General features: G+C 45.0%; 92 protein-coding genes and 1 pseudogene. 31 read left to right on the top strand and 62 right to left on the bottom strand.

Annotation, left to right across the window (positions count from 1 at the left end):
- Window positions 1-267 precede the first annotated feature (267 nt).
- The 3 genes from IEX62_RS06865 to IEX62_RS06855 all read left to right on the top strand — a co-directional run bounded on the left by IEX62_RS06865 (window position 268) and on the right by IEX62_RS06855 (window position 4,556).
- Complete coding sequence (locus tag IEX62_RS06865; protein WP_229685662.1) at window positions 268-2,034, top strand: glycoside hydrolase family 43 protein; 1,767 nt, start codon at window positions 268-270, stop codon at window positions 2,032-2,034.
- 204 nt (window positions 2,035-2,238) lie between these two features.
- Window positions 2,239-2,952, top strand: a complete 714-nt coding sequence (gene bglS / locus IEX62_RS06860) for a beta-glucanase (RefSeq protein WP_188774697.1) — start codon at window positions 2,239-2,241, stop codon at window positions 2,950-2,952.
- 248 nt (window positions 2,953-3,200) lie between these two features.
- Entirely contained in the window at window positions 3,201-4,556 is a 1,356-nt protein-coding gene (locus IEX62_RS06855) for a glucoamylase family protein (RefSeq protein ID WP_188774696.1), read from the top strand.
- 189 nt (window positions 4,557-4,745) lie between these two features.
- Here IEX62_RS06855 and IEX62_RS06850 read toward each other — a convergent pair whose 3' ends face one another.
- Window positions 4,746-5,507: an AAA family ATPase gene (locus tag IEX62_RS06850; protein ID WP_188774695.1), complete on the bottom strand. Its 762-nt coding sequence runs from the start codon at window positions 5,505-5,507 to the stop codon at window positions 4,746-4,748.
- 223 nt (window positions 5,508-5,730) lie between these two features.
- On the opposite strand from IEX62_RS06850, the gene IEX62_RS06845 reads away from it, so the two are divergent.
- The 5 genes from IEX62_RS06845 (at window position 5,731) to IEX62_RS06825 (ending at window position 14,815) form a co-directional block, all read left to right on the top strand.
- Window positions 5,731-6,618: a pentapeptide repeat-containing protein gene (locus IEX62_RS06845; RefSeq protein ID WP_308422632.1), complete on the top strand. Its 888-nt coding sequence runs from the start codon at window positions 5,731-5,733 to the stop codon at window positions 6,616-6,618.
- 190 nt (window positions 6,619-6,808) lie between these two features.
- Window positions 6,809-7,477, top strand: a complete 669-nt coding sequence (locus IEX62_RS06840; RefSeq protein WP_188774694.1) for a sugar O-acetyltransferase — start codon at window positions 6,809-6,811, stop codon at window positions 7,475-7,477.
- Between the two features lie 106 nt (window positions 7,478-7,583).
- On the top strand, window positions 7,584-8,675 hold the full coding sequence (locus tag IEX62_RS06835; protein ID WP_188774693.1) for a hypothetical protein: 1,092 nt from the start codon (window positions 7,584-7,586) through the stop codon (window positions 8,673-8,675).
- A gap of 142 nt (window positions 8,676-8,817) precedes the next feature.
- Window positions 8,818-13,518, top strand: a complete 4,701-nt coding sequence (locus IEX62_RS06830; RefSeq protein ID WP_188774692.1) for an S-layer homology domain-containing protein — start codon at window positions 8,818-8,820, stop codon at window positions 13,516-13,518.
- A gap of 442 nt (window positions 13,519-13,960) precedes the next feature.
- A complete protein-coding gene (locus IEX62_RS06825; RefSeq protein WP_188774691.1) occupies window positions 13,961-14,815 on the top strand; it encodes an NAD-dependent epimerase/dehydratase family protein in 855 nt (284 codons plus the stop codon).
- 149 nt (window positions 14,816-14,964) lie between these two features.
- Here the strand turns inward: IEX62_RS06825 and IEX62_RS06820 are convergent, their stop codons facing one another.
- Window positions 14,965-15,402: an ankyrin repeat domain-containing protein gene (locus tag IEX62_RS06820; RefSeq protein ID WP_188774690.1), complete on the bottom strand. Its 438-nt coding sequence runs from the start codon at window positions 15,400-15,402 to the stop codon at window positions 14,965-14,967.
- Between the two features lie 282 nt (window positions 15,403-15,684).
- Here IEX62_RS06820 and IEX62_RS06815 point away from each other — a divergent pair, with 282 nt between their 5' ends.
- Window positions 15,685-16,332, top strand: a complete 648-nt coding sequence (locus tag IEX62_RS06815; protein ID WP_431522823.1) for a GNAT family N-acetyltransferase — start codon at window positions 15,685-15,687, stop codon at window positions 16,330-16,332.
- Window positions 16,333-16,443: 111 nt separating this feature from the next.
- Here IEX62_RS06815 and IEX62_RS06805 read toward each other — a convergent pair whose 3' ends face one another.
- The gene (locus tag IEX62_RS06805; RefSeq protein ID WP_229685661.1) at window positions 16,444-17,796 is read right to left on the bottom strand and encodes a DJ-1/PfpI family protein; all 1,353 of its coding nucleotides are present in this window, start codon (window positions 17,794-17,796) and stop codon (window positions 16,444-16,446) included.
- A 331-nt stretch (window positions 17,797-18,127) separates the two neighbouring features.
- On the opposite strand from IEX62_RS06805, the gene IEX62_RS06800 reads away from it, so the two are divergent.
- The 3 genes from IEX62_RS06800 (at window position 18,128) to IEX62_RS06790 (ending at window position 20,791) form a co-directional block, all read left to right on the top strand.
- Window positions 18,128-18,655 (top strand): DinB family protein, encoded by a 528-nt coding sequence (locus tag IEX62_RS06800; protein ID WP_188774689.1) that lies wholly within the window; start codon window positions 18,128-18,130, stop codon window positions 18,653-18,655.
- Between the two features lie 325 nt (window positions 18,656-18,980).
- Complete coding sequence (locus IEX62_RS06795) at window positions 18,981-19,907, top strand: hypothetical protein (RefSeq protein WP_188774688.1); 927 nt, start codon at window positions 18,981-18,983, stop codon at window positions 19,905-19,907.
- Window positions 19,908-19,954: 47 nt separating this feature from the next.
- Window positions 19,955-20,791: an EamA family transporter gene (locus tag IEX62_RS06790; RefSeq protein ID WP_188774687.1), complete on the top strand. Its 837-nt coding sequence runs from the start codon at window positions 19,955-19,957 to the stop codon at window positions 20,789-20,791.
- Between the two features lie 107 nt (window positions 20,792-20,898).
- Here the strand turns inward: IEX62_RS06790 and pdxR are convergent, their stop codons facing one another.
- Window positions 20,899-22,299 (bottom strand): MocR-like pyridoxine biosynthesis transcription factor PdxR, encoded by a 1,401-nt coding sequence (pdxR, locus tag IEX62_RS06785; protein ID WP_188774686.1) that lies wholly within the window; start codon window positions 22,297-22,299, stop codon window positions 20,899-20,901.
- Between the two features lie 125 nt (window positions 22,300-22,424).
- On the opposite strand from pdxR, the gene IEX62_RS06780 reads away from it, so the two are divergent.
- The 4 genes from IEX62_RS06780 (at window position 22,425) to ilvD (ending at window position 26,757) form a co-directional block, all read left to right on the top strand.
- Window positions 22,425-23,678, top strand: coding sequence for an MFS transporter (locus tag IEX62_RS06780; protein ID WP_188774685.1), 1,254 nt, complete (start codon window positions 22,425-22,427; stop codon window positions 23,676-23,678).
- A 31-nt stretch (window positions 23,679-23,709) separates the two neighbouring features.
- Window positions 23,710-24,129: a GNAT family N-acetyltransferase gene (locus tag IEX62_RS06775; protein WP_188774684.1), complete on the top strand. Its 420-nt coding sequence runs from the start codon at window positions 23,710-23,712 to the stop codon at window positions 24,127-24,129.
- A 253-nt stretch (window positions 24,130-24,382) separates the two neighbouring features.
- A complete protein-coding gene (locus IEX62_RS06770; protein ID WP_188774683.1) occupies window positions 24,383-25,048 on the top strand; it encodes a GntR family transcriptional regulator in 666 nt (221 codons plus the stop codon).
- 17 nt (window positions 25,049-25,065) lie between these two features.
- On the top strand, window positions 25,066-26,757 hold the full coding sequence (gene ilvD, locus IEX62_RS06765) for a dihydroxy-acid dehydratase (protein WP_188774682.1): 1,692 nt from the start codon (window positions 25,066-25,068) through the stop codon (window positions 26,755-26,757).
- Window positions 26,758-27,092: 335 nt separating this feature from the next.
- Here the strand turns inward: ilvD and IEX62_RS06760 are convergent, their stop codons facing one another.
- Entirely contained in the window at window positions 27,093-28,127 is a 1,035-nt protein-coding gene (locus IEX62_RS06760; RefSeq protein ID WP_188774681.1) for a zinc-binding alcohol dehydrogenase family protein, read from the bottom strand.
- Between the two features lie 135 nt (window positions 28,128-28,262).
- On the opposite strand from IEX62_RS06760, the gene IEX62_RS06755 reads away from it, so the two are divergent.
- The gene (locus IEX62_RS06755; RefSeq protein ID WP_188774680.1) at window positions 28,263-28,622 is read left to right on the top strand and encodes a winged helix-turn-helix transcriptional regulator; all 360 of its coding nucleotides are present in this window, start codon (window positions 28,263-28,265) and stop codon (window positions 28,620-28,622) included.
- 743 nt (window positions 28,623-29,365) lie between these two features.
- Here IEX62_RS06755 and IEX62_RS06750 read toward each other — a convergent pair.
- From IEX62_RS06750 to IEX62_RS06700, 11 genes are all read right to left on the bottom strand, one after another.
- Entirely contained in the window at window positions 29,366-30,136 is a 771-nt protein-coding gene (locus tag IEX62_RS06750) for a nucleotidyltransferase domain-containing protein (RefSeq protein ID WP_188774679.1), read from the bottom strand.
- Between the two features lie 62 nt (window positions 30,137-30,198).
- The gene (locus tag IEX62_RS06745) at window positions 30,199-30,858 is read right to left on the bottom strand and encodes a HEAT repeat domain-containing protein (protein WP_188774678.1); all 660 of its coding nucleotides are present in this window, start codon (window positions 30,856-30,858) and stop codon (window positions 30,199-30,201) included.
- 185 nt (window positions 30,859-31,043) lie between these two features.
- Window positions 31,044-31,403 carry a hypothetical protein gene (locus IEX62_RS06740; RefSeq protein ID WP_188774677.1) on the bottom strand — a complete coding sequence of 120 codons (360 nt, stop codon included), beginning with the start codon at window positions 31,401-31,403 and terminating at the stop codon, window positions 31,044-31,046.
- 206 nt (window positions 31,404-31,609) lie between these two features.
- A complete protein-coding gene (locus IEX62_RS06735; protein ID WP_229685660.1) occupies window positions 31,610-32,074 on the bottom strand; it encodes an SMI1/KNR4 family protein in 465 nt (154 codons plus the stop codon).
- Between the two features lie 115 nt (window positions 32,075-32,189).
- Window positions 32,190-32,939 carry a metallophosphoesterase family protein gene (locus IEX62_RS06730; protein WP_188774676.1) on the bottom strand — a complete coding sequence of 250 codons (750 nt, stop codon included), beginning with the start codon at window positions 32,937-32,939 and terminating at the stop codon, window positions 32,190-32,192.
- Between the two features lie 61 nt (window positions 32,940-33,000).
- Entirely contained in the window at window positions 33,001-33,507 is a 507-nt protein-coding gene (locus tag IEX62_RS06725) for an HIT family protein (RefSeq protein WP_188774675.1), read from the bottom strand.
- 91 nt (window positions 33,508-33,598) lie between these two features.
- Window positions 33,599-34,036, bottom strand: a complete 438-nt coding sequence (locus IEX62_RS06720; protein ID WP_188774674.1) for a hypothetical protein — start codon at window positions 34,034-34,036, stop codon at window positions 33,599-33,601.
- Between the two features lie 466 nt (window positions 34,037-34,502).
- On the bottom strand, window positions 34,503-35,462 hold the full coding sequence (locus tag IEX62_RS06715; protein ID WP_188774673.1) for an NAD-dependent epimerase/dehydratase family protein: 960 nt from the start codon (window positions 35,460-35,462) through the stop codon (window positions 34,503-34,505).
- Between the two features lie 42 nt (window positions 35,463-35,504).
- Complete coding sequence (locus tag IEX62_RS06710; protein ID WP_188774672.1) at window positions 35,505-36,695, bottom strand: glycine C-acetyltransferase; 1,191 nt, start codon at window positions 36,693-36,695, stop codon at window positions 35,505-35,507.
- A 207-nt stretch (window positions 36,696-36,902) separates the two neighbouring features.
- Window positions 36,903-37,835 (bottom strand): serine hydrolase domain-containing protein, encoded by a 933-nt coding sequence (locus IEX62_RS06705; protein WP_229685659.1) that lies wholly within the window; start codon window positions 37,833-37,835, stop codon window positions 36,903-36,905.
- Window positions 37,836-38,303: 468 nt separating this feature from the next.
- On the bottom strand, window positions 38,304-39,050 hold the full coding sequence (locus tag IEX62_RS06700; protein ID WP_188774671.1) for a glucose 1-dehydrogenase: 747 nt from the start codon (window positions 39,048-39,050) through the stop codon (window positions 38,304-38,306).
- A gap of 171 nt (window positions 39,051-39,221) precedes the next feature.
- Between IEX62_RS06700 and IEX62_RS06695 the strand changes: the two genes are divergently transcribed.
- Window positions 39,222-40,172, top strand: a complete 951-nt coding sequence (locus IEX62_RS06695) for an AraC family transcriptional regulator (protein WP_188774670.1) — start codon at window positions 39,222-39,224, stop codon at window positions 40,170-40,172.
- Between the two features lie 78 nt (window positions 40,173-40,250).
- Here IEX62_RS06695 and IEX62_RS06690 read toward each other — a convergent pair whose 3' ends face one another.
- From IEX62_RS06690 to IEX62_RS06680, 3 genes are all read right to left on the bottom strand, one after another.
- Window positions 40,251-40,598 carry a winged helix-turn-helix transcriptional regulator gene (locus tag IEX62_RS06690; RefSeq protein WP_284446407.1) on the bottom strand — a complete coding sequence of 116 codons (348 nt, stop codon included), beginning with the start codon at window positions 40,596-40,598 and terminating at the stop codon, window positions 40,251-40,253.
- 146 nt (window positions 40,599-40,744) lie between these two features.
- Window positions 40,745-41,491, bottom strand: a complete 747-nt coding sequence (locus IEX62_RS06685; protein WP_188774669.1) for an SDR family NAD(P)-dependent oxidoreductase — start codon at window positions 41,489-41,491, stop codon at window positions 40,745-40,747.
- 275 nt (window positions 41,492-41,766) lie between these two features.
- Window positions 41,767-43,026 (bottom strand): FAD-binding protein, encoded by a 1,260-nt coding sequence (locus tag IEX62_RS06680; RefSeq protein WP_188774668.1) that lies wholly within the window; start codon window positions 43,024-43,026, stop codon window positions 41,767-41,769.
- A gap of 486 nt (window positions 43,027-43,512) precedes the next feature.
- On the opposite strand from IEX62_RS06680, the gene IEX62_RS06675 reads away from it, so the two are divergent.
- The gene (locus IEX62_RS06675) at window positions 43,513-43,986 is read left to right on the top strand and encodes a hypothetical protein (RefSeq protein ID WP_188774667.1); all 474 of its coding nucleotides are present in this window, start codon (window positions 43,513-43,515) and stop codon (window positions 43,984-43,986) included.
- Between the two features lie 102 nt (window positions 43,987-44,088).
- Here IEX62_RS06675 and pelA (IEX62_RS06670) read toward each other — a convergent pair whose 3' ends face one another.
- Complete coding sequence (gene pelA, locus IEX62_RS06670; RefSeq protein ID WP_229685658.1) at window positions 44,089-45,087, bottom strand: pectate lyase; 999 nt, start codon at window positions 45,085-45,087, stop codon at window positions 44,089-44,091.
- 326 nt (window positions 45,088-45,413) lie between these two features.
- Here pelA (IEX62_RS06670) and IEX62_RS06665 point away from each other — a divergent pair, with 326 nt between their 5' ends.
- Window positions 45,414-46,163, top strand: a complete 750-nt coding sequence (locus tag IEX62_RS06665; RefSeq protein WP_188774666.1) for a GTP pyrophosphokinase — start codon at window positions 45,414-45,416, stop codon at window positions 46,161-46,163.
- Window positions 46,164-46,639: 476 nt separating this feature from the next.
- Here the strand turns inward: IEX62_RS06665 and pelA (IEX62_RS06660) are convergent, their stop codons facing one another.
- The 6 genes from pelA (IEX62_RS06660) to IEX62_RS06635 all read right to left on the bottom strand — a co-directional run bounded on the left by pelA (IEX62_RS06660) (window position 46,640) and on the right by IEX62_RS06635 (window position 55,261).
- A complete protein-coding gene (gene pelA / locus IEX62_RS06660; protein WP_188774665.1) occupies window positions 46,640-47,596 on the bottom strand; it encodes a pectate lyase in 957 nt (318 codons plus the stop codon).
- 490 nt (window positions 47,597-48,086) lie between these two features.
- Entirely contained in the window at window positions 48,087-49,415 is a 1,329-nt protein-coding gene (locus tag IEX62_RS06655; protein WP_188774664.1) for an MFS transporter, read from the bottom strand.
- A 203-nt stretch (window positions 49,416-49,618) separates the two neighbouring features.
- On the bottom strand, window positions 49,619-50,608 hold the full coding sequence (locus tag IEX62_RS06650) for a GGDEF domain-containing protein (protein WP_188774663.1): 990 nt from the start codon (window positions 50,606-50,608) through the stop codon (window positions 49,619-49,621).
- 102 nt (window positions 50,609-50,710) lie between these two features.
- Window positions 50,711-52,459, bottom strand: a complete 1,749-nt coding sequence (locus tag IEX62_RS06645; RefSeq protein ID WP_229685657.1) for a proline--tRNA ligase — start codon at window positions 52,457-52,459, stop codon at window positions 50,711-50,713.
- Window positions 52,460-52,874: 415 nt separating this feature from the next.
- Entirely contained in the window at window positions 52,875-53,774 is a 900-nt protein-coding gene (locus tag IEX62_RS06640; protein WP_188774661.1) for an EAL domain-containing protein, read from the bottom strand.
- Window positions 53,775-53,959: 185 nt separating this feature from the next.
- A complete protein-coding gene (locus IEX62_RS06635) occupies window positions 53,960-55,261 on the bottom strand; it encodes a WD40/YVTN/BNR-like repeat-containing protein (protein ID WP_188774660.1) in 1,302 nt (433 codons plus the stop codon).
- A 248-nt stretch (window positions 55,262-55,509) separates the two neighbouring features.
- Between IEX62_RS06635 and IEX62_RS06630 the strand changes: the two genes are divergently transcribed.
- Both IEX62_RS06630 and IEX62_RS06625 read left to right on the top strand, forming a co-directional pair.
- Complete coding sequence (locus IEX62_RS06630) at window positions 55,510-56,439, top strand: L-lactate dehydrogenase (protein WP_188774659.1); 930 nt, start codon at window positions 55,510-55,512, stop codon at window positions 56,437-56,439.
- Between the two features lie 209 nt (window positions 56,440-56,648).
- Window positions 56,649-58,028, top strand: coding sequence for a hypothetical protein (locus tag IEX62_RS06625; RefSeq protein ID WP_188774658.1), 1,380 nt, complete (start codon window positions 56,649-56,651; stop codon window positions 58,026-58,028).
- A gap of 117 nt (window positions 58,029-58,145) precedes the next feature.
- Here the strand turns inward: IEX62_RS06625 and IEX62_RS06620 are convergent, their stop codons facing one another.
- Window positions 58,146-59,246 (bottom strand): DUF3900 domain-containing protein, encoded by a 1,101-nt coding sequence (locus IEX62_RS06620; RefSeq protein ID WP_188774657.1) that lies wholly within the window; start codon window positions 59,244-59,246, stop codon window positions 58,146-58,148.
- 191 nt (window positions 59,247-59,437) lie between these two features.
- On the opposite strand from IEX62_RS06620, the gene IEX62_RS06615 reads away from it, so the two are divergent.
- Together IEX62_RS06615 and IEX62_RS06610 are read left to right on the top strand one after the other, a co-directional pair.
- The gene (locus tag IEX62_RS06615) at window positions 59,438-59,968 is read left to right on the top strand and encodes a GNAT family N-acetyltransferase (RefSeq protein WP_188774656.1); all 531 of its coding nucleotides are present in this window, start codon (window positions 59,438-59,440) and stop codon (window positions 59,966-59,968) included.
- Between the two features lie 112 nt (window positions 59,969-60,080).
- Entirely contained in the window at window positions 60,081-60,932 is an 852-nt protein-coding gene (locus IEX62_RS06610; RefSeq protein ID WP_188774655.1) for a leucine-rich repeat domain-containing protein, read from the top strand.
- 73 nt (window positions 60,933-61,005) lie between these two features.
- Here IEX62_RS06610 and IEX62_RS06605 read toward each other — a convergent pair whose 3' ends face one another.
- From IEX62_RS06605 to IEX62_RS06580, 6 genes are all read right to left on the bottom strand, one after another.
- A complete protein-coding gene (locus IEX62_RS06605; protein ID WP_188774654.1) occupies window positions 61,006-61,995 on the bottom strand; it encodes a DMT family transporter in 990 nt (329 codons plus the stop codon).
- Window positions 61,992-62,753, bottom strand: coding sequence for a GntR family transcriptional regulator (locus IEX62_RS06600; protein WP_188774653.1), 762 nt, complete (start codon window positions 62,751-62,753; stop codon window positions 61,992-61,994). The genes IEX62_RS06605 and IEX62_RS06600 overlap by 4 nt, the downstream gene beginning before the upstream one ends.
- 325 nt (window positions 62,754-63,078) lie before the next feature.
- Entirely contained in the window at window positions 63,079-64,470 is a 1,392-nt protein-coding gene (gene bcaP, locus IEX62_RS06595) for a branched-chain amino acid transporter BcaP (protein WP_188774652.1), read from the bottom strand.
- Between the two features lie 370 nt (window positions 64,471-64,840).
- Complete coding sequence (locus tag IEX62_RS06590) at window positions 64,841-65,623, bottom strand: hypothetical protein (protein ID WP_188774651.1); 783 nt, start codon at window positions 65,621-65,623, stop codon at window positions 64,841-64,843.
- Window positions 65,616-65,753 carry a hypothetical protein gene (locus tag IEX62_RS06585; RefSeq protein ID WP_188774650.1) on the bottom strand — a complete coding sequence of 46 codons (138 nt, stop codon included), beginning with the start codon at window positions 65,751-65,753 and terminating at the stop codon, window positions 65,616-65,618. Before IEX62_RS06585 ends, IEX62_RS06590 begins: the two co-directional genes overlap by 8 nt.
- A complete protein-coding gene (locus IEX62_RS06580; RefSeq protein WP_188775034.1) occupies window positions 65,746-66,672 on the bottom strand; it encodes a tyrosine-type recombinase/integrase in 927 nt (308 codons plus the stop codon). Before IEX62_RS06580 ends, IEX62_RS06585 begins: the two co-directional genes overlap by 8 nt.
- Before the next feature lie 564 nt (window positions 66,673-67,236).
- On the opposite strand from IEX62_RS06580, the gene IEX62_RS06575 reads away from it, so the two are divergent.
- Window positions 67,237-68,190 (top strand): alpha/beta hydrolase, encoded by a 954-nt coding sequence (locus tag IEX62_RS06575; protein ID WP_188774649.1) that lies wholly within the window; start codon window positions 67,237-67,239, stop codon window positions 68,188-68,190.
- Between the two features lie 113 nt (window positions 68,191-68,303).
- Here the strand turns inward: IEX62_RS06575 and IEX62_RS06570 are convergent, their stop codons facing one another.
- The 6 genes from IEX62_RS06570 to IEX62_RS06545 form a co-directional block, all read right to left on the bottom strand.
- Complete coding sequence (locus tag IEX62_RS06570; protein ID WP_188774648.1) at window positions 68,304-69,887, bottom strand: hydantoinase/oxoprolinase N-terminal domain-containing protein; 1,584 nt, start codon at window positions 69,885-69,887, stop codon at window positions 68,304-68,306.
- Entirely contained in the window at window positions 69,880-70,998 is a 1,119-nt protein-coding gene (locus tag IEX62_RS06565; RefSeq protein ID WP_188774647.1) for an S-methyl thiohydantoin desulfurase family protein, read from the bottom strand. Before IEX62_RS06565 ends, IEX62_RS06570 begins: the two co-directional genes overlap by 8 nt.
- 113 nt (window positions 70,999-71,111) lie before the next feature.
- Window positions 71,112-72,416: a purine-cytosine permease family protein gene (locus IEX62_RS06560; protein ID WP_188774646.1), complete on the bottom strand. Its 1,305-nt coding sequence runs from the start codon at window positions 72,414-72,416 to the stop codon at window positions 71,112-71,114.
- 273 nt (window positions 72,417-72,689) lie between these two features.
- Window positions 72,690-74,351 (bottom strand): PucR family transcriptional regulator, encoded by a 1,662-nt coding sequence (locus IEX62_RS06555; protein ID WP_188774645.1) that lies wholly within the window; start codon window positions 74,349-74,351, stop codon window positions 72,690-72,692.
- A gap of 545 nt (window positions 74,352-74,896) precedes the next feature.
- Entirely contained in the window at window positions 74,897-75,268 is a 372-nt protein-coding gene (locus IEX62_RS06550; RefSeq protein ID WP_188774644.1) for a hypothetical protein, read from the bottom strand.
- A gap of 204 nt (window positions 75,269-75,472) precedes the next feature.
- The gene (locus IEX62_RS06545) at window positions 75,473-75,721 is read right to left on the bottom strand and encodes a hypothetical protein (RefSeq protein ID WP_188774643.1); all 249 of its coding nucleotides are present in this window, start codon (window positions 75,719-75,721) and stop codon (window positions 75,473-75,475) included.
- A 272-nt stretch (window positions 75,722-75,993) separates the two neighbouring features.
- On the opposite strand from IEX62_RS06545, the gene IEX62_RS06540 reads away from it, so the two are divergent.
- Window positions 75,994-77,376: a stalk domain-containing protein gene (locus tag IEX62_RS06540; protein WP_188774642.1), complete on the top strand. Its 1,383-nt coding sequence runs from the start codon at window positions 75,994-75,996 to the stop codon at window positions 77,374-77,376.
- 357 nt (window positions 77,377-77,733) lie between these two features.
- Here the strand turns inward: IEX62_RS06540 and IEX62_RS06535 are convergent, their stop codons facing one another.
- On the bottom strand, window positions 77,734-81,591 hold the full coding sequence (locus IEX62_RS06535; RefSeq protein ID WP_188774641.1) for a DUF8508 domain-containing protein: 3,858 nt from the start codon (window positions 81,589-81,591) through the stop codon (window positions 77,734-77,736).
- A 292-nt stretch (window positions 81,592-81,883) separates the two neighbouring features.
- Here IEX62_RS06535 and exlX point away from each other — a divergent pair, with 292 nt between their 5' ends.
- Window positions 81,884-82,564, top strand: a complete 681-nt coding sequence (gene exlX / locus IEX62_RS06530; RefSeq protein WP_373289108.1) for an expansin ExlX — start codon at window positions 81,884-81,886, stop codon at window positions 82,562-82,564.
- Window positions 82,565-82,771: 207 nt separating this feature from the next.
- Here the strand turns inward: exlX and IEX62_RS06525 are convergent, their stop codons facing one another.
- From IEX62_RS06525 to IEX62_RS06465, 13 genes are all read right to left on the bottom strand, one after another.
- Complete coding sequence (locus IEX62_RS06525; RefSeq protein ID WP_229685655.1) at window positions 82,772-84,637, bottom strand: IucA/IucC family protein; 1,866 nt, start codon at window positions 84,635-84,637, stop codon at window positions 82,772-82,774.
- The gene (locus IEX62_RS06520; protein WP_188774640.1) at window positions 84,582-85,922 is read right to left on the bottom strand and encodes a type III PLP-dependent enzyme; all 1,341 of its coding nucleotides are present in this window, start codon (window positions 85,920-85,922) and stop codon (window positions 84,582-84,584) included. Before IEX62_RS06520 ends, IEX62_RS06525 begins: the two co-directional genes overlap by 56 nt.
- Window positions 85,919-86,710 (bottom strand): HpcH/HpaI aldolase family protein, encoded by a 792-nt coding sequence (locus IEX62_RS06515; protein WP_188774639.1) that lies wholly within the window; start codon window positions 86,708-86,710, stop codon window positions 85,919-85,921. The genes IEX62_RS06520 and IEX62_RS06515 overlap by 4 nt, the downstream gene beginning before the upstream one ends.
- Window positions 86,707-88,494 (bottom strand): IucA/IucC family protein, encoded by a 1,788-nt coding sequence (locus IEX62_RS06510; RefSeq protein WP_229685654.1) that lies wholly within the window; start codon window positions 88,492-88,494, stop codon window positions 86,707-86,709. Before IEX62_RS06510 ends, IEX62_RS06515 begins: the two co-directional genes overlap by 4 nt.
- Window positions 88,495-88,500: 6 nt before the next feature.
- Window positions 88,501-90,381: an IucA/IucC family protein gene (locus tag IEX62_RS06505; RefSeq protein ID WP_188774638.1), complete on the bottom strand. Its 1,881-nt coding sequence runs from the start codon at window positions 90,379-90,381 to the stop codon at window positions 88,501-88,503.
- A complete protein-coding gene (locus IEX62_RS06500) occupies window positions 90,335-91,783 on the bottom strand; it encodes an MFS transporter (protein ID WP_229685653.1) in 1,449 nt (482 codons plus the stop codon). The genes IEX62_RS06505 and IEX62_RS06500 overlap by 47 nt, the downstream gene beginning before the upstream one ends.
- Window positions 91,780-93,132, bottom strand: coding sequence for a diaminobutyrate--2-oxoglutarate transaminase (locus IEX62_RS06495; RefSeq protein WP_188774637.1), 1,353 nt, complete (start codon window positions 93,130-93,132; stop codon window positions 91,780-91,782). The genes IEX62_RS06500 and IEX62_RS06495 overlap by 4 nt, the downstream gene beginning before the upstream one ends.
- On the bottom strand, window positions 93,110-94,186 hold the full coding sequence (locus tag IEX62_RS06490; RefSeq protein WP_188774636.1) for an ATP-grasp domain-containing protein: 1,077 nt from the start codon (window positions 94,184-94,186) through the stop codon (window positions 93,110-93,112). The genes IEX62_RS06495 and IEX62_RS06490 overlap by 23 nt, the downstream gene beginning before the upstream one ends.
- 477 nt (window positions 94,187-94,663) lie before the next feature.
- Window positions 94,664-95,452 carry an IucA/IucC family C-terminal-domain containing protein gene (locus IEX62_RS06485; RefSeq protein WP_188775029.1) on the bottom strand — a complete coding sequence of 263 codons (789 nt, stop codon included), beginning with the start codon at window positions 95,450-95,452 and terminating at the stop codon, window positions 94,664-94,666.
- Window positions 95,415-96,242 (bottom strand): ABC transporter ATP-binding protein, encoded by an 828-nt coding sequence (locus IEX62_RS06480; protein WP_188774635.1) that lies wholly within the window; start codon window positions 96,240-96,242, stop codon window positions 95,415-95,417. Before IEX62_RS06480 ends, IEX62_RS06485 begins: the two co-directional genes overlap by 38 nt.
- 66 nt (window positions 96,243-96,308) lie before the next feature.
- On the bottom strand, window positions 96,309-97,352 hold the full coding sequence (locus IEX62_RS06475; RefSeq protein ID WP_229685652.1) for a FecCD family ABC transporter permease: 1,044 nt from the start codon (window positions 97,350-97,352) through the stop codon (window positions 96,309-96,311).
- A complete protein-coding gene (locus tag IEX62_RS06470) occupies window positions 97,349-98,362 on the bottom strand; it encodes a FecCD family ABC transporter permease (protein ID WP_188775027.1) in 1,014 nt (337 codons plus the stop codon). Before IEX62_RS06470 ends, IEX62_RS06475 begins: the two co-directional genes overlap by 4 nt.
- Before the next feature lie 337 nt (window positions 98,363-98,699).
- Window positions 98,700-99,680, bottom strand: coding sequence for an ABC transporter substrate-binding protein (locus IEX62_RS06465; RefSeq protein WP_188774634.1), 981 nt, complete (start codon window positions 99,678-99,680; stop codon window positions 98,700-98,702).
- A 385-nt stretch (window positions 99,681-100,065) separates the two neighbouring features.
- On the opposite strand from IEX62_RS06465, the gene IEX62_RS06460 reads away from it, so the two are divergent.
- The gene (locus tag IEX62_RS06460; RefSeq protein WP_188774633.1) at window positions 100,066-101,043 is read left to right on the top strand and encodes a bile acid:sodium symporter; all 978 of its coding nucleotides are present in this window, start codon (window positions 100,066-100,068) and stop codon (window positions 101,041-101,043) included.
- A gap of 580 nt (window positions 101,044-101,623) precedes the next feature.
- Here IEX62_RS06460 and IEX62_RS06455 read toward each other — a convergent pair.
- From IEX62_RS06455 to IEX62_RS06415, 9 genes and pseudogenes are all read right to left on the bottom strand, one after another.
- Window positions 101,624-102,265 (bottom strand): hypothetical protein, encoded by a 642-nt coding sequence (locus IEX62_RS06455; protein WP_188774632.1) that lies wholly within the window; start codon window positions 102,263-102,265, stop codon window positions 101,624-101,626.
- Window positions 102,258-103,904 carry a sensor histidine kinase gene (locus IEX62_RS06450; protein WP_229685651.1) on the bottom strand — a complete coding sequence of 549 codons (1,647 nt, stop codon included), beginning with the start codon at window positions 103,902-103,904 and terminating at the stop codon, window positions 102,258-102,260. Before IEX62_RS06450 ends, IEX62_RS06455 begins: the two co-directional genes overlap by 8 nt.
- A 166-nt stretch (window positions 103,905-104,070) precedes the next feature.
- Window positions 104,071-104,751, bottom strand: coding sequence for a response regulator transcription factor (locus IEX62_RS06445; RefSeq protein ID WP_188774631.1), 681 nt, complete (start codon window positions 104,749-104,751; stop codon window positions 104,071-104,073).
- A gap of 206 nt (window positions 104,752-104,957) precedes the next feature.
- A complete protein-coding gene (locus IEX62_RS06440; protein WP_188774630.1) occupies window positions 104,958-105,461 on the bottom strand; it encodes a hypothetical protein in 504 nt (167 codons plus the stop codon).
- A 1,176-nt stretch (window positions 105,462-106,637) separates the two neighbouring features.
- Window positions 106,638-107,378, bottom strand: a complete 741-nt coding sequence (locus IEX62_RS06435) for an SGNH/GDSL hydrolase family protein (RefSeq protein ID WP_188774629.1) — start codon at window positions 107,376-107,378, stop codon at window positions 106,638-106,640.
- Between the two features lie 295 nt (window positions 107,379-107,673).
- Window positions 107,674-108,810, bottom strand: coding sequence for a TolB-like translocation protein (locus IEX62_RS06430; protein WP_188774628.1), 1,137 nt, complete (start codon window positions 108,808-108,810; stop codon window positions 107,674-107,676).
- Window positions 108,807-110,273: a sensor histidine kinase gene (locus IEX62_RS06425; protein WP_188775025.1), complete on the bottom strand. Its 1,467-nt coding sequence runs from the start codon at window positions 110,271-110,273 to the stop codon at window positions 108,807-108,809. Before IEX62_RS06425 ends, IEX62_RS06430 begins: the two co-directional genes overlap by 4 nt.
- Before the next feature lie 2 nt (window positions 110,274-110,275).
- Window positions 110,276-110,974 carry a response regulator transcription factor gene (locus IEX62_RS06420; RefSeq protein WP_188774627.1) on the bottom strand — a complete coding sequence of 233 codons (699 nt, stop codon included), beginning with the start codon at window positions 110,972-110,974 and terminating at the stop codon, window positions 110,276-110,278.
- A gap of 257 nt (window positions 110,975-111,231) precedes the next feature.
- A pseudogene (locus IEX62_RS06415) lies at window positions 111,232-112,130 on the bottom strand (glycoside hydrolase family 1 protein); the annotation flags it as partial.
- A gap of 214 nt (window positions 112,131-112,344) precedes the next feature.
- Here IEX62_RS06415 and IEX62_RS06405 point away from each other — a divergent pair.
- From IEX62_RS06405 to IEX62_RS06395, 3 genes are all read left to right on the top strand, one after another.
- Entirely contained in the window at window positions 112,345-112,878 is a 534-nt protein-coding gene (locus tag IEX62_RS06405; RefSeq protein WP_188774624.1) for a sigma-70 family RNA polymerase sigma factor, read from the top strand.
- Window positions 112,865-114,445, top strand: a complete 1,581-nt coding sequence (locus IEX62_RS06400) for a DUF4179 domain-containing protein (protein WP_188774623.1) — start codon at window positions 112,865-112,867, stop codon at window positions 114,443-114,445. The genes IEX62_RS06405 and IEX62_RS06400 overlap by 14 nt, the downstream gene beginning before the upstream one ends.
- A gap of 299 nt (window positions 114,446-114,744) precedes the next feature.
- Window positions 114,745-115,239: a DUF1453 family protein gene (locus IEX62_RS06395; RefSeq protein WP_188774622.1), complete on the top strand. Its 495-nt coding sequence runs from the start codon at window positions 114,745-114,747 to the stop codon at window positions 115,237-115,239.
- Window positions 115,240-115,343 lie beyond the last annotated feature (104 nt).

Below are 115,343 nucleotides of genomic sequence, written 5' to 3'. Positions count from 1 at the left end.
TGAATGCCCGATATTACAGCATTATGCGTCATTAATTTCGCTAATAAGTCGCATCCTTTTAATGATGTTGAGATATAAAATAGACCATGCTATGATTTTCTCAAATCGGTAATAACCATTATTTTGAATTTAATTACATAATTATCATTTCTCAATGAATGCGTAAAACCGTGCAGATATGTCAACCGGTGGGCACTCTTCTTTTACAGAATGCTTTTATACATGGTTTTTGTAAGCGTTAACAAAATTCGAAATGGAGGTTATGTAATGTTCAGGATGCGTAAATGTCTCATCGTACTCATGTCTTTCATTTTATTGTTAGGTGCCTTTTCCTCCTTACGTGCAGAAGCAGCTACCAAGTCACTCGCCAAGCTGCCGGGAAATGCGAATCCGCTGATGGATCATAAGCTTGGAGCCGATCCGTATGTGCTCGTCTACAATGGCAGAGTGTATGTATACATGTCGAGTGATACATACGTATACAACAGCAACGGAACCGTTAAGGAAAATGACTTTAGTGCGCTGGATCGTGTACAGGTCATCTCTTCCTCGGATATGGTGAACTGGACAGATCATGGAACTGTTCCGGTTGCCGGTGCTAACAATAAAAACAATGGCAAAGGAATTGCCAAATGGGCTGCTAATTCGTGGGCACCCGCAGTAGCCTATAAAAAAATCAACGGCAAAGATAAATTCTTCCTGTACTTTGCTAATGGCGGCGCAGGCATCGGTGTACTGACCGCTGATACGCCAATCGGTCCGTGGACAGATCCACTCGGTAAAGCGTTGCTGACTCAAAACACACCAGGTATGTCTGGCGTAAAATGGCTGTTCGACCCGGCTGTCCTTGTTAACGATGATGGTACAGGCTATCTGTATAGTGGCGGCGGTATTCCGAATGAATCCGATCCAGCTTCCATCGCTAATCCAAAAACCGCACGTGTGATCAAGCTCGGTGCTGATATGATCAGCGTGAGTGGCAGTGCAAGCACCATCGATGCACCGTACCTGTTCGAGGACTCGGGTATTCACAAATACAACGGTAAATACTACTACTCATATTGCATCAACTTTGCGGGTAGCCATCCATCGCAATATCCAGCAGGTGAGATTGGTTACATGGTGAGCGATAACCCAATGGGGCCGTTCACGTACAAAGGTCATTTCTTAAAAAATCCATACTCCTTCTTCGGAGTAGGCGGTAACAATCACCATGCTGTATTTAACTTCAACAATCAATGGTATGTCGTGTATCATGCTCAAACCGTAAGTAAAGCACAGATTGGTGATGGCAAGGGCTATCGTTCTCCGCACATTAACAAGCTGTTCCATAACGGAGACGGTAGTATCGCTGAGGTGCAGGCGAATATGACAGGCGTGCCGCAGCTGTTCAATCTGAATCCATATACACGTGTGGAAGCAGAGACGATCGGCTGGCAAGCTGGAATCAACACAGAAGCAAGTCAGGCAAGTGGACCGTTTAACAATCAGAATGTAACGAATATCAACAATGGCGACTGGATCGCTGTCGGCAGAGCAGACTTCGGCTCGGCAGGTGCTCGTTCGTTCAAAGCAACGGTAGCTTCTACCGTAGGCGGCAACATCGAAGTACGACTGGATAGTGTAACGGGTCCTCTTGTAGGTACACTGCAAGTGCCTTCCACAGGCGGCGTACAGAACTGGAGAGAAGTGCAGACGAATATCAGCAATGCAACAGGTATTCATAATCTGTATCTCGTATTTACCGGTGGCGGCGGTAACCTGTTCAATCTGGATGCATGGCAATTCGTATCCAATGCAGGACTGGCAGCCATTCCAACGGAAGCGCAAGGTGCTGCGGCAGCAGAAGAGCAGTCCGTTCCTGTTGTGACCCATCCAGATGAGGCTACAGTAGAGCAGAATAGTGGAACAGAACAGCCAGCATCATCGACAAGCCCGATATCTGTTGAGCCAGCATCGAATACAGATGAAGCTGCTCCAGCTGGAACGACAACAGATAGCGCGCCAGTGAGCGAAGTGCCTGCAAGCGAATAATGCAGCATCTAAATCATGCAAGATGCTAAGCACAGACAAGCTCTATTTTATGAGATGTGTATAGATGATTAAGCAAGATGAATACACATTCACTAACCGAACACTAATCGAAGATACTCAGGAGGATCGCTTCCAACTCGTTATCTCGATGAGGTGCATAAACACAGTTATCCGTTACATTTACTATATTATTGGAGGTTTTGTATGAAAAGAAAATCATGGTTTGCTCTGTTAACCGCAGGTGTACTATCTCTCTGTTTCTCTGCCAATACATTCGCAGCAACGGTGTTCTGGGAGCCCCTCACGTATTTTAACCCAAGCACATGGCAAAAAGCAGACGGCTATTCCAACGGCAATATGTTTAACTGCACATGGCGTGGGAATAATGTCAGCTTCACCAGCGATGGCAAAATGAGACTCGGTCTGACTAGCTCTGCACAGAACAAGTTCGATTGCGGCGAATACCGTACTACTAACAAATACGGCTACGGTAAGTACGAAGTCAGCATGAAGCCTGCCAAAAATACAGGTATCGTATCCTCATTCTTCACGTACACTGGCCCTGCTAACGGTACACAATGGGATGAGATCGATATCGAATTCCTGGGCAAAGACACCACTAAAGTACAATTCAACTATTATACAAACGGCGTAGGTAACCATGAGAAAGTGATTAATCTGGGCTTTGACGCTTCTCAAGGCTTCCACACCTATGCGTTTGACTGGCAGCCTGGCTCGATCAAATGGTATGTGGATGGTGTACTCAAGCATACAGCGACCAGCAACATCCCAACTACACCAGGTCAGATCATGATGAACCTGTGGAATGGCTCCGGCGTAGATGATTGGTTAGGACCTTACAATGGCGCGAATCCTCTGTATGCAGAGTATGATTGGGTGAAGTATACAAGTAACTGATTTTGAAGTCGAAAGTAGGGAAAAGGGCAGCCTGTAGAGGGCTGTCCTTTTTGTATATAAAGCTAATGACATAACATCAATTCAGTACCAAAAATGAAACGTTTCGCATCAATTATAAACTACCCTCTAAACCAAAACGCCTATAAATGTTTTTAGTAAACGCTTACAATTTACTATTTACCTCCCATATAGAGTCATGCTATCATAAATGCGAAACGTTTCAAATTATATTTGAGAGGAGAAAAAGCATGAGAAAAGTAAAGATATTCAGTATGATCCTCACTTTTTGTCTGATGGCGAACGTCACTTTAACTCCTATGGCTTCGGCGGCACCAGATGCTAAAAAACCACCTGGATTCAACTCGGAATTGAAAGCGATTGCAGCTAAAACGTATAAATATTTTCAGGATTATACCGATCCGAAAACCGGTATGACCTACGACGAAGTACGTACGACAGATAAAGGAACTGAGGAAGCGAAGCGCACCTCTCCAACCAATATTGCAATGTACATGATGAGTACCGTATCCGCACAGCAAATGGGCATCATTACTAAGAAGGAAGCAGTATCTCGTCTGCAAACAACGCTGAATACATTGGAGAAACTGGACAAGTGGAATGGTCTCTTTTATAACTGGTACAACACAGACGATGGTTCACTCAAAAAGGATTGGGGGCAATTTATATCGCAGGTCGATAATGGCTGGATGTCCGCAGGCTTGATCGTTGTCGGACAGGCGTACAAGGAGCTGAATGGACAGACTAGCAAGCTCGTGAACAATATGAACTATACTACGCTGTACGATCCAGAGGTTGGACAATTCCGTGGTGGCTACGATGTTGCCAAAGGAGCGCTAACCGAGCATCATTATGGTGCATTTTATACCGAGCCACGCGTAGCCAGCTATATCGCTATCGGTAAAGGCGATGTGCCGCAGGATCACTGGTGGAAAATGTTTCGTACGATGCCAGCAGAATATGACTGGCAATCTCAAGTTCCAGAAGGGAAAAACGTCAACTATGACGGTGTGAATGTATTTGAAGGGCACTATACGTATCAAGGGAAAAAGTTCGTTCCGAGCTGGGGCGGCAGTATGTTTGAAGCATTGATGCCAGGCATGGTTATTAAGGAGAAGGTGCTTGGTAAAAAGGCACTTGGCTTAAACAACGAGCGTCATGTCCAATTGCAAATCGCTTATGCAAAGGAAAAAGGCTATCGCGCATGGGGCTTCTCACCTTCCGCGACACCAAGCGGCTACAGCGAATTTGCAGCGACACCTCTCGGCACTTCCGGTTATAAAGATGGCGCAACGGTTACAGCACATGCGACCTTCCTCGCATTAGAATATGCTCCTCAGGATGCTCGCAAAAATATTGAGGCATTGAAAAGCTTCAATATGCTGAGTAATTATGGCTTCTATGACTCAGTCAATGTTGAGACAGGCGAGCTGGCGAAGGCATATCTAGCGCTGGATCAAGGGATGATTATGGTATCGATCGCCAACTATCTGAAGGATGGCGTGATTCGCGATTATTTCCATAAAGACCCTATCGGTAAAAAGCCAGAAGCGTTGCTGAAGAAGGAAGTATTTTCAATTCAGTAAAATCAACTTTATTCGTGCATTGTAGATAGGTTATACCATTAATACAACCAGGCAAGATGTGATACGTGTTAATTCTATCACGCCTTGCCTGGTATTTTGCTTCGCAGGCTCCAGTTCATTTACGTCTTATTTCAACGTGTACTCAGCACACGAATATACTAAAACAGAAAAGTAGAGTCTGCTCATAATTTAGTCGTTCGTCTCATCGAATAGCTGCTTTAGCATTTTATCCTTATTATTAAGAAATTCCTTCATAATGAGAAAATGATCCGTTTCTTCTAACGTCTGTACTTCAATACCTTCAGCCGTCAAATTAAAGATGATTGCATCCGGATAAGCCATTAAAATTGGAGAATGAGTAGCGATCACAAATTGTGATCGTTTCTGAACAAGCTCGTGAATCCGCGCCAGCATGGACATCTGACGTAATGGCGACAGAGCTGCCTCTGGCTCATCCAGCAGGTATAGCCCATTTCCGCCAAACCGATGCATAAATGTAGAGAAAAAGGATTCGCCATGTGATTGCTCATGCAAGGAGCGCCCACCGTAGGATGCACTGATTGGAGGCTGAAAGGATACTTGAAGATCCAGCTCGTCGATTGTTGAAGCGAGATTGTAGTAGCTTTCTGCTCTAAAAAAGAAACCATCTTTAGGACGCCGAGTACCGCGAATCAATTGAATGTATTCAAACAACTCAGAGTGAGTCGCACGCGTAGAAAATGAAAAATTGATTGTTCCACCTTCTGGATTAAATCCCCACGATACAGCAATAGACTCCATCAAGGTCGATTTGCCCATTCCATTTTCACCCACAATATACGTTACCTTCGGATGAAAATCCAATTGATCAAGATGTTGTATAATAGGAAGATTAAACGGATACTTCTCCAATGTAGTTATTCGTTGCCTATTTAGTTTAACTTGCCGTAGATAAGAAGATGACAGACTCATTCTCAATTCCTCCCAATCGTATAGAATGGATGAACACTTCTACGTATGTACTTTATCTAAAGTAATGTCATTGATAAGAGATACTCCCATTGTATCATCTACATAGCACAAAATTGTAATGTAAGCTATACCTATGATACATGGACAAATAGGATGATGATGCCTACAATAAATGTAAACATTTACAAACTACTGGACGTACATCGAACTATACATAACTGAGGTGAACAGGTTGGCTATTTCAAGTATGGATACTACCGAAAATGATAATAGAGCACATCTCAAGGCAGACTGCGCACAATGCTTTGGCTTATGCTGTGTTGCGTTAAACTTCTCTGTCTCCGAGGGCTTCCCGATGGATAAAGCAGCTGGACAGCCCTGCAAATATCTACAATCCGATTGTCGCTGTTCCATCCATGAATCTTTACATCAACGAGGGTTAAAAGGCTGCATTTCATTCGATTGCTTTGGAGCAGGTCAAAAAGTATCGCAAATCACCTATCGCGGAATGGATTGGAAGGTGATACCGGAACAGGCGGATACCATGTTTAAGGTGTTTCTCATTATGCTACAGCTTCATGAATTGTTGTGGCATCTGACAGATGCGTTACGTCAGCCAGCAGCTGCATCGATTCAGCGCGAGCTACAGGCGCTTCTTGATCAGACAGAACAATATACGCTCCTACGCCCGGAAGAAATGGTACAAATCAATACAATGGAGCATAGAGAGAAAGTAGATGTAGTACTCCTTCAAACGAGTGAGCTAGTACGTGCTGAGGCGCGCCGTAAGCATAAGCAAAGTCCAAAACAGCGTTCACAAGCTACACGCCAGAAGCGCATTGGTCGTGGAGCCGATCTGGTCGCGACGGATCTACGGAAAGTGGAGCTGCAAGGAGCTTACCTGAGAGGAGCGCTTCTGATTGCGGCGAACTTAGAGGATGTTGATCTTAGTGGAGCTGATCTGATCGGTGCCGATTTGCGGGATGCCAACTTAGCTGGTGCTGATCTGTCACAAAGCTTATTTTTAACTCAGTTTCAGATCAGTTCTGCTAGAGGTAATGCAGATACGAGGCTGCCAGAAGCGCTCAATCGTCCAGCGCATTGGAAGTAAAGATTCATCTAACTCTGTCCATGAAGGAGAGGATGCGATTGCTTCATGTGGATATCAATTTGAAGGTAATCTATTTTGATGCACGTGGTTAGATGATGTAGAGTGATTGGGGCTAGCCTGCAAGGATAGTGTATATAGTATGGCTTTAATGCAACAGTAATGATAACAGATAGCCAGGGAGGCAACATCGATGAAGGAAGAAGATCGCATCATGCAAGGTATTTTGTTCAGTCCTGCACATCCTGATTTAAAAGCCTTGAAACGTAAGGCGCATAAGCTAAGTCAACAATATAGCCAGACGTTTGAGGACGAGGTTGAAGATCGGGAACGTATTTTGCAGGAGGCACTTGGGCACATAGGCGAAGCTAGCTTTATACAGGGGCCTGTATTTTTTCATTATGGTGTACATACTCGTATCGGACGGAACTTCTTTGCTAATTATAACTTAACGATACAGGATGATGCGCTGGTGACGATTGGCGACTATACGAGCTTTGGGCCTAATGTGACGATTGTTACACCCATTCACCCGCTGATTGCGTCTGAACGTAGAAGAATGCTGGATCAAAATGGAGAAGAAAAGCCCCTTTGTTATGCTAAGCCTGTTACGATTGGCAATGATGTCTGGATTTCAGCCAATGTCACGATTTGTGGTGGAGTTACGATTGGAGATGGCTGCGTCATTGGAGCAGGGAGTGTTGTCACTCGGGATATTCCTGCTCATTCTCTAGCAGCAGGTGTGCCTTGTAAAGTGATTCGTCCAATTACGGAAGAGGACAGTATGCGCTATAAGCCAGAGGTTATGGCAGATTGCAATGTGATTTGGCATCATGCAGATGATGAGAAAGAGGAAGATTAATGAGAAGACAGATGTTTTTAATAAAAGAAAAGCTGAATGATGTGCTATACCTTATGGCAGTTCATAGTAATGTTGTGACGCTTCAGAGCATCATGGGAGCTATACGATGATTGAGCCTACGAAGCGGTTAATCGAGCTATTTCGCTCAGAGGTTCCTTTGGATAGTAGTATCATTCAATCCTATTGCGATGTGATTGCGTCATCTGGCGATGCTGATGATGCGAAGGTATTGCTGGAGTGGTATAAGAAGCATGCAGAGGACTGGCAGTATGTTCCGATTCTTCAGGTAGTTATGCGCTGTGGAGATATGGAGCTAGCAGCAGAATTATACGCATATAGCTTTGAGCAGGGTAGATTGAGGGAGAATGCACCTGATGGTATCCTCCATATTCTTGCGTATATGGGCTATCCGCTGCCATCGGAATATATAGTGGATTGCGTAGTATCTAACGATCAGGATGCCTGTCTGGCACTACTTCATATGCCGTATGATCATCACTATAGCCGAATAGTCGAGTTGTTCGATCAGATGTATGGACAGGCTCTGTTTCCCGAGCTACTGCCAGCATTGTGTGTACAATGGGCACCTGAGGAGCAAATGGTTCCGAAGCTGTTAGCATGGGGCAAGCAAGCTTCGATCGATTGCAATGGTGGCTTGGTACTGGGCATTGCGATGTATGGACCTGCACAAAAGGATCAGATCAAGCAGATTCTATGGGATACGGATTGGGAGCTGTACAGTAATGGAACTGGTGGACACTGGTGGGCGTATATGTCTATGCCGCTTGTTGAATTAACTTTTGCAGAGCTCATTCAGGATTTGAAGCATGCGTTTGGTCTGAAAGATAAGGTAGACCGTGACGATCAGGAACGTATTGTACGGAACGGAGGGCAAGCTGCCGATGCCTCAGATCCATCCAAACGATCGGCAGAGCATTGCTTTGACGTATTGCACAGCTTGCTTCAGCTCCAATTAGAGCATGTACCGCACCCACTTCGATATGTTACGCCTAATCGCGAATCGATGATTGATCTGTATCAGCAATTGTTTGCATGGAGTACGCCACATGTGGATGATTCTATATTAGGTGTGATTGGTAATACGCTAGGCATACACCATCGGCTCATGGAGCGATTTTATCATTTGAGATCCACTATGGAGCTGGTCGTTCGTTATGAGATTGAAAGGATGATTTAGCGATTAAATTTTAGCTGTTCTTTTTTCGGAAAATAAAGTATGATGTGTGTAATTAAATGATGAACGAGGAAGCACCTCGCACTTGGATAGTTTATATACTATTCGTGCGAGGTGCTTTTTTTGTTATGTGGAGGAGAGCGGAATGAAGCAAGAAGCTATGATTCAATACAAGAAAAGTTTATTTGTACCCAAGTTATTCCAAACCTCGTTGTGCTCACTAATTCTGGTGTCGGCATTTGGCCCGGTCGCTTCGGCGGCGACTGAAGTAAAGGCGAATATTACGAAAATCACGAACCAAGGAAATGCAGCTTATTTGGAGTTTTCCGTGCCGATGGTTGGCGAAGATGTTCTGACTTCGACCGGATTTGAATCGGGTGAGGAAACTCCTGATTTTTACTGGCGTGGGAATGGTAATCAGTCTATTGTAACCAACCCTATCGGTAGTGGTCGAGTCGCTTCGCTACAGGATACGATCACGAATAGTCAGGGCAATCTGTATGACTATCCAGATACCAAGGCAATCACATCCCGTTTTTCACTACGTGGAAGAAGCTTGCCTGATGACGCGCTGATCAGCGTTCAATTTGATGCTTTGAGTACCAAAGGAACGAACTGGATGCAGTTTGCGGCGGGTACAGGCTGGTATGATCGCGGCTTTGATATGATAGATGATCACGGGCAAAATATACTATACGCAGAAGCGGTGAATTGGAATAATGCACCGCAAACCTTTCGTATAAAAACAGCTAATGGTATCGCTTATCTACCAGATGGTCAAGTTCGTACTGTTGTCTCGTCCAGAGCACAGGATTATACGTACGGATTGCTTCAATATCAATGGTCGCAAACAAATCAAGCCTTTACACGCGTACCGGGTCAGTCTCAACCGTGGAGTGTAGCATGGCCGAATGGGCAGACAGTCACCCCAAAAGTTGAAGCATTCGGAGTTGGCGAACGTGTGCTATCTCATAACCAGGGCGCATTTGTATTCCCGGAGCGTACTATTCCGTCTGACCGTACGTGGCGAACCTATTCCATGAATACACAGGTTTCTCAATTGACGTATTATAATCTGATGAAATACGGCGTTTTTCCATCCATGCAGTGGAAGACAGATGGATCAGTCTACATTGATAATTTGAAATTTGGCTATGCGGAAAGAGCCAACATCTATCGCGATGGGAAACAGGTTTATTCAGGTTTTGAATCTTCCTTTACCGATAGTGAAGCTACAGATCAGGCAATCCCTAATCCGGTTACGAATCTCGGCTATTCATTTGCTCGTAGTAGTAAGCAAATTATAGCTAATTGGACACCTGCAAGTGATACCGGTACAGAATATGCTTATAAAATTCAGGGTCAATTGCGGAATGGAACAGTAGGTGCGATTCAGGATTCTAAGGTAGTTTCCGTTACATCTGGTATTAAAGGATATATTGTAAAGCTCGATGCCAACCCGGACACCCAGATCATATCGGGAGACATTTCGACATCCAGCACCTCAATGGCTATCACGCCTGCATCAGGAGATCGTTATCTGCATGTGGCAGCTGTAGATCAGGCAGGGAATATTTCACCGACTCAGACGAGCGAGCTATTAGACAATGATGCTCCTAAGCTACTACTCTCTCAAACAGATTCTAATCCAACGAGGTCGGGTACAGTGATTTCTGTTCATGGACTGGATGCAACGATATGGATCGATTCGATTACATTGCCGGACGGTAAAGTTGTACGCTCGGACACTGCCTCGTTTATTGCAGCGACTAATGGCTCTTATACCTTCAAAGCAACAGATTATATGGGCAATAGCACGCAAAGCACGATTGAGATCAACAATATCGATATCACGCCGCCGACAATCACTACACCAGCTGATCCGGCGTATGCGAATAGCTATTATGCAAAACCATTTTCGATCCCTGTTAACGTAACGGATAATTATCCAGCCAAGCTTAACGTTCAATATTACCTGTCTCCCAATCCAGACATGCCTGATTCCAGCGTTGTGGCATGGAAGGATGTCGACCCTAATTTTAATGTGAGTATCGATCAGCTAGGTAGCTGGTGGATATATGTAAAAGCACAGGATAGAGCTGGAAATCAAACGCTAGAGCGATTAGGTTCATTTACATATTTACCATTACCGGATGCAGTTCCTGTAGAAGATATACAGATTACTTCTCCAGACCCGCATAGCTTAACTATTAAGCTACGAGAGCGCTTAGCCGATCTGTCTTATCGTGTTTATATCAATGATGTATTTATGCGCCGAAACGTCTTCTTACCTGGATCGGATACATTGACGATTTCTAATCTCACTTCGGGAACTGCATACTCGGTATCCGTAGAACCCTCTAACCCTTCTGGGAAAGCCAGTCGTACCATAATACAGGCAACTACTCGTCCTGAAGCAGCTAGGATTGCTACGATTCTACCTGTAGAAGGAACAGAGAATACCGTGACTGCTTCGGTATATGACATCCCTGGAGTAGATCGGTATGTATGGGAGCTATACGACGAGCAAGAGATCAAGGTAACTACAATGGAAAGCCAGGGTACGACACAAACGTTTAACGTTATTCCGAATGCTCATTACTCTCTACGGGTGCATGGTCTGAATAGCGCCGGTGAAGGATTAAGCGGCATTCGTAATTTCCGAGCCTTGCCGACACTCTCTGGTTTACATGTAGTCAACGTAGAAACCGATGCCCTACAATTAGGCTGGCAAAGTGTCACCGGGGATGTTTATTATGATCTGTACCGTGACGATCGGAAAGATGGGATTCGAATCGGTGCAGAAGGTACCGTCATTGGCGATACGTACACCTCCGTTACAGCAGCAACCTATACACCTGATATGATCGGCTTCAATGATTCAGGTCTACAAAGTGGAGCCGAATATCATTACCGTATTGCAGCCGCCAATGCAGCTGGCTATAGCCTATGGCGTAATGTCTCGGTATGGACGTTACCTGCTATGCCAGACATTCGTGTGTCTGAGGTGACAGATCATAGCTTAGTATATGATTGGCAGCCCATCCGAGGAGCAGCGGCGTATCATGTATATCTCAATGGTGCTTATATCGGTAGACAAACAGGAACAAGAGTATACCTGTCTGATCTTGAAGCTGGAGCTGACTATCACCTGGATGTATTAGCTGTAAATGCAAGTGGAACAGGAGCAGCTGCACATATTACAAAAGCAACGCTACCTGTGCAGCCACGGTTTACCGCATTATTACCTCAAGAAGATCGGGTCACGATCCAGCTGGATACCCAGGCTGCGGATCGATATGAGTTTCAGTATAAGGGAAGGGTCTTCCAGTCTGTAGCTGCCCATGCTTCCATTCAAGTGACAGGCTTACACGCAGGGGAGTCGATAACTGGTGAATTGATTGCTTATAATTCATCCGGCGCTTCCAAGCCACTTGCCGTTACACTGCATACACTACCAAACGCTGTTACCAATCTCCGCGCCACCTCATCCGAATCGGAAACAAGATTACAATGGGATGAAGTCAAAGGCGCTGTACGTTACTGGGTAGAGACAAGCCAAGGATTGATCACAGTAGATCATAATTATTGGACTACAGAAGCGATTGCGCCTAATACATTAGGTACGTATCGTGTATGGGCAGAAGGCATTGCTGGGAAAAGCTTGCATGCAGCTGAAGTGAGTAGCATGGGTGTACCCCTTCCGATGATGAGTGAGCCTGTGCAGGTCAGAGAAATGAGTAGTGATGGCGTTACGCTAGCCTTTAATTCTTTTCAGGGTGCTACCGCATATTATATTTATCTCAATGATCAGCTGATCGCCGAGACCAATGACACGAGTTATCGTATAGATCACTTACAATCCGCGACCGAATACAGCCAATATCGGATTCGTGCGGTAAATGCAATGTCAGAAATGAGTAAATCGTACCCTGTGTCCTTTACTACGTTGCCAGCGAATGGCTTTACATTTGACGTGATGAACAAGAGTACTCGTTCTATCGATCTGAATGTGAATGATGTAGAAGCCAATGCTAAAGTGATCGTCCGACTACAGCTTTCTACAGGGGAGATGAAGGAGGTCTACAGCGGCAAAGCAGGGCATATCCAAATAGACAATCTTTCCGCAGATACAAGCTATAAAATATGGGTTCACACTCTCAGTGCAGGCGGACCTAGCACTGCAAGGTTCATCGTTGTACGTACGGATCAGAAAAACTCGAATCATCTACCCGATATTACGCAGCTTATCGCGCCACATGGTGATTCATCGCCAGCACCTACCGTGCAGCATACCGATCTACTGCCAGCAAAGGTGGAGAACCGTATTGTATTTCATGATATCGATGATCGGTACTCGAAGGATGCCGTATATATGCTTGCTGGAAAAGGAATCATTGATGGATATACAGATGGTACTTTCCGCCCCAAATCCGCGATAACGAGAGCAGAGTTTATCGTTATGCTTGATAAAGCAGGTCTCTTACCGAACACCAAAAGCGAGAACAGCTTTACTGATCTTCCTCCAGACGATTGGTATGCGGATGCGATTAAGCGTGCAGCAGGCGCTGATATCATTCACGGTTATCCAGATCAAACGTTCAAGCCCAATCAGATTTTAAGCCGCGCAGAAGCAGCTAAGATCATCGGTAGAGTGCCTATAGAGAATGCCGTTCATAATGCTACGCATTCCTTTACAGATGATACAGCTATTCCAGCCTGGGCAAAGGATGAGATTGCTAGTACATCCTATTTTATTGGGTACGATAATGGAAAGTTCGAACCGAACAAGAAGATTACACGTGAGGAAGTAGCGACTATTTTGTATCGGATGTTCAGCAATTGAATATGGCACAACTTGAAGGAGCATCGCTAGCTGTGATGTTCCTTTTTTTATGTACTATTTTCAATACATTGCTGTTATATAGTCTATGGATATCCGGGCTAACTCATTGCTGAAGCTACGCATTGAGCTATGAGTTAATCAATTGATTGAGTTTATAACTTTTCTAAGTTGGCATGTGATTTCTAAGCTAAGTTGTAATTTTTAGACAGTTATAGTTTTTAGGCTGTAGTTTATTATAAGGCTGTATTATCATCTACCTTCATTACATCGTGTAGCTTTCCCGCTAACTCTTTCCCCTTTGAAAATTTTCAAATTAAATTGGTATGATCAAAATGTATTGAAATTGGAGCTTATACCAACCAATATCTCATGCTATTCTAAATCATGTGAGCTATACAGCGTATTTAAAAAGAATATCTCGATATGTTGGAGGAATACACGTATGAAAATTTTTGTTGCAGGTGCAAGTGGCGTCATTGGGAAATTACTACTTCCGCAGCTCGTCGAAGCAGGGCATGAAGTGATTGGAATGACGAGAAAAGAAGAGCAAAAGTCATCTATCGAGCAAGCAGGAGCCCGAGCTGTCCTTGCAGATGTTTTTGATCGGGAGCAAATGATGAATGTGCTAAGCCATGTTCAACCGGATGTGGTTATTCATCAGCTAACTTCATTGAGCGGCGGTAGCTCAGCAGAAAATGCAAGAATACGTATCGAAGGAACTCGCAATTTAGTCGATGCAGCCAAGCAAGCTAATGTTCAGAAGATGATCGCGCAGAGCATTTCATGGTTATATGAACCGGGTAAGACTCCTGCGACAGAAGATACAGCAATAGACCTACATGCAGCAATGCCAAGAAGTACGACGATTAACGGAGTTTTAGCACTGGAGCAAGCAGTTCAGGAAATACCGAAGCATGTCATTTTGCGATATGGTACGCTATATGGCCCGGCAACCTGGTATGCTGAACATGGAGATATAGCAGAGAAGGTACGCCATAAGGAGATGGCTGCAACAGACGGAGTCTCTTCTTTCCTCCATGTGGAGGATGCTATAAGGTCTGCTTTGCTGGCATTAGACTGGCAAACGGGTACGTATAATATCGTTGATGATGAGCCGGCAAAAGGGACTGCATGGTTACCGATCTATGCTCAGGCTCTAGGTGCGCCTGCACCCGATATGCAATCTGGAGCAAACGGTTGGGAAAGAGGCGCATCGAATCATAAGGTTAAACAGGAATGCGGATGGTCGCCTCAATATGCGACTTGGAGAACAGGTTTTTTTGATTGCATGGGATAAGCTAGGTAGAATACGCTTTGCAATTAATTAGAATTAATGAACATTACAATTAGATATAAAGGGTTTTCGAAGCCTATTCAAAAAAGCAATTCGTATTCACTACGAATTGCTTTTTTATATGTACGGTTGTCTTCATAGATAGGGGATAACTACTCAAGCTGAACTGGCACATATTCGGTTAAAAATCCGACGATTTTTTCAGACCCATAGCTCCTTGCTATATCAATCGGGGATTCTCCTTTTGAATCTGTAGCATGCACATCTGCTCCATGATCTAATAGGTGCTTGATCATATCTACGGGTTCATCATCAGGAGAACCGCCTGTTTGCATGGTTCCATCGATAGATAAATCTACCGCCTGGTGTAGAGCAGTCCAACCGCCGTTATAGGTGTAATTAATATCTGCTCCGTTTGCAAGCAACAGGTCTATTATTTCTATATTCTCGTATTCAACAGCAAACATCAAAAGTGTCCAACTGGACTGTTCGAATAAGTTAGGATCGCCACCGTTTGAGAGATACGCTGTTACAAAGGCGATATCTCCAGCAGCTATTGCTCTATATATATTATATTCAGATTCACTCATGTAGCAGCCTCCTATTCATATTGAATCTATGTACAAAATCATGTATACCATCTAATCTATCATATGAAATGTAATTGGAAAAATCCATACAAGCAAAAGTAGCACACTGTAACTAGCTAGTATACCTGACTCTCCAGTCCAAGTAGAGACAATGTTTCTCTTCGTAGCCACATCAAGATTAGTATAAAATAGACTTAAAACAGCGTGAATAGAATTGAACAGTAGGATGGTCACCGAGTAATCGTATTATTTTGTATCGAATAGCAAAGGTAGGGATGATCATTGCTAGAAACTAAGCGACTTTTTATTAGAGAGATGGTACAGTCCGACTTGGATGCCTTATGTACAATATTATGCGATGAAGAGGTCATGCAGATTGCTTATGGACATGCATTTACTGTGGAAGAAGCACAGCAATGGCTTAATCGAAACCTCAAACGATATGAAGACTATGGTTTCGGATTGTGGGCTGTCATATGTAAAGAAACGAACGAAATGATAGGTCAGTGCGGTCTAACGATGCAACAATGGCGAGGGCAAGGCATTTTAGAGATCGGATTCTCATTTCAAAAAGCATACTGGCATCAAGGCTATGCCATAGAATCGGCACTAGCTTGCAAGGAGTATGCGTTCTCAGCTCTTAACGCAGATTGGGTGTACGCTATTATTAGGGACATCAATATCTCTTCTCAAAAAGTCGCGATTCGAACTGGCATGCAAATGATTGATCAAGATAGTAAAAATTTCAGGAATATCGATATGGAATTGCTTTTGTATGCTGTAGAACGAACAAAAGAGCTCAATCAGAACCGATCGCTCATATTGCCTATAAGCTCGGATTTGAATATCCAGCTAACTTCTCTAAATTTTTCAAAGCACGAACAGGATTATCACCTAATCAATTTAGAAAATAGTAAAGCCGAGCAATAAGCTAGAGAAATACCCCCTGACATGGCTCAAGGGGTATTTATTCATCTAGCCGATGATATATCGACATAATCAGTATTCTCTTTTTAAATCAAATGAATACGAACTCCCGAGCTACTTTCGTTTTTTAAATAATCGGCGATCTAAAAAATAACCTATACACAGCGAAAGTACAACAAGCATAACCGGAATTCCAAACGACTCCTTGGAAAACGGCGCTCCTTCTAGCTGTAAATGATCTGTCGCCCTGTATTCGAGACGTTTGGCGGCGAAGCGAGCTGTCATGATATCCTCCTGTTTGGATAGATCTTCAAAGGCAGGCTCCATCGCAAATCTCTGCGACATGTTTTGGTGCAGCCATAACCATTCCGTCTTCGTATTCAATTGCTTCCATTGCTGCACATCCTTAGCAGCCATAGTCTCAGCTTCAGCGCCCACAACAATCATCCTGGATAAAGATGGAGCTGTATTCATGTTATAACGTGCTATCAAATTCAACCCGTGCCGGGTCACAATCGGTTGATGCTCACGCGCTATAGTTAAGGTCGTTGTGGTTCCAGATGCTCCATACGTATCAAAGGCAGACGCCAGGTCTAATTCATCTGCACCCGAATATAACAGCACGCCTGCTTTGGTCTTATTCCATTGATAGGATTGATTCAGAATGTATGTAATATCACTCAACCCTGCGGTGAAGGGCTGCATTGCTGGCTCCTTCACATAATGGTAAGAAGGGTAGCGAAGCTCGTTCGCTATCTGTTTTGCTGCTGTCTCCCCTAATTGCTGAGATAGAACATACAGCGTCGCATCCATTCCAGATGTAAGACCGGCTGAAGAGACAATATGCCCTTGTGCCACATAACGTTGATCCTGCACCCAATGAATTTGAGGATAGGTTTTGATCAAGCGCTGAATATCTCCCCAGTGTGTCGCAGCACGCTTCCCATCCAGTAATCCAGTATCCGCTAGATTCTCTGCGCCATTACATATGGATAATAGAATCGTTTTCTCACTGGAATGCTTACGAATCCATTCGCGAACAGGAGCATAGCTCTGCTCATTTAGAATGGGCATAAAAGGGATCACGATAATATCCGGACTTTTGCCCAGCTTGTGATCCAGGTCTGCAAAGGAATAATGAGGAATGACATCCAATCCACCCGTTAATGACTTGATTTCCGTATCTGGTGCAACACTGAATACGTTATATTTGTCTGTGAGAGCAAACATCTCGTACGGAACGAGAAAATCAAAAACCTCGGTTACATCGTTAGCTAATAACACAGCTACGGTGGGCTTGCTTGGATCATATGCAGGTATGCTTACATACTCCAGACGTGGAGACTGACGGTGATCATATCGAGACATTTCTGCATTGGTTGTATATACGAAGCCTAATGCCCCTGCTCCTCCTACGATAAGAATAGTAACTGAAAAATACATGGCAATGCGTAATAAAACGTTCACTGACCTGTTCCCCTTCCGACTGGATAATATGTCACTCAAGAAATATACCAATTGCGAAATAAATATACACTTGTCCAAGGACGGATTACAGACCTTGACTGCGGATGGAGAAGGTACTGGACTTAGGTCTATTTCGTTTTTTGTACAAGACCCATTAGAGCTATGCTTGTTGCCTGGCATCGCAAATGTTTTCCAATAACGTGACATGTATTGATAAGGAGAGAGAAAAGGAGGAACACAGATAAACGCCAAAGAAGATATTATACAAGCGATAGTAATATGTAATTGATCGATTTATGAAATGTATTTGATTGGAGAGGAGTGCATTAACATGAATTTTCGTTTACCAGAGGCTATTGAGATTTTGGAACGTACGCCACAAACATTGGAATCTTTTTTAGCAGGCTTGTCAGAGGCATGGCTACAAAGTAATGAGGGTGAAGGCACGTGGAATGCATACGAAGTAGTTGAACATTTTATTGAAGCAGAGAAATATAACTGGATTCCAAGAGTAGAAGCTATTGTGATGCAAGGGGAAGAGAGCCGATTTCCTGCATTCGATCGGTTCTCGCATTTGAAAAGAAATTCAGTGCGTACTGTGGATGAAGCATTGCAAGAGTTCAAAAGCATTAGAATGAGCAATATCTCTATCCTCAAAGATCTTATTCAAGCCAACCCTGATTTAGAAAAGATCGGCTTACATCCCGAGTTCGGAAGCGTGAAGCTAAGAGAACTTTTATCGGCGTGGGTAGTTCACGATTTTACACATATGGCACAGATCGTTAGGGTGATGTCGGAAAGGTACAGAGATGATGTAGGCCCCTGGATTGCATATTTGGGGATTTTGAATAAGCGTTAACTAGGCTCGCAATGATCGGTAAGCATATATTCACATTCAAGCCGCTATGATGTAGCGGCTTTTTAGTATGTCGTTATATCTCGTCATAGCTGGTGTGCAGGTGGATGGTAATCTGAGGAGCAGATGTAAGGAGGGGAAAGGGATTCTCTTGCTAGTAAAGAGCGGCAAATTGGTATGAAGAAAACGGCGCTTAGTGGTACTTAAACCATTCAAAATGTTCATGTTAGCATAAATGTAACAGCATGCTGTACAAATTCAAACTAGATATCCATCCTAGCTATGATCTAGCAATAACAGGCTTGACGTTGGAATGAGAGGAGAGCATATGAATGCAGTAGATTCTAAATCATATCAACCCGGCAGGATAGCTTACGTTATAGCCATAACATTCATTCTATTCATGGTAGGGCTGGCTGAGTTTTTGCAACGTTCAGAGATTATTTTACCTGAGGTTGCAGCGATGGCCATTGCGATGTGGGTCTATAGAGAGCCGGGATGGATCAGACGTCCGTCTGTAATCTTCATTGCACCGACGGTTACCGCTATGATGGGTCTGATCATAAATCAGTTCCAGATCGCTTTTACGGTTAAAGTAATCCTTACTCTAATCGCGATGATGTTGTTTCTACGAGCGATACGTTCTAATTTTGCACCCGCTATTGCTACAGGACTATTGCCACTCGCTGTACATACAGAGGACGGGGGATTGGTATGGATTGTCCTGAGTTTCACACTGATCCTGATGGCTGTAGTAGTAGTGCTCCAGCTTCATAAGAATCTCCCGGCAAGCTCGATGATCCAATACAAGTACATGATCATTTTTCTAGCCATTGCATTATGCTGGCTTGGTATTTGCTGGATAATGGGAAATGAACAGCTGGCGGTGATTCCTCCTCTTTTTGTCGTGGTGTATGAATCACTTCAAAAGCAAAGCTACTCGGTCAAAATAGCAGGTAAGCAGGTTCTTACACTAACGCTGTCTGCAACGATAGGTACGACTATGCTCTTAGAGCTGGATTCGCAGCTGTTAGCTACGTTGATCGATATGCTTAGCATTATCGTGATATCACGCCTTTTTCATATACGGATTCCTGCGCTGTACGCTATACCATTATTGACCTTTATCTTTCCTATCGATAAGGTGGAGCTTTTACCCCTTTTTGTATTTTGTGCAAGTCTATTTATGCTTAGCCTGGTTCTGTTATACAAGCTTATGGAAAAGAAGGTATTCGAGCATAAGTATCAAGCATAAGCAACTCGGATACATAGACAGAAAGTGAACTCTGGAGGAGCAATATTATGATATTTGGTCTGATTGCAGCACTTTGCTTTGGACTATCCGATTTTATAGTTACTCAGGCCACGCGAAAGCTTCAAACCTTGCCTGCTTTGCTTGGAATACAGTTCATCGCTTCACTTTTGCTGGGTGGGTATATTCTTATCCAATCGACTTCTACACCAGATGCTCTACCCTTAGTGTGGATGAGCATGATCGGCATCAGTGTAGTCAATTTTGTAGGTACGTTATTGTTATACCGAGCCTTTGAAAAGGGGACATTGTCCATCGTTTCGCCGATTGGATCGGGATTTGCTGTAGTGACTGCAATGCTTGCTTTTGCAGGCGGTGAGCGTTTACCCTTCAACTCCATTGTCGGGGTAGTCCTGTTGATCGTAGGAGTATTGACCGTAACAAGATCGATTCAAAGCAATAGACAACAGGTAACATTAGCCGGCATACCGGAAGCTGTTATTGCCTCTATATGTATGGGAATTTATTTCTGGGCAATCGGCTTCATTACGCCCTATTTAGGTGTGATTCTTCCGGTGCTGATTACGCGGATCGTACAATTTTTCTGTACGCTTCTACTGATACGTGTGAAAGGAATTCAATTCCCACGCATAAGCCTGTCTACTGGCATGATTCTGGTTGTAGCCGCACTGCTCGATACCGGAGCGCTGCTTTCATTTAATAAGGGACAAGCGGTAGATTATACGACAAGCACGACGGCCCTTACTTCCTTGTATAGTGTCATTACAATATTGATGGCTGGCTGGATTTTGAAGGAAAAGCTGATCAAGACACAGTGGATGGGTATTGGCATTATTCTATGCGGAGTTATTATTGTAAGTATCTAATATGGAGTTATTCAAGCGATACAGGAGGAAGGACATAGACCCTTCCTCTTTTTCTATAATGAGTATTTATAATGAGTAGATGTAACTTAACTGCGCGGCTCACCAAGCTATATAAATGACGCCAGCGTCTGAATGCCTTCGGACATTTTAGCTTCATTCACATTGCCGAAGCCCATAATAAGGCTGTTATTGTACTGATCCTTGCGAATCGTATAGCGTTCGGCGGGATAGATTTTGATACGATGCTGCTCCAGCTCCATTGCGGTTAACAGGTTAGCATGATGCCCTGACCAGGTTGCGATAAGATGTAAACCTGCTGCGTCACCGGTAATCTGAACCTTATCTCCAAAGGTGTTTTTTAGCGTCTGAATCAGATGCGTTCTGCGTTTATGATAAATACGTTTCATTCGTAAAATATGGCGTTTCAAATGTCCTTCGTTCATAAAGCGAGCCAGGGTCAATTGCGGCAATGTCGCACCGTGCATATCAGCAGTACGCTTGAGCTGTATAATCGGCTCGATCAGTTGCTGTGGAGCAATCATATAACCGATTCGTAGTGCAGGGAACAGATTCTTACTAAACGTCCCTACATAGACGACACGCTCGCTATCAAGCTCGCGCAGCGTATGAACAGGCATACCTCCATAACGGAACTCGCTATCATAATCATCCTCTATAATATAAGCCCCCGTGCTGCGAGCGTAATCCAGCAATTGGAGCCGTCTACTGATCGATAAAATACTGCCAAACGGAAATTGATGAGAAGGTGTGACAAAGATACATTGGGGAGTCACATCGGTAGGCAATTGCTCTACACATAGACCGTCCTGATCGACAGGTACGGGGATCACCTGCGCCTTCGTTTTAGCAAAGATGTTATGAATAAATGTTGCGGTTGGATCTTCGATCGCAATCGCTTTGTCAGGCGTTAATAACAGCCTGCTAAGTATTGAGAACGCCTGAGTTGCACCCGCTGTAATGATAATTTGCTCGGGTAGACAGTGAAGACCTTTGATATGAAGAAGATGATCACAGATAGCCTGACGCAGCCCTATATCACCAGCTAGATCCTCCTGATATCCCAGCATCGATGCAGGGAGGTCATGGTACACGTCCAGCTCAGCTCTTTTCCACTTTTGCAAAGGTGCATATTCCAGCGCAGGAAAGCTAGGTCGAAAATCGATCTCGTCTAGGCGATCTTCACGAGCGGGAGCGACGTGCTTATGCTCATTGAGCTTTCCCTCCGAATGCAGCTGAATCGTTTGCATCGTTCTCATTGCACCTATATCCTTTACAAAGGTTCCTGCGCCTTGCTTGCCTTCCAGAAATCCTTCAGCTATTAATTGCTCATACACCTCTACAATTAAGGCTCGTGAGGCTCCAAGTTCTTTGGCTAATTCTCGCGTAGAGGGAAGAGAGGTGCCTGCTTTGTAAATACCTTGCATGATTCGCTCTCTGATCCACGAATAGACCTGCCGAGTCTTCGTTTCATTTTGTTCGGAATGCATAGAGTTCTCCTTTCACTCTAAAGTGGTATGGTAAAAATGTGTATGAAGTGGATCTAATGAAAACCAATATATCATGCTACTATAAATCATGCCAAATCCAATTCTGATAGAAAGAAGCCAATTGCATGAGAAACGATACGAACCCAACTCTTCAAGTAGTCGCGAAGAACGCAGCTCCTGATCGTGTATCTTCATTACAGAGTTTGCCTATAGACAAGAATGAGGTAGCACACCGCTGGCTATATGTTGTTGCACTGTTTATGGCATCACTCAATCTAAGACCTGTTGTTTCTTCCATTGCCCCTGTATTAGCCAATATTCAGCATGATCTTGGTTTAAGCGGAGCGGTATCCAGCTTACTCGTCTCGATTCCCGTATTCATAATGGGCATACTGGCTCCATTTTCGGTGAAAGTAAGTGAAAAGCTAGGTATTGAGCGAGTGATCGCCTTTTCCTTAATGTTGATCGGAGGCAGCTTAGTTTTACGCCTGTTTATCCATTCTATCTCCTTGTTATTTCTCACTACATTGTTATCTGGTGTTGGCATTGCGATGATGGGGCCTTTGCTATCTGGCTTTATTAAAAAGCATATGGCGGCTAGCGCACCCTCTATGATTGCAATCTATTCTATGGCACTAGCTCTGGGTGCAGCCCTTGGATCGAGTTTTACCGCACCTTTAAAGGAAGGGCTGCATTCATGGCAAATGTCATTAGCATTCTGGGGAATCCCAGTTATTCTGGCTGTGCCGCTATGGATGACGATACGAAGACAGCAGTCTTCCAGCTCGAAGCAGACCTCGCGTACTTCATATGGGAAAGCATTAACACTACCCTGGAGAAACAGAAAAGCATGGATACTCACGGTGCAATTCGGAATGCTCTCGCTTGTGTTTTATTCTATTTTAGGCTGGTTACCGCTGATGCTAATCGAAGCAGGTGCATCCAAGCTTCACGCCGGGCTAATGGTTACACTGTTCGCATGGATACAAATTCCAAGCAGTACGATTGTGCAGCAGCTTCTTAAAAGACAGCCTTCAAGACGAGTATGGCTTATGGTGTCTTCTATAATGCAGGCTACGGGGTTATTGCTGATGTTCTTTTCGACATCGTTATGGATTGCTGTATTCATTTGTGGGGTAGGGTCGGGAATGCTATTTTCTCTACTTAATCTGCTTCCAGTCGAAATGACATCCTCGTCTGAAGAAGCTAGCTCATGGACAGCGATGTCGCAGTACGTAGGCTTTCTGATTGGAGCAACCGGGCCATTGTTAATCGGCTATCTGCATGATCAATTGGGTCATTTTAATGAAGGCATATTTGTCATGACACTGATCTCTATAGGGATAGGCGTCCTATCTTTGACAGTGTTCAAGGAATAAATTATACAAGGTGAAGAGGGGGCTAGATCGAATGCTAACTAGAAAAGCGAATATGCAGGACTATCCACAATTAAGACAAATTTACTTAAATTCTCGTCGTGGCAGTTTTCATTGGGCGAATATAGAGGAAATGACACTTGATGATTTTGACCGGGATACAGTAGAAGAGGAAATCTTTGTTGCCGAGGAGAATGGTGATATTCTCGGATTTACTGCATTGTATGTTCCTAACCGATTCATTCATCATTTGTTTGTAGATCCTGCTCATGCCGGTAAAGGGGCTGGCGATCTGCTACTCAAACGCGCTGTGGACGAACTAGGAACACCAGTTACGTTAAAATGTGTCTCGGAAAATAAACACGCATTGAGCTTTTATAAGAAGCGCGGCTGGAAGGCGGTTATTGAAGAAGGAGAGCCTGGAGCGAAATATTGGGTGATGGTGTATGAATAGATTGTAAGAAATATCATCATTCAATGGGAATAAAAGGATTGAGACCGGATACACTGTTCATAGTGCACAAAAAAATTGTAGCTCATAAGCAACAGGAAATAAGACAGCATTCTATAATTGTAGAGAATGCTGTTTTTTTGCTTATTCATTTGGAAGTATTTTATACAATAATTCAAAAATGAAATAGTTATTGCTTTTCAATATTGTATGCGATATATTGCATACAATAACAATTGCAAAAAGGATGAATACGATGCCAATTCCCAAAGACTTTTCTTTGCCCGTTCGCATGTCCGCAAAGGAAAGGGCACTTTCTCAGATTCAGCGCTGGATTATCGATGGAACCTTACAGCCAGGTGAAAAGCTGATTGACGCAGAAATGGCTGAGTCGCTTGGAGTGAGTCGAACTCCTGTTCGCGAAGCGTTTCAACTCCTTGAGGTGCAAGGTCTTGTATCGATGCACCCTGGAAAAGAAACCAAAGTAACGAACATTGAGAAGAATGATATTTTTAAAATGTATTCAACGATGGCGGCTCTTCAAGCATTAGCAGCTGAAATCACCGCTTCCATTATTGTTCCAGAGCAAATTGAGAACTTAAGATCTATTAATTCAGAATTTGCGAATGCAATTAAAAATGGACAGGTGTATCAGGCAATGGAGGTGGACGAGCAATTTCATAATTACATTGTAGAGCTCTCCGATAATCCTTATGTAGCAACGTTCAATACCTCTCTACAGATTCATATCAGACGCTTCAAATATGTGTTTTTAAAACAACCGATGACAGCGACACTAGCTTCAATCGAGGAGCACGAGGCGATCATTAAGGCTTTTGAAAATAAAAATAGCGACGAAGCCCATACGCTGATGAAACAAAACATTATTCGTCCGATGCAGGAGCTATACGACATACTTTAAAATGAGGAGTGACACATATGGAAAATAAAAAGGATCTTCGTATTCGAAGCAAGGTAATCAGTGAAGGGGCTAACCGCGTGCCGAACCGAGCGATGCTGCGTGCCGTTGGTTTTCAGGATGAGGATTTTAAAAAGCCAATGATCGGAATAGCGAGTACATGGAGTGAGGTAACCCCTTGTAATATGCATATCAATGATCTAGCAGTTAAAGCCAAGCAGGGTGCACGTGATAATGGCGGTGCTCCATTGATCTTTAATACGATTACCGTTTCAGATGGAATCTCAATGGGTCATGGAGGAATGTTATTCTCCTTACCGAGTCGCGAAGCGATTGCAGATTCGATTGAAATTGTGACAGGAGCGGAGCGTTTTGACGGCGTGGTTGCGATCGGTGGCTGTGATAAGAATACGCCTGCCTGTCTGATGGCTATTGGGCGGATGAACATTCCTTCTGTATACGTATACGGAGGAACGATTCAACCGGGGAATCTTGATGGTAAAAAGGTGGACATTGTTTCCGCTTTTGAAGCCGTAGGTCAATATCAGGATGGGAAAATAACAGATGAGCAGCTGCATAAGGTCGAATGTAGCGTTTGCCCAGGTCCGGGTGCTTGTGGTGGTATGTATACCGCGAATACGATGGCAGCAGCTGCGGAAGCGATGGGCATGTGTTTACCGGGTTCTTCTTCCACATCAGCGATCTCAGCAGACAAAGCATTGGAATGTGAAGCTGCTGGTAAACAGGTCATTTCACTGCTTGAACAGGATATCTATCCAAGAGACATTATGACAAAGAAAGCATTTGAAAATGCGATCACTGTAGTTATGGCTCTAGGTGGATCAACGAATGCGTTTCTGCATTTGCTAGCTATTGCGCACTCGGTAGAAGTCGATTTGACGCTGGACGATTTTGAACGTATTCGCTTGCGTGTTCCTCATTTGGCGGATCTGAAGCCAAGTGGTCAATATGTTATGCAAGATTTGAATGATATTGGCGGTGTTTCAGGGGTAATGAAGCTACTGCTTGCTGAAGGATTGCTTCATGGAGATTGCCTTACAGTAACCGGCAAAACATTAGCCGAAAACCTAGCGGAAGCTGCGCCACTTCAACATGATCAAGAGATTATACGCCCGCTTAACAATCCGCTGAAGCCAGATGGACCACTGGTTGTACTTCGTGGAAATCTCGCTCCAGAAGGCGCGGTTGCCAAAATGTCAGGCATGAAGATCCAGAAGTTCTCTGGCCCGACCAAAGTGTACGATAGCGAAGAGGAAGCAACAGTAGCGATTACGAATGATGAAATTAAAGCAGGCGACGTTGTGGTCATCCGCTATTGCGGTCCAAAGGGTGGACCGGGTATGCCTGAGATGCTTTCCGTTACAGCACTCATCGTAGGCAAAGGACTCGGTGGGAAAGTGGCTCTGATTACAGACGGTCGATTCTCGGGTGGTTCGCATGGCTTTGTAGTCGGTCACGTATCACCTGAAGCGCAAGTAGGCGGGCCAATCGGTTTGCTACAAAATGGGGATATCATTACGATTAATAGTGATATCCAGGAGATACGGGTTGAGGTATCTGACGAAGAGTTAGCCGCTCGAGCAAAAGCCTGGGTGCAACCCCCGCTTAAAGTAAAATCCAGCGTACTCGGTAAGTACGCGAAATTAGTTTCCTCCGCTTCTAAAGGAGCAGTAACGGATTTGATCGACTAAGCCAGATACGATTCAGAAACCAGCGTTACATTTGAATTTGCACTTCTTCAACGTTTTCTACTTCTATTAAAATTCCTCAAAGACGTTCTGCTATGCGGGGCGTCTTTTTGCTATTTATCAAATGGGATACAAAGTAGAGCGCGCGATAGTAACCATATCCTCAAGCTCTTCACGGCTCGCACCATTGAATGAAGAAGTTTATTGATGACTTATGTCTATTTTTCTTCAGAACATATACTGGTTTTAGATGAGTAGGAAAGGTAGTTAAAGCGGCAGAAAAAGAAAACAGCCAATCTGTATGATCGGCTGCTTTCGTCTAACTCTAGATAGATTAGTTATTTGAAGTTCTCTACTACGATTTTACCTATCATACGACCTTCTTCCAATAATCCATGAGCTTTACGCAAATTAGCTGCATTAATAGGAGAGAGGATCTGCGCAACGGTAGTTCGCAAGCTTCCTTTATCAATCATGCGAGAAACTTCGTTTAATAGCTTATGCTGTTCAATCAAATCTGGTGTCTGGAATAAGGGTCTAGTAAACATAAGTTCCCACACAAAAGTAACGCTTTTATTTTTTAATAAGGTCAGATTAAGCGGTGCATCCGTCTCTACAATAGAGCAAATTTTACCCTGTGGAGCAATGGTTTCAGCCATATTCATCCAGTGAGTATCCGTACTATTTAGACAGAAAATATAATCTACAGTAGCTAAGCCTAATGCTTCGAGCTGAGGGAGAAACGCTTCATAATGATTGATTATGTGATCGGCTCCCATATTAGTAGCCCACTCAGCAGATTCCGGACGTGAAGCTGTACCAATGACAGTCAAACCAGCATGTTTGGCCAATTGTGTCGCAATCGAACCAACGCCACCTGCTGCTCCGATGATTAAAATAGTCTTACCTTCGTTATGCTCGGTATGAGGCGATACGCCTAACCGATCGAATAAGCCTTCCCATGCGGTTATTGCAGTTAATGGTAAAGCCGCTGCATGGGCAAATTCTAATGTTGCTGGCTTAAATCCGACGATTCGTTCATCAACGAGATGAAATTCACTATTTCCACCCGGACGGGCGATGCTGCCGGCATAGTATACTTCATCGCCTGGCTTGAACAGTGAAGCTTCTGGACCAGCTTGTTCCACGATACCTGCAACATCCCAGCCGAGAATCTTCGGCGTATTTTCAGTCTTATTTTTGGGAGCGCGGACTTTAACATCGACCGGATTAACAGAAATGGCTTTAACTCGGATTAGTAAATCCTTGCCCGTAGGTTCAGGTTTATCGATCAGAACATCGAGTAAGCTTTCAGGTTGATCAACAGGCAAATATTCCAGTAAGCCGATGGCTTTCATTTGTTGTTTTGACATCGTAATGTCCTCCTTGAATGTGGATTACTTATTGATTTCTGGTTGTAATATAACGTATATTAACTATCGTGAATAGTACGCACAATAGTGTGATCTAGTATCAATTTGTATACTATTGAAGAGGAGGATATATACATGCGAGACCGCAGATCGGGCTATGGCGAATGCCCAAATGAAGAAGGTTGTCCCGTCGAATATACGTTAGATGTGATTGGCGGCAAGTGGAAGGGAGTACTTCTATATCATATGATTGAAGGACCGATACGGTTTAATGAGTTTCGCAGAATATGTCCAACGATTACACAGAGAATGTTAACACTTCAGCTGCGAGAGCTTGAAGAAGATGGTATTGTAAATCGTGAAGTATATCCGCAAGTTCCTCCCAAAGTCGAATACTCGCTGTCCGAGTTTGGAAGCACATTAGTGCCAATCATTTTAGAAATGAAGACATGGGGAGAAAAACATAAAAAATTATCAAGCATTGCTGCTAGATAGATTTTTAAAGTGATAGCTATGAAAAATTCAGGGTTGATTGGATAACGTTTATAGTCGAAATTGAAAATGTAATTGATGACTTTCTAGATTCCATGGATATATAGATAGATTGAATAACTGAGAATATAATCTGCATCGTCAGCTAAATAGATAAAATAAATAAACTCTTGTAGCGATCATCGAGACACGCTATACAGAGTTTATTTTTATGATTGAGAATGATTTTGAAATCAAGGAAAGGAGATGAATTCAAAAGGAATTTATAAATAGATGTGTGATATAGATGGAAAGTATGTAGGATATATGAGTATTGAATAAGTTTATGTTGTATAAAGTGTGATATATACATATGTACAAAATACGAGTTTTGTGAATAAGTAATGGAATTTTAAGAATACACATTGTATCTCACATATATTTTCTCACTATCAACTTAGCTATGTTTTTCGAATGACATTAATTTATAATTTAATTCTTTTGGACTCACATCATTTCTAGGTGTGTAATAATTTTTTTTATAAAAACAAAAACTCTGCATTATAATTACGCCACAGAGTTTTTATTTTGTATTCAGTTATCATATCGTTTGTTTATAGCTGATAGTTTGCGTTGATTAAATCTTGAGATTCTCCATGTCTTGGATCTTCAATCATGACCCATTCCAGTCTTGATTTCCTCATATGTTCCTCTTATTTATGATTTGAGTGTATTCATCATTTCAAGATATAATGACTCATTTTATGCTATTCAAAAGAAGTCCTAGAAGCAGCCATTCGATTTAAAGCGTTCTCAAAATAGCGATATACTTCATTTGCAATGCCCAGAAACTCTTCAACAGGTACATCGCTATCCAAGTAACAAGCATACAGATACTCAACTAAGCCAGAATCAATCGCGCAATATTTTAATAGAGCATTTTTCATTTCCAACATATCGTCTTCCCATACACCTGTATCTTCTAAAATCAAAGAGTACAATGCACGAAGCAATCTTTTTGAATAGCCTTTAATATATCTGGTTGTCAGGGTGCGATCATCAGCATTGGACAATATACGCTGCACAATACGCTCTATTTCCTCCTTCGTCTCTCTGTTCAAGTCTACAATGAAATCTGGAGAAATTATGATCGGTGGTATCTTTTCTCCAATGTCGTCACCATATACGCAAACACAAATAATCTTCACCCAGAAGCCCCATTCATTCGGTTTACTTAATACCTCGTCCATCGAGCAAATGATTGTATCAATCTTAGTTACGAATGCGTATTCTGCCAACAGCTTGTCTTTGATAGCTGACAATCTTCCGTAATCAATGTCTTTAGGATTTGCACATATAATCGTAAAGTCTGCGTCTGACTTAAACGGTGTAGCCGTTCCTTTTGGAATCGAGCCGCACATATAAATGCTGTGAATCTTATCTTGGAATTCGGTAAGTATGTGATCGATGTACTTATCAACAAACTCCTTATATTCGCTTTGTATTTCAATTTTATTTATGACTTTTTCTAGTATCATAATGGTTCCTCCTGAGGCGAGATTTAGATAGTATGACATGCAAAACTCCTTATGCTATTCTTCTATCCGAGCTCTTGTATTATTCTTTCTGCATTAGATCTCAAATACTTAAAGTTACTATTTCGTGCTAACTTTAAATAGTGTTCAAGCTTCTTCGACTTTATTTGGTACAACACTTCTAGAGCTGCAATTCTTTGATATTCCAAATTCGTATTCCATGCCATTAGGGCTTTTTCTTCGGCATATTTGGATTTAATATATCCAAGAGCTAATAGTGCTCTTCTTCGGACATACTCATCACTATCAGCAGAAAACTTATAAATCAATTCTTCAGTTTCTGAGTAGGGGGCGTGTATTTTTGTAAGATAGTGCGCTAACTGCCATCTCACATCAACGTCCGAATAAAATAAACCTTCCTGTGCTAAAAAAAGAAAACTTATGGGCTTTTCACATAACTTATTGATTAGAATTGTACATTCATGATCTCGTGCAATACTATATAGCAAGTTATTGATTGTTTTTCGAGACCAATCTGTGTGTTCCGTAGTTTCTATTAATTCAGCAAATATAGTATTCAATATTGCCCAATTATAATATTCTGTTTCCCACTCATATTCATGTTTTTGAAATTTCGACCATTCCCAAAAATCGTTCACTACTACATCTAGTTTGGTATAGATGTCTTTAGAAGCATCGTGAATAATTCTATGCAGCTCCTTCATTGCGAAACACCTCGTAGAACAGATTTTCTGGGATTTCATTTAATACTTTTATATTCATCGACTCGCAAGGTGGTCTGCTAACTTCTGCTCGCTCGAAAGCCTATTGTACGCTATGGAACGTCAAGATTGCGGTGTGAGTAAATGCCTTTGAAGTGATGCTACTACCTTCTCCAATAAACAAATTACTATCTTTCATTTGAAAAGGTTTCAATGTATTCTTCTATAGGCATTATTAGACCATGATCATCATCAACATAGATGCCCCTAATGAAATTATCCTGACTCAATATTTTCTTCATGAGATCCTTAGACTTATAGATCATCATAATGAAATGAGGATTTTGAAAAGGAATCCTCTGTAGTTCTTCAAAGTCATAATCATTTATAATACTTTCAGAAAAATCGTAAAAGATATGTTCTTCTCCATAATCAACTACAAATCTATTATTCTCTATGCTTGAAATCGTATTTTCTCCAAAGTGTTTAATTCTATGTATTGAATCGATATTAAATGTTTCATCACCAATTAGGATTATCCATTGCACTAGATCCACCTTCTCATTACAGGATATTATTCATTGTATATAGTCATGGTCTTAACTAATGGTCCTTACACTGGTTTCAGCTAACGTTCCTGTATTCATAACCTGACACATGTCGAGTGTCCAACAGATGTCGAGCCACGGGCAATTGTTCGCAGCGTGAATATTGTCATGTGATGCTCTATGCCTTTTTAATTTATCCTACTTCATTAAACTCTCCAGCTTACACTGGAATGATCTTCAATCTCTTGTAACAAAAATTCCTCGAATGTATCAAATAACTTAACAGCTGAAGACGGGTTTTCCATTCCTTCGTACCAAAGAAATACAGGCGGATTCTCACCCATATGGACATCAAAAAATCTAATTTCATACCCTTGATGCATGGAGAAGACAAATGAAGTATTGGGTAAAGTAATGGGATTATTATTCTCTTCTAATAATTCTTTTGCCCATTCTTGGATTTCAATAAGATTAATATAATGTACAATTGTTCCTTGAAATAACCTGCCTGATCCATGCCCAGCCGCAAGCAAAAATTCTTTATACACTCCAGGTAGCTTAAAACCAACCCTATCCTCTAATTCAATTATCTCTTCTTGAGTACAACCAACGAGAGGTGTGTTAATTAGTTTGTTTTTCATTAACAGTATTTCGATATCCTCTTGTTTCATGCTTACACCTCTACATATTCATTTTAGAGTTTCACATCATGTTTCTGTATTCACGTCGAGTGTACGGCATATGCCAGCTCCAGGGCGCATGCCTATAGCATGAATAAATATTATGTTATGAAATGTTATTACCATCTTTAAAATCTCTCTCAAGTTGGTTCCCATGAAATGCTTTTATCATAAAGTCTCTGTCTGGGACCTTTAACTGCTCAAAGGACTCCAAAAATGATTTATTATCATATGTAGCTCCTATAAGTTGTATATTGATTGTTGCTTTTTGCAGTTCTACTACCGCGTATCTTGCAATCGCATGATCATTACAACCTAAAGCTCCAGGATTCAAATAAATTCTTTGAGCTGTCTTAAAGTAATGGATTGGATGATGATGACCAAAACAAACGAGATTGTAAGGTGAATCTTTATACTTTGCGTCTAATGCCAATCCTGATGGGCGCTCATCTATTACTTCTCTTTGTTCTTGATTCATATGATAGTGGGTTATTAATATTTTTTGCCCTTCTACTTCAATATCTAATGTTTGAGGGAGATCTTGTATAAATTCGATATTTTCTTTCTTTAGACTCTTACCTACCCACTTATGATGTTCAGCGATCATTTCATGACCCGGCAAAGTATGCTTCCCTTGCAGTAGTTTTAAAACCGCTTCTTCATGATTACCTGAAACCGCGGTTACATTCTTTCGGTGCATTATTTCTTCAAGCACTTCGTTAGAGTCAGGACCAATGCCAATCATATCACCCAGACAATATGTATGCTCGATGTCCCCATGGGAATCAATATCTGAGAACACTGCACTCAATGCCGGATAATTTCCATGAATATCAGTTAGAATTGCAATCTTCATTTAGGCTTCTCCTTCACTCATTTTTATTATACCCACAGTGTGAATATCATATTAGATGCAATCACCTTGAATTACTCACAAAATCCCTCATGCCCTCCCGTAATATACTAACTCCTTCTTCTACACTCTTCATATTCTCCTCATCATTCATATGATTCCTGGCATGTAATAAAACAGGTCTTAATGATTCTACTGAATTCCCAAATTCGTACATCCATTCATATCTAGGAACCATCCACAAATGAAAATGATGTGTTGTATCTTCATTATAAAAATAATAGACTTTATCAATTCCTAATCGTTTTCTTTGCTCACTTCGGATCTTATGAATTAACGAAATAAATTCTAATTGCTCTTCATCCGTTAATTCATCCATACAGTAAAAATGCCGTTTTGAAGCCAGTATAACTAACCCTTTGATAGGGTAAGCAATATCCTGATGGACATGAAAGTTGCTTGATTCAAAAATCACTCCACCTGTTGAAGAAATCAAGCCACTTGTCACTGCACAGCTTACACAATCAATCTCTAATGATCTTCCATCCGGCAATGTAATTAGTCTTGGCATTTTGCACCTCATTGTTTTGATTTGGATAAGAGTTGTTCTCTTAATTTCATCTAAAGTTGGAGTTCGAGCCTCTATACAATATCTCCGAGTTCTAAAAAGTTCCTTCGTTTTCCTCTTTATAAAAACATTGTCCACCCTTACATCCATATGTAATTTTAGTGCCAAAGTCTTCGTAATATACGACTTCAGTAAAATCAGAAGGTGTAGTTTCTGTAATTTTGTCTAACAAGGATTGGGCGGCTTCTCTTGCGTTTGCTTGGTTTTCCTTCTCATCATAACCATAACCAATTGCAGGTCCTGAAGAACCTTCATAAACAGTAAAGTACCACTTACTCGTTTCATCGCTAACTTCAATTAAATAAGAGTACGCAGCTTCAGCATTATCTGACTTATATGAAGGCTCACCAAACAAAGTAAGAAGTGATCCTCTAAACTTCGCACTTTCTTCACCATCCATAATACCGGTATCTAGAAATTTTGAGCTTCCTAGTTCTTTATCTTCGTCCATAATAGCCTTATACGAATACATTTTATTAATTTCCTCCTTCAAAGTACCATCGTTTATTACATCATTGTGTTCGGAGCTCCTTGGCGAATTATCCGAACAGCCGAATAAAAATACTACAATCAATAGAGTTATTAACTTGTACATGTTTGTCCTTTCTGGAAATGGTAATCCAATTATTCATACTAATAATAATCTTACTCTTGCTTGCCTACTTATATTATCATCATCTGGAAATTTTGGACAACGTATTCCTATGCAAAAAGAGCCTTAATATGGATGCCCACTTAAGACTCTAATTATTGCTGCATTGATCTTTACGTGTAAAATCTTTCTACACACTTCAAAGCATTTCTAAAGTGTACTTAGCTAAAACTAGCAACTACACAGGAGTAAACTCAATAAAAGTGATCACGTCGAAATCTTTTACTTACTAAGCTGGAAAACATGCGCTACTTCTAATCGTTGATTAACCTAATCCCCTCTAACCCTACGCCTTACGAAGCAACTGTCTCTCACCTATCTTACACAGCATATCCTTCGTCATCGCCTGCAAGTCATACCGCGGCTGAAATCCCCATTCCGTTCTCGCTGCTGTCGCATCAATCGAATGCGGCCAACTATCTGCAATCGCCTGTCTTTTCGGATCTACGTCATAATCAAGGACAAAGCCAGGAATCTCCGCTCGAATTGCCGCAGCGATCGCCTCTGGATCGACACTCATTGCCGTAACATTGAATGAATTTCGATGCGTCAATCGCGATGAATCCGCTTCCATTAATGTGATGATAGCGTCCAGCGCATCCGGCATATACATCATATCCATATTCGTGTCTCTAGCAATATATGAGGTGTATCGTCCGGCTGTTACCGCTGCATAGTAAATTTCGACAGCGTAATCGGTCGTTCCACCACCAGGAGGCGTCATATAGGAGATCAAGCCTGGGAAACGCAACCCTCTCGTGTCCAGGCCATATTTGTGAAAATAATAATCACATAGCAGCTCGCCCGATACCTTGTTCACCCCATACATCGTATTCGGTCGCTGGATCGTATCCTGTGGCGTATTATCCTTTGGAGTCGATGGGCCAAATGCTCCGATCGAGCTTGGCGTGAAAAATTGGCAACCTTGCTCTCTCGCTACCTCCAGTGCATTCATCAGTCCACCCATATTCAAGTTCCAGGCTAATAGCGGCTTCTCTTCTGCCGTAGCGGACAGCAATGCTGCCAGATGAATGATTGTATCTACCTCGTATTGCTTCGCAATCTCGAACATTGCCTTGGCGTTCGTTACATCTAACAGCTCAAATGGCCCGGATTGCGTAATTTCGTGAGCAGATGATCTGAGATCTGTAGCTACCACATGATCTGCACCATACACCTCACGCAGCTTCATCACTAATTCAGAACCGATTTGACCCAGTGCTCCAGTCACCAAAATTTTGTCCATAAGGCATTCCTCCCGAAATAGACTCTCGCGAATGCATTGAAATTAAATCAGCTTCATTTCCTTGCCCACCTTCTCATACACGGAGATGACCTGATCGAGCATGTCACTGGTATGTGCGGCGGTTGGCATGTTGCGTATGCGTCCCGTTCCCTTTGGAACCGTTGGAAATACGATTGCTTTAGCGTATACGCCTTCTTCATAGAGACGTTTGCTAAACTGTTGGGTGGTTAGTTCATCGCCAATGATACAAGGTGTGATCGGCGTTTCGCTTTGACCTATATTGTATCCAAGCTGACTCAAGCCATTTTTCAAGTACCGGCTATTGCTCCATAGCTTCTCGATCGGCTCATGATCCTGCATTAAAATATCAACCGCAGCGCTACAAGCAGCAATTGCGCCTGGAGGCGATGAGGTGGAGAACAGGAATGGACGACTACGCAGCTTCAGCCATTCGATCAGTTGCTTTTTACCTGCTACATAACCACCGACAACGCCGATCGCCTTGGAGAGTGTACCAATCTGAAAATCAATGCGGTCGGATAATCCAAAATGCTTCACTGTTCCTGCCCCTGCGCCGAGTACGCCTGAGCCGTGAGCATCGTCTACATAAGTGATCAGATCGAACTCTTCTGCAATGTCAGCGATTTCAGGTAATTTGGCGATATCACCATCCATGGAGAATACACCATCAGTGATCACCATGATTTTACGGTATTGACCGGATTCACGAGCATTCTTCGCCTGCTGTCTCAAATCATCCATATCCGAATGCTTGAAGCGAATGACCTTCGCCTTAGATAGCCGGCAGCCATCAATAATCGAAGCGTGATTCAGCTCATCGGATAAAATGGCATCCTGTCCATCCATCACCGCGGAGATCGCAGCCATATTACAATTAAAGCCCGATTGATATACAATCACAGCTTCTGTTTTTTTGAACTTTGCTAGCTTCTCTTCTAGCTCAATATGAAGATCCATCGTACCATTAATCGTTCTGACAGCTCCTGCGCCCGCGCCGTAAGTTTGCGTTGCTTGAATAGAGGCATCGATCAGACGCTGATCTGTTGCCAGACCCAGATAGTTATTAGAAGACAGATTGATTAGCGACTTTCCATCGATCCGAATAACGGGGCCATTAGCACCCTGTAACGTATCAATGACGTTGTATAGACCTTTATCCTTTAGCTCTTCAATGCTCGAGTGTAAAAATTGATCCAATGCTTGACTGGACATTGCATTCCCTCCTCGACAGCCATTTGTCCTCTTGTAAGAGACATTGTTTTTCCCTTGTAAACCACATTTTGAAAGGGCTTACTTTAATTTCAATGTATCATCTTTCTCATAGATTGTACACATCGGGAGGACATTCTATAAAAGAATTAGCAAAAAAAGTCACGGTTACCTCCGGTATTTCTGAAGGTAGCCGCGACTGTATATGCTTTAGACCGACAAAAGACTCCGTATCATCTCTAACGGCTTCATCGTATCCCCATAAGTATCATTTGTAATCGTAATATTCATGTCTAATGCTGGAATGATGCAGCAATACTGCCCTCCCATCCCCATTGCAAAATAGTAAGTACCGATAGATGGTGCTTCGGATACCCACCAGTGTCGCCCATAATGACCGAAAGAATCATAGGTCAAATGCTCCGGTATGGTTGTACGAGCAATCCACTCTTCACTTACTAGCTGTTTACCTGCCCATTTTCCTTTATGTAAGTACAAGCTACCGAACTTATGCAAATCCTGAACCGTCATATGAAGCCCGAATCCACCAATGTTAACGCCCTGCGGATCCTCATGCCAGGTAAAATCATCGAATCGCAGAGGAGAGAACAAATGCTGAATCGCATAATCGCGAGCACTTTGCCCGGTTGTTTTTTGGAGGATGGCAAGTAACAGCTGGCTACAGCCCGAATTGTAGTTTATCGCTAGCCCGGGCTCCATCGCTAAAGGGCGTTCAAGCACATAGTTTACCCAGTGCGGACTATGAATCATATGCGGCCAACCATTCCATTCGCCCAGCTCCGGCCAATCAAAGCCAGCTGTCATCGTTAACAAATGATCGATCGTGATCAGCTGCTTCCTCCCATCAGGGTCTTTAGATAACGATGGGAAGTACTCGACGATCGGCATGGTCAACTCTGAAATATGTCCTTTTTCGTAGGCGATTCCGATTAGACAGGAGGTTATACTCTTCGTGCATGAGTTGACTTTATGTTGCTTCTTCTCCATCTTTTTATTTTTAAAAAAGGAATAGACGATGTTTTTATCGATGCTAATCAAGCAGCTATGTATTTTTTCCTTGGCGAGTAGTTCGGATAATTGATCTTGATCCCATTTGAAAAGATGATGTATAGCGTGTTTCAAACTCTTCACTCCTTCATACGATAAGCTACCTTTTACGTTTGTGCTAACTTCTACCAAACACCGTGTGAGCGCATTACGCCATTATGTATTTCTTATATTTGCGAAGCATTCCGTTATATAGTCTCTTATCCTTTCCTTTCTATATTCTTTATAGCCTGCACATAAACTTAAAGAGAGCGCTCTCCTATCATACACCTTCTTTTAACGAAATCATTAGCGAAACTAACTAAGTCTTATTGTATTGTATTTCGTAGCTATAAAACAAATCATTTGATTTTAATGGTACGGATCCAACGAAGCTTTCACGGGTATTGGTACGACTACGATTATCAATAATCTATAAATGACCTAAGCTGCGTCTGCTCTACTTAAGCAGCCACGCAGCCTGGTGACTCTAATATGATTGTTACTATACGTCCGCAATCTTCCTACTCGTTCCTACAGCTATAGGTTTTCGCTGAAGGCGAATCAGTTAAACCCACCATTCACCCGAATCGTCTGCCCGGTAATCCAGCGCGCCTTATCACTCACAAGCAATTCGACTGCATTCGCAATATCCTCAGGCTCACCCAGACGACCAAAGGCATTCATTCGACGGAATGAATCGACGACTTCCTCTGATTTGCCATTTAAGAACAGGTCAGTCGCTACTTGCCCGGGTGCAATGCTGTTAATGGTGATTCCTTTGGGTCCAAATTCCTTCGCCAGCTGGCGAGTAAGCTGCTCGACTGCCCCCTTGGTTGCACCGTATAGACTATAGCCTGGTAGCATCGCACCAGATACGGAGGTGGAGAAGTTAATGATTGTACCGCCTTCCTTCATATGCAGCATCGCTTGCTGACAGGCAAAATATGTGCCTTTGACATTCAATGCCATATGCTGATCAAAGTCGTCCTCGGTTACTTGATCCAGCGGTAACGTCTTCATCATGCCTGCATTATTAACCAATACATCAATAGCACCATACAGCTCGAGCGTTTCGCTAAATAAACGCTCTACTTCACTTACCTTGCTCACATCTGCGTGAATAGCTGTCGCTTCACCGCCCGACTGCTGAATAAGCTCAACGACTTCTGCTGCCTTTTCACGGCTAGCGGCATAGTTCACGATTACCTTCATGCCAGCATCCGCTAATTGAATAGCGATCTGACGGCCAATGCCGCGAGATGCTCCGGTTACAATAGCTATTTTATTCGATGTTTTGTTCGTTTCCATATTGGTACACTCCTCGATCTCCCTGTATTCGATCTACGCGATCGTGATCGTCTGTATGTAGTATAGAGCGACTAGCATTCATAGGGTTAGATCAATTCCCCACATAACTTGCCTATTTTTGTTCGATGTTTTATGTTGGAATAAATGATTCATGATAGGAGGGCTGAGACGATGAAAGATACTGACGATCATCAGCGTCTGGAGTATGCGCTACATGAGCTTCGATCTATTCTAATCCGCCATACCCCTACGACTGGAACCCATGCAACCAATATCCCGTCTCTGTCCATCGTACGGGCAGAAGAAACATCGGAGCCACTGGTAAGCGTGTATAAGCCTTCCATCTGTGTCGTGGCTCAGGGAGCGAAGACAGCGATGATTGCGGAGCAAAGCTATCGCTATGATCCCTATTCATTTCTAATCACTTCTGTGGATCTTCCGATCGTTGGACGGATTAGTGAAGCGACTCCAGCTATCCCTTATCTAGGGCTCAAATTAAGCTTTGATACCGACGTGATTCTAGACGTTGTCCAGCTGATGGATCACTCTCTACTCGATAAGAATGCCAGGACGAATGAAACTGCGGCTGGCATTACGGTCAATTCTATGTCACCGTCGATTATGGATACCGTTGTACGTTTGCTCCAGCTACTGGATCAGCCTCAGGACATTCCGGTGCTGGCTCCGCTTATGATCCGCGAACTGGTGTACCGCATTTTACAAAGTGAGCATGGTCATGTTCTGTATCCATTTGCTGTAACAGATAGTTATTCCTCCCGCATTGCGAGGACGATACAGTTCATCAAGCAGCATTATAATGAACCACTGGAAATGGAGCAGCTTGCTCGTGATGTGCAGCTGAGCAGCTCTGCCTTCCATAAGCACTTTAAACGCATTACAACGATGAGCCCATTGCAGTATCAGAAAACGATTCGCCTTCAGGAGGCTCAGCGACTTATGCTCACCGAAGCGATTCCTGTTGGAGATGCGGCATTTATGGTTGGTTATGAAAGTCCATCGCAATTCAGTCGTGAATATGCTAGATTGTATGGCAAGCCACCAATGCAAAATATTCAGGATATGCGTAGCAGGCTGGCAGACAATAGAATTGTAGTAGAATGAAGATCGATGTAGAACGATAGACTTGAGATCATAAAAAAGCCATTTCCTTATTGGGAAACGGCTTTTTTTATAGAGATCTTAGCTAAGATGCAAAATCTCAATCTCGTCTGGATCATACGATTCGTCAGCATAGTTGGCACCCCAATTGCATAGCAGCTTAAAAATCGGCTCCAGCGATTGACCGAGCTCTGTGATGGAATATTCAACCTTTGGCGGCACCTGATTATACATTTTCCGATGGATCAGTCCGTCATTCTCCAGCTCACGCAGTGTTTGTACCAGCATTTTCTGTGAAATATTATGAACTAAACGTTTGAGTTCACCCGTACGTCTTGGCTTCTGAATGACATAGTACAAAATAAGCCCTTTCCACTTTCCGCCAATCACATCCAGCGTAATTTCCATTTCACAGTGGAATGTTCTCATACCTCTATTCAGCTCCTCGTATATCCATATTCTCTACCTGTGTAGTTCAATCTTCTATTACCCATGACGTTTACACAAAATTGTACGTTACATGCAGAGAATATGGCAAGTATACCGACTGGCTTCAATTCGCTCGTGACATCAGATTAGACCTGAGCCACTCCACCATCTACAAATAATTCAATACCGTTCACATAGCTACTTTCCTCAGACGCAAGGAACAGGACTGCATTAGCGATTTCGTCCATCTCGCCTACTCTACCTAAAGGAATATCCTGCTTCGACTGCTCCAAAAATGGATCGAGTGCCTCGCCAAATAGCTCTGTATAGGCTGGGGTAACTACCGAGCCGGGACTGACCACATTCATACGTAACTCGGTTCCCTTCATCTCAACAATCCAGGAGCGTACCAGCTGACGAATCGCAGCCTTGGAAGCACCATATACGCTAAATGCGGGTAATCCTGTTGAGCCCGCTGTAGAGCCAGTCAGGATGATTGAGCCTTTTTGATCGGGGAACAAGGGCAATGCCTTCTGCACGGTAAAGATCGTTCCTTTTACATTCACATCAAAGGTTGTAGCATATTGTTGCTCTGTAATATCGGGTAACGGGAGAAATGAGCCCAGTCCTGCATTGGCAAAGAGAATATCCAGATGCCCCTTCTCCTGTTTCACTGTGTCAAATAAACGATCCAGGTCGTCCAGCTTCGATATATCACCCTGCACGCCAGTTACGTTGCGACCGATCAATGCGACCGCCTCGTCTAGCTCGCGTTGTCTACGTCCGGTAATAAATACATAGGCTCCTTCACGTACGAATTGCTGTGCAGAAGCGAGTCCAATGCCGCTTGTTCCACCTGTGATAACCACTACTTTTCCATCAAATTTACCCATGTCATTCCACTCCTTCATATGATGCAGATTAGGATGGTTCCCAGTGAATAAGTGAATATGCAATCCAACTTTCGGGTCCATCTGTTTCCTATGAATGCAAGTATGGAGTAAATATTTCAGGAGGAATAGTACCCACTTTTTGGTGATATAGTCACCTGAAAGTAACAATTAAGACAGGGCAGGCATTTTGAATGGTACAATTTTTATTTTTAGTAGGATTAGAAAATAAACATAGATGATGAAGCTACTAAGTATCGCTTTGACGATAACGTATTTTATGACAAGCCGCGAATATACGTATCCAGATACGCGTTACTAAACTTTCCTTGCGGATCGTATTTCTGCACAAGCTTCAGGAAATCTGGCAGCTTCTCGAATTGCTGGTGGAGTTGTTCTGCTGGAACGGTGAACAGCTTGCCCCAGTGCGGACGCGCTTGAAATGGAGCGAGTGCCTGCTCCAGCAATGGTAATACCTGCTCTACCGCCGCCCAGTTATCCTTCCAGGTAAAGTGAAACGCAACAGAATCCTGCTTATAAAATGGACTCAGCCACAGCTCATCTGCGGCAATGGTACGCAGCTCACTTACGAACAAAATCGGTGCCAGCTGCTCTCGCAAAGCATATACGGCAAGACTCGCTTCATACACATGCTCGCGTGCCATTACATATTCACTTTGTAGCTCTTTGCCTGCACTTGGTGTAAATTCCATCCGAAAATGTGCCAGCCGCTCATGCCACATTCCTGCCTTGCCCAGCTGCTCTGTACAGTTCTGAGCATCCATGCCAGGTAATGGATGCAGCGGAGCGGTTGCAGGTGTGGCTCCATACCAATCTGCTCGTCCGGCATAGCTCTCTCCATCCTCTTCCCGGCTTTTCGTCCATACCTGATGAAAGCTGGGACGTTGCCAATCTGTAAATAAACTCACGCTATACGCGCTGGAAAAGATTGCTTTCGCATGCTGCTCCAGCTCACTAACAGGCAGATTCTCATACACAAATTGTCTAATCTGATAGGCAGGCACGACGCCGAGTGTAACCTTCGTGATCATCCCCAGTGCTCCAAGATGAATGACAACCCCTGCAAATTCCTCATCGCCAGCCTGGAATGTATGCAGCTCCCCATTCGCATCGATGAGCTCCAATGCTTGCACCGCTCCGGCAAGGCTTACATTATGACTGCCTGAGCCATGCGTCGATGTTGCGATCGCGCCAGCTACCGTAATATGAGGCAATGAAGCGAGGTTATGTAGAGCGTAACCGCTTTCAGCTAATTGTGCGCAAAGCTCTCCATAGGTGATCCCGCCCTCAACGGTTACCGTTTGCTGCTCTTGATTAAGCTCTAGGATACGATTCCAATGTCGGAGCGAAATAAATACGCCATCTGTATCTGTGATTGAATTGAAGGTATGACCGCTACCCGGTACTTTTACTTTCGTGTGTTGCTTCACGAGCTGCTGTAGCTGCTCTATACTTTCAGGGTAGATCAATTCAGTAGCACCGTATGTATAATTACCAGACCAATTTTGATAGCTCACTTTAAATCCTCCCTTAATCCAAAAATAGAATCACTTCTCTTCATTTCTATAATATAGCAAACTTGCTATGGATAAATCCAGCCGTAGACGATATGGCTCTTGTATATGGCATTACTCCTCTACATCCATCTATCTATACATCCCTCGCTGAGAGTGACTGTATTCATGTAAAGGTTATCTTGCACCTACCCTTAATAGAGTAAGCAGCATATTCGTATAAATTAATTTAGAATATTTTAACAAATAAAACATATTAATCTAGATAAAAACAAGCTATACTCTTTCTGCAACACCGTTCCTCCTACATTACCGGATAAGGGGTGATACATCGTCTTCGCTTGGTACGAGGGAGACCATCCATACAGATTCATGTTAGACGCAGCGGTATGCACTATGAATGTGTAGTGATCATCAGCCACTGCCTATATCCAACCAATGACAACATGATCTGCTTACATGTATCCAACTTATACGGGAGGTTTATTGATGAAAAAATGGATAATTGCGCTCTTCTCTGCTGCGCTGTTGATGGGGATGTCTAATGAAATGATCGCTGCTGCATCGTCGTCTACAGATGATGCAGCACAGACCCCGTCTGTATCGACTCCTTTGCCTGCTGGTGGAGCGAGTGCACTGCAAGCAAAGCCTGCTTCTGGAACAGAATATTATCACAGCGTGGTGTTCTCGGTTGATTTTATGGAAACGATCATGGCAGGAGACAGTGAGCCACGTGGACGCTTTTATCAGGCACTGCAACAAGCGATTGGCGCTCCCGTCATTTTCTACGATTTCTGGAATGACTATATCGTGATCAAAATTATCGATAAAAAGCTGACTCCGGCAGAAGCTGAAGCGATCAAAGACCAGATCAATAGCCTCGACTGGATCTATGACACATATGATATCCCTAGAGATCAGGAGTTCATTACAGACATTCACTGGTTTGATCGCTGGTCGTAAATGAATTAAGGGTTCGTTCATAAAGGTCGCTGTAACCAAATAGCAACAGCTGCTCATTGGGCATGCTGTTGCTATTTGGAGTTTAGAGCTTTATTTTTCAGATTAGTGTATACCAAGCTTATTCGGCCAGCTACCGTACCAGGCATAGCCAGCTCGTCTTTCCTGATTAATATCCTTTAGATTGTATTTCACAATGCCATCACGCCCAACAAAGATCGGTCGATTGGTCCGAATATCATAAAAACGTGCCCAGATCGGGCTGGCATAGGGGTCAGCTACGACATAGCTATCCTTACTATTGCGCTGATAGTCCATATGCTTGATTTCGACCGCTTTGAACCAGCTTTCAGCAGCTTGAATGGACTTCTGAATACGAGCATCCGCTGGTCTTGTTTTCAATAGCTGAACGATACCTACACTCTCACTCGCCGTAATCGAAGGCACTTCAAATGCACGTGCTCCGGCTGGTTTCAATGTCGTCGCATCATACTGCTGGCACCATGCGGTTAATTTGCCATTGGATACAATCTGTGTATTAAGGATACATTCTATTCCCTTATGCACGGCTTGTTTTGCCTGATGTGCCAGTCCGGTATCAATGAATTGAAAATCTCCCTTTTGACTGCCGACATCCTCTAAGAGTAACAGTACATTGGTCATTGCATTATCATTATAGGTGATTTCAGTATGGTAGCCAGAGCTATGATAGATCTGGGGAAAGCCGCCATTCGCATATTGCATATGAAGCAGAAATTGAATACCCTTAATCGCGGAATCGGCATAGGCTTGATTGTTGGTCATCGTATACTGGTGTGCTAGACGGCGAATCTCTGTATACGTTGCTTTATTATCGATCGAGGAATGTGCCCAATCACCATGATCCTCGGAATAAAATTTACGCCAGCCTCCATCAGGTTGCTGATTATCCAATATCGTTGCAAAGCTTGCTGTCGTACCAGAAGCATCCCCTTTCAATACACTTTTAGAAGGTGAGCTGGCTGAGCTGTATGACATAGCGTGGGTAGTCGCAACAAAGGATGAAGCATAGATTGAACCTAATAGCACGACAGACAAAGTATAGCGAAATGTAGCTTTTCCCATGAGACAGGCTCCTTTTTATGATTCATTATGTATCTATATTGTCATATTAAAAAGAAGTGAGGCAAATGATCTCATTAGTGTATAGCGATAAGCTATTACTGCATGATTGCTCATACTAAGTTGTGGCAAGGTGTTTTTAAATTTATGAAAAAATTAGTTTTGATCCATACAGTATAAACTGCCTTTACAAAAGACACGATCTACCAGACTTTCAACAGCTCGGATAATTAGGTATACTATTTATATCAAGGGATAACGAATTACATATTTCTTGGATTGAGGTTACAGCAATATACAGTGCAGCTTTTGCACGATAGGAGAACAACATGGATCATACCATTGAACAGCTTAAACATATTCGGCACAACGTAACACGCTTTATGATGATGTATGAATTTGCGCTCAAGGAACTGGAAACGAAAATTGAAATTTTGAATGACGAGTTCCTGGCACTGCATGAATACAATCCGATTGAGCATACTAAATCTCGTGTCAAATCGCCGGAAAGCCTGATGAAGAAGCTACAGCGTAAAGGTGGCGCGCAAAGTCTGGATGAGATTCGGGAGACGATTCGTGATATCGCTGGACTGCGTATTACGTGTTCATTTACAGAGGATATTTACTGGGTCTGCGATATGCTGAAAAACCAGACAGATATTAACGTAATCGAGATTAAGGATTATATCAAAGAACCGAAGCCAAACGGCTATCGTAGTCTGCATATGATCATTCAGGTGCCTGTCTTTATGTCAGATCGTCAGGAATCGGTCTATGTAGAGGTGCAGATTCGCACCATTGCGATGGACTTCTGGGCAAGTCTGGAACACAAAATCTTCTATAAATACGAAGGCTCTGTTCCCACTCAGCTTATTACCGAGCTCAAGGATGCAGCTGATTCGGCTACTGCGCTGGATCGCAAGATGGAAAAGCTTCGCCACGAGATCGAATCGATCAAGCTTGCTGAGCACGAGCATGAGGAGTATGAGTTTATTGATAGTCTGACGGGTGAGCAGCCGTTTATTCTGCCGGATGCTTTGTTAAAATTGGCGGGTGGAGAATCCAAAGCTAGTAATTAAGGCGTTCTGTTAAAAAAGCTTATGTAGTTTCTCTTGACTCATATGAATTGTTTTATCTTGGAACCTGCTTGAAGTGCAGTGTACCGCACGATCACTAAGGCAAAAATAAAAAGAAATATATGTAACAAAAGCAACAGCGTCTGAAAGTCTATCAGGCATGCTGTTGCTTCTTATTATTTCGTCTCTACATAGACCGATTCCTGACGATCTGACATAAAGACAGGCGTACATGCTTGCATGTGTCTTATACGGTTGCTTCTAGCATGAATAAGCACACTTTTATAATTACATAATAATATAATAATGTATTGATGATGTAATTTCCCTTATTCCATCTACTCGCGTTGATGTAGCTGTCCCTTATCCCTAAGCTCCATGCCTCAGGATAAGCAAACTACGAATGACTCGGTCACCTAGTACACGACATATGGGATACAGGCTATTTGCAAGTCATCTGTTTATGATACTGAGCCGTCTTAGTTAATCCCAATTTTAGTTGGCCAGTTGCCATACCATGCATAGCCAGCGCGTCTTTCCTGCTCGATATCCTTGAGGTTGTATTTCACAACGCCATCACGACCCACAAAGATCGGCTTGTTCGTATTCAGCTCATAGAAGCGTGCCCAGATCGTAGAACTGCTGTCTGCGATGATGTAGCTATCCGAGCTGTTGCGCTCATAACGGAAGCCAGAGATTTTGACTGCTTTGAACCAGTCTTCAGCCGCTTTAATCGAGGCGTTGATCTGGGAGTTAGAAGGTCTAGTTTTCAGGAATTTTACGATCCCTACACTTTCACTTGCACTCAGGGAAGGCACCTCAAATGCACGCGCACCTGCTGGCTTGAGTGAGCTGGAATCGTGCTGTTGACCCCATGCAGTCAGCTTCCCACCGGATGTAACCTGTGTTTTCAGAATGCAATCTACACCCTTGTCAACGGCCTGCTTGGCCTTGCTCGCTACACTGCTATCGATAAAGGAGAAATCACCCTTGCGATTGGCTACTTCGTCCAGCAGAATCAGCACGTTTACCATTGCATCGTCATTGTAGGTGATATGGGTATGGTAACCAGAGCTTTTATAAATTTGCGGGAAGCCGCCGTTGGAATATTGCATATTGAACAGGAAGTTGATGCCTTTGATCGCCGCAGCAGAGTATTTGCTATCCTTAGTTTTAGAATATTCAGCTGCCAGGCGACGAATTTCGGAATAGGTAGCTTTGTTGTCGATCGTTGATTTTGCCCAATCGCCGCTCGTTTCGGAATAGTCCTTTTTCCAGCCACCATCGGATTGCTGATTTTTTAGAATGTCGGACAAGCTCGCGGTCGTACCCGAAGCATCTGCTGCCATGACGACCGATGTCGGTGTGAGTACGGCCGCACCCATTGAACCTAATAATGCGATCGAGAGTGCACAGGCAATTGTACGATTTTTCATGAGATCGACTCCTTTAAAATTCAATTTTTGGCTGTGTTCATATCCGATGAATAATCCGTGTTTTTATGTAAGCTAATTCATGAACACGAGACTCATTCTAGCGAAATGATTAATATTTTGTCAATTATTTACTTTCAGTATCACTTAAGCAAATGAAGCAGTGCAGTAGAGTTTGCTTCTCTATTTTTATGTGCAGGAATCCGTCGAATAAATATCTATATTTTCATGTTTACAGAAATGAACACGTTAACATTTTGAGCTACTAAGGGTAAATGAAAGAAAACTACATTTCTCTTTGTTCATAAATGATACATTCTGTCTGCTTATGTACACCTATTGAAAATAAAAAAAGGATTGCCGCTTTCACAGGGCAATCCCGAAAATGATAGCCTCATTTCCGATAAAACGGAAATCGACAGCATTGTTCTATTTCTCAGGTTACTTCGCGCTCATGCATGTCTATGCACCGCGATTATCCACAATTTTATGTCTATGTTAGCTTATTTTGAGACTTTCCGATTGCTCGAATGACACGCTCTGAACAGAACAGCATGATCAGAATGAACGCCATAATGACGAATGGGAACCATCCGATATGTATGTACGAGGCAACCAGACCGAACAATGGTGGCAGCAGCGTAATGCCTGTATAGGCCATCGCCAACTGATATCCCATCAGACGAGCTGAATTTTCTGTACCGAAGCGTGCTGGTGTCTCATGCAATAGCCCCGGAAAGATCGGTGCCAGACCAATTCCAATCAAAATCAATCCCATCATAAGTAGCACACCTGGCAAAGGTAAAATGAGTAACAGTGCCCCTACCGCAGAGCAGACCTGACCTAGCAAAATGAGCATCCGATTCGTTACGCGTAGAGTTAAGAAGCCTGTAATAAGTCGACCGATCGTAATTCCGGCAAAGTATAGCGAGATCCATCCTGCCGCAAGCCCCGGCTCAATCTGACGCGAGCCGACGAGAAAGCTTGCTCCCCATAATCCGACCGTCGTTTCCACACCGCAATAGAAAAAGAATGTCAGCAGTGTGAAGCGAACGCCCGGAATACGAAATAGGCTTCCACGAGCGGTTGTGTCTGTCTTTGACGCCGAGCTGGCAGTCGTCTTACCTTCTGCGTCCGTTTGCTCGTGATCTAGCTCTAATTGAGATACGGCTGCTGATGTATCTTCTGTTCCCTGACCCATTGTAGCTGGATCATAGGATGTTCCCTGATTGGGCTGGCTTTGCTCTGCCAGACGCTCTGACTGGCGCAGCTCGGCGACCTTTTTCCATAGTGGTAAGGTGAATAGCAGGATAAGAACGAGCGTGAACTGTATAACGGCTACAGCTGTGTAGCCGCTCCGCCATGAGCCTTCGGAGCTAATATAGTGAGACATGATGATAGGGCCGGCTGTCGCGCCTACTCCCCAGAAGCAGTGTAGCCAGCTCATATGGTGCGCCTTATAATTCGCTGCGACAAAGTGATTCAGTCCTGAATCGACCGCTCCAGCTCCGAGACCGAGCGGAATGCATAGCACAATCAACCATGCAAGTGTAGGCACAAAGGCAAATCCTAACAACGCACCTGCGGTCAGACAGCAGCTGATCAGTGTGATCACGCCTGTACCCAGACGCTGAATGAGTCGCCCACTTGCCAGACTGGATACGATCGTACCGCCCGAAGCAACGATCGATAGTAGTCCTGCTGATCCGAACGGAGCGCCGATATCGCCATGCATCACAGGCCATGCAGCTCCAAGCATCGAATCTGGAATGCCGAGGCTAATAAAAGCAAGATAGATGACGATGAGAAATAGTGTAGCCATGATAATAACCTCCACATATGTAATTCACCTATTGGTATACAGGTTATGGAAAATCAGGACTATCATATCATCAATCACTAATTTTGCAAGCGTCATCAAACATAGCGTGCTCAGGATTCGTGCGATCTACGGCTTCAAAAAAGCTGGATCGGTATGTTAGCTGAATCGAACTGTAAGCTAATTTGGGTCGAACGATGAAGGGCTTATCCTCTGTAGGAGCCTGCTGTACACGTATCTGCTGTAATACGCAGCCCGTTGTTACTACATGCGGCATGACCGGGGATACTTTTACAAAGCTTCTTCATTCGCGCAGCTTCGCCTGCAATCTCGTCAGCAGATAGATACAGGCGTTGCTGGTTACTCACAATAGCGATCGACAGGGTCACCAGTGGAATCGGACCATAGTTGCTCAGACGATCCTCTGCCATCACATAGCCCAACTGGATATCCTCTTCATGGTAGAGCTCTTTTTTGAGCTGTTCAAATTGCTTCAGGATCATTCGGCATAGTAGCTCCATATCATAGCTATTCACAATAGCGATAAAGTCGTCTCCACCAATATGACCTAGAAAATGCTCTGGCATTGCAAACATGCGGCTGAGCAGATTGGCAGTCTCTTGGATCATCCGATCTCCCATTTTGAAGCCATAAATATCATTGTAGGTTTTGAAATAATCCAGATCGATATATAGCACACTGAATTGCGGCTGTTTTAGCGCTAGCTCCAGATGCTCATCGATCATTCGATTTCCCGGCAAGCCTGTTAAGGCATTCATAAATGTAGCCGATTCGGTGCGAATATCCGCTACCGCGAGCAAGAGCTGCCTGATGGTCACTGCACCACATAGCTCACCTTCCTTGCTAACAAGCAGCAGATCATATAGCTCATCATCCCCGCGCTGCATCGCTTTGACACTGACGTCGATGATGGATTCATAATAATCAACCATCAGAGGCTGAGATTTGGCAAGCAATCGGATGGGCCTGCCCATGTATAGATTGTATCCATAATGGGTCGCCAGATGCTGGTAGAAGCCAACACGCATCATTAGCGCTGGCTCTGTACCCGATTTGCGGATGGCTAGACCCTCACATTGACGATGAAGCTTGAATAATGCGTCCACTTCACTACAGCATGTATCCGGCTCTACAATCGGAACCGGTTCGGTAATCTCACCGATTTTGGTAAACATGGTGGTCACCCCTCATTCTTTACACTTATCCCGTCCTACAATTTCTGCGGCTTTGATCATAACTGGATGATGCTATCGTAGCAAAAAGTAAACCAATTTGCGTCAACGTAATGTAAAATACGAGTCTTCAGTAACTTTTATTGCCGATTCTACTGCTTGTTCGATTGATAATTGACTCTTTTCACCGGTCAATCGATTGCTCCACTCTACTTCTCCATGCGCGATACCCTTGCCCACAATCAGGCGAAGAGGAATACCGATCAGATCAGCATCGTTGAATTTGACACCTGCACGCTCTTCGCGATCATCTAATAACACTTCGATCCCTCGACGTCTTAGCTGTTGGTACAGTGTGAGAGCCGCTTCCCGTTGCTGCTCGTCCTTCATTGCGATCACGATAATATGAACATGATAGGGTGCCACTTGCAATGGCCATAGGATTCCGTGATCATCATGGTGCTGCTCTACAATCGCTGCCATTAATCGGGATACACCGATACCGTAACAGCCCATGATCAGATTCTGACGTTCTCCATCTGCCATCTGTACGTCTGCCTGTAATGCCTCACTATACTTCGTACCGAGCTTGAACACATGACCAAGCTCCAGCCCGCGAGTCATTTGTAGTGTTCCCTGCTGACAACGTGGACAGCCTTCACCTTCGATAGCATTACGGAAATCTCCGATTACAGCGTCCTGTATATCACGGGCAGGCACTACCTGCTGATAATGGTAATGCTCCTGATTGCCTCCAAGTATAGCTGCTGGCATCGCATATACCGCCTTGTCCATCAGGATTCGAATCGAGGTAGCTTGCTCCCCTTGTCCATCCAGTCTATAACCACCTAAAAAGCCAATCGGTACTCCAGTTAAACGCAATACGCTCTCTGCATCAGCAAGTATTAGCTCTGTAGCTCCTAGATTATTTTTCAACTTTACCTCGTTAATCTCATGATCGCCGCGAACAAGTACGAGTACAGGCTCACCATCAGCGAGAAATACTATACTTTTGGCAATCGCTGATGGATCGACAGCTAAAAAGGCGGTTAATTGTGCAATCGTTCGAATATCTGGTGTATGAATCAGCTCAGGAGCAATCGTATATGCGATGTCAGAAAAGGCAGACTCTGTTTGATACTCTGCCTTTTCCATATTGGCTGCATAATTACAATCTGTGCAAAACGCTATAATATCCTCACCCGCATCAGATAGGGCGATAAATTCATGCGTGGCTCCAGCATCGCTAATCGCTCCTCCATCTGCTTCTACTGCTCGAAATTGGAGCTTACAGCGTGAAAACAATTCCTCATACGCGTTATACATGGAGGTATACGCCTGATCTAAATCCTGCATATTCGTAGCAAAGGAATACGCATCCTTCATCAGAAATTCGCGTCCACGCAGCAGACCAGAACGTGGACGACTCTCATCGCGGAACTTGGTCTGAATCTGATACAGCGTAACAGGTAACTGGCGATAGGAGCCCAGTTCCGCACGTAATAGATCCGTGATCAGTTCCTCATGTGTTGGCCCTAATACAAAACCGCGCCCATGACGATCGGATAATTGAAGCAGATGATCACCGTAGCTCTCATGCCGCCCAGACTGTTGCCATAGCTCTACAGGCTGCATTGCAGGCATTAACATCTCCTGAGCACCTGCGCCATCCATAGCCTGACGAATGAGTTGCTCTAAGCGATGCAGCACCCGGCGTCCTAATGGTAAGTACGTATACACACCAGCTGCTGTCTGCCGAATATAACCTCCGCGAATCAACAATTGATGACTAGCCGCCTCTGCTTCACTTGGTGCTGAGCGTAACGTATGGATCAAAGCTTGACTTTGTTTCAACACAATCTCCTCCTTTATGAAGCACATACCAGATGCGCACAATAGCGATATACCTATTGGAAAAGTGGATAAAAAAACAAAAAGACACATCCGTCAGGGACGAATGTGTCGTGGTACCACCCTAAGTTCATTCATTTCTACACTATCGCATGATCATAGCCAAAATGAATCTCTATGCTGATAACGGAGCAACCGGCGTTTGCAACCACTGTCACAAACGCAACTCACAGGATAGGGCTTATTCAGAACGCATACGGGAAATCTTTCAGCCGGTGAATTTCCTCTCTGTACAGCGCTCATATGAAGTAAGGGGCCTGCTCATCGTTATTGATTCGTATCTTTTCTTGTAATATGTAGACTCCAGAATAAGGGATGATGGGTAATACGTCAACTCATATTATGGGGATATCTGCTATCATTGCCCTGTAGCACGTAACGGACAAGGTGCCGTTCCCTTGATGATGTCATCGAGATTCTGATGCTGCAAGACGCGAGATGGACGCCCCAGCGCATAGCCCTGACCATAGCTAATCTGTTGCTGCTGTAAAAAAAGAAGTTCTTCCGGCCGTTCGATTCCTTCTGCGATCATATGCGTACCCGAGCTTCGGGCAAACTCCTGTAGCATCTTCACCATATGCTGCTGATCTGGACGGGTATCGATGTGCTGGATAAGGGAACGATCCAGCTTGATAAACTCCGGCTTCAGGCTAACAATCGCCTTGAGGCTACTATAGCCTGAGCCGATATCATCAATCGCAATGCGAAAGCCCTGCTCGCGGTATGTTGACAGCACTTGCTCAAACGCCTCAAAATCCTCGACCGCCTGCTTTTCTGTCATTTCAAGCACGATCTGCTCTGGCTTCAAGCCATATCGATGAAGCTGCCGTAGCGTCTCACCATTGCGATAATTCGGATCACGTAATACATCTGGATGCACATTTAAAAATACATGACATTCAGCAGGCACAGACGAGTGCTGAAGCGCCTCAACATAACGTTTGAATGAGAGCTCTCGACAAAAGATCTCAAAGGCAAGCACCTGATTCGTTGTACCAATATATTCATAAAAGGCATCGGTATGAGGAAATAGCTGAGAAAAAGCAGGACGATTCAAAATTTCATAGCCCAGACAGTCTCCACTCTGAATATCCATAATCGGCTGGAAATACGTAGTGAGCTGTTCTTTTTTTACGATTTTACGCAGCTCAATGAACTGGCGATAGGAACGAATACATTGCATGGTTACATAAGAGAAATATTCGAGATAGCTGTAGGTTCCATAATCAGCCCGTTTTTGTCGAAACGGTATTCTCATACAGGCATTCATCCTTTAGGTCGAAAGGCGGGAGGCTATTCCGGCTTCAAACATTTGATGGGTCTATAGTAACACTTTTTTATGAGGAAATCGTTAATTTAAAATAAAAAATAAAAAAGAATGGACATCCGTCTTTGGACAGATATCCATTCCCTATGGTGAGCTCGGATGAGCTAATCTTCAAGCTAAAGTACATGCCATGTTTTGCCACCATCTGTCGTCTGCATGAGCAACGAGCGGCGCTCTTCGTTTTTGGATACGAGTAGCCAGCCAACCTCACGCGAGAAGAATTGCAGCTTAACAAGCTCCGGGTAATTCACAAGTGTATTTTGCAAGGTATCGCTTTTCGGAAGTGCCTTCCAGTTCTTACCCTGATTCTCCGTGTAGAACATCACACCGTTAATGATCGACCAGCCCGTCTTTTCGTTCAGGAAGGTGGGCCCCATTCCTTGATTAATTCCACTTTGCGGCTGTAAGGAAAATGGAGCAAGTGACCAGCTTTTCCCACCATCAACTGTGAAATAGCCGAAGTAATGCGTCTGACTTCCGCTAACACAACCGATATTCATCCAGCCCTTCGTCTTGCTGGTGCCGAAAAATTGAGGCTTTCCGGTCGTTAAACGATCACATGTATCGACGTCCTTCGGTACAAGCTCTTTGCCTTCCGACCAGGATTTGCCACCGTCTGCTGTCGTATACAGTCTTGGCATACCGTTATCCTCAAGGGTAGCAAAGCCATTTTGTGCACTGCGGAACGACATCCCAACCAGAGTTCCGGTCTGTGGGATGGCATTAGGCGTGGAGTTATTCGCTGCAAAATCACCGGTATTCTGCATGAGCTTCACCCAGCTTTGTCCACCATCCTGTGTACGATACAGTGCTTTTTCCTGCTTATTATTAGCCGAATCGGTTGATGTCATCACCCAGCCTGTATTTTCATCGACAAAATACATTCCGAGCACGGTCGCATCATTGTTAAATGTCTGTACATTCCAATTTTGTCCACCATCGATCGTGTGCAAAATGAGCGTTTGACCGACACCATTGGCATTGCGTGCGACCCAGCCATTTTTTTGATTCAGGAAAAAGATGCTGCTGCCATATACAGGCGATTCTGAAAAGGTCACCGTTTTGGCTGGTGATACATTGTCCCAGGTTTTACCGTTATCCTGTGTCACGTAGATTCGCAGCTCATTACGTGTAATCCCCCACGCAAGACCTGCCTTTGCGCTAAGTAATTGAAAATCGGTGAGGCGAGTTTGAATTTTATATCCGACTTCGGCTGCCTGGCCTCCGCCTTTATTTATATTGGAATCGGTCGTCTTCTTTAGTGTAATCGTTTGTCCCTGATCTTCTTTGGATTGCTGGAGCTGTTCGCGTACTGATTCACTGACAGGAGCCATATCTCCGCCTGTTGACGTACAAGCTGAAAGAAGAAGGATCATCGATATTCCAGTAAGAAGCGCTTTGGCAATATTCCACTTCATGGGTAATTCTCCTTCCACACACTTGCCCTAAGCTAAAGCGTTTCATTATCACAACTTATACTAGAGTAAACTATATTTTTGATAGGTGGTTTACAGAAAAGTTACAAGCGATTACAGATGCGCGCATTTTCGAAAGGAAATGTGCCGTTTTTCGATCGGTTTTCCACAACGTTGTTTTTACTTTGCCCCTTCTTTCGGCTACAATAGTAGCGAATCTGTAACACAAACTGAGAAGGAGATGATAATTTATGCCTGAATCCGTATCCAAACCTCATCGTGTCGTTGTCATTGGCACAGGCGCTGTAGGCGCTACCACTGCGTATACTCTGCTGTTACGCAACCGTATGTCCGAGCTTGTGTTTATCGATGCCAATAAAGATCTTGCACTGGGCGAAGCCCTTGATATGAACCATGGACTGCCTTTCGTAGGTGGAGTGAAACTCTGGGCTGGCGATTATTCCGACTGTAAGGACGCCGATATTATCATCATCGCTGCCGGTTCCAACCAGCGTCCGGGTGAAACTCGGATCGATCTGCTTAATCGCAATGCAGCCATCTTCGACGACATTATTAAAAGTATTACCAAGTATAACAATCATGGCATTCTGCTGATCGCTACCAATCCGGTAGACATTCTCAGCTATGTATCCTGGAAAAAAAGCGGCTGGCCAGCGAACCGTGTCATCGGCTCCGGTACCCTGCTGGATAGCGCGCGCTTCCGTTATCTGATCGGTAAACATAAAGAAATCGATCCGCGCAGTATTCATGCTCATATTATCGGCGAGCACGGCGATTCCGAGCTTCCAGTATGGAGTCTTGCAAACGTTGCCGGAGCTGAGATCGACTTCGAGCAAGCAGAACGCGACGATATTTTCAACAGCACAAAAAATGCCGCTTATGAGATCATCAATGCAAAAGGCTCCACATCCTATGCAATTGCTCTGGCATTGGATCGGATTGTCGCGGCTATTTTGCAAAATGAGCATGCTGTACTGAACGTGTCTTCCCTGCTGGATGATTATCACGGCATCTCCGATGTATATCTCGGCGTACCATCCATTGTAGGACGCGAAGGTATTCGTGAGAAGCTGCAAATTCCACTGAATGCTCAGGAGGAAGAACTGTTACGTGCATCAGCACAGAAACTTAAGGATCAGATTGCACAGTTGAATATTTGAGTAAAATTATTCATCGAAGCCAGTCGTATATAAGGCTTCAGCACAAGCGATATGAAAGCAGATATGTGCTCGGAAAAACGTTGATATGTAGGCGATTTCCGAGCATATTTGCTTTTAATCCTTTTATAGTTTCTTATATAAAGTATGCGTTTGTCAATGAAGGCGTTTACAAAAATGGATTGCACATACTTCAATAAAGGAGAATAACTATGGTATACAATGAGCAATCTCCCCGCCAGCTTTTCAAACCTCGCTCGCATACGCAAGTAAATTCTACCCATTCATCACCGACATTTTCTACGGATCGTATGAAAGAAATGAATGTACATCAACTGCAAAAGCATCTGGGAAATCAAGCGGTAGGACAGTCCATCATGACTAGCAAAACTCCTCCTATGAATACTAATTCGCATTCGATTGTATCTGCTCATTCACTCCATTCCTCTTCTCCAATACAACGTAAACTTGGTGAAGCTTATATACCACAGGATACTCCTTCAAATAAAATAATCCGCGATCTTTTAGTAGAATATGAAACTCATCTGGAAAATTACATGAATCAAGTCAGTGCAGAAGTAGACAAAGCAAGACAATTAATCATCACACGTGCATTTGCAAATATTCCAGCTGTGGATGGTTACATGAATGCGTTATTAGAAAATTTTGATACCGATACACTCACATTCGGAGATTATCGTAAAATTGGACGTCAAGCAGGCTACTGGATTGAGTCTTATGTGACCAAGGTCATCAATGTAAAGCCAGCTGACGGTCTAAGAGTGATTTATCAGGCGAAACGTGGTGATACACGCCCCGATATTGTGGTCAGTGCGCTGATTGATAAAGAGAAGGATCAATATTTGGATATTGCCTGGCTCGATATTACATCAAGCTCAGAACACTCAACGGATCATATTTTAAAAAAAGCTGGCGATTGGGGACAAGCTTTGTATGCACGTGAGTTACTATATGATCCTATTCAAATATCACCTACTGATCGTACGGCTGTACCTGCTCCAGATGCTGATTTGACAAAATTATCTGAACAAGCAAAATTACTACAAGAAGAAACTCAAAAGCGACATCTCATTTTATTTCAGCGGCATGCTTCTAACTTATATAAGGAATTAGAACGTATATATAACGAAGTCAAAAGAGAAGCAATTAATTATGTAGAACCCAATCCTTTTACTCTTGGAATATCACGCGAATCACATCATATTAAAAAACCTACAGAATCTCTAACCGCTTCAGGACGCCCCAAACGTAAGGCACAAACGGATAAAGACACAGGCTTCTATGCAGAAAAAGAAACCTCAACTGATCTGAAATACGCTTCGTGGACGCCTTCGAATGAATATTTTCTTGCCAGTAAAAGCTTTTTTGAAGACTACACTGGACATAGCGGAATGACTCAGAAAGAAATTGCTTCTTTCATTATGGGATGGAATGGCATGTTAAGTAGATATGATGAGCGAACCAAAACGACAAACTTTTCCAAATTCTCACTTAGTAAATCTAAAGCAGGAGTTGACATTTTGGATGCTTCTGGTGCGGATGGCGAAGTTCTTGTATATGAGTGGTTGTAGCTTTAAGTTTTAAAGTTAACTATTCATAGAACACATACAATCTAAAAAAGCATCCATAAAAGTTACAGGATGCTTTTTTAAATTGACGTTATAAACTATCTAGTTTCCATCTTGTCCTCAATACGGCATATCATCATCCGGCTCTGCTGGACGATTCGCACGCTCAATCAACTGCTGTGCCAGATTCTCAAAGCTATCCGGTTGCAGCAGCTCCACTGGCGAGAATCCCTTCTCAAACGTAAACGAATCTCCCTCCACTACCATCGCATAATGATCGCCCAGCTTTGCAATATGCAAACGGAAACCAAAATCAGCCAGCAGCCCGCGTACACTCGTATCGCCCAGCTTCACTCGAATCTCGATCTCTGGCTTAATCTCAACGATGCGTTCCGCCGCTTCAATGACCTGCTGTGGCTCCCATTTCTCCTGCAAATCACGCTTGTCGCTCGCTGCCCAGAGCTCCAGATCCTGTTCTTCACGCTGGCGCTCTTCATTGCTCGCATCCGGCCACTTTTCCTCTACATATGTCTGAACATAATCCATCACGCGCTCATTCACAATCTCAGGGATGGACTGCTCATACGTGACAAATTTCAAAAAGTCCTCAAAATAACGCGCATGTGACGACTGATGCACCTTCAGCTCCCACTCCTCGATCATGCCCTCTTCTGGCATATGCGGGTACTGAATCGACTTCATATTACGTGCGCTAATCGCCATCTCGACCTCGCTGATCAGGCTACGCTCGTCGGAAATGCGCGCTATCTGCTTCTCAAAGTCACATTTCATTACAAATACAAATGGATCGTCCAGATGCGTATCCAGCTTCACCTGCGATACGATTAGTGCGCCGCCACGAACTGAGCTCGTATCGAGATAGCTACGCACCAGATCATCACCTGCATTTTTAAAATCCTCTTTGTTGTCTACTGTACGCAGACGGGCAAACAGATTAAAGTTTGGATTACTGGTCAACTCATGTCCCGGCTCAACGAGAAATGTCCCGATCTTCGTCGGTGGCTGCTCACTCGATGGATTCTTTTCTACTTTACGCTTGGCGGTACGTGTGAACTCAGCATGCAGAAATTGCTTCAGCTCGCTCAGCTCGTATTCGTCCTCGTCCAGCGTCTGATAATGTTTATAATTTTTGGAGGTCTGGCCTTCCTTGCCCTCGACCTGTAATACGAAAAATGATAAAAATTGAACGCTAAATCGCATGGTGTGCTCCTTTATGTCTTATCGTGGTAAACTGGATCAATGGCTACATTCTCCACTATACTTGAAATGAAGCCGAAACGTAAGTTCTTAGACGCACATCGTAATCATAGATACGTACTACTCTGTATTGGGCTTACATATGGATTACAAAATAAACAACCGTTGCTAACTACCTGTACAGGAGGAACGTCATGTCAGAGATCATCATCAGACGGATCGATGAGTCCAACCAGCAAGCACTCCAGCTACCTAATGAGGCTTTTGATTCGCCAGGTAAACTGGTAGTTACTAGAAGCGAAGCTGGCTGGCACTATCATGAGATATTATTCGAGTCACCGCAGCGTCAGCTATTTCCGAACGAGAATTACGAGCTAGAGCTTATTCAGCGATCTGGATTGGCTGTTGGTGCTTTTGAAGAAGACATGTGTATGGGCATTGCTATATTGGAGAAGCAATGGAATCATTATCTGTATTTGAGTGACCTGAAGGTGGCAGCAGCGTATAGGCGACGAGGGATTTCCTCTATGCTATTGGACAAGGCGATTGAGATAGCTAAGACAATGGAATTGAAGGGATTATCGACGATTGCTCAGGATAACAATCTGGGAGCTAATCGATTTTATTTAAAATACGGATTTACGATTGGAGGATTCAATACGAAAGATTATCATTTTACGAATCAACGTGAAAAGTCTGATATCTACTATTATTTGGACTTTTAACGTGATGAAGGAACATCCTCTGGTGAAATAGATTAACACTTTAGATGATTATAATCATGTCTGGCATACATCTTGAATATATTGTAGTTATCATAATTGGAGGCTATATACGATGAAAATAGATCTCGCACATCAGCAGCTTACGGCTCTGCCCCAGCTAGAGCAAGCTCCACAGGATATCACGGACTTGAATTTGTTCGATAATGCACTCACCGAGATTCCTGACGAAGTTTTTGCCATGACAGCATTACATACGCTTAATGTGTCGGTGAATCAGCTAACGCATATTTCACCACGTATCCAAGAGTTAACCGGGCTAACGATGATCGATCTGGGACATAATCAGATTACTAAGGTGCCTGCTGCAATCCAGTATTTGACGGCATTGTCGGAGTATTTATATCTACATAATAACCGTATTACACATGTTGGCAATGAAATATGCCAGTTCCCTCTACTGCGTTATCTGAATCTAAGCGATAACCTGCTGGAGCAGCTTCCAGACGCGATTGGCGAGCTGGTCACGCTGGTGGAGCTGCGTTGTATGAACAATCAGCTGACTGCCCTCCCTGAATCGATCGGTCAATTGAAGCAAATTCGTGAGCTGCATCTGCGGAATAATAAGCTTCAAAGCTTACCGGAATCACTAGCACAGCTCACTACATTACGAGTACTTGATCTGGAAAATAACCAGCTGTCCTCTGCGCCAGAATCGATTGGTAAGTGTCAGTCGCTTCGCCGCTTGAACCTGCGTCATAACGGGCTGTCCACTTTACCGGAATCGATCGGTAAGTGTCGTTCACTACTTGAAATGGATTTACGGAGTAATGAGCTGGTCGAGCTACCTGAGTCGCTCCGTCAGCTCACCCAGCTAGAGCGACTTGATCTGCGCTGGAATCATCATCTAGAATTCCCTGCATGGCTGACAGAGCTTGAGAAGCACGGTTGTATCATTTATCGATAATGTCATTCATAGTAAGGTTCTCGTCCGATGATCTTATTTCCGTCATCGTCTAAGATGCTTATCTGATGCTTATCTAAGGAAGCATTCTCGTTTTTGTCCGATTACGTTGACGAAGCGTGCCACTTGCGCCAGGTTGACGCATCGATAGCCAGGCATTCACAATGACACCACTCACAACAAGCACCATACCTGACCACATGCCAATCGACGTGAGCATAATACCTAGCAAGATCCATTCACCCAGCAGTGTAAATACAACCTCCAGCGCCTGCGTTGCTTCTACAGCAGCGAGGCGTGCGGGGTGACTGCGTGCCTGATCGGTAGCCCCGAAGAACAATACCGTAGCAATTACGCCGGAAAAGAGTGCCACCAGAAACGATTGTCCGATCTGTCCTCCAGACGGGGCTCCATCCTGCCAGAAGCCGAATAGCGAGAGTATTACCCAAAAGGGTAGGCTCGCAATGCTCATCCCCAGTGTACGCTGAAAGGCATTCAGTCTTCCGTCACACACCTCCATCATTTTGCGATTACCGAGCGGATAAGCGATAGCCGCTATTAGAATTAAAGCAATCCCTTGCCAGCTCCCTGCACCAGCCCGTGCCTGTTCTAACTGCATCAAGCCGATACCGATCAGCATGATGAGTGCGATAAGAAGCGCACTACGCGGAATACGTCCCCGTTGACGTACAATACCCTGACTTCCTTTATATGTAAAAAAGAATAACGGCGATAGCAGCATTCCAGCTACAATCGTAAATTGAAAGCCTGCGGCGGTTAGCCAGGCAGGAGCGTACATAGCCGATGCGCATAATGGTGCATAAAATAAGCCGAAGCCGACCGTGCTCCATACGAGCCACTGTACAGGCTGACGACGCAGCTCGCTCCATACAGGTACTAGCTCCTTACGCATAAGCACCAGCATGCCGAGCAAAGGCACCATAAAAAAGTAACGCAATGCGCCGCTCCATATCCAGTAGCCCCCATCCACCTCCATGAGACGATTCAGTACAAAGCTAGAAGCGAAGAAAAACGATGCCGCTACGCCAATCCAGACCGCCCTCATAATGAATCCGTACTTTCTTGCTGACTATGCTGATGATCTTTGGTAAGAGTCTGAGCGGAATGAGACGTCTGATCAGTCTTCGCCGTGGAATCATCGGCTGTCTGCCCCTCCTCTTGCAGCCATGCTGCCAGACTAAGCCAGTTCTGTTCCATCTCAGCAGCAGCCAGAGACGTATCCCCTTGCTTGCAGGCAGCGATAATACGCTTATGATCCTCTGGAGAATGGGTATGATCAATGCTACTGAATTTAGCAAGCTCCAGGCGTCGGATTTTGGACATTACCGATTGTAGCGCCTTCTCCAGCTCTGGATTCGCACATGCTAGTACCAGGACACGATGAAATCGATCATCTGCCTCAATCGCTGCGATCGCATCCTGCTGCTGCAAAGCAGTAATAAGCTGTTCATTAGCCTGCTCTAGCTCATTAAGATGTGGTTCTTGAAGCTGAGGTACAGCCAGACGCGTAGCAAGAGCATGGAGCGCTGCGGCGACTGGAAAGGCATGACGTGCCGCATCATTATACAGTGGCGCAATTCGTGTAATCGCACCGGGAAAGGATTCGACGAGTCCCTCATCCTCCAATCGCTTCAGCGCTTCTCGGACAGGTGTACGACTAACCCCAAAGCGCGCTGCTAGCTCATTATCATTTAGCTTTTGCTCCGGCGCTAGCTCCAGCATGATGATACTTTGTCGTAGAGCAGTATAGACTTGATCACGTAATGAGGTTCGGTTGATTTTTTGGATTCCTATTTGCTGCATATGTACATCTCCCTTATCGAGCATTTGTTAAAACCAATATATTGCATATCAATTAGAGAAGCAATGCCTTTTTAAGTATGCTGTCAAGATTTATGACACTGTTCTACTGTTCTGTTCGCTTTGCACGGTAAAAAGATAAAATATTCTAGATCACACAAGGCCATTGAGTTAAGAGATACAATAAAATCGGAAAATAAACATAACAAAAAACAAGCGCATCTTCCCCATTATTTAGGAAAAGATACGCTTGCTCGAGATTACTTGTTAGTGCTTAATAAATCAGATCGCCACTATGTTGCATAGCGATTGATCTATCACCAGCTCATTAACCGCGATTCAGTAGACTGTGACGACGACCATATGCGAAGTACACAACCAGACCGATCGCCAGCCAGATGAAGAACGTTATCCATGTCAGAGCTTGAAGTTGAAGCATCAGGTATACACAGCCAAGTGCACTTAGAATTGGCAGCACCGGTACGAATGGTACGCGGAAGCCTCTTTTCAGATCAGGCTGTGTGCGGCGCAGCACGATGACGCCGATACTTACTACAGTAAATGCGAACAATGTACCGATATTCGTCAGCTCCGCCAAGCTACCCAGTGGGATAAAGCCAGCGAAGAAGGCGATCACAATACTTGCTACCCATGTACCTGTAGCAGGTGTCTGACTTTTGCCGCTAATTTTGGAGAATACCGGCGACAGCAGACCGTCACGGGACATGGAGTACAGCAGACGACTTTGGCCATACATCATAACGAGCAATACTGTTGTAATACCTGTAATTGCACCGAGAGAGATCAATGCTGCAAGACCATTCATTTGAATGTATTGCAGAGCAAAGGCAACCGGATCACTTACGTTCAGCATGTTATAAGGTACGATACCTGTCAGAATCAAGGAAACGACGATATACAATACCGTACAGATTGCCAGTGAAGCGATGATACCGATTGGCAGATCGCGTTGCGGACGTTTTACTTCTTCAGCAGCTGTCGATACCGCATCAAAGCCGATATAAGCAAAGAATACAGTTGCTGCTCCCGCTGTTACGCCGCCCCAGCCAAATGGCAGGAATGGAGTCCAGTTGGAAGGCTGTACATAAAATACGCCAACCGCGATAAATACGAGCACGACGATGAGCTTGATCGCTACCATGACGCCGTTTGCACGCGTTGCTTCTTTCACACCACGCGTGAGCAGTAATGCAATCAGCAGCGTAATGGCAGAAGCAGTAATATCAAAATAAGTTCCCTTGGCAGGGTTGAATGCACTTGTTAAGGCAGTCGGTAAATGAATACCGAATCCAGCAATTAAGCTCTGGAAGTAGCCTGACCAGCCACTTGCAACCGCAGCACTGGCGAATCCGTATTCTAGAATCAAGTCCCATCCCAGAATCCAGGCGATAATCTCACCAAAAGTCGTATAGCTATACGTATACGCACTACCAGATGCAGGTACGGAGGACGCAAACTCCGAGTAACACAGTGCAGCAAAGGCACATACCAGACCTGCAAGCAGGAAGGATAATACTAGACCCGGGCCAGCATATTTGGCTGCCGCAACACCTGTCAGTACGAAAATCCCCGTACCGATAATAGCGCCTACACCAAGTGTAGTTAGGTCGATCGGTCCTAGCACACGTTTCAGATTCCCCTCGGAAGGGACAATCGGCTTGCGCCGAAACAGTGAAGTATTAGGTTTCAGGTTGCTCATAAAACAAATCCTTTCTTCCTGTAAGGTATATTTACATTATTCACTTATGTTAATCGGCACCTATAAAAAACTACACAATCCTACACTTTGACGCGTTAAATTATTGCATTATTTTTTGAAAAAGTGATACTAAAGCTTCCATCACTCCTGATTGCTATATGATTATATACACAATTTTCATGATATTATTGTGCTTTTCAGACAAAATAAGGTTTGGATGATTTTTACAAAAAAAGCTGTCAACATCGCTTTATAGCATGTTGACAGCTTTTTTAGTTATCCTTTTTGATAACAACTTTAATAAAAACTATAGTATATCCATCGCTTATTCGCCTGCTAGAGTGGACGATAGCGATATTAGCATCATTGTTTAGTATAGCGAATCAGCAATGGCTATCGTTGCATGACAGTGTGGACAGATGCCCGTACCTGTCATAGAGGGGAGTCGCTGAAGTAGAACCCTGGCATCCAACTGTTCTGCTGCGTAGCGTAAAGCCCCCCATGCTCCTGTTGATGGTAATTCAGCTGGAATAATTTCATTATGTTTAGCGTTCTGTGCGAATACCGGATCCTCTGGAAACAGCGTCATCGCTCCATCATCGGACACGACGGCATAGAACGATTGCTCACATGCTGGACAGGTACCCTCGTATTCTTGCTCACCGGTATGGTGTAGGATTAGCTCTGCCAGTGTATCGTGATGACCGTAAGCAAGCCATGCTGCAAGGATATATTCCTGCTCAGACGGATCATCAATATGTGTTCTGGCATATTGTAGTACCGAGTCGTGCAGCGTATTCATGCGCTCTAATGCGTCTGTATAAGCTCGTTGCAATGGTTCCCACTGCTCGCTCGCTAATGTCTTCTCTATAGTGGTAGCTTGAGTGGCATAACCCGATACCATCATGCCACATGTGATGTACAATTCCATTCGCACGGATAAAGATGACTTCTCAGCTATGTGTATTAAATAAGGTACAGCAGCTACTGTAGCTGTATAGACGGTATATTGATGCAGCAATAATTCGGTTAGTTCCTGAAAAATCTCTTCATCATATTCATGAAGTAAGGAAGCCAGTAATTCCGGTACCTCTTCTGCTGTACTAAACGCGGTATCCAGCTCGCTCCATAATGGATCACGTAAATCAAGCATCGTCGTCCTCCTCTCCAGCCGAATCAGGCAGATGTACCTGCAATTTGGAGATGGCCTCCTCCTTCTCACGGTCACGTACGTGGGTATAGATGATCGTCGTTTGAATCGATGAGTGACCAAAATCAAGCATCGTCGTCCTCCTCTCCAGCCGAATCAGGCAGATGTACCTGCAATTTGGAGATGGCCTCCTCCTTCTCACGGTCACGTACGTGGGTATAGATGATCGTCGTTTGAATCGATGAGTGACCAAGCAGCTCCTGCACCGTGCGCAAATCTGTCCCCTGACGCAATAGCATCGTTGCAAATGAGTGTCTGAGCTTATGGCTGGAGTACGGTAGTCTGCGAGACGGCTCCACACCCTGCTGAAAACGATCGAATGTATCCGCTGCGATCTGCTGAATGTTACGAATCGATAGCCGTGTGCCTTTTTGTGAAATGAATAATGCCTGCTCTCCATCGCGCCACGGGGTGAGGCGTGCTTCGATGGATTGATTCAGCATATTAGCCACTGCCTCCGGTACCGGAAGAGTACGCCATTTGCGTCCTTTACCAAAGACCTGTAGCGTTCGACGCTCCTGATTATAATCCTGTATGTTAAGCAGATGAACTTCACCAACACGTAATCCCATATACGCCATCAGTAAGAAGATCGTCAGGTTACGCGTGCGATATTTGCCATCAATCGACTTGAAGAAACTCGATAATGTTGACTCATCCAGATAGAGCGGCTCCTTGTTTTGTTCCGTTTTGGCTTTTTTGATGCCTGCTGCTGGATTATGCTCGGCAAGCTCCATCTCCATCAATGCCTTGAAAAAGCAGCTTACCGCCGCATGCTTCCGATTACGTGTCGAATCACTCACACCACGTGAGCGAGCACTGCTTAGATAAGAGAGCACATGTCTCTTTTTCAGCTCGTCCAGTGACTTGCCCTGTACGGAATGAGAGCATAGAAATTCATGAATATCATGCAAATAGGATCGACGTGTATAGGCGGTATATCCCGCATCCTTCATCCAATCCTCAAAAGCTTCAAGCTCCTCATGATACATAAGCAATATATCCTCATCCTCCAAATCAGCCAAAGGATCGGAATTTACAGGATATTTTGTATTGGAATATCTATGGTCGTCTGCTTGCTCATCTGTTCGTCTGATGGAGCTACGCGAAGCAGGTATGTTGTCTTCTTCTATACTACGGTTATAGGATGATCGGGTGGTATTACGTCTATTCATGCTGAAACTCCCTTCGATTGCCCGGTCTTGCATTGATGATCAAGTACAGCCTTCTTCCACCATTATACCTGCTTATGATCAAGGGAAGCTATGGTGTCTGAATATTAGTACAGGACACCCTAGCATTCTAGTCTGGATGTTTCAGGAAGCTAGAATACGTTTACCAACCATTGTAGGAAGTTAAGTAATCTGAGTGGAATGCTGTAGCTGTGATGATCATGGTGAGTGACCCATATCGTACATAGCATCTACATTGCAATCCGGCTGCATAACGACCGTCTATACCTGGATCATCCACTGACTGTTCCTGCTTTCAGGATGACTCTATCGGTATCACAGCACAATAACAATCATCTACCTATTTCCAGAGGAGGCTTTACCATGAGCAAAGAAAAAAGAATCGTATTGGAACCCGCAGCACAGAAATTCGCCGATGATAACTCCAAACCACCATTCCTGTATCAGCTCGGCCCGGAAAAAGGTCGTGAGACTGTCAACGAGGTACAATCCGGTGACATCGACAAGCCGGATATCGATATAGAGGATCTGACTTTACCAATCGGTCCAAAGGGTGAGGTTGCGATCCGTATCCTACGTCCGAAAAATGCACCGGCACAGTTACCTGTACTGCTGTACATTCATGGGGCTGGCTGGGTATTCGGTAACTCCCATACTCATGATCGTCTGATTCGTGAGCTGACCGTAGGTAGCGAGGTTGCAGTCGTATTCCCTGAATACAGTCTGTCTCCAGAAAATCGTTATCCAGTAGCGATTGAAGAAATCTATGCGGTATTGGAATGGATTGCAGATAAAGGCAGTGAGCAAGGCTTTGATACATCCCGTCTGTATGTAGGTGGCGATAGTGTCGGTGGTAACATGACCGCAGCGATGACGCTAATGTCTAAAGAACGTAGCGGCCCAACAATCGCTAAGCAGCTGCTATTCTATCCAGTAACAGATGCTAACTTTGATACAGGCTCCTATGATCGCTTTGCAGAAGGCTTCTTCCTCGCAAAAGAAGGAATGAAATGGTTCTGGGATCAATATACAACGGATGAATCCGAGCGCGCACAGATTACAGCTTCCCCACTTCGTGCGACAACAGAGCAGCTGCAAGGCTTGCCAGAAGCACTTGTGATCACCGGTGAAGCGGATGTGCTGCGAGACGAGGGTGAGGAATATGCAGCAAAGCTCCGTGAGGCTGGTGTAACCGTAACCGAAGCTCGCTTTGGCGGTATCATTCATGACTTTATGATGCTGAATGTGCTCGCGGATACACAGGCGAAAAAAGGGGCATTGATTCTTGCCAACGCCTTCCTGCGTGATGGCATTTGATCATTTGTAAATAGAAATAACTTGTAAGTATGTAAGTAGCACGATAGAAATAGACCCCTGGTGTATCCTTCCTGTATGAAGGATACACCGGGGGTCTTCTTGTAGATTCACGATTACACCGCAGACATAGCTTTCATCGCACCTGCTGCTTTGGCTTTAATACGTACAAATTCAGACGTAACATACGCCATCGGTAGCTCCTCCAGATCGATCAATTCGACCGTCGTTGGATCAGCACCTGCATCAATCGCCTTCTGCTTAGCTTCATTCGCCGCTTCCTCCAGCACTAGCTCACGCTTGCGACCTGCCATGGAGAACATTTTATCAATATCCCCACTTACCTGCGCAATCGCAGCACCCAGTGCATTGGCACAGCCTGAATGCTGCGGACGAATCACTTCGGAAGCTCCTTCAATCCCACCTGGAATGAGAATTGCACCACCACCCACCAGCACGACGGGGACGTTTGCCGCACTCGTCTTAATTTGATCGATCGCCGTTTGTACCCGCTCGTTAATGTATGCAATCGCTTGTTGCCATACATGCTGCGGAATGACAGCCAATCGTGTTAGATCACAATCGGGATGATCGATAACTGCCTGACCCGAAGCAAGCAGACAGTCCGTTGCCGTCAGCACATTACCGCCAAATGTGATACTATCGCGTACGATATTGTAGCCTACGCTATCGGGTCCTACCGTAACGCCAGCTTCAGTTTGCCTTACAATACTACCGCCACCGATCCCGATCGATACGATATCTGGCATCCGAAAGTTAGTACGTACCCCACCGAGCGTCACCGCCACACTCGATTCGCGCGGAAAGCCGTTGACGAGAATGCCAATATCTGTTGTTGTGCCGCCAATATCGCAAATGATACAATCCTTCAACCCGCTTAATTCTGCTGCTCCACGAATACTATTCGTTGGCCCGGAGCCGATTGTGAGGATCGGATACTTTCTCGCATACTCCAGTGTCATCAGTGTCCCGTCATTCTGGGCAAAATAAATCTGCGCCTCGATTCCATAGCGTTGTAGCGCCATTTCCAGTCCACCGGATACCGCAGAGGCTACCTTAACGAGCGCTGCATTCAGAGCAGCAGAGTTCTCTCGCTCCAGTAAGCCAAGGCTGCCAATCTCTGACGAGATCGTTACGGGGAAATCCTCTCCTAGCACTTCTGCTGCCCACCCTGCGAATTGCTGTTCATAGGAAGCCAGCACTGGAGAAAAGATCGACGTCACCGCAATCGATTCGACACCAGAGGCCTGAATTTTCTCCAGCACACTCATACATTCAGCACGATCCAGACTTTTTGCTGCTAGCGGTCGTCCATTCGATTCGCAGCCACCGTGTACATAATAATAGTCGCTTCCTGCTGCTGCCTTGAGCGAGGCATCCCATGTGAACATCGGCTCGACAGAGGTTCCAGCAGGTAGACAAATGCGTACACAGGCGATCTTGGCTAGTCTGCTGCGTTCAATGATCGCATTGGTCGCATGCGTTGTACCCAGCATAACAGAGGAGATGCGCCGCGGATCAATTGCAGATTGCTTCAAAATACGATCAAGCGCGTCGTAAATGCCAGATTCCACATCCTGCGTTGTTGGCGCTTTGACATTGGCAATGACCTGCTGCTGTTCATTCATGATGACTGCATCTGTATTCGTTCCACCCACATCGATGCCGATTTTATACATGCTGCTCACTCCTTCTCTGCTGAATCCGCTCGACCGGCTCATAATCGGTATCATAGCCAAAGTAACGCGGCCCCCACACCTCAAGCGCTGCCTCACTACGCATAATATCCGGTGTCGGAATCGCCAGGCAGATCACACGGAAGCCGTACTTGATCGATTCGGTTGTGATTGGCATGCCTGTCTCCTGATCGAGAAAAGTAATCAGATCGGGCACCATTGCCTGCAATTCTCCATCGATCATCGCGCATAGATTCTCATTTTGAAAATCGACCCGAAGCTCCTGTCCTTCATATTCTCCCAGTCCAGAAACAAGCGCTTTACCACGTACGAATCCATCCGTGGACTGACGTTCAATATCCGTAATCTTCCCTCGGAAAATCACGAGCGCCTCTCCATAGATCGACTGGCGGGTAACCTCCTTAATCGCTTCGACTGGATCGCGCTTGGTCGTCTGAGACTCGCGTATCGCCCGTCCTAGCTCCATACAGAGCGTCATCGTCCCATGAATGGAGGTGCGCTTCACGTCTGCCCCATTCATCATGTATTCAGCGACATGAGCTGCACCGCCCATGCGTACAGCAATGCCACGTGAAATGTATTCCAGCATGTGATTATCCAGTGTTTCCAGCATGACACGATCGCCACGTTCATTGTGTAGTGCCATCGGTGTGCCTGAAATGCCGTAAATATGAAAGGTTTCCATTTGTAGCTCGGGAAAAGCACGTCCCATCCCATCCGCATCTACAAGCGGAATGCCTGCCTTGGACGCGACGACAAATGGCACGGTGGAGTTCAAGCCACCACATTCGATCGGCATCGTAGCAAAGGCGGTAATACCAGCTTTTTCCTCCAGTAAACGCATAGACTTGAGCGCTTCATCACCATTCGGTATTTTTTCCATCATGATTGTTGGTGCACCCATCATTGCTGTCGGTATGACCCATGCCTCATCTGGCAATTCGGATGGATCGATCATTTGAATAGGACCATGTTCACGAATACACTTTTGCACCATTAACTTGCCCAGATAAGGGTCGCCACCGCCGCCAGTACCCAGTAATGCAGCTCCGACTGCCAGATTTTCAATATCTTCTTCCGTAATCCATCTCATGAATGTAGGCCTCCTTCGGTAGTGGATCAGTTGATTAGATAAATAAAGAGAATGAACGTTTATGCTAGACGTCGTAAGCCAATCCAAGTTAACTCAGTTTATCTCAGCCTTACTTAGCCTTTGGTTAGATCCAACACCTTTTTCGGTGCGAGCAGCTTCATGCCGACGTAATACACGACTGAGCTGACAATGATAGACGTTAGCGCCTGTACGCCCCAGGTAATGAACAAGCCTGCGGCAAAGCCGATGAGCCAGGAGAAGATCGCGACCGGATTGAACTTCTCACAGTATTCTGGCAATGTGCCCAGCGCACGTGAAGTGTCCAGCTCCTGCCGGAATCGTTTTAAAAGGTAGTAATCGATCGCCATAATGCCTGCGATCGGTGGAATGGCTACACCGAGAATGATCAGAAAGGCAGTGAATTTATCAAGAATACCGACGATGGATAGCACTGTACCGAGACCGCCCAGAATGAGGGTCAGCACACCACGATTCATATTGATTTTGAAAATAGTGCTTAAAAAGTTCGTAATGCCCAGCGAGGAGGAGTACAGATTCATGTCGTTGATTTTAAGTGTGGCAAAGGCAACGATGGCCCCACCCAGCAAGCCAGTCAATTGCATCACGATGGACATAATATCAGCGCTACCTACAGCATGCGCCATCAGCACTGCAATCAGATTCACGCCAAACTCGCCGAGAAAGGTACCTACAAGCGTAATCCAGACAACATCCCGTCCAGATTTGGCAAAGCGAGTCATATCCGGTGTCGTTACACAGCCCACAATAAAGCCGCCTGCTACCATTGTCGTTGCTGCACCGATCGTCATTAATGGCCCCGGTGGCGCCATTGTAGCTAGCTGTGCGATGGAGTGATTTTTCAGCACCTGATAAATACCGATCCCCATCACAATTAGAAATAAAGGTACAGTAATCTTCGCTGTCCAGCTAATCCATTTGAAGCCAAAGTAGACAAGTAATGTCGTGCCTACGCCTGTAATAATGGATGCAACTACAAAGCCAAGCTTACCGCCTGTAACCCCATCAATTCCCTCAGCAAAAACCGAGTTCTGCACGCCAAACCAGCCCGTAAGCGAAATAGCAAAAATCAAGCCAATGATGCTGGAGCCATACTGTCCGAACCCTGACCAGCGGGCAAGCAGACTTGTTGACATCCCTTCTCTCGCTCCGGCGATTCCAAGTAGTGCAGACACCACCTGCAAAATAACACTACCGAACATGGTGGCCCAGAATGCGTCCCATAGCGTCATGCCATAGCCTAGCGCGGCACCGATCAGAAACTGTGAAATACACGTTAATGCCCCAATTCTGACCAGCATAATACTGAACATCGACTCCCTACGATCAGCAGGCACCCGTGACAGTGAGAAATCATCCGCATTACCATTTTGACTCATCTGAACCCCTCCCTCATTACCGGTTCGCACCGGGTATGCTCCTATAGTAGAGTATAATTCCTGTCATGATAATGGGATTTCAGACTGAAAAATCGGCATTTTATTTGTTCAAATGACCAAAACGATATTTTTGTGTTATGTATTTTAACATGTAATTACTCGGATAATGATATTATTTTGAAAAATTTCAAATAAAAGAAGCATGCTTGGCTATATCTAACATGCCTCTATCTCCGATATGATCATTTTGTTTTGTATCCAGCTCTCGATCCATCATGTTAAATGATGCACTAACAGCGCCAGCTCAAATTGCATCCGATATGGATTTTCAAATGGATTCATTCCCAGAATCTCAATAATACGTTGCTTGCGATAATTGAGTGTATTGCGATGAATATGCAGCACATCCGGTAAATCCTGCTGCTCTGGATAAAATAGAAAGTATTCCAGCGTTTCCATGAAGTCTGCATTCATTCGTTGATCGTATTCCAGCAAGGGCTGTAGTAGCGGACGAAGTGGAGCAAGTAAGGCAACCGCACGACTCGTACGCAGTAGCTGGAAAATGGGCAATCCAGCCGTATACATCACATCCGGTAGAGCCGGAATACGCTGACGAAAATAGAGTACATCCTGTAAACTGCGATACAACGCCGCTCCTTCCTCTGCTAGTTGATGAAGCATACGACCATAGATCACCGTGTGTTCAATGTGCACCTGACGACGCATCGATGTGAAAAAGTCTTCGTATTCCGCCTCAAAGGAATCCTTTTTCGCGGGTTGACTTAGCAGCAAGACCAGCTGATAGCCATGAGCAATCACCATGCAGCGCCGAGCGTGATCATTGTGCTTGCACCATATGTTGATCTGTCCTGCCAGCTCACTGGACTGCTCCCGATTCGATGCAGTCACCAACGCCATGCCTACCAATGTAGTCGGATCATAACCAAGCTCCTGTATGCTACGCTCCAATTGATCCGGTGTAATCTCCTGACCGTTAAGCCAGTTGACGAGTACAGTCTGCTGATAATCACGTGCTGCACTCTGGATCGCGTCCTCCTGAGTGAAATAGAGCGCCAGGCTGACCGCGACGGAGCGATACAGCATTTCTTTAAAAGGCGGCATGCGCTCCTCACTCCACGCACACAGATAGCCATATACACGATCAGCAGATTGAATCGTTTCTACGATATATTGCTGTCCATCCAGTTCGGATTCAGCTGCTACATGGGTCGCAATCGACATTGGCAGCACCGACGAAGGATAGGCGTCATGACGTGAAGCAGTCTCCACTATAGCTTGGTCTGGTATGCTCAAATCATTAACTCCAGGATAATCCATCTCATCATGTACAGATGAAGCTGAAGTTGAAGTCAACTCCATCTGATAGCCTGCAAGCTGGCGATATTGATCATCGACCAGTAGTAAGGGATCGCCGAGGATCGCCCCAATTTTGGGAATAATCATCGTAGGATCAAGCTTCTGGGCAAGCCATTCGGTCAGCTGATTCTGGATTTCAAGCATTTGCTTGATTTCAAGCGAGCGATTTTTCTGAATTTCCTGTACAACCGGTGAGATGATATCGATATAAGGCACATCACGCGGAATTTCGATAATGGGAATGTGTAGCTCTTCTGCACGCTGAAGCACCTGCTCAGACAAGGCATGATAATGCAGACCTGGATAACAGAGAGCAAGAGCAGCGGAGTGCATCAGCTTCATTTTATCTAATAAGGCGAGTTGTCGCTCAGCATCATCACGAATATTGTAAAAGGCAGTAATAATCAGTTCATGCCCTTTAAACCACTCCTCTGAATCTGGAATTTCGAGTACCGTGACATGCTCAATCGGATTCTTCAAGCCACTAAAACCCGCAATAATACGCGCACGTGTCAAAGCTCCAACTGCCATCGCTTCCTCAACAGTAATACTGCTCATGATGAATCCCCCTCATCTATCCATTTCACTAGGATCCGCTGTTCTATGTCATTATGATGTTCGTGATCGATTTAGAAAAAGTATGCATACATTCACTTCATTCGTCTTTTTGTCACTTATTATATAAGTTTGTTGAAGATTGATGCAAAGTATAATTTAGTTTGTGATGAATTATTTATGTTAGCTTCAATTGATATCATTAATTAAAACTACCATAATAAATATTATGTAAACTAATAAAAAATATTATACATTATCTGTATAGTCATTCCAAATGACTCATTGCAGTATTAGCCTACAAATGAAAAAGGTTACCCTTCCGGGTAACCTCTAATCGAATATGCATTCACTTCTTTACCCTATGCTTCACCTTTTAAGAGGGGCTTACCTACGGTGCTTCGCTTCTCTAGCATCAGATGTGCTTCGGATGCCTGCTCCAGTGGGAAAATCATAATCAAAGCGGTGCTCATTAGTGAATGAATAATCGAGTATCGTTAGACCATCTGATGCGTATAGTTGAACTCGATCAACAGGTCTTATACTGCTTACTGCCCGCCTTTGCGAGAAGCATAAAACTCTGCGGCTTTTTGTAGCATTTGCTGGAGTGATCCGAATTGTGTATTTTGACTTACATGGGTATCTAGCTGATCTTTAGGTACTTCCTTCACCTTGTCAGCGGAATCGGTGCTTGTACCCAGACCTGCCTTTTGCAGCAGCTCGCCGATCGATTGAAATGGTGTATATTTTTGCATAAATTCTGGCGTTAACAGCTTATCCAGCGGCAGCTTTTGAATGATCTGATCAAGTGGCAGCTTGCTGATCATATCCATAATACCGCCGGATGATCCATTGCCGCCTTCCTTATTACCTTCTTTGCCAGTAAGCATATCTTTGAGATTATTCAGGTTAAAGTTCATGTGTATAGCCTCCTTGTGCGCAGCATGTAGAAATGTCCAAGACTAGCAGATGTTCATCTACAGACTGCAAGATGCTCTGTTGTCGAGTGATATATAGACCCCATACAGAGCTATAGTACCCATTAACCGCTTTAGGCAGTTATGAATGCACAATGTGGAAAATGACCGCTTAACTTGCCCATAACGAGTTCATGATCCATGCCATTACAGCCATTCCAGTACACGATCCCACGAATTTAAGTATTCCAGCTCTTCATCAATCTGACGCTGCTGCTCCTCGGCACTCATTACCATTGATTCATCCAGTTCATTGGTTTGCTCCATACTTGTTCCCTCCGGTGTCCATGTATAGAAAAAGCAAGAGATCCGTTCTTCCGCACCTGCACGATATTGCGATAGTGGTTGTTGCGATGTATGTGTAAGTATATAATTCTGCTTCGCTATGTTCTTCAATTGAATTCCCTCCTGTTCAGGAATATATGGCTTGGTCTCATTTTAATACAGTCAATCGAGAAATAAATCAGCTTTGGGAATGAGTTATAAACGATTCATCTCAGCCTCTAGATGTAGATGATGCTTATTTCCATGTATAAATATACATAAAAAGTAAAAATATATTATGCTTATCCATTTTTATCGCGCTACAGGAAAGGAATCGAACTGACTGCTGTGGAATATGGACAAAGGCTCATTAGCCACATTCAAACGGGAAAGGGGAAATCAGAATGATGAGAAACAAAGCTTTGGCAGCATGTGTACTTGCTAGCGGACTTGTGTTTTTGCCCTCAGTTAGCGGGGCAGCCCCAATGGAAACCGATATGAACATGACGGTCGATGGTAAAGCTGTTGGCATCGAGGGCTTTACACTGAATCACCGTCTGTATGTGCCTTTTGAGACTATAGCGGGACAATTAGGAGCTGAGACGGATTGGAATGAGCAGACGGGGATACTTACACTCACGCTTGGCGAGAAAAGTGTCACGTTTACCCGCACAAACGATCTATCCAGCACGTCTCCAACTGCTCTAGTTGTTACGTCAGGAGAAGTATTAATCCCGGTTCGTTCTGCATTTCAGCAATTGGGTTATGGTGTACACTATAACTCTTCTACTCGCATTGTTCAGGTGAAAAAGAACACCGACGATAGCGTATCTCCTTCTACTCCTGGTACAGGCATGAGTACGGGAGAAAGCACTACGGAAGGTAGTACAAATACGGTGACCGATAACACGTATGCTGATCTATTATCGGTTACGATATTGACCGATCTCAAGCCCGAGCAAACAACGGGTACACGCATCGAAGGCGTTGTTGCCAATGAGCGCTATGTGTTCACCGCCGACATGGATACGCGAGAACTATATCGCATCGACGCAACAACAGGTGCTTCAACGATATTAACCGTACTTCCGCGTACAGGCACAGGTATGGCACTCGATACGACGGGGAATCTATATATTGCCAGTGGCGGCGATGAGGGTGTTATTTTCAAGGTAAATGCAGCTGATCTGACGGGAGAACCATTTGACGGCTCCAAAGTAGAAACCTTTGCCAGTGGTGTGGCGGGTGCCAATGGGCTTGCCTTTGCACAGGATGGCACCTTATATGTGACAGGTGGAGCGACAGGTAATCTCTACGCGGTGACGGCTGGTGGTCAGGTACAGACGTATGCGACTGGTCTGACTGCTGAGCGTGCCGAGCAGCAGATTGTTGTCAATGGGATCGCGATCGATACCGATGGCGCGATCTACACGAGTAATACTAGCTCAGGCGAGGTGAATCGCTTTGTGATACAAATGGATGGAAAGCTCAGTGCAGCCGAAACGATCGCCAAAAGCCCATTGCTATATGGCGCGGATGGGCTGACACTTGGACCAGATGGTCAGATCTATATCGCTGCCAATGAACGCAACGCGATTGTGAAGGTCACGATGGATGGTCAGGTAACGGATGTTGCGCATAACGACAATGCAGGGCCACTAGAGTTTCCGGCAAGTGTTTCGTTTGTTGGGAATACACTGTATATTAGTAACTTTGATCTGCCGCGTGGAGTGAATAATCCGAATGTGCCGGGCATTGGAGCTTCGATCGCTGTAATGAAGCTATAATGGCTTGTTAATGGATTGTGTCAGGAATATACGGGGAATTTTATGATGATTGCTGCTATCATTGTGGAAATAAATATGCGGATGAATATGTGTACGGAATCTGGTATCACGCAGGGTTCTATATAGTAGAAGTAAATGCCAGAGTACTCCCCTTGTACGCTGTAAAATATTTTACTACGTAAAAATCAATAGCCTGCCTCCGATGCAGTACGGAGGCAGGCTATTTTGATAGAAAGCATTTTATAATGTAGACCGTCTAATGCTTAGTAAGCTTACTTCATGATACAACCTGATCTTCAAAATCAATGGAACGGATCGACCGTTTCTAGGATTACAACATATCCCTGCATCCTTGCATCAAGAACGAGTAATCTCGTTAATGAGGCGGCTAATGACGGCTGCGCTTTCGGCGCGTCTTAGAGAGCGTGTAGGCTGGAAGCGGGCTTCTGCGTTGCCTTCGATCAGCCCCGCTGTGACTAATTGCTGGACTGCTGGTAGTGCCCAGCTTGCAATAGTTGCTGTATCAGTAAGTCGTTGAGATGATGTTTTGCTATTGCCTGTATGGGTGCTGGTATTGTTAGTGTTAGTCATGACATCGCTCCATGCGCGTTGCAGCATGACAGCCATTTCCTGACGGGTTACCTGGGCATTAGGACGGAAATTCCCTTTCTCATCGCCCTTGATCCAGCCTGCATTGCTGGCTGCTTGAACGGAGCTTGCATACCATGCAGATACAGGTACATCTGCGAAGCTAGTATTCGAGCTAGAGCTTACATTTACATTTGCCAGAGTGGATACACCCAGTGCACGTGTGAGCATAGCAGCGAACTCAGCTCGGGTTACGCCCGCTGTTGGCGTGAATTGTGTATTGCTCTGTCCCTGAATTACGCCTGTGTCGCGCAACTGCTGTACTACAGCTTGAGCCCAGTGTCCCTGCATATCCATAAAGTCAGGCTCCTCTGCACGAAGTGCGATATAGCTACTATTGGTGTTACTAAGCAGCGTAATCTGGCCCGATTGGATGGAAAACGGTACAGGTGTGTATTGCGCCTTGCCTGTGCCGTTTTGTTCTACACGCATGACAGCGATTCGTTGACCCGTTTGAATGGCATTGGAGGCGATGGTGCGTTTTACATATTGCCCAAGCTCACGTACAGCCGTTTTATTACCATTGGCAGCGATTGTATTGATCGTATAGGCTACGGCGGTGTAAGGCGTGTAACCCGCTGCTTGCGCCTCTTGAACAGCTGTAGGATCAGATGAAATTTCCAGCTCCACCGTTTGTTCATCGGTGAGTGCTTGCTTAACTAAACTAGCTGGCAAATGATACTGTCCGAGCGGCGTATTTATTGTAATCTGCTGTAGCTGACTTTGACTGGTTAAGGCGACACCTGCTGCTTGCTGAATGTGCAACTGGAAGCTATTCACAGCTGATGTTGCTTGCAGATCAAGCTGTAATGTCGTTGCTGTATTATTCAGCATACGCTGTGCTGCTGCGGCATCAATCACACTGGTAGCTACCATGCGATTACCTTCCTGCTGTAGCTCCGGAGTAAGTGTCCAGCGAGCGAGCTGTCCATTTTCCGATACGCCCTGCGCAACAGGTTCTGAGCTAGCTGTTGGCGTTATCGGTGCTGTACCTGCACTACCGGATGGCGCCGTGTCTGTATTGGTATTCGTACCTGGAGTAGTTGTGGTACCGCGATCCTTATCCTTGTCTTTGGAGTCTGAATTCGGTGTAAAGTCGATGCGCGTTAGTAGTGGATCATGATCGCTGACACGTCCATCCTCTTCCATAAAGTCGGAATTGATATGCACGATATCCAGCTGCGCGCGTGCTGCCAGCTGCGAGGTCATTAGCACATGATCCAGCGTTTGAGAATTGCCCTCGTATACATAGGAATAGCGCTCATTGACGGGTAAGGTATCCACCAGATTCGTCAATTCTTTGCCTTTTAAAATGTTAAATGTGTTGGAAAATTGAAAATCATTAAAGTCACCGACGAGTACGATATTCGCATTGCTATTCTGAGCAAGGGTGTCCTTTACAAAATTATTGAGTACGGCTGCCTGACGAGCACGCTGAATCTCGCTGCTGCGTACTGGAGGCTGTGCTGCACCATATAGCGCCTGATCGCCGCCCTTGGAGTTGAAGTGATTCGCAATGACGATCACGGACTGACCGTTAAAGACGAACTGCGCTGCCAGCGACTTGCGTGAAGATTCGAAAGCGACATTACCCGGATCGATTCTACCCGGATTAACGCTCAAGCCTGTCGTTCCATACGTCACTGCGGTTACGGAATCGCCTGCACCGCCCGGTGCTACAGGTAAGGTGATACGCTGCGGATTATATAGGAATCCGACCCGAATATTACCGCCAGGGGCTCCGCCATCCTGATTGTTGATCGGGGCGATGCTAGCATAGCGATAGGTTGATCCACCTGCTGCTTGAATGGCAGCGATTAGCGCCTCAAAGTTCTGACTCGCGTCCGTTGTGCCATCATCGGTTGCACCGTTATTGTCCTGAACCTCCATCAATGCGAGAATATCCGGCGTATGCAGATTGTCGACAACATCACGAGCAATCTTTTGCGTTTTATCTGTCGCTACTGGATCGTTCCAGAAGTTTTCTACGTTAAATGAAGCGATAGTGAGCTGTTGCGGCCCATTTTGCAGCTGCGACACCTCGCGCTTCCAGCCTCCGTCCTGAACCGGGGGCAACGGCTGATCTGGCAGGATTTTAAAATTGCTGTAGCTATAGCTCATAATACCTGTAATCGTACCATTGAAGCGGTCTCCGGTCTTGATCGGCTGACTCGGCTTGCTTGCAATAAGTAATCGATCTGAATTGAAATCTCCATCGGTAATGATCAAGCCGCCTGCTGGTGTACGACGTGCATGACGTGCTGCATCGACCGTCACTGGAATCTCATACGTGTAAGGCCCGATAATATCGGCATCATTCAGCTGTACCCGCATCCCTTCCAGACTTTCATAAAAGTCGATGCTATATTGTGCAGGGTCAAATTGAGCTTTACCATCCACCGAAGCAATCTGCTCTGGAATGCTACGTCCACCCGAGCCAATAATCGTAGGCGCTGGAAGCGGCTGATTCTCTGCTAGCACCTTGATCGAGGAAGCGGCAATTTCTGTTGTCGTCAGATCAGCGGCATCTGCGTAGCCAGTCTCCCGATATTCCTTCACACCTCCATCTACCTGGACGCGATCTCCCGGTTTCACACCATGAGCGGATCGATAGACTAGAATACCCTCAGATGTGCGCGGATCATTGTCTGCGAGCTCATCGGGCATCTGCATATAAAAGCTAGAACGGCTTTTGACCATCGTAACGATGCCTTCGACACCCTGTACCTGTTGTTCGGCATAAGTAGACGTTTGTGCGGTGCCTTGAATTTGATTAATCGTTAATCGTAATGGCTCCTGTCCGGAAGGTGGAGCCTGGTCGCCACCCTCAATATCGCTTGTAGAGCGTGGGAGCAGCTGATATGTATCCTGATAACGCGTGATGACTCCAGTGATGGAGGTATAGGTATAGCCAGATTTGAGCCATGCATTGGTGGTGTATACGACAAAGGTTCCATTGGCATCGGAAAGTGTATACCGATTACCGGATACGCTATCTACGTGTACTTGAGACACTTTAACGAGCGTAGCTTCATTCGGATTGCCCGTAGCAAAGCCGGAGGAATCGATGGTCTTCGGCTGAGGCACAGTGCCAGATTGAATGGTCTCGACATTGCTGGAGGTAGCGGCGATTTGCAGAAGCTTCTGATATGCGCCTAGCTTACCAGTGACTTGAATCGTATCGCCAGCCTGTGCAGTGAATGCCTGTCCACGGATAACGATGCCAGCCTGTCCATCCTGAATGTACAGATTGCTATAATTGTTGCCTGTGTCCTCTCGGTATGTAACGACACCTTGTACGGTTACGGTGCTGCCAATGGCTTGCGCACGTGCTGTTGTAATCGCATACGTATCATTTTGTACGGATGCGCTGGATAATGCAGTCTGAAAGGTAGCGTGTACATGACCTGTAGTCTGTTGATCGACAATCGTACTTGTCGTTGTGTTCGCAGGTGCGACGGTCTCTACCTCCGCAGCATGCAGTGCATGACCCGGCATAGGCAAGATCGAAGCCGTTAGCAGGCTAACAGCGAGACTCGCACTAGCTTTCTTTTTCCAACTCCTCATCGTTTGTATTCCTCCAATTTTTGAATAAATATAGTTATGATTTTAAAATATCACAAATTTATCAAGCTGGAATGAGGCAGACGTAAAATAAGCTGTAGGGCTTTTAGCCTGAATACGATGAATCATAGAAAACCGCCTATAACCTTCCTTTTTGTTATATTTAAATATAATTGTATTTATATGGAATTTATTATAGACTATTAAAGGAAATTTCTTCGCATAACAGATGTAATACAACATTCATACTGGAGGTTGATGTGAAATGAAAAGAAAACCAAGATCCAAATGGAGCATGCTCGGCATGACTGCGATGCTGAGCGTCGTATTGTTCGCGCTTCCCGCTTCAGCAGCATGGAACGATACATATCAGGGCTATGCAACCTATACGAGCTCTGGCTATTCCGGTGGTGCGGTGCTACTTGATCCGATTCCAGCCAATATGGAGATCACAGCGCTCAATCCTACCCAGATGAATTATGGCGGTGTAAAAGCGGCACTGGCAGGCGCTTATCTGGAAGTGACCGGGCCAAAAGGTAAAACCGTTGTGTATGTAACCGATCTGTACCCTGGAGCACCGAGCGGTGCACTGGATCTATCCCCGAATGCATTTGCCAAAATCGGTAATGTCAGCGATGGCAAGATCAACATTTCCTGGAAGGTAGTCAAGGCACCGATTACAGGCAATTTTAGCTATCGTATCAAGGAAGGCAGTTCCCAGTGGTGGGCAGCGATACAGGTACGCAACCACAAGTATCCAGTCATGAAGCTGGAAGTGCAGAAGAACGGTAGCTGGCTCAACCTGCAAAAGATGGACTATAACCATTTCCTCGGTGAACAGCTCGGCAACCAGCCACTGAAAGTACGTATTACCGACATTCGGGGTATCTCGGTAACAGATACGATCCCTGCTCTTCCATCCAGCGGTGGATCAGACGCATATATCGTACCTGGAAAGGTACAATTCCCGGATTGATCGCATGGAACAGATGGCGAGTGAATGGATAGCGTAGCAACTCTATCTCTCGATTCCTTCGAAGCCGCATACGAAGTCCCACATGAAACCACACACCACACAAAAGCGAGGCAGATGTCATGATCTGCCTCGCTTTTTTATCATATCTGTATATAAACTAACACTCCGTACTCTCTATACTCTCTCCGCATCCCTATCCCTACTGCTCTAACGACGAAATGGATTATGTCCATATCCTTTACCAGAAGGCATCGCCCCAGGTACACCATCTGCCTCCAGCAATGGGCGTACAATCAGCTTGGTCGGCCACTGCTCGGCTTCGAAAATAATGCGATACAGTAGCTTGCGGTCTGCCTCTGGTAGTTCAACCGTTGCCAGCGCTTGCTTCCATGCTGATTCGGTAATTTGCCATAGATGTTGCTCATCGATTCCATACACGTTAGCGATCGACTCCATAATTGAGGCAAGATTCACCTGGGTTCCGAGCGATTGCACGTAGAAAATAAGCTTTTCCAGCGTTTCGTTGTACAGGCTATTGGAATAACCCGGCCGAATATGATATCGCGGATCTTCGATTCCATGCTGTTCGGTGTAAGGTGGATGTAATCGCACCGAATCATGATCACGGAATAGCAAGGCAGCGGGGCGATCCTTCTTCCATACGATACAGCAGTTTTGACCGTGAATTTCAGGGACAACCCCGACTTTGAACAAACGCATGACGACATCATAGAATAGCTCAGCTATATCGGTATACAGCTGTAGCACCTCATTTTCAGTAGGAGTCTTACCCAGCAGGCGGTTGAATAGATGAGTACCCTCCAACTCAACACCGAGTGCTGCCATGGGAAGGATACGTATCGAATCATCGAGTAGCTCCTGTGGATAGAGCCGGAGCTGCACCGCAAGATGGCGTGGATGATCATCGAATAATCCCATATCCGTCGGCATATAGCCCCACCAGTGATTTTCCTGACAGAGATAGACGCGCTCTTTGAGCTGCTCATCACAGGCTACTGCCTGGCGGAGCATGCGTTCACCAGATAGACCATTTAACAGCTTCACGACAGGCAGATAACGAGCAGCGCCAAGCGACAATACGCTTACTGGCAGCTTGAGCATAGCCTTGCTTGGTTGCTGTGGCGCCATCGAGCGCAGGGAGGATGTAGCAAGCATATCCCCTGCCTTAGCTCGGAGTACAACTACATCGCCATTATCCAACTCAGCCGTGTATCGAGGTAAGATAATATGCTCCAGCTGCCATGGATGAACGGGGATAAGTGTATAGGCATCACTATCCAGCCCGCGCTCCCGACATTCCGTTTCCAAAAGATGACGATCCTCTGGTACAAGAAGCTCCAGACAGGAATGAACCGGGTCGCTGATGCCTGCTTGCACGACTTCATTGCGCAGAGCGAGCCAGCGTAGCTTGATCGCCTGTCCAAATTCTGCTGCATAGTGCAGACAATCCTGTTCGCTAAAACCTGTTTTCGCTTTGGATGATGGATGAAATGGGCGATCTCGCAGGGCAGCAATCTGTTCACCTGCAATAAACCATTCATATGCTGAATCGGGGTTTAGCTGTTGTAATCGCTGCAAGGATTCCGTTTCCAGTGCAAGTGCAAGCTGGCGTGTCGCAGTGTCGATACCTGTAATAAATTCGGCTACGCCTGACTGAGCATACGCTTCGGCTTCAAGCACATGCTGCAAAATATACTGTGCGATCTGCGCAGGCTCATCGATCCGCTCTATACCGTTGGCTGTCTGATGATAGATAGAAGAGCCAGCCAACCACTGGCGTCCCAGCCGAATACTTGGAACGACACGCAAGCTCATATTTCCGATCTGATATAGCCAGCCTTCCGCATTAGCATCTGCCGATGTCGCTGGATTCTTTTCCTCATACTCTGACCGCTGCTCGTCCGACATCTCTTCCCAGCGTGTAATCTGTGTATGCGGCTCAGTTAACAGCTCTTCGGTTAAAAATGCGTTGATCAGATCCTGCAAAATTTGCCGTTTAGCGGCTACTTTGCCCGATCGCTTGATGGTGATCGTCTGTGATGACATGCTCATCGTCACGTCCTTCCGTAATATAATAAAACCGAGGATGCGGATGTCCGAGGAAATCATGGTGCGAGATCGTCCAGCAATACGCACCAGACTGCTGGAAAACAGCGATATCCCCGACACGAATACGCTCAACCTCACCGTGGGTATGAAGACGATCCTTAGGCGTGCATAGCTCACCGACTAGAGAAACGCGGCTGTGCATCCATTCCGAACGTTGCCACGGATAATGCCAGCGATCTGTAGCGTAGATTTCAAACGGATGATTATGCCCCCACGAGGCAGGTAAACGGTTATGATGCGTACCGCCGCGCAGAACGGCAAACTGCTCACCATGCGATTCCTTGAGATCGATAATCTCTGCGGCATAATAGCCATGATCGGCTACGATCAGACGTCCCGGCTCGAAGATCAGCCTTGTCTCAGGTAGTGCCGCATGAGCCGCACTTGCTGCAATTCGTGCAGTAAAGGCTTGCCAGTCAAAATCCGGCGTTGCTTCATCATAAGACACGCCCAATCCACCGCCAGCATTAACCAGCTCCAAACGCTCCAGACCATAACGCTCCTTCCACTCTGCCGCACGGGTTAGATACAGCTCGACCATATCCGCATGCAATGCTGCATCATGATTGTTGGATAGTGAATGGAAATGAAAGCCGCTTAATCGTACAAAGCCAGCTCCCTCCTGCTGAATAATCTGCATCGCTTCATCGAGTAGATGCTCATCCAATCCGAATGGTGTTGCCTTACCGCCCATCGTGATCGCTGTCTGCGGCAGAGATGCCGCGTGCAGGTTGATCCGTAGCAAAATACGTACGGGTGAAGGCATAGCCATTTCATTTGCATCGTCCTCAGCAGATGCTGTAGTCAAGCGCTCCGCTCCAGCCGCCAGCTCATGACGCTTTTGCATAATATAGATAATCCGTCGTAGCTCCAGTAGACTCTCTACGTGCAGCGCATAGACATTTTGCTCAATCGCTTGCTCCAGCTCATGCTCCTTTTTCCCAGGGCCGCCGAACAGAATAGGCACATCACGACTTACACTGCGTACCTTGAGCAGTTCACCGATGGAAGCGACCTCGAATCCACCTACGAGCGGCAACAATGCTTCAATAATGCGTACATCCGGGTTAGCTTTAATCGCGTAAAATAAAGAAGTGCGCTGTGGCAATGCCGTCAGCATCTGACGCACCTGCTGACGTATGCCTGCCAGATCATAAATATAGGCACATACCGGTTCAGTTGTCGCTTCGACAATGTTGCTTAGCATATCGCTTACGGTTTGCTTCATTTCCAACCTCCTGATGTCCGATACAGATTACGTTTATTCCAATACGCCCGAAAAGCTGTATTGCGATCATCTCCAAGCACGAAGATACGTACTCCCTCACGCGACCAGCGCACCATGTCCGCTTCGCCGCGTGCTACCGTAGCGTACGGAACCTGACTTTGCACAGCGATATGATGTAGCTCTGCCAGTGCAGCCTGTACGTCGGGATGCTCGGTTTGCCATGGCACGCCAAGCGATTGCGACAAATCCGCCGCACCCTCCAGCACGAACGATACCTGCGGATGTGCTAGAATCTCCTGACTTGCTCGTACCCCTGCGATACTTTCAATCATCGGCACGATCATGATCGACTCATTCGCCTGTACGATATAATCCTGTAGGCTATATTTGGCAAATGATCCTGCGCGTCCACTATTCAGACTACGCTGTCCAATCGGATGATAATAAGCATGACGTACCACTTCATCGATCTGCTGTACATCCTCCACATGAGGAATTACAATGCCTTTCACTCCGCAATCGAGTAAACGAAGAATTTCCGTTCGTTCCAGTGTGGCGACGCGTACAAGTGGGGTGATACCTACTAGCTCTGCTGCACGCACCATCTCCTCTACAACTTCCAATCCAGTGGTCGTATGCTCACAATCTATAATGACAAAGTCATACTCCGCTGCTCCAATCATTTCGATGATAATCGGATGCGGAATGGAGACGAACAATCCGAATACGGGTTGCCCGCTATGAATACGCTCCATCATTGTAGCGTCACTGTCATTGTGCCGCTTCATCCGAGTTTCCCATCTCTAGCAAGCTGTAGCGGATTGCTTACGCTGCGGAAATATAGCTCACTATCGCCGTACAGTCTGCGCTTGGTCATTTCCTCAATTAGCGCATCCGGTGCAAACAGATCATAATCCTTATAGCGAGCCTCATACTCTGGATGCTGTTGCTGGTAGTCTGTAATCGTATCGGTACACAGCTTCCAGAATGCTGCTTCTGACAGCCCAAAGCGTTCCAGCGTAAATGCCAGATCGGTCATACAAATAAAGAAAAATGCATCGTACGTATAGTCCCTCACCTCAGCAACACTTTCCGCATGGATGAAGGAATAGCGGTTGAACTTGCGATGCGTTTCAGGAATCGGGTGCAGCTCTGGTGCTTGCTCTGGATAGAGCAGCTGCTCGGGTACATAGCGCACGCCATCATGCAGATCCTTAACGATGATGCGCTTAGGCAAGTCATTTTCAAGTACAAGAATAATATTTTGCGCATGGGATTCCAGTGCGATGCCGTGTGCATACAGAAGATGAATGATCGGTAGTACCACGGCTTTGACCAGCGCTTTACTCCATACTTCTACTCCATGCCGAGCAATGGCGCGTGCAGCGAAAGGTTCACCGTTGGGCTGAACCAGCGATACCGCATTCAGTGGCCATGCCTGCTCCTGATCGCTTAGCTTGCCAGCTATATTTTCACGCCAGATCGTACCAAGTGAGCCGTACGCTTCACCGTATTGCAGTGCAGGCAGCTCAGTATAGCGGAACGACACACCTAGCATTTCACGTAAAAGATCAAAGCCTTGCGCCTGCAATAACGTATCCTGCTGTACCAGACGAGTGAGCCAGTCACTGATCAGTGGCGCATTTTGCGTCGTATGATGAGCCAAAATGCGACTGGTGGATGTGTTCGTCATATGCAGTGCGAGCTTGATATACGGCGCATCGGCTACATTCCGATTCGATAACGAACGAATCGATTGCTGCGGACGGTACGTCGCTTCACTTTCACCAAGTGGAATGAGCTCACCATTGAATCGTTGCCGCGTGAATACTGGCTCGATGCGATGCTCCCATTGCCACGGATGAAGGGGCAGCAGCACATATTGCTGTGGATCACCATACGCCTTGATTTGCCCGTTAAAACGTTCATAGTCCTGTGTACTCAGATGCTGTGCATATAACGCTTCAACCTCAAAGCCATTCGATACCGCAGTGTCCGCCCATTCCTTATGTACAGCAACCCAGTATAATCGCACTTCTGGATTGAATTCCGGCCCGTATGCCGCATTATCATGCAAGGAGAAGCCCAGTCTGGACTTGTAGCTTGGATGATAGGGATGTCCATCTGTCATATGACTTTCCAGTGCTTCATAATGCTGATCCTGCTCTGGAATTTGGTCATTTAGCGAAGCCTGACACTGACTGTCCTTGGCAAGCGTCTCCAGCAACTCCTGAATAAATGGCTGAATACGCTCACCCTCCAGACGCTGGCTCACCAGCTCATTCAGGAACAGATGCACATCATGACAGGGCTCCGATTCACGCTGGATCGTTCCCGGCTGAATGCGAATCCGTCCAAACGACAGCTTCTCTGCTGCCTGACAGCGATACGTTACCGTGTCACCATTTGCAGCTGTGCCTTCCGTTTTCCAGACCGTTCCCCCCTGCTCATAAGGCAAAATCCCTTCAAACCAGAGCGCCTCCAACGTCTGACGCATAATTCGCTCCTGTACTCGATCGTACGCTGAGCTGTTCAGCTGTGGCTTAATTTCAATCATTCCGCTTGTTCCCATCGATGGTCACTCTCCTGTTTGTTTTAGCATATTGCGTACTTGCACATACGCTGGCGCATCGCCATGTCCTTGCAGACAGCTTCGTAGATTCTGCTTCGCCTGGAATCCATCTGCTTGCAGTATTTCACGAATAAATGGATGCTCCGAACGCTCCAATTCTTCTGCCAATAACGCTCTCGCCAATTGCCAGTACTCCTGCTCATCACAGCCGGTATCCCGTGCCAGCACATGTAAAAGAGAGCCGAGATGATTCACGATAAAATAATAAGCGGTGCGCGCACGTGCCGCTTCGCTCGTATAAAACAAAATATCGTCGCCAGCCCCAGGTCGCTGCATACGGCGCTCTACACTCACGCCCTCCAGGTCCCGAATGATAAAATGATGAGGCCAGTTGTCCTTGAGCGTCACCAGTGTATTTTGCAGATGCGCTTCAAAGTGAATACCTAGCTGTTCAGCGGCGCGCATAATCGGTAGTAACGAGCGCTCCAAATACAGACGTAGCCAGCGCTCTGCAATTCTACGTATATCGCTTAATTGCTGGGATGAACTTGAACGATTACCATTCTGTGCCATACGCTCATTCTGCATCGTATGCTCATTCCCAGCGTTCGCCTCTAACTTCGCTATATTATGCAACAGCTCATATAGCTGAGATGGCGCTCCAGGTCGCACCGATTCAACCAGCGCAGACAATACATAGGTACATGATGTATCAAATTCAATCGGTCGATAAGCAACCGTGAACAAGCTTGTCCATTGATCCGAATTAAAGCGACAGGTCGCAATGCCCATTTCACATGCAATATGCGTGTAGGGCTCATCGGCAAAGCATTGCTGCTCCAGCACATACTGCGTTGCTGCGAGTGTACGCGTCATTTGCTCCTCACTATTGGTACGGATCAGATTGGTAATGCCCACATGCAACGAAAGCTTGATATTACAATGTAGCTCGGGTAAAAATACCGTTCGTACCGAGGAAGTCGGATAAGCAAGCGGCCCGCATTGTCCGAGTAGAATTAGCTTACGATCATCGATATACTGCCGCACGATCGGTAGCGTCTGAATATAGCCATATTGCCACGGATGCATAGGAAGCAGCTCATACTGCTCGTCTTGGAGCCAATGGGTCAGCATACGATCCTGTGATCCTGCTTCTGCACGCAATAACTGCTTACGAAGCTGCACTTCAATCTGCTGACGATACTGCTCCACTGCCCACTCCTGGTGATAGCAATCCCTTCTGATCGCTACATAACACAATGCGTATGCACTGCCTAGCTCTGGACTGTACTTCTGTACATCCTCTCGGCTGAAGCCAAGGGTGCTTTTTGGAAAAGGATGAAATGGATGCCCCACAATCAGCGCCTGCTCAGAGCTCCGATAGTCCGTGAGCGTCTTACCGTAACGAGTCGCGTGCTCCATATAAAGCGCCGTATGATGCAGACTATTCTCTACCCGTTGCTGAAATTGTGCCGCACGCTCGCCTGTCACCTGCTCTCCGTTATTCAGCTCCGCTATGATCGCATCCAGTAGCTGTGTATGATCGCTCCCCTGAGCCTGCATCTGCGTCGTATCCGATTCAGTTTCTGTCGTAGCAGGTAGCTTCTGCCCGTACGGCTGTGTATATGGCATCCATGAGATTGAGCGATATTCATGCTCGCCAGTCGCCGAATAATACGCAAGCTGTGCGTGCAAGCTCTTGCGGCTTACCGGGAAATCGACCCGTAGGATCTGTTGCTGCGAGTCTACTGTAATCTCGGTCGGTCGCTCCGGACGAAGCTCACGAATATAGCAGTTTAGCAGTAGCTTGCATGTATGCTTCTCGGCTTGCAGCAGCGCGTCAGGCTGTTGGCTGCTTCTGGTCTTCAAGCCTGTTGTGTTCAGCAATGATGCCAACCTTCTTTCTTGTTATAGATAAAATGACAGGTAACGTCACCAGCAATACTGCTCCCAAAATGACAAATACCTCGCGTAATGCCATCCATTGCGCTGTTGGTGTAGCATAGCCAGCCCCTGTCAGCATCTGCCAGCGCCCGTCATAAAATAACGTCAATATGATTAATGCAAAGGAAGAAATCAGCCGCTGAAGCGTCGTAGCAAGCGCTGAGCCTTCATGCATATCTTCTTCTGGCAAAGCCTGCAAGCCAAGCGCCGATACACTCATACCGGACAAGCCCATACCCGCACCGCGGCACGCCATTAACAGGATGAGTATCACGATACCTGTGCTTTGTGGAAGGAAAACAAAGCTCCCTAGCGCCAGTACAACAACGACCGTTCCCCAGGCGATAAATCGCTTATTCTGCCCGCGATCAAACCAATTGCCGCCGATCCACATGAACAGACTGGTTGTAATCGCTCCCGGCAGAAACATAAGCCCGGATACCGACGGAGACAATCCGAACACATTTTGAAAAAGTAACGGTAAGGCAAAAATCGCTCCAAACATCACACAATCCTGAATCGTTGACACGAGTACACTCCATGCAAATACCGGATTGCTTTTTAGCAGATTGTAGCGAATCATCGGCTCCTGCCGACTATTTTCCAGGCGTACAAAGCCAATGAGCAGCAGCACACCAAGCACGAATAGCATCCATGCGAAGGCGACAGGTACGAGTGTGGACGAATATAGCTGAATGCCCAGACTCAGACTGGCGATACCGCCGATCATCAAGCTAATACTGCTTATTCGAATCTGCTTACGCTGTGCTGGCACATACGGGCGAATATAACGTCCACACCAGAATAACGCGCAAATCGCAAAGGGCACATTGAGCCAGAACAGTACATCCAGACGGCCGAATTGAATAATCAGACCGCCCAGCGTTGGCCCAACCGCTGGTGCAATCATGAGCAACATTCCCCATGCCCCTGTAATACGCCCTCTGACCTCTGTGCCATAGTTATCAAATAGCAATACGAGCGAGAGCGGAATCATCAGCCCGGCAGCGGCACCATGAATGAAGCGTACCAGCAGTAACACCGCTACATGCTCATACAAGAGCGCGCCAGCAATCGATGAGACGCCATAGAGTACAATGCCAAGCATATACGTACGCTTACGCCCCAGACGATCGACGATTAAAGAGGCTACAGGCATCGTCAGCGTCATCGCCAGCATATAAAGTGCAATGATCCAGCCGCCAGTCAGGGTAGAGATACCATAATAGGTCACAAAATAAGGCAGCAGTACATTGAAGGCACTATTCGTTAATACGAGTGAAAATGCACCGATCAGAATGGAGCCCAGTACCGCATACTGCCCCAGTCCTTTGGGCTGGCTCATTGCTCCGTCAGCTCTGCCAGCGCTTCATGGAGCGAACGCTCGAAAATGCGCAGAACCGTTTCCGTTTCCTGCTCTGTAATGACTAGCGGCGGCAGGAAGCGTAGAACGGAAGAATGGCGTCCACCGACCTCAATAATCATGCCATTAGCAAAGCAGCGACGTTGCACCGCTTCCGCCATGCGTCCACTCGCTGGAAAATGTCCCAGTCGATCAGGCGTCTCCGAAGGCTCTACCATTTCTACACCGATCATCAAGCCACGACCGCGTACATCGCCAATCGCCGGGATCATCGCTTGTAGCGAGCGAAGACGAGTCATCATTTGTTGACTACGCTGCTGTACATTGTCCAGTACACGCTGCTCGCGCAAATAGCGAAGGGTAGCCAGCCCGGTTGCCATGGCCATCTGATTGCCACGGAAGGTACCCGTATGTGCACCTGGTTGCCAGCGATCCAGCTCTTCCTTATAAAGAATGACCGACATCGGCAGACTTCCACCGACCGCTTTGGAGCAGATGATCACATCCGGTACGATGCCTGCATGCTCAAATGAAAACATTCGTCCCGTACGTCCAAATCCTGTTTGCACCTCATCGATAATCAGTGGAATGCCGCGCTCTGCTGTAATACGGCGTAGCTCACGTAACCATTCGAGCTGTGCAGGAATCGCACCACCTTCTCCCTGTACCGTTTCCACGATCACACCACATGGAGCCACAATACCGCTCTCACAGTCATCCAGTAGATTTTCGATATATTGTGCACTTAGCTTGGCTGTCATCTCACCACCAACACCGAACGGGCAGCGATATTCATAAGGAAAAGGTAGAAAATGAACATCTGGCAGTAGACTTTGCAGATGCTGCTTCTTGCTCAGATTACCGCTCATCGCTATCGTTGCCTGGGTGGAGCCGTGATAGCTACCGTGAAATGCCAAAATAGAACGTCCACCCGTAGCCGTTTTGACCAGCTTGATCGCTGCCTCTACCGCATCTGCTCCTGTGGGGCCGCAAAATTGAATTTTGGCATGATCGCGCATCGGTTCAGGTAATAAGGAAAATAGCTCCTCCATAAAAGCAAGCTTGAGCGGCGTAGCCAGATCAAGTGTATGTAAAGGAATTTGCTGATCCAGCATCTCACGAATCGCGTCAACAACCACATCCGGATTATGTCCCAGCGCCAGTGTGCCTGCACCTGCCAGGCAATCATAATATTGACGTCCCTCGGTATCCGTGACGATCATGCCCTTCGCCTTGCTGATCACCAGCGGGAAATGGCGTGGATATGCCCTCGCATTCGATTCCTTTTGCTCCTGTAGCTTTAAATATTCACTTTGGATTTCCAGTGACATCGTAATCGACGCTCCTTTGTGTATAGGTTCCTGTTCGTACAGGCTCCTTTTGCGTAGCAAATAAATAATTCAGATACGAGCCAACCACATCACGTGATTGCCCTTCGTACGGATACACATGATTAATCATGTCCGGTAAAGCGTTAACCTCCAGAATGCCGCCCTGCTCTAACGTAAGTGGACGTGCAATATCCTGACAGCGTATATCAATGCCAGCAACATCGATTCCTAGCGCTTTCGCTGCTGCGATACACAGCTCGATATTTTGCCGACAAATATCATCCGTACAGTCGGAATACAATTCGCGAATCGCCCCGGCTTCCATATTTTCCGTAGCATATAACGATAAGGATTGACCTGCTGACGGAATATCTATGGAATTGTACCCCTGACGCTTCAACTCCTTATTAACCGAACTATTTTCCGTTTCGATTGCGGCCCATTGCTCAAGCTCGCCTATCGGAGTTTGGGTTATGCGATGTGCATTAAGTGCTGCGATAAGCTCACTGATTGTAGAATGACCATCCCCGATCAGCTCCACAGGACGGTAGCACGTCACAGCTTCGACCTTCCCATCGATGACCAGTACACGATAATCCAGCCCGGCTACATACTGCTGTAGCATAATCTGGCGACTGAATGATCCTGCATGCTTCATCGCTGTGATAAGCTGTTCCTTCGTTCGTACATCCAGTGTTACGCCATCACTGCGACTTGCATCGAGCGGCTTCACTACGACCGAGCGATGCTCTAATGGCAATTGCTCTACAAAAGCGATCGCTTCATCCACCTCAGTCACTACTGTATAAGGTGGTACAGGCAATCCGCGCTGCTCTAGCAGCAGATTGGATGCTTGCTTATCCTTCGCGAGCAGTCCGGCTAACAACGGAAGACGGTGAGAACGTGTTTTGTTAATGATAATCGTTTGCCCATTTTGGGTTAAACGGAGAAAATCCTCACAGCCTGGAATAAGCAATTCACAGGCGATGCCCATCTCCTGCGCTCTAGCTGCAATAAGCCGATTTTGCAGGTTTTGCATCTGATTCAGAAACACGCAATATCCTCCTCCAGTTTCAAAAAAATGATAATGATTATCAATATCATTTATTCGATACCTATCTTAAAGGACAATGCTTATCGTTGTCAACAACCAACTTTTTAGGTAAAAAAAGAGAAAATGCTGGGGAACAATGAGAACAGTGGATATGTAAGGAAAAACAAAGGGTTTATTTGAATGGATTCATGCTAGAAAGTAAACGGGTTTGAAGTGATCGAGGAAGGATAAGGATGGTGAATTGAATATGGAGAATTAAAAATTCGAGATCTTCGCTTTAGTTTACATAATAAATAATATGTGAACATATAAGATTCAATTTATTTTTTGTTAGATTGTCCTACTCTTCTTTTGAATGAAGAATCGTGTCTAAAATATGGAATTAGCGGATTAACCCCATATTTCAGACACTTTTAATGCTCCAGCTCTCTATAGCTCTTCCCTTCCATACAGAACACCAACAGCATGATGGAACGATTAACCATGCTTTAGCTTCGGACAGGTTGGGCAATAATCATCGGGTTCATCTGCTGCCAGATAATACAAGCAGCAGGTTTTGCGTACACGAATAGGTGTATCGGATACAGCAGTAGTCCGCTTTGGAGAATCGAACTTTTTCAATGGATTGCTACGCTGAGCAAACAGATGTGGAGGTGCCTCCTGCACGAGATAGCGGTAATCTGCCTCAATCTGCTGACGCTCTTCTTTACTTGCACCATCTGGAAACTGATTTTCGTATAGCCAGTACACATAGATCGCAGTATTTTCCCATAGCACTGCCTGGCTAACGCCTGCCATCTTCGACAGCGCTGCCCATACGGGTGCAAGGTTACCTGCGAACATCTGCTGTACGATTTCATCGCGCCATTCATCACGTCTCCCAGCGCTTGGAGAGCTGGTCTCTTGATTCACTAGTAGCGCTTTCGGTAGCCACGCTTCGCCCTGTAAATAGGACTCCAGCGAGCTATTAGCCAGACTCAGATCAAGCCCCTTATTGTAGCGAGACATCGCATATAGTCCCGCAGCAATCGTCAAATAGGCATAACGCTTAGCGAAGAGTGAAACGGTTGCGGTCATCGAATCGGTCTCCCAGAAGGCACCCACTTTTTGCAAAAAGGGCATAGCAAGCTCGGGATCAAGTAAGTCCTTACAATTGATCGACAGCTCACGATGCTTCGAAGGACTCGTAGCGAGACGGTAGCTCTGTTGTAGTATATCTAGCTCATGCTCATCTAGCGATGTGACTATAGCCCTTGTGTTGACCATTCACACGTCTCCCCTTTCCATGCGGAATACATAATGGTGTGCCAAATAATGGATCGAATGAAATCTCGCATTCCATATGGAATACATTACGAACCAGCTCCTGATTAATAATATCCTCTGGCTTACCCTGCGCGAAGATCGTACGATTTTGGACAGCGACGATATGGTGAGCATAACGACATGCCAGATTCAGATCGTGGAGCACCATTACAATCGTGCGTCCCTCCTGCTCATTCAGCTCGAATAGCAGATCGAGAATCTCGATCTGATGCGCCATATCCAGATACGTGGTTGGCTCATCCAGCAGTAGCGTTTCAGTGCCCTGCGCAAGTGTCATCGCGATCCATGCACGCTGACGCTGACCACCGGAAAGTGCATCAACTGGACGATCTGCCAGCGAGCTTAGATTCGTCGCATCGAGCGCTCGCTGTACCATCTGTTCATCTTCACGTGACCACTGCTTGAGCCAGCCCTGATGCGGATAACGTCCCTGACGGACAAGCTGATTCACCGTTAGACCTTCTGGTGCAGAAGGTCCCTGTGGCAAAATAGACATGCGGCGCGATACTTCCTTGGTCGGTAGATGGGCAATATCTTGCCCATCCAGCAGGACAGAGCCTGAACGTGATTTGAGTAATCGTGCCATGGTACGTAGCAATGTGGATTTGCCACAGCCATTGCTGCCGATGAGTACGGTAATCTGTCCGGTGGGAATGGTCAGATTCAGATTTTCAATAACAGGCGCCTGTCCATAGGTTACAGTAAGCTCTTTTGCTTCCAGTATGCTCATGATGGGGCATCCTCCCTTATCTTTTCAATTACGCCAATTCGATCCTGATAGACTAGATTGATTTACTCAAAATTGATTACGGTTGCGGAACAGCAGGTACAGGAAGAACGGTGCTCCGACTCCAGCGGTGAACACACCAGCAGGTACATCCAGTGGCACAAATAGGGTGCGTCCGATCAGATCGGCAGCGAATACGAGTAGACCGCCGATGAGACCGGATACGAGCAGCAGGCTACCAAACATACGTCCGACAAGTCGGCGTGCAATATGCGGTGCCATCAGACCTGCAAAGCCTATTGTGCCTGCGACAGATACAGCGATGCCGGCGAGCAGTACGCTACATGCTAGTAGTAGGAAGCGATGCTTTTGCACGGTGACGCCAAGCCCTGTTGCCAGATCATCGCCGAATTCCTGTGCATTCAGGCTGCGTGCTAACAGAATCGCAGCAGGTAGAATAATCAACAGCACCGGCCATATCGTATTCACATCTGTCCATGTCGCTCCATATACACTACCAGTAAGCCAGATATAGGCTTGTCCAGCAGTGTAAAATGGGCTAATAATCAGCATGAATGTTGTGCCTGCGCCTGTAATAGCGGATACACCAATCCCGATCAGTACGAGTCGAATCGGAGTGACACCTGATTTCCAGGACAGCATATAGATGATTAGCGCGGTAATAAGTGCGCCAGCTACAGCGAATAATGGCAATAGCTTGATACTGAGCGCGCCACCAAGCAAGGTGACAAACCCAACAGCTGCGACGGCTGCACCGCCTGTAATTCCGATTACATCAGGCGAAGCAAGCGGATTGCGAATAATCCCCTGCAAAATAGCTCCTGACATCCCGAGTGCAATACCCACTAGCATCGCCAGTAGCACACGTGGTAAGCGAAGCGTGAGTACAACAAAGTCGAAATCCCCATCGCCCCAACCCATAACCGTGCGTAGTACATCCAGTGGTGCAATATAGTCACTACCAAAGCCTGTCCCAATAATAAGCGCCAGCACACTTGCCAGTGCTAGCATTCCAATAACGAACAGTGAACGCTTTTCCAAACGAAACGATACATGCTCCTTACGACTGCGAAAAGTAAGCGTGCGTTTCACAGACGGGTCACCCCCTTACGGGCGATATAGATGAAGAAAGGCCCACCGATCAGTGCCGTCACGACACCCAGTGGCAACTCAGACGGCATAATAACAAGACGCGCCGTTACATCTGCTAATAATAGCAAAATACCTCCGCCCAGCAGACTGTATGGAACGAGCCAGCGATAATCGTTACCGACCAGCGCACGCATCAGATGCGGCACAACAAGCCCGACCAGTCCAACCGAACCAGCGACAGAGACCGCACCACCTGCGAGTAGCACCGTTACCAGTCCCATTAGTAGCTTCACCACCAGTACATTTTGCCCCATACCACGTGCGATATCGTCACCGGTCAGCAGTAGATTGATCGCTCTGCCCATGCTGAGCGCGATAATAACAGCAATCGCCATATAAGGCAGCACTGGATACAGCATCTCCAGCGAGCGTCCACTTACCGAGCCCGTCATCCAGAACAGCACATCTTGAAGTCCTGTTCCGTCCAGCACAAGTACCGCCTGTGTAAATGAGGAAAAGAGCGCGGTCATCGCTGTACCAGCAAGCACGATCTTGATCGGCGTTAATCCATCACGACCAATCGAGCCGAGCAGATACACGATCACTGCCGAGATTGCTGCACCAGCAAAGCCGAACCACATTAAGGTTGTTAATGAATCCACAGATAGTACGACTACACCAATCACGATACAAAAGATCGCGCCGGCGTTGATGCCGAATACGCTCGGTGAAGCAAGCGGATTCCGCGTCAGCGCCTGCATCATTGCGCCAGCAACAGCGAGCGCTGCACCAACAACTGCCGCAATAATCGTACGGGGCAAGCGCTCCGTATGTAAAACGACATGGGCGACGGATTGATGATCATAATGCGTGAATGCTTGAATCGCTACCGCAAAGGTGATCGATGTCCGTCCATAGATCATACTGGCGATTGCCGCCAGAATTAATAATAGTAGCAGCACTAGCAAGCCTGCCAATCTGCTTTTACCTTGTCTGAACAGGGGAAACATAGGCTCACTCTTTCTTCCATAATATCTAGCATTCATTTGGTTCCTGCTATCGATGAAGTACATGCCTCCAGTTGGATAACGGCTTGGCTGTACGGATTATCGATGCGTCATTACTGATTCGTGATCAACCATAGAACCGATGGCATGACCAAGTCACTTATAAATGGATAAACAAGGCCCATCTGATTCGTATCTAGCAACATATTGTGCTCACGATCAGACAGACCTTGCTATTCAACAGCATCAAGCTTGTGAAGCTGAAATATTCTAATGCTCAGCAGTAGAACGCTAGCTGCTGTGCCTCCTTTGCAACGGAATCACTGAAAAGCTCCACTGTTTATTTCAAATTAAATTGCTTATACAGATCATCCAGCAGCAGGTTAGCAGACGTATAGCCCCCAGCCATATTCCAGTTCACTTCATCTACCTGGTATACCTGATTTTTCTTCACGGCATCCAGATTAGCCCATAGTGGACTGCTCGTCCAATCCTTATACAGCTTATCAATCGCTGCTTTATCATCACCAGAATTGAAGTTAAAGATCATATCCGCATTCATATCCGGGATATTCTCCTTGGAGGTCAGCTCTGTCCCCCATGTATCCGAATCCTGTCCAGCCGGACGAGTAAAGCCCAGATCCTTCAGGATCATACCTGCATAGCCCATGTAATAGATACGAACCTGATCCGAACGGAAGTTGGTGATCGTTGCTTCAATTGGAAGGCGATCGCCCATTTTCGACTTGAAGTCAGCTACGCGAGCATCCCAGTCAGACAGCAGCTTATTCGCTTTATCCTGCTCATTCAGCGCTTCGCCAGCTACCTTTACAGTTTCTTTCCAGTCATACAGCTTGTCTGTCATGACGGTTGGCGCGATCTGGGACAGCTGATCATAGATGTCCTCATGACGAGTTTTCGTCGCAATGATCAGATCGGGCTTCAATTTATGTATTTCCTCCAGGTTCGGCTGCGATTCTTGACCTACCTGCTGTACATCGCCAAGATCCTTTTTCAGATAATCGTAGACTGGTTGCTGTGCCCACGATTCTACAACACCGACTGGCTTCACACCAAGTGCAACCACAACGTCATTCGCTCCCTGGTATAGCGTAACGACACGCTTTGGAGTGCCTGTAATCTTTGTTTCACCCATTGCATGCTTCACGGTACGCGTGTTTGCAGAAGCATCTGTATTGGTAGCCGATTGCCCGGAAGCATTGGCAGACTCATTGGAGTTACCCGATGCGCATCCTGCCAGCATCATAATGATGAGCAGTAATGCAGAAGCTCCAAGCAATGATCTTTTAAATCTGTACATGTGTTTCTTCCCCCTGTGACTTATAATTGATATTGAATCTCATTATCGTTTGTAATTGTAGTAGAATCAGGAACTTTTTTCAAGCGCTTTATTTGATTGGAGAATCATAGCGAGATTTGTCAACCCGCTACTCAATTCCAAAAAAAGATTATAAATAACATAATATTTATTATGTAAACTAAAATGAATTCCATGTGACATTGTATACTATTGTTGCTGCAAGCTCTCCCCCTTCTATTCATGCTATAGATAATGATAAAATCGGATTTATATACATATCGATATACATTTAAAAATGAAATGGCTTTTTTGCGAATTTTTTATCAGCGTAATATGCAATTGTGCCAGAATATTGAATATAGTGTAAAAAGGAGTTTATACCGAAATGTTAACTAGAGAAAAGATGGAGCAACATCAGATCGGATTCTACGTTGTGGTACTGATAGCGGCAGCGATAACTGGCTTATTGGCTAAACGAGCGGTGCATCTACTCGATCATTCCGCCCTTATTTCCGTCATTATCGCTGTGTTAATGTATGGGATGTTTACACAAATTCCGTTCACTTCTATTCGGCAGTCATTCCATAATCGACGTTTTATCGCAGCCCTGCTGGTTGCCAATTATGTTGCTGTTCCGCTCGTTGTATGGTTGTTAAGTCTCCTATTACCGCAGGAAACGCCATTATTGCTCGGTGTATACCTGGTACTGCTGACTCCATGTATTGATTATGTGATTGTGTTTACCTATCTAGGGCGTGGAAATGAAAAGCTAATGCTGCTGAGCACGCCTATATTATTCGTAACGCAGATGCTGTTGCTTCCATTATATTTATGGTTATTTCTCGGTTCAGAAGCGATGAGGATCGCCGACCCTCTCCCTTTTATTGAAGCATTTTTGATCGTTATTGTTGTTCCGCTTCTTGTGGCGATTGTTGTGCAATGGTTGTCCAGAAGGTATCAGCCCTTCCAGAGCTGGCTGGACTGTTCTGCGTGGCTTCCGGTTCCATTCATGGCATTAACACTGTTTGTGATCGTATCCTCACAGATCGGTAAGTTAACGGTACATTGGAATGTGATTTTGACGGTCATTCCAGTATACATTGCCTTCATGCTGATTATGCCGTGGATTGCACGTGGGATTGCCAGTTGGTTCAGATTAGATATTGCTTCTGGACGCGCACTCATCTTCAGCTCCGGCACACGTAACTCCCTCGTTGTGCTTCCGCTCGCTCTTGCGTTGCCTGGTGAATGGAGCGTGATCGTAGCATCGATCATTGTGACGCAGACGATAGTCGAGCTTGTTGGTGAGCTGATCTATGTGAGAGTGGTGCCTGCTTGGATTTTACGTGATCGAGAGAGTTAAGTTCATGATGCGCGTAGGATTTTAAAATAGAAATGATGAATGATGAATGTTGAAGTGTGATGCTTGCATGTAATGAAGTGGTAATCATGATAGATGAGATAGGATAGTCAGATTGTTGCAGGGATCATGTGTTGAGCAGTGTTAATCAGTAATGCAGCTTAGTTGGATAGACGGCATTCTTATGGGGAATTATGGGAATATCGTTTTTTGCGTGATTAAATCGTTGAAGTTAGAAGGAAATAGATTAGTTAGAGATGTCCTTGTAATGCTGTGAGGTGGTGCGAATTAGTAGTAGAAAACTGCTTACAAGTATCAGACAAATGAAATGTAGCGTCTTATCGCTATCTAATATACATAATAAATATTATGTAAACTAATAAGTATTATTGATCTCGATCAATCTAGCTTCTCGAAAAACAATATTCAAATCAATTTATAGCAGCAATGAAATTTTCTGTAGTACTTAGTATCCCTCTCCTCTCCTCGAATTACTGGCGATCATCGTCCACACCTAACTAAAGATGCCAAAAAGCGCCCCATCCTTAGAATCCGGATCGAGCGCTTTTCTCAAGAATTCATTTTATTTTAAAACAATCTGCTTTTCCCACTTCAATTCATGACCAGCATCGTTAACAAACGTAAATGCGACAACTCCCTGCTCTCCTTTTCGAGATTCAGGATAGGAAAATCCCGAAAATTGTCCATCGCCGCTAATATAGAAGGAGCCATTCTTCGGGCCACCCGTTCCGCCATTCTCAATTGTTTGTTCATACGTATTGACGATTGCCTTGCCTTTACCTGTCCAGCTCATTTTGTCCAAGCGATAACCCTCCGGTAAATGCTGAATCGAAAAGTTGAACATACCTGCATTTTCGATCGGCTTTTCAGTCTGATCGATAATGATTAAAATGTCCTTGCTACTAGCTGCTGAATCGGAGTCTGTAGATGGATCCGATGAAGCTTCATTCGATAAATTTCCAGAGGATGCGTCATGATCGCTGCCTGTGTTAGTCGCTGCCGCATCTTCGCCTGATGTAGCTGAAGGTGGGCTAGTCTCCTGATCCCCTGTCATATTCGATGTGCTAGAATTTGTCGCACTGGATGATTCGTTAGACGCTGGTTGAGATGCTGTGTCTGTTCGTTTAGCTTGATTACCGCAACCACTTAACAGCACGATACCTGACAGTAGCAGACATGCTACCGGAATTGTTGGTTTATTCATCGTCATTCCTCATTTCTTCATCGGTTATCGCTCGCTTCAATGTAAAATGAAAAGCAACGCCACGATCTGTGTTATTGACCCCATACCGACTATGATGTAGCTCCAAAATATGCTTTACAATGGCAAGTCCCAGCCCTGTACCACCTGTTTTGCGATCACGTGACCGCTCAGCACGATAAAATTGATCCCAGATTCGCTCCAGATCCTGTGCGGGAATGGGTTCTCCTTCGTTTTCGATTGTAATCTCTGCTTCGTTCTCATCAATCATTCGCCAGCTAACCGTTATACCTTCACCTTCACGCGCATGACGAACGGCATTACTCAGCAAATTCAGTAGCACCTGATCGATTCGTCGTGGATCAGCGATGACCTCTAGCACTGCTTCTCCATTAGTATGAATATGCAGATTGCGATCATCCACCTTCGGAGTGAACGAATGCAACAAAGCACGAATATGACGCACGATATCGATCGGTTGTTCCTTTAGCTTCACTGCCTTGACTTCAAAACGTGATAACTGGAGCATATCCATAATCAAGGCGTTCATACGATCCGTTTCGGTCACAATTAACTGAACATAACGCTCTCGTTTATCTGCTGCTACATCATCCTGTAAGCCCTCTGCAAAGCCTTTGACAATACCGAGCGGTGTTTTGAGCTCATGCGAAATATTAGCGATTAGTTCCTTTCGCAGCTCTTCTGCACGAGTCTTTTCCGCCATTTCATGTTGAAGTGCTGCATTCGACTCGGATAATTGGCGTAGCGCTGCATCCAGATTATGACGCAGTGTATCCAGATTACGAGATACCTCGCCAAATTCATCAGATGCATGCAATACCTGCTGATCAACCGGCTGAAAATCCAATGTTGCCATGCGCGCCGATGTACGGCTCAACTGCAATAAAGGACGGGATAGCAGCCTTGAATAGACGAATGATAGCAGGAGTAAAATAATAACAATAACCGGCGCAAGATATATATAATACCGCTGCAATAAGGAAGCTGCCTCTCCTACAGGCTGCAAGGAGGATAACGCCAGCGCATAGTTCATATCACCATCGCTCGTATGCAGGGGCATCAGAATCATCGCATAGGTCACACCACTCCAATTATCGACCCATTCTGTCTGGATCGTTTCGCCAGCCTGTAAAGCATGCAGAGCGCTTTGCTTCCCTGTATTCACGTTATTACGCCAATCATTAAACGCTTGATCAACCAGTGTATTCGTATAAAATGGGCTCATGCTCAGTTCTTGACCTTTCGGTACGAGCAGATCGATAATGCGACCTTGAATCCGAGTGAATCCTTGCTCTGGCTCAGGTGTTTGCGGTTGTAATTGTGTAGGCTGCATGATCGTATCATCCTGATCCATATATAAGCCATCGACTGTCAGCGTCGCACCAACCTGTAGATCAGGTGGAACATCCCCGATCGACGTTCCCAGTGATGAAAATAGTAACGATACCTGTCGATTCTTCGTTTGTAGCGTAATATAGTAAGGGTCCATGCTACGCCGCTGTAGCTCGGAATTATATATAGCTAACGCAGCATGATTCTCATTGCTAAATTGACCCAGGATACGAGCTGCGGACACTAGATTATCCCCCTGCTGCGCATATTCACTGGCAAAGGAGTGCATGTTCTGCTCCAGATCATGTATCTTAACCGCTCGATAGAACTTTTCAAAAAACAATCCTTGCCCTATTAAAATCAAAGCGAATATACCAATGGTCACAATAGACGTAATGATGAACAGCTTGAATACAATTCCTCTCTTCTTTATTGCTGTTCACCTCTCTCATGACTCATGGCTCTACCTCGAATTTGTAGCCTGCGCCGATCACCGTTCGGATATGCCGCCCCTGATCACCAAGCTTTGCACGTAGCTTCTTAATATGCGTATCAACAGCACGCGGATCACCAAAATGATCAATTCCCCAGACCGCATTTAGAATTTTATCCCGATCCAGCACCGCACCCTCATGCCGTGTAAGCAGATCCAGTAGACTATATTCTTTAGCTGTTAGGCTAATCGGTTCTCCATCTACATGCACCGTGTACGCACGCTTATTGATCTGGAGTTTTCCATAAAGGAGGATATCCTCCTCACGACCGAGCGTGCCTTGTGCTCGCTTGAGCAAGCCAGTCGCTCGTGCGACAAGCACCTTTGGGCTAAACGGCTTGGTGACATACTCATCAGCACCCAGCTCAAAGCCCATCACCTGATCATCATCATCGGTGCGAGCAGTAATAATGATGATCGGAATCGCCGACTGCTTGCGTATACGGCGACATACCGACCAGCCATCCACCTCTGGCATCATAATATCCAGAATGATCAAATCCAGCTCATGCAGCTCAAATAACTCTAGCGCCTCGCGCCCGTTATTCGCCTCCAGTACATGCCAGCCGTCCTTTTTAAAATAATCCGTCATAAATTCACGCATTAATATATCATCTTCTACAAGTAAAATAGTTTTATTCATACGCTACGCACTCCGTATCAGTCGGATTTGATATCCACTCCATGCTACCTATAGACGAAGATACTGTCAAAGTCATCTGCATCATTCGTACGATACGATGCATTAGGGCTAAGCTCGTTGCATGGGTATTGCCTGGACAGATACGTGAAAATCGATCATAGCGTTCACCTGTACAACGCCTTGTATCTCTTTTACTCATCTGTTCTTTATAAATTAACAGCATCCAGCCCGATTTTGTCATTGGATTGGTTGAACCACAGCTCTCCACTACCAACCATAACACCCTGCCAGTTCACAAATAGATCTTCTTCAATCGCATAGGCAAGTGTTCGTTTGATCTCCGGGGTCATGATTGAATCATATTTAGCAATAAAGGTAGCTTTGTTTTTGATCGTATGTGTTTTGCCATTGGAGTTCACATGTAGCGGATAGTTGACCATAGAAGCGACGGTTGCTTTTTTATTATGCTGTACCGCTTGCTGGAATTTGAAAAAGAATTGACGGAAGTCTTTAGCGCTGCTAATACCAGCTACTTCGTAAGGGTTATCTGCTTGCTTCGCTGGAGTTGTAGTGGTAGTTGTTGTAGATTGTTGAGCGGTTGATGTCGTAGCCGCTGCTGCATTTGTATGTGTTACGACTGCCCAGGACGAGGTAGTGAATGCTACACCTGCCAGAGTGATGCTGATCATAAGTTTGGATGTTTTGTTCATGAGTGATGACCTCCTGTGTTGTTGGTATGTACATAGTATAAAATCAGGATGTGTAGATCAGGTGTACTTGAAGTGTAGTTTTGAGAGTATTTTCGTTTGGAAAAAATTGTGTATATCGAAAGGGGAAATAGGTTCTGAGAGGGAAGTATTGAATGGGAAAGTGGTCGTTAAATTAATAATAAATCACTTAAAACAAAAACAGCGTATAATTATAAATGTATATACATTAGCGATTGTATATTAGTTGTTAGATGTATTTTCATAAGAATTAATGGATTCAAAGTCTTTTTTGTATATATCGGAGTAGTTTTAAGTATTGTAATTGAATTGGAAACAAAAAAATAAGTCTTCTCCATTCGGAAGTCTTCTATTTGAGAAAAGAGATATAAAGAACAGAACTAGAAGTACCTGGTTTATATTTTCTGGAATATAGCAATATCATAAAACGATTAGAGAGATTGTTTTAATGAAAGAGTTTTGCGTAAGAACATCTGATAACTTTGTATGTCTTCTTCTACTTTTGCAACGATCTACTTTGTAACGAATCAGGGTAATGAAGTTAGTTATATCGACAGATAGCTTGGATTAGTTAGATTGGGGTGACTTAGCTCTTCTCATAAAAGTAGTGGATTTTTATGAAAAAGGGGCTGGGAAAGTGCATATTAGGGACTATAATCGGCTTTTGAAACAAAAACAGCGTATAATTTATATTATACGCTGTTTTTTCATCGTTTATTTCCTTTGATTGTATATGTTTTTTAGCTTATTAATATACTAGCAGTATCATTGCAGAACAGCTCTAAAATATATTTATTCACCATATAAGATATACAACACCACATAGCAAGTCCTAGAAATAATCATCATTTCCCCACTAACACAAGTAGGTTGTAGCGTTTAGTCACCACTCTAGCTAAAGCCGGTATTTACTCCGCGACCGGTCTCAATCTCGGGATACAATCAGCGAGTCCTCATCCAGATCTATATACCATTACAAATTATTCGAGCCATCGCTTCAATTCCATCAAATAGAAACTGCAAGCACCATATGATCAGGCCTGAAATGAGTGTAGCCAACACTCCGATGATCCAGTATATCTTTATAGCTTTCTTTATACCCCTGGATTTTTTTCATTTCTACCTGCTCCCTATCCTACAACGTTAGCATATGATAATCTACGATTTTGCCAATGCCGCCACCAGAAGCGAAGTGAAATATCGGCTGCCAGAAGGCTTCAGATGCACACCATCATTATAAAAATATTGATCCTTGCCTGCACTCGCTCCATACCAGTCTACAATTTGCACATTAGGGAATTTCCTGCCGATCTCAGTTATCGTTGTATTGACCGAATCCACCCATGGCTCAGGAGCGCGAACAGTGACAAGTAATACCTGCTTGGAGCGAGATAAAGATTGCAACACGCTTCGCAGCTGCTCCGAACTGAAAGGCCCATTCGTACCTAGCTCAATAATAACTCGATCCCCCAGATTGCCTCCAGCGGCAAGTGTGCTAATTTCTTCGTTCGCCTGCGACATCTGGCGATCTACCTTACCATCAATTGTCATACGAGGCAACTTCTCTTGCAAATAAGGCGCAATACCAACCGTTACCGAATCACCGATCATAGTAACTCCTGTCCCATCGACCGCTACATTCGAGCTTTCCTCATCAGCAATTGAACTTTCCTGAGAAGCGTTCGCGGAAGGCTCTTTCTCCACCTCAGGCGATGAATCCGATGGTGGTGGTGAGTCCATACGCGCAGCATCGGCATTATACACGATCGAAGTATCACCCATTGCTTGCTGTCGTTCCTTTTGTAGCATTGTTCCGAACAGCCATATTACCGCTCCTGAAATGATAAACGCTACAATCACCCATAATAGCTTTGCTGCCCATACATTCTTCTTATCCATTCGTATCGTTCCTCTTCTATGTGTAATATGATTTCTATATTTCTCATTATGACGTCCAGTTGTCGCTAAAGTTTGATGAACTTGTAAACAAGTTGTCACAACGGAGCGAAATTACAATAAACCGCATTCGGCATCACGCGCCAGAATGCGGTTTGTTTGTCTGGTTTATTTGTCTATAGTAGCGACTATTTACTAGCTATAGATATACAGATTACAGATACTATAACAGGAAGCGGCATAACAAAGTTGATCATGTATATATCAGTGTGGAGCTGTTCTATATACCTCAAAACGCTTACGATTCCAACTCAACAATAAGCGCCTCTTCACTGTAATTGCTAGCCGAAGAGCTTTGCGCAGTATCCCACGGTTTAGCACCCTGGATAAGCAACCTTTTGCCATTAGGACTCCAATACAAAGCAGATGCTGAGATACCTCGATACACCGCCTCTTGATGTAATATATTTCGACCCTGAATTTTGCCGACATAGATAATATTAGGGTCTTGCAGTGAGGTATACGCGATATTTTTACAATCGTTTGAAAATGCGAAGCTAAGTACATGATCTAAAATAACAGACAACTCTCCATTTCGCCGATCATACTCATACAACGAGCCATCCGAACCGGGAAAGACGAACTGGTCATTATTGATCCAGCTGACATGATCACCGCTGATCTCGCGCTCATACTGTATATCGAGTGTGTTGCCAGATACCTCAGTCATCGTTACCACTTTTTTCTGCTCATGTTGCGTCTGATAGGATTGCAGTAGCACACTTGTACCATTATTCGCAACATCTGCGCGAATTAAAGTATCCTTTTGTTGGAATCCGCTCAATTGATAGCTGTTGTCCTTTTGTGTAGATATATTGTAAATATGCACCGTACTATTCAAGCCTTTTTGCTCGCGATCAGAAGAACGATTAACAAGATAGCTAATGTATTGGCTATTGGCCGACCACGATACATTTTGAATATACGCTGTAGAATCGCTCCATTTTGACATCAATGTTTTTTTGCCATCCTGTATAGATAGCAGCTGCACGATCGTCCCATCAGGTAAAAAGGATATTTCACACATGTATTTCCCATCTGGTGATACAACCGAATCGTAGCTGACACGATCAATCGAATCTACCGCTTTAGCATTCTCAAACGGATAAGGTAGTTGCTCCAAACGGACTTTTTCACTCGAATTAAAGCTAGCGATGATCGCATTCTGAGCCGACCAGCCCAGTATACGTCCAATATTCGAGAAGTAATCAGGTACACGGTAGATGGTTTTGACCTGAACAGGCTTTGAACTTGAATTTTCAAGAGGAGTCTGGTTGGTATCCGGTATGATGATCGTATCCGTCACAGGCTCTCTACTACAAGCTGATAACAACAGCATGATCAGCAATACGGTAAATATATATTTGTAACTCATGATGAAGTCTCCATTTCCACTTCCGATAAGGCAATCAACTGCACCGTAACAATGGTAAAGTTGTGCTCATTAGTAATATGAATCGCTCCATCCATTTGCTTTATAATGGACTTTACTATACTCAAACCGAGTCCTACACTTCCTTCCTCGATATCGACAGAATGAACAAAATAGAACGGTTGAAATAAACGCGATATATACTCACTATCCAGCGGATCACTTGGATTGCTGAATACAAACTCGATTCGATCCTCCACTCGCTTTCCTTTTACTGAGACAATAGAGCCTGGCAAGCTATGTTTAATTGCATTATCGATCAGATTAATAAATAACTGCCTTACCCCATCACGGTCACCTAGTAACAAAAGCTCATCAATCACATCATATTGAATACGCTTATGATATCGATTTGCTCGAATCGTCATCGATTCGCATACATCCCGCAGAATTATTCCTGCGTCTACGATTCGCCGTTCGTGAGTCATATGATTATTGCGTGACACTTCCAGCAATTTCAACACCATGCTATGGAGCCGCCGACTTTCTTCGATGATATGATTCATTCCTTTAGTGAAAAATATGGGGTCTTTTTCTCCGTTTTGGCGAATGATCTCGGCATAGCCTAGAATAGAGGTTAAAGGCGTTTTTAATTCATGGGTAATGTTATCAAAAAATCGCTTTTCCTGCTCATGCAGCTGCTTCAAATGATCTCGATCTTTTTCGATAATCTCGATCTGATGACTAATCTTCCCGATCATATCGTTAAAATTTTCTGCCAAACGACCAATCTCATCTTTGCGCTTGAAATGTAGACGGATTCCAAGATTCCCTTTCTTCACTTCAGTAGATGCTTTTGTCAGTTGAACGAGTGGAATGGTAATGTGCCGGGATAAAATGTACGAAAATAAAAAGGCTGCCACGAAAATCGCCAGTGCAATGTACAGCGTAATTTGAAGGATCTGTCCGGTCTGCTGGTAAAGCGAGCTGAAATCTTTATGAAAGCGCAAAATACCAACTTTTGCTCCATCGATAATAACAGGATAAGAGAATAGCACCGTTGTGCTTTTACCATTGTAGGTGATGCTATAAGCAGTATTACCAGCAACGGCTTGCTGAAGATCACTTTGCATATCAGATGGGAATGCTGATCGGTCTGGCGTATATAAAAGCTTACCTGTCAGACTATAAATACCTACACGACTATCTGTCATACGATTCAAGTCAACGGCAATCTCCTTCGCGATCTCTCCAAAATACAGCTGGTTATTGCTATAATGATTGATCAAAAAAGCTTGATATACATAGCCGTTACTATTGTTTTTCAATCCTTCCAATTCATCGGTAACCAGGCTCTGGTTACTGCTGCGAATAAACTCCTTCACCGTCTGATCAAGCACGACGAAGGAGAGCGAGAAAATTAAAAAGAAGCCGATGAGAAATTTGATACTGATTTTGCGTATCATCATTATCCACCTGTCTTCTGGAACTTATAGCCGATGCCAAATACAGTCGCTATGCATTCATTCGCATCCAGCTTTTTGCGGAGCCGCTGAATATGGGTGTCAACTGTGCGTGTATCTCCTGCAAAATGATAACCCCATACGAGATCAAGCAGCTCTGAACGTGTGAAGGTTTTACCCTGATTTTTGATCAGCATAAGTAGTAGATCATATTCTTTAGGCGTTAATTCAACCGGCTGATCATCACTGGTAACAAGACGTTCGGCTTCTGTGATTTTTAGGTGGCGGTACTGAATAACCTCTTCATTCATCTGCTCAATATTCAGCTTGGTCGCTTGGTCGATCCGGCGCAAAATGGTTCGAATGCGAGCGATTACCTCACGCAGATCAAATGGCTTTGTAATATAATCATCAGCTCCAAATTCAAGACCGAGAATTTTATCTGTAATATCGGATTTGGCGGTAATCATCATAATTGGAATATTGTAATGAGCGGTTACTTTTTTGCAAATATCCAGACCACTTCCGTCCGGCAGCATCCAATCCAGTAATAATAGATCAGGCTGAAAAGTCTGCACTTCACTCATCCCAGCAGCCCCACTGGATGCGATCCGTGTCTGGAACCCCTCCATAGATAGTCCATAAGAGAGAAGATCCGCAATAGGAGCATCATCCTCAATAATCAGTATTTTAGCTTTATTCATTCCCTATCCTCGTTTCATGTATCATGTTTGTACATCTATATTAAAAGATATGTAGCATGAAATTTATACAGCACTGTAACCTTTCTTCTACTCTAGCTATCTAATTATATTGTAATCAACGATAATTGCATGAAAAAAGCCGCTATTTCAGCAGCTTTTTATCCAACACTGTATCAAGCCCAGATAAGTGAGAGCGGGCAAATCGTAATTAAAATCTCCCCGTTCTCACTTATCTGGGCTTCTCTTTCATCTTGTCTTTAGCTCAGATCCGCCCCATTGCTCTCAATCACTTTTTTGTACCAATAAAAGCTCTTTTTCTTACTTCTCTTCAGCGTACCCTTCCCATTGTTATCCTTATCCACATAGATGAATCCATACCGCTTGCTCATCTCTCCCGTAGAAGCACTCACGATATCAATACAGCCCCATGACGTATACGCAATCAGATTCACCCCATCGCGCACGGCTTCTCTCATCTGTTCAATATGCGACCGCAGGAACTCGATCCGATACGTGTCATTGATCGAACCGTCTGGCTCCACCACATCCACTGCACCCAGACCATTTTCGACGATCATAATCGAGATGCGATAGCGGTCATACACATGATTCAGTACATAACGTAGTCCAACCGGATCGATCTGCCAGCCCCAATCCGTTGCCTTCAAATACGGATTTTTATAGCCTCCGAACACATTCCCCTGCGTCTCATCTCCCTCCGGACGTGTACCTACGTTGAATACCCCAATATCGTCCATCAGAAGCGCGCCAGCCAGATACGCACCTGCGGGTATGATCAGGCTATTGATCTCATTAAAGGTAATCCAGTAGGTTACCACATCCCGATAACGATTAAAGATCGCTTCGCAGTAGCGAACATAGCAATCGATCATCTCTCCGGAAGCCCATGCGTTGAACTTCTCTGTCAAGCCGAAGGGCGCTTCATAGTGCGAGATGGTAACAATCGGCTCGATATTATACTTTTTCAATTCAGCCAATACCCCATCATAAAATTGAAGCCCTGCTTCATTTGGCTCCATCTCGTCGCCATTTGGGACAATTCTTGACCATGCAATGACATGCGGTAACAGCGAAAGCCCATTTCAGCGAATAGACGAATATCCTCCTTGTAGTGATGGTAGAAGTCAACGGCTTCGTGAGAAGGATAATGAACACCTTCTTGAATGTGTCTTGTGATTCGTCTGGGAACCATTTTTGTCAATCCTGATTGCTCGTAATGATATGATGGATATTCCATTACATAACAAAATTTGCTATTCGCTGTAACCTTTCTCTATCTTCGTGTATCTAATATAGCGATCGGACACAAACAGCACTCACTCTACGACACAAAGAAGGTGAAGGAACAATTGGATATACAGCAGAAAGTACAGCAGGCACAGAGTGGCGATCATCAGTCGTTTCTTCTATTAATGAAGCATATGGAAGCACGTCTGTATCGAATCGCTTCTGCAATCGTGAAAAACAAGGATGACATTATCGATGCAATGCAGGAGACAATCATTAAAGCGTATGAATCGCTTACTACACTTCGAGAAGCGGCATTTTTTGAGACATGGATGATTCGCATCTTAATTAATGAATGTAATGGGATTTTGCTTAAACGCAAACGAGTGATTCCATTTGCAGAGATTCGCTCATCCTCTACCTCCAGCCCTACCTATGAAGCTATTGATGTACGGCAACTTGTTGATCAATTGGAAGAAGATAAACGCCAACTCATTATCCTACATTATTTTCAGGACATTCCGTTAAAGCAGGTTGCAGACATTATGAACATATCCGAAGGCACTGCCAAAACTAGGCTACACCGAACAAGAAAGCTATTAGCACGCTGGCTTGAGGATAACGAGGAAGGAGGTCGCATCTATGAGAACAAATAATATAGATCAATTAGAATATAAATTAAAGCAGATTGGAGAACGTGAGTCGGTAACACAAGACCAGCAGAAAGTTCCTTCTGATATTCAAATGGAGCTTCAAAGCATCTATGATGCTATTGAGCAAGGCCAGCCGGCTGATCGCATTCGAAGCGAACTTACTCGTCGTCGACCAAAGCAAGCGAACGAAGGATATACAGTATTAGAGAAAACAGCTACAGACTCCGTAGCAACACCAGCAGAGACGACAACGCCAGGCACCATGACAGCCAATCCAACTCATCGACGTCATCAGCGAATGATCCGTTATAGTATCACCGCTGCCGCCGTAATCGTGATCGGCGTTGGCAGTGTGATAAGTTCTGGATTTTACTCAGCTGATATGGCTCGTACGTTAAAGCAGTTACCTGGAGCTAGCCAGTTCTATCAGCTCACCTCGCAATGGGGATGGCAAACAGCGGATGAAAAAGAAATACCGCCGCAGCCTAGCGTTGAGCAAGATGGTATTCAGCTCACACTTCGCTCCCTTCTATATGACGGGAAGAAAGTAAACATTGAGCTACAGCAGCAGGCATCCAAGCAGCATCCTGTACAACAGGTTGAAATCTATGTGAATAGTCGGCAAGTATCGTCTACAGGTAATAAAGTGAATAAAGATCAGATGCAGGATGCCAGCACTACCATCTATAAGCTACAGCGTGAACTTGAAGCTGCTCCACTTATGGGGATATCGGATATGGAGCTTGCTGACCAATTTGGTCAAATATCGGAAGTTCCTACATCTGCACTTCCACAGCAAGTAGATATGCAAATTAACATTACGCTGCAAGGGATGACCGATAAACCGTTCATTTATCATATCCATGCCAAGCAAAATGCATTACCGAATTACAGCTTAACTAATACTGTCCGAACTCCGGAAGGCATTGGTTTTCATGGAGCAACCGTCCAGGCTACTCCGGTAGCGACGTATATGGACTTAACGACTTCCTACTCAGCACCATGGAAAACGTGGAATGAGCAATACTATCGGAATCATGGGTACTATCCACTGGGTTTAACGTATACGTTAACCGATTCTAACCATCATGTGTATCGTACGACATCACATTCAGGCCGAGACCCACATACCTTTTTGGAGTTTGAACCGATTGTTGGGCAGCCTGCTGAACTGATTGTCACACCATGGAATTTTAATGAAGAACCTGTCCGCAATCAACGCCCAATCCAGACTGCTTCCGGGCAACATTCTAATCTTCCTCTACAGCTGGATATGGGAACAACCGGTAAAGTAACGTTACTGGCGGTAGACTCTACACCCGAGCAGTACATTTTACACATCAAGCCGGAACAAGCTTATCAAACCTATGCCATAGCTTCTTCCTTCTGGTATGGAGCTCCTGGTCAAAAGTACGGAACGTATTCCTCTGACCTCCTTCTCGATCCGGATCACGAGGGACAGCTTCTTATCAAATTTGATAAGAGCAAATTAAAGGCAGGTGCTGAGCTGCATTATTCGGTGGACAAGGTAACGTATCGAGAGCCTCTTTCTCTGAAAAGAATGGATTAAGCTTGGTGCTAGCGTATTCGATTGTATGATGTCATGATCGGAACGAAGGTTTAACGCATCATTTTGAATCATCGTAATAAAAAGGAACAGCCGCCCGATCGGAGCTGTTCCTTTTTTCGATGTCTTCTACACCTCCAGATGGAGAAGCTTTGCGAATAAAGCTATATTTCAACGATCAACTTCAATCCCGTTGTGGAGGTACGACATCCTTCTATTTTCTATAATCAATACAGAAGCTACAACATCGACAATTCATGATACACCATATAAAAAATAACAAAAAAAAGGAAGATGCCACTATGTTTGACCACAATATGAACCTGTTCGTTATTGCACTTATTATGATCTGGGTTATCAGTCGCCAGCTACGTCCACGTAAAATCAAGAAAGTGTCGTTGTTCCTACTGCCAGTTCTAGCCCTGTATGGCGCATCGCAAAACCTACCGCAAACGAGCCTGCCAATATATCAAATCGTTGAATTCCTATTCATAGCGGGCGTTGCGCTTCTTGCAGGTATCGTTCAGGCCAAGTACACACGCATATATTGGTCAGGGGATCAGCTCTATATGCAGGGCAATAAGATTACGTTGTTTGCGTGGATTTTGCTAATTGCTGTGCGTTATGGAATTGCGTTCATCTTCTATGCGCTATTCGCTCCTGCTGGATCAAAGCTTACTGTCATATGGATCGTATGGGTAGGAGTAGCGATTATGTTCAGTACACGTAATGTGTTACTGTATCGCAAATGGCCGGAGATGCGTGAAATGCTGCGGGGGCAGAGACAGGCTCATTAAGTATGAATGCGACTTATACAATAGAACGTTATGAATAGAATGCTTATGACGGATTGTAATATGAAGTGCGACACCTACTGGAATTAAATAAAAAACAGCCCATG

It is taken from the genome of Paenibacillus hunanensis (assembly GCF_014645615.1).
GTDB lineage: Bacteria > Bacillota > Bacilli > Paenibacillales > Paenibacillaceae > Saccharibacillus > Saccharibacillus hunanensis.
This window is presented reverse-complemented; position numbering and strand designations above follow the sequence as displayed.

Coding starts and splice junctions, on each gene's coding strand:
- IEX62_RS06650 (WP_188774663.1), bottom strand. CDS start 50,608: ATGTTTACCAAAATCGGTGAGATTACCGAACCGGTTCCGATTGTAGAG.
- IEX62_RS06725 (WP_188774675.1), bottom strand. CDS start 33,507: ATGCCAAGACTAATTACATTGCCGGATGGAAGATCATTAGAGATTGAT.
- IEX62_RS06635 (WP_188774660.1), bottom strand. CDS start 55,261: ATGAAGTGGAATATTGCCAAAGCGCTTCTTACTGGAATATCGATGATC.
- IEX62_RS06465 (WP_188774634.1), bottom strand. CDS start 99,680: ATGTACAGATTTAAAAGATCATTGCTTGGAGCTTCTGCATTACTGCTC.
- IEX62_RS06435 (WP_188774629.1), bottom strand. CDS start 107,378: ATGGATAAGAAGAATGTATGGGCAGCAAAGCTATTATGGGTGATTGTA.
- IEX62_RS06730 (WP_188774676.1), bottom strand. CDS start 32,939: ATGAAGATTGCAATTCTAACTGATATTCATGGAAATTATCCGGCATTG.
- IEX62_RS06610 (WP_188774655.1), top strand. CDS start 60,081: ATGAAAATAGATCTCGCACATCAGCAGCTTACGGCTCTGCCCCAGCTA.
- IEX62_RS06400 (WP_188774623.1), top strand. CDS start 112,865: ATGAGAACAAATAATATAGATCAATTAGAATATAAATTAAAGCAGATT.
- IEX62_RS06665 (WP_188774666.1), top strand. CDS start 45,414: ATGGATCATACCATTGAACAGCTTAAACATATTCGGCACAACGTAACA.
- IEX62_RS06555 (WP_188774645.1), bottom strand. CDS start 74,351: ATGAGCAGTATTACTGTTGAGGAAGCGATGGCAGTTGGAGCTTTGACA.
- IEX62_RS06760 (WP_188774681.1), bottom strand. CDS start 28,127: ATGTCAAAACAACAAATGAAAGCCATCGGCTTACTGGAATATTTGCCT.
- IEX62_RS06840 (WP_188774694.1), top strand. CDS start 6,809: ATGAAGGAAGAAGATCGCATCATGCAAGGTATTTTGTTCAGTCCTGCA.
- IEX62_RS06790 (WP_188774687.1), top strand. CDS start 19,955: ATGATATTTGGTCTGATTGCAGCACTTTGCTTTGGACTATCCGATTTT.
- IEX62_RS06575 (WP_188774649.1), top strand. CDS start 67,237: ATGAGCAAAGAAAAAAGAATCGTATTGGAACCCGCAGCACAGAAATTC.
- IEX62_RS06750 (WP_188774679.1), bottom strand. CDS start 30,136: ATGATACTAGAAAAAGTCATAAATAAAATTGAAATACAAAGCGAATAT.
- IEX62_RS06770 (WP_188774683.1), top strand. CDS start 24,383: ATGCCAATTCCCAAAGACTTTTCTTTGCCCGTTCGCATGTCCGCAAAG.
- IEX62_RS06835 (WP_188774693.1), top strand. CDS start 7,584: ATGATTGAGCCTACGAAGCGGTTAATCGAGCTATTTCGCTCAGAGGTT.
- IEX62_RS06800 (WP_188774689.1), top strand. CDS start 18,128: ATGAATTTTCGTTTACCAGAGGCTATTGAGATTTTGGAACGTACGCCA.
- IEX62_RS06515 (WP_188774639.1), bottom strand. CDS start 86,710: ATGAAGCGGCACAATGACAGTGACGCTACAATGATGGAGCGTATTCAT.
- IEX62_RS06470 (WP_188775027.1), bottom strand. CDS start 98,362: ATGTTTCCCCTGTTCAGACAAGGTAAAAGCAGATTGGCAGGCTTGCTA.
- IEX62_RS06550 (WP_188774644.1), bottom strand. CDS start 75,268: ATGAACTTTAACCTGAATAATCTCAAAGATATGCTTACTGGCAAAGAA.
- ilvD (WP_188774682.1), top strand. CDS start 25,066: ATGGAAAATAAAAAGGATCTTCGTATTCGAAGCAAGGTAATCAGTGAA.
- IEX62_RS06510 (WP_229685654.1), bottom strand. CDS start 88,494: ATGGGAACAAGCGGAATGATTGAAATTAAGCCACAGCTGAACAGCTCA.
- IEX62_RS06780 (WP_188774685.1), top strand. CDS start 22,425: ATGAGAAACGATACGAACCCAACTCTTCAAGTAGTCGCGAAGAACGCA.
- IEX62_RS06675 (WP_188774667.1), top strand. CDS start 43,513: ATGAAAAAATGGATAATTGCGCTCTTCTCTGCTGCGCTGTTGATGGGG.
- IEX62_RS06630 (WP_188774659.1), top strand. CDS start 55,510: ATGCCTGAATCCGTATCCAAACCTCATCGTGTCGTTGTCATTGGCACA.
- bglS (WP_188774697.1), top strand. CDS start 2,239: ATGAAAAGAAAATCATGGTTTGCTCTGTTAACCGCAGGTGTACTATCT.
- IEX62_RS06460 (WP_188774633.1), top strand. CDS start 100,066: ATGTTAACTAGAGAAAAGATGGAGCAACATCAGATCGGATTCTACGTT.
- IEX62_RS06580 (WP_188775034.1), bottom strand. CDS start 66,672: ATGTATCATGAGGAGCTTGAAGCTTTTGAGGATTGGATGAAGGATGCG.
- IEX62_RS06450 (WP_229685651.1), bottom strand. CDS start 103,904: ATGCACTCCTTTGCCAGTGAATATGCGCAGCAGGGGGATAATCTAGTG.
- bcaP (WP_188774652.1), bottom strand. CDS start 64,470: ATGAGCAACCTGAAACCTAATACTTCACTGTTTCGGCGCAAGCCGATT.
- IEX62_RS06520 (WP_188774640.1), bottom strand. CDS start 85,922: ATGAAGCAAACCGTAAGCGATATGCTAAGCAACATTGTCGAAGCGACA.
- IEX62_RS06485 (WP_188775029.1), bottom strand. CDS start 95,452: ATGGTCAACACAAGGGCTATAGTCACATCGCTAGATGAGCATGAGCTA.
- IEX62_RS06565 (WP_188774647.1), bottom strand. CDS start 70,998: ATGAGATGGATTACGGAAGAAGATATTGAAAATCTGGCAGTCGGAGCT.
- IEX62_RS06700 (WP_188774671.1), bottom strand. CDS start 39,050: ATGGAAACGAACAAAACATCGAATAAAATAGCTATTGTAACCGGAGCA.
- IEX62_RS06685 (WP_188774669.1), bottom strand. CDS start 41,491: ATGGGTAAATTTGATGGAAAAGTAGTGGTTATCACAGGTGGAACAAGC.
- IEX62_RS06695 (WP_188774670.1), top strand. CDS start 39,222: ATGAAAGATACTGACGATCATCAGCGTCTGGAGTATGCGCTACATGAG.
- IEX62_RS06570 (WP_188774648.1), bottom strand. CDS start 69,887: ATGTATAAAATCGGCATCGATGTGGGTGGAACGAATACAGATGCAGTC.
- IEX62_RS06720 (WP_188774674.1), bottom strand. CDS start 34,036: ATGTATTCGTATAAGGCTATTATGGACGAAGATAAAGAACTAGGAAGC.
- IEX62_RS06865 (WP_229685662.1), top strand. CDS start 268: ATGTTCAGGATGCGTAAATGTCTCATCGTACTCATGTCTTTCATTTTA.
- IEX62_RS06590 (WP_188774651.1), bottom strand. CDS start 65,623: ATGCTTGATTTACGTGATCCATTATGGAGCGAGCTGGATACCGCGTTT.
- IEX62_RS06795 (WP_188774688.1), top strand. CDS start 18,981: ATGAATGCAGTAGATTCTAAATCATATCAACCCGGCAGGATAGCTTAC.
- IEX62_RS06560 (WP_188774646.1), bottom strand. CDS start 72,416: ATGAGTCAAAATGGTAATGCGGATGATTTCTCACTGTCACGGGTGCCT.
- IEX62_RS06715 (WP_188774673.1), bottom strand. CDS start 35,462: ATGGACAAAATTTTGGTGACTGGAGCACTGGGTCAAATCGGTTCTGAA.
- IEX62_RS06850 (WP_188774695.1), bottom strand. CDS start 5,507: ATGAGTCTGTCATCTTCTTATCTACGGCAAGTTAAACTAAATAGGCAA.
- IEX62_RS06820 (WP_188774690.1), bottom strand. CDS start 15,402: ATGAGTGAATCTGAATATAATATATATAGAGCAATAGCTGCTGGAGAT.
- IEX62_RS06440 (WP_188774630.1), bottom strand. CDS start 105,461: ATGAACAAAACATCCAAACTTATGATCAGCATCACTCTGGCAGGTGTA.
- IEX62_RS06625 (WP_188774658.1), top strand. CDS start 56,649: ATGGTATACAATGAGCAATCTCCCCGCCAGCTTTTCAAACCTCGCTCG.
- IEX62_RS06525 (WP_229685655.1), bottom strand. CDS start 84,637: ATGAGCATGTCATCACAGACGATCACCATCAAGCGATCGGGCAAAGTA.
- IEX62_RS06710 (WP_188774672.1), bottom strand. CDS start 36,695: ATGTCCAGTCAAGCATTGGATCAATTTTTACACTCGAGCATTGAAGAG.
- pelA (WP_229685658.1), bottom strand. CDS start 45,087: ATGGGAAAAGCTACATTTCGCTATACTTTGTCTGTCGTGCTATTAGGT.
- pelA (WP_188774665.1), bottom strand. CDS start 47,596: ATGAAAAATCGTACAATTGCCTGTGCACTCTCGATCGCATTATTAGGT.
- IEX62_RS06615 (WP_188774656.1), top strand. CDS start 59,438: ATGTCAGAGATCATCATCAGACGGATCGATGAGTCCAACCAGCAAGCA.
- IEX62_RS06735 (WP_229685660.1), bottom strand. CDS start 32,074: ATGAAACAAGAGGATATCGAAATACTGTTAATGAAAAACAAACTAATT.
- IEX62_RS06655 (WP_188774664.1), bottom strand. CDS start 49,415: ATGGCTACACTATTTCTCATCGTCATCTATCTTGCTTTTATTAGCCTC.
- IEX62_RS06755 (WP_188774680.1), top strand. CDS start 28,263: ATGCGAGACCGCAGATCGGGCTATGGCGAATGCCCAAATGAAGAAGGT.
- IEX62_RS06500 (WP_229685653.1), bottom strand. CDS start 91,783: ATGAGCCAGCCCAAAGGACTGGGGCAGTATGCGGTACTGGGCTCCATT.
- IEX62_RS06535 (WP_188774641.1), bottom strand. CDS start 81,591: ATGAGGAGTTGGAAAAAGAAAGCTAGTGCGAGTCTCGCTGTTAGCCTG.
- IEX62_RS06745 (WP_188774678.1), bottom strand. CDS start 30,858: ATGAAGGAGCTGCATAGAATTATTCACGATGCTTCTAAAGACATCTAT.
- IEX62_RS06775 (WP_188774684.1), top strand. CDS start 23,710: ATGCTAACTAGAAAAGCGAATATGCAGGACTATCCACAATTAAGACAA.
- pdxR (WP_188774686.1), bottom strand. CDS start 22,299: ATGCATTCCGAACAAAATGAAACGAAGACTCGGCAGGTCTATTCGTGG.
- IEX62_RS06425 (WP_188775025.1), bottom strand. CDS start 110,273: ATGATACGCAAAATCAGTATCAAATTTCTCATCGGCTTCTTTTTAATT.
- IEX62_RS06445 (WP_188774631.1), bottom strand. CDS start 104,751: ATGAATAAAACTATTTTACTTGTAGAAGATGATATATTAATGCGTGAA.
- IEX62_RS06605 (WP_188774654.1), bottom strand. CDS start 61,995: ATGAGGGCGGTCTGGATTGGCGTAGCGGCATCGTTTTTCTTCGCTTCT.
- IEX62_RS06430 (WP_188774628.1), bottom strand. CDS start 108,810: ATGAGTTACAAATATATATTTACCGTATTGCTGATCATGCTGTTGTTA.
- IEX62_RS06600 (WP_188774653.1), bottom strand. CDS start 62,753: ATGCAGCAAATAGGAATCCAAAAAATCAACCGAACCTCATTACGTGAT.
- exlX (WP_373289108.1), top strand. CDS start 81,884: ATGCTCGGCATGACTGCGATGCTGAGCGTCGTATTGTTCGCGCTTCCC.
- IEX62_RS06495 (WP_188774637.1), bottom strand. CDS start 93,132: ATGTCACTGGAAATCCAAAGTGAATATTTAAAGCTACAGGAGCAAAAG.
- IEX62_RS06480 (WP_188774635.1), bottom strand. CDS start 96,242: ATGAGCATACTGGAAGCAAAAGAGCTTACTGTAACCTATGGACAGGCG.
- IEX62_RS06455 (WP_188774632.1), bottom strand. CDS start 102,265: ATGAATAAACCAACAATTCCGGTAGCATGTCTGCTACTGTCAGGTATC.
- IEX62_RS06855 (WP_188774696.1), top strand. CDS start 3,201: ATGAGAAAAGTAAAGATATTCAGTATGATCCTCACTTTTTGTCTGATG.
- IEX62_RS06825 (WP_188774691.1), top strand. CDS start 13,961: ATGAAAATTTTTGTTGCAGGTGCAAGTGGCGTCATTGGGAAATTACTA.
- IEX62_RS06640 (WP_188774661.1), bottom strand. CDS start 53,774: ATGAGAATACCGTTTCGACAAAAACGGGCTGATTATGGAACCTACAGC.
- IEX62_RS06690 (WP_284446407.1), bottom strand. CDS start 40,598: ATGAGAACATTCCACTGTGAAATGGAAATTACGCTGGATGTGATTGGC.
- IEX62_RS06540 (WP_188774642.1), top strand. CDS start 75,994: ATGATGAGAAACAAAGCTTTGGCAGCATGTGTACTTGCTAGCGGACTT.
- IEX62_RS06420 (WP_188774627.1), bottom strand. CDS start 110,974: ATGAATAAAGCTAAAATACTGATTATTGAGGATGATGCTCCTATTGCG.
- IEX62_RS06620 (WP_188774657.1), bottom strand. CDS start 59,246: ATGCGATTTAGCGTTCAATTTTTATCATTTTTCGTATTACAGGTCGAG.
- IEX62_RS06830 (WP_188774692.1), top strand. CDS start 8,818: ATGAAGCAAGAAGCTATGATTCAATACAAGAAAAGTTTATTTGTACCC.
- IEX62_RS06395 (WP_188774622.1), top strand. CDS start 114,745: ATGTTTGACCACAATATGAACCTGTTCGTTATTGCACTTATTATGATC.
- IEX62_RS06585 (WP_188774650.1), bottom strand. CDS start 65,753: ATGCTTGATTTTGGTCACTCATCGATTCAAACGACGATCATCTATACC.